This window comes from Agrococcus sp. GW821-FHT14H11, from assembly GCF_058803545.1.
On record NZ_JBXAPA010000002.1, the window covers coordinates 108,957 to 207,820 of the forward strand.

At 73.8% G+C, this 98,864-nt stretch carries 103 protein-coding genes (1 of these 103 only partly in view); 57 read left to right on the forward strand and 46 right to left on the reverse strand.

The window, feature by feature from the left end:
* The 5 genes from AC1RNL_RS02625 to AC1RNL_RS02645 all read left to right on the forward strand — a co-directional run.
* On the forward strand, positions 1 to 112 hold the final stretch of the coding sequence (locus AC1RNL_RS02625; protein ID WP_492934323.1) for a nucleotide exchange factor GrpE. 644 nt of this gene lie to the left of the window's left edge; the window shows 112 of its 756 coding nt (coding positions 645-756); the start codon falls outside the window, past its left edge; its stop codon occupies positions 110 to 112.
* A 42-nt stretch (positions 113 to 154) separates the two neighbouring features.
* Positions 155 to 1,117: a DnaJ C-terminal domain-containing protein gene (locus AC1RNL_RS02630; RefSeq protein ID WP_492934324.1), complete on the forward strand. Its 963-nt coding sequence runs from the start codon at positions 155 to 157 to the stop codon at positions 1,115 to 1,117.
* Positions 1,117 to 1,548: a heat shock protein transcriptional repressor HspR gene (locus AC1RNL_RS02635; protein ID WP_246992594.1), complete on the forward strand. Its 432-nt coding sequence runs from the start codon at positions 1,117 to 1,119 to the stop codon at positions 1,546 to 1,548. The genes AC1RNL_RS02630 and AC1RNL_RS02635 overlap by 1 nt, the downstream gene beginning before the upstream one ends.
* 172 nt (positions 1,549 to 1,720) lie before the next feature.
* The gene (locus tag AC1RNL_RS02640) at positions 1,721 to 2,986 is read left to right on the forward strand and encodes a hypothetical protein (RefSeq protein WP_492934325.1); all 1,266 of its coding nucleotides are present in this window, start codon (positions 1,721 to 1,723) and stop codon (positions 2,984 to 2,986) included.
* The gene (locus AC1RNL_RS02645) at positions 2,983 to 3,615 is read left to right on the forward strand and encodes a hypothetical protein (protein WP_492934326.1); all 633 of its coding nucleotides are present in this window, start codon (positions 2,983 to 2,985) and stop codon (positions 3,613 to 3,615) included. The genes AC1RNL_RS02640 and AC1RNL_RS02645 overlap by 4 nt, the downstream gene beginning before the upstream one ends.
* Before the next feature lie 108 nt (positions 3,616 to 3,723).
* Here AC1RNL_RS02645 and AC1RNL_RS02650 read toward each other — a convergent pair whose 3' ends face one another.
* Positions 3,724 to 4,224 (reverse strand): Hsp20/alpha crystallin family protein, encoded by a 501-nt coding sequence (locus tag AC1RNL_RS02650; protein WP_128188935.1) that lies wholly within the window; start codon positions 4,222 to 4,224, stop codon positions 3,724 to 3,726.
* A 230-nt stretch (positions 4,225 to 4,454) separates the two neighbouring features.
* Here AC1RNL_RS02650 and AC1RNL_RS02655 point away from each other — a divergent pair, with 230 nt between their 5' ends.
* Positions 4,455 to 5,102: a dihydrofolate reductase family protein gene (locus AC1RNL_RS02655; protein WP_492934327.1), complete on the forward strand. Its 648-nt coding sequence runs from the start codon at positions 4,455 to 4,457 to the stop codon at positions 5,100 to 5,102.
* 34 nt (positions 5,103 to 5,136) lie between these two features.
* Here AC1RNL_RS02655 and AC1RNL_RS02660 read toward each other — a convergent pair whose 3' ends face one another.
* Positions 5,137 to 5,853, reverse strand: coding sequence for a uridine kinase family protein (locus tag AC1RNL_RS02660; RefSeq protein WP_492934328.1), 717 nt, complete (start codon positions 5,851 to 5,853; stop codon positions 5,137 to 5,139).
* A gap of 177 nt (positions 5,854 to 6,030) precedes the next feature.
* Here AC1RNL_RS02660 and AC1RNL_RS02665 point away from each other — a divergent pair, with 177 nt between their 5' ends.
* Genes AC1RNL_RS02665 through AC1RNL_RS02675 form a run of 3 tightly spaced genes read left to right on the forward strand, consistent with a single transcriptional unit; the run spans position 6,031 to position 8,925 of the window.
* A complete protein-coding gene (locus AC1RNL_RS02665; protein ID WP_492934329.1) occupies positions 6,031 to 6,708 on the forward strand; it encodes a response regulator transcription factor in 678 nt (225 codons plus the stop codon).
* Positions 6,701 to 8,056, forward strand: coding sequence for a sensor histidine kinase (locus tag AC1RNL_RS02670; RefSeq protein WP_492934330.1), 1,356 nt, complete (start codon positions 6,701 to 6,703; stop codon positions 8,054 to 8,056). The genes AC1RNL_RS02665 and AC1RNL_RS02670 overlap by 8 nt, the downstream gene beginning before the upstream one ends.
* A gap of 56 nt (positions 8,057 to 8,112) precedes the next feature.
* The gene (locus AC1RNL_RS02675) at positions 8,113 to 8,925 is read left to right on the forward strand and encodes a hypothetical protein (protein ID WP_492934331.1); all 813 of its coding nucleotides are present in this window, start codon (positions 8,113 to 8,115) and stop codon (positions 8,923 to 8,925) included.
* A gap of 52 nt (positions 8,926 to 8,977) precedes the next feature.
* On the opposite strand, the gene AC1RNL_RS02680 is transcribed toward AC1RNL_RS02675, so the two are convergent.
* The 4 genes from AC1RNL_RS02680 to AC1RNL_RS02695 form a co-directional block, all read right to left on the reverse strand.
* Entirely contained in the window at positions 8,978 to 9,745 is a 768-nt protein-coding gene (locus AC1RNL_RS02680) for an alpha/beta fold hydrolase (RefSeq protein ID WP_128188930.1), read from the reverse strand.
* A 14-nt stretch (positions 9,746 to 9,759) separates the two neighbouring features.
* Entirely contained in the window at positions 9,760 to 10,485 is a 726-nt protein-coding gene (locus AC1RNL_RS02685; protein WP_240671278.1) for a Pr6Pr family membrane protein, read from the reverse strand.
* Between the two features lie 84 nt (positions 10,486 to 10,569).
* The gene (locus AC1RNL_RS02690) at positions 10,570 to 11,277 is read right to left on the reverse strand and encodes a Pr6Pr family membrane protein (protein WP_492934332.1); all 708 of its coding nucleotides are present in this window, start codon (positions 11,275 to 11,277) and stop codon (positions 10,570 to 10,572) included.
* 156 nt (positions 11,278 to 11,433) lie between these two features.
* Complete coding sequence (locus AC1RNL_RS02695) at positions 11,434 to 12,315, reverse strand: hypothetical protein (protein WP_492934333.1); 882 nt, start codon at positions 12,313 to 12,315, stop codon at positions 11,434 to 11,436.
* A 260-nt stretch (positions 12,316 to 12,575) separates the two neighbouring features.
* Between AC1RNL_RS02695 and AC1RNL_RS02700 the strand changes: the two genes are divergently transcribed.
* Positions 12,576 to 14,825 (forward strand): ATP-dependent Clp protease ATP-binding subunit, encoded by a 2,250-nt coding sequence (locus tag AC1RNL_RS02700; protein WP_281440018.1) that lies wholly within the window; start codon positions 12,576 to 12,578, stop codon positions 14,823 to 14,825.
* A gap of 205 nt (positions 14,826 to 15,030) precedes the next feature.
* Complete coding sequence (locus AC1RNL_RS02705) at positions 15,031 to 16,476, forward strand: sugar porter family MFS transporter (protein ID WP_492934334.1); 1,446 nt, start codon at positions 15,031 to 15,033, stop codon at positions 16,474 to 16,476.
* Positions 16,477 to 16,483: 7 nt separating this feature from the next.
* On the opposite strand, the gene AC1RNL_RS02710 is transcribed toward AC1RNL_RS02705, so the two are convergent.
* Positions 16,484 to 17,791, reverse strand: a complete 1,308-nt coding sequence (locus tag AC1RNL_RS02710) for a cytochrome P450 (protein WP_492934335.1) — start codon at positions 17,789 to 17,791, stop codon at positions 16,484 to 16,486.
* A 407-nt stretch (positions 17,792 to 18,198) separates the two neighbouring features.
* Between AC1RNL_RS02710 and AC1RNL_RS02715 the strand changes: the two genes are divergently transcribed.
* Positions 18,199 to 19,704 (forward strand): DEAD/DEAH box helicase, encoded by a 1,506-nt coding sequence (locus AC1RNL_RS02715; RefSeq protein WP_492934506.1) that lies wholly within the window; start codon positions 18,199 to 18,201, stop codon positions 19,702 to 19,704.
* 210 nt (positions 19,705 to 19,914) lie between these two features.
* Here AC1RNL_RS02715 and AC1RNL_RS02720 read toward each other — a convergent pair whose 3' ends face one another.
* Positions 19,915 to 20,883 (reverse strand): ROK family protein, encoded by a 969-nt coding sequence (locus AC1RNL_RS02720; RefSeq protein WP_492934336.1) that lies wholly within the window; start codon positions 20,881 to 20,883, stop codon positions 19,915 to 19,917.
* Positions 20,884 to 21,004: 121 nt separating this feature from the next.
* Here AC1RNL_RS02720 and AC1RNL_RS02725 point away from each other — a divergent pair, with 121 nt between their 5' ends.
* Entirely contained in the window at positions 21,005 to 21,769 is a 765-nt protein-coding gene (locus tag AC1RNL_RS02725; RefSeq protein ID WP_492934337.1) for an endonuclease/exonuclease/phosphatase family protein, read from the forward strand.
* A 69-nt stretch (positions 21,770 to 21,838) separates the two neighbouring features.
* Entirely contained in the window at positions 21,839 to 22,987 is a 1,149-nt protein-coding gene (locus AC1RNL_RS02730; RefSeq protein WP_492934338.1) for a pyroglutamyl-peptidase I family protein, read from the forward strand.
* A 21-nt stretch (positions 22,988 to 23,008) separates the two neighbouring features.
* Here the strand turns inward: AC1RNL_RS02730 and AC1RNL_RS02735 are convergent, their stop codons facing one another.
* On the reverse strand, positions 23,009 to 23,680 hold the full coding sequence (locus tag AC1RNL_RS02735) for a YdeI/OmpD-associated family protein (RefSeq protein WP_492934339.1): 672 nt from the start codon (positions 23,678 to 23,680) through the stop codon (positions 23,009 to 23,011).
* A 142-nt stretch (positions 23,681 to 23,822) separates the two neighbouring features.
* Here AC1RNL_RS02735 and AC1RNL_RS02740 point away from each other — a divergent pair, with 142 nt between their 5' ends.
* The 3 genes from AC1RNL_RS02740 to AC1RNL_RS02750 are packed head-to-tail and all read left to right on the forward strand — an operon-like array spanning position 23,823 to position 25,785.
* Positions 23,823 to 24,710: a hypothetical protein gene (locus AC1RNL_RS02740; RefSeq protein WP_492934340.1), complete on the forward strand. Its 888-nt coding sequence runs from the start codon at positions 23,823 to 23,825 to the stop codon at positions 24,708 to 24,710.
* Positions 24,711 to 24,727: 17 nt separating this feature from the next.
* The gene (locus AC1RNL_RS02745) at positions 24,728 to 25,183 is read left to right on the forward strand and encodes a phage holin family protein (RefSeq protein WP_246993425.1); all 456 of its coding nucleotides are present in this window, start codon (positions 24,728 to 24,730) and stop codon (positions 25,181 to 25,183) included.
* Complete coding sequence (locus AC1RNL_RS02750; protein WP_128190723.1) at positions 25,180 to 25,785, forward strand: DUF3618 domain-containing protein; 606 nt, start codon at positions 25,180 to 25,182, stop codon at positions 25,783 to 25,785. Before AC1RNL_RS02745 ends, AC1RNL_RS02750 begins: the two co-directional genes overlap by 4 nt.
* Positions 25,786 to 25,872: 87 nt before the next feature.
* Here the strand turns inward: AC1RNL_RS02750 and AC1RNL_RS02755 are convergent, their stop codons facing one another.
* Positions 25,873 to 26,922, reverse strand: a complete 1,050-nt coding sequence (locus AC1RNL_RS02755) for a threonine aldolase family protein (protein ID WP_492934341.1) — start codon at positions 26,920 to 26,922, stop codon at positions 25,873 to 25,875.
* A gap of 120 nt (positions 26,923 to 27,042) precedes the next feature.
* Between AC1RNL_RS02755 and AC1RNL_RS02760 the strand changes: the two genes are divergently transcribed.
* From AC1RNL_RS02760 to AC1RNL_RS02770, 3 genes are all read left to right on the forward strand, one after another.
* On the forward strand, positions 27,043 to 27,459 hold the full coding sequence (locus tag AC1RNL_RS02760) for a hypothetical protein (RefSeq protein WP_492934342.1): 417 nt from the start codon (positions 27,043 to 27,045) through the stop codon (positions 27,457 to 27,459).
* Between the two features lie 143 nt (positions 27,460 to 27,602).
* A complete protein-coding gene (locus AC1RNL_RS02765) occupies positions 27,603 to 27,875 on the forward strand; it encodes a hypothetical protein (RefSeq protein WP_492934343.1) in 273 nt (90 codons plus the stop codon).
* 104 nt (positions 27,876 to 27,979) lie between these two features.
* Positions 27,980 to 29,332 (forward strand): cryptochrome/photolyase family protein, encoded by a 1,353-nt coding sequence (locus AC1RNL_RS02770; protein WP_492934344.1) that lies wholly within the window; start codon positions 27,980 to 27,982, stop codon positions 29,330 to 29,332.
* Positions 29,333 to 29,344: 12 nt separating this feature from the next.
* On the opposite strand, the gene AC1RNL_RS02775 is transcribed toward AC1RNL_RS02770, so the two are convergent.
* The 7 genes from AC1RNL_RS02775 to AC1RNL_RS02805 all read right to left on the reverse strand — a co-directional run bounded on the left by AC1RNL_RS02775 (position 29,345) and on the right by AC1RNL_RS02805 (position 34,915).
* A complete protein-coding gene (locus tag AC1RNL_RS02775) occupies positions 29,345 to 30,064 on the reverse strand; it encodes a hypothetical protein (protein WP_146354882.1) in 720 nt (239 codons plus the stop codon).
* Positions 30,065 to 30,073: 9 nt separating this feature from the next.
* Entirely contained in the window at positions 30,074 to 30,988 is a 915-nt protein-coding gene (locus tag AC1RNL_RS02780; RefSeq protein WP_492934345.1) for an ABC transporter ATP-binding protein, read from the reverse strand.
* Positions 30,985 to 31,344 carry a GntR family transcriptional regulator gene (locus tag AC1RNL_RS02785; RefSeq protein ID WP_310123658.1) on the reverse strand — a complete coding sequence of 120 codons (360 nt, stop codon included), beginning with the start codon at positions 31,342 to 31,344 and terminating at the stop codon, positions 30,985 to 30,987. The genes AC1RNL_RS02780 and AC1RNL_RS02785 overlap by 4 nt, the downstream gene beginning before the upstream one ends.
* A gap of 288 nt (positions 31,345 to 31,632) precedes the next feature.
* Positions 31,633 to 32,745, reverse strand: coding sequence for an ABC transporter permease (locus AC1RNL_RS02790; RefSeq protein ID WP_492934346.1), 1,113 nt, complete (start codon positions 32,743 to 32,745; stop codon positions 31,633 to 31,635).
* On the reverse strand, positions 32,742 to 33,623 hold the full coding sequence (locus AC1RNL_RS02795; RefSeq protein ID WP_492934347.1) for an ABC transporter ATP-binding protein: 882 nt from the start codon (positions 33,621 to 33,623) through the stop codon (positions 32,742 to 32,744). The genes AC1RNL_RS02790 and AC1RNL_RS02795 overlap by 4 nt, the downstream gene beginning before the upstream one ends.
* A gap of 196 nt (positions 33,624 to 33,819) precedes the next feature.
* Positions 33,820 to 34,230: a DUF2834 domain-containing protein gene (locus AC1RNL_RS02800; RefSeq protein ID WP_364195839.1), complete on the reverse strand. Its 411-nt coding sequence runs from the start codon at positions 34,228 to 34,230 to the stop codon at positions 33,820 to 33,822.
* Positions 34,223 to 34,915, reverse strand: coding sequence for a response regulator (locus AC1RNL_RS02805; protein WP_492934348.1), 693 nt, complete (start codon positions 34,913 to 34,915; stop codon positions 34,223 to 34,225). Before AC1RNL_RS02805 ends, AC1RNL_RS02800 begins: the two co-directional genes overlap by 8 nt.
* Before the next feature lie 81 nt (positions 34,916 to 34,996).
* Between AC1RNL_RS02805 and AC1RNL_RS02810 the strand changes: the two genes are divergently transcribed.
* Positions 34,997 to 36,700, forward strand: coding sequence for a cell wall-binding repeat-containing protein (locus tag AC1RNL_RS02810; RefSeq protein ID WP_492934349.1), 1,704 nt, complete (start codon positions 34,997 to 34,999; stop codon positions 36,698 to 36,700).
* 28 nt (positions 36,701 to 36,728) lie between these two features.
* Here AC1RNL_RS02810 and AC1RNL_RS02815 read toward each other — a convergent pair whose 3' ends face one another.
* The 3 genes from AC1RNL_RS02815 to AC1RNL_RS02825 all read right to left on the reverse strand — a co-directional run bounded on the left by AC1RNL_RS02815 (position 36,729) and on the right by AC1RNL_RS02825 (position 39,020).
* Positions 36,729 to 37,931, reverse strand: a complete 1,203-nt coding sequence (locus tag AC1RNL_RS02815; protein WP_492934350.1) for a sensor histidine kinase — start codon at positions 37,929 to 37,931, stop codon at positions 36,729 to 36,731.
* A gap of 238 nt (positions 37,932 to 38,169) precedes the next feature.
* Positions 38,170 to 38,604 carry an SRPBCC family protein gene (locus tag AC1RNL_RS02820; protein WP_492934351.1) on the reverse strand — a complete coding sequence of 145 codons (435 nt, stop codon included), beginning with the start codon at positions 38,602 to 38,604 and terminating at the stop codon, positions 38,170 to 38,172.
* Positions 38,605 to 38,849: 245 nt separating this feature from the next.
* Positions 38,850 to 39,020, reverse strand: a complete 171-nt coding sequence (locus AC1RNL_RS02825) for a hypothetical protein (RefSeq protein ID WP_492934352.1) — start codon at positions 39,018 to 39,020, stop codon at positions 38,850 to 38,852.
* A gap of 263 nt (positions 39,021 to 39,283) precedes the next feature.
* Here AC1RNL_RS02825 and AC1RNL_RS02830 point away from each other — a divergent pair, with 263 nt between their 5' ends.
* From AC1RNL_RS02830 to AC1RNL_RS02870, 9 genes are all read left to right on the forward strand, one after another.
* Positions 39,284 to 39,871: an RNA polymerase sigma factor gene (locus tag AC1RNL_RS02830; protein WP_492934353.1), complete on the forward strand. Its 588-nt coding sequence runs from the start codon at positions 39,284 to 39,286 to the stop codon at positions 39,869 to 39,871.
* Complete coding sequence (locus AC1RNL_RS02835; RefSeq protein ID WP_492934354.1) at positions 39,868 to 40,722, forward strand: hypothetical protein; 855 nt, start codon at positions 39,868 to 39,870, stop codon at positions 40,720 to 40,722. Before AC1RNL_RS02830 ends, AC1RNL_RS02835 begins: the two co-directional genes overlap by 4 nt.
* Before the next feature lie 8 nt (positions 40,723 to 40,730).
* On the forward strand, positions 40,731 to 41,531 hold the full coding sequence (locus AC1RNL_RS02840) for a hypothetical protein (protein WP_492934355.1): 801 nt from the start codon (positions 40,731 to 40,733) through the stop codon (positions 41,529 to 41,531).
* An 89-nt stretch (positions 41,532 to 41,620) separates the two neighbouring features.
* Positions 41,621 to 42,424, forward strand: a complete 804-nt coding sequence (locus AC1RNL_RS02845; protein WP_492934356.1) for a hypothetical protein — start codon at positions 41,621 to 41,623, stop codon at positions 42,422 to 42,424.
* A gap of 355 nt (positions 42,425 to 42,779) precedes the next feature.
* Complete coding sequence (locus AC1RNL_RS02850; protein ID WP_492934357.1) at positions 42,780 to 43,346, forward strand: hypothetical protein; 567 nt, start codon at positions 42,780 to 42,782, stop codon at positions 43,344 to 43,346.
* A 74-nt stretch (positions 43,347 to 43,420) separates the two neighbouring features.
* Positions 43,421 to 44,722, forward strand: a complete 1,302-nt coding sequence (locus tag AC1RNL_RS02855) for a hypothetical protein (RefSeq protein WP_492934358.1) — start codon at positions 43,421 to 43,423, stop codon at positions 44,720 to 44,722.
* A 100-nt stretch (positions 44,723 to 44,822) separates the two neighbouring features.
* Entirely contained in the window at positions 44,823 to 45,542 is a 720-nt protein-coding gene (locus AC1RNL_RS02860) for a hypothetical protein (protein WP_492934359.1), read from the forward strand.
* 16 nt (positions 45,543 to 45,558) lie between these two features.
* Positions 45,559 to 46,275, forward strand: a complete 717-nt coding sequence (locus AC1RNL_RS02865; protein ID WP_492934360.1) for a hypothetical protein — start codon at positions 45,559 to 45,561, stop codon at positions 46,273 to 46,275.
* A gap of 85 nt (positions 46,276 to 46,360) precedes the next feature.
* A complete protein-coding gene (locus AC1RNL_RS02870; RefSeq protein WP_492934361.1) occupies positions 46,361 to 46,486 on the forward strand; it encodes a hypothetical protein in 126 nt (41 codons plus the stop codon).
* A 115-nt stretch (positions 46,487 to 46,601) separates the two neighbouring features.
* Here the strand turns inward: AC1RNL_RS02870 and AC1RNL_RS02875 are convergent, their stop codons facing one another.
* Genes AC1RNL_RS02875 through AC1RNL_RS02890 form a run of 4 tightly spaced genes read right to left on the reverse strand, consistent with a single transcriptional unit; the run spans position 46,602 to position 50,466 of the window.
* On the reverse strand, positions 46,602 to 47,777 hold the full coding sequence (locus AC1RNL_RS02875; protein ID WP_246992541.1) for an MFS transporter: 1,176 nt from the start codon (positions 47,775 to 47,777) through the stop codon (positions 46,602 to 46,604).
* 47 nt (positions 47,778 to 47,824) lie between these two features.
* Positions 47,825 to 48,658: a MetQ/NlpA family ABC transporter substrate-binding protein gene (locus AC1RNL_RS02880; protein WP_492934362.1), complete on the reverse strand. Its 834-nt coding sequence runs from the start codon at positions 48,656 to 48,658 to the stop codon at positions 47,825 to 47,827.
* A 9-nt stretch (positions 48,659 to 48,667) separates the two neighbouring features.
* Positions 48,668 to 49,483 (reverse strand): methionine ABC transporter permease, encoded by an 816-nt coding sequence (locus AC1RNL_RS02885; RefSeq protein ID WP_128190101.1) that lies wholly within the window; start codon positions 49,481 to 49,483, stop codon positions 48,668 to 48,670.
* Entirely contained in the window at positions 49,480 to 50,466 is a 987-nt protein-coding gene (locus AC1RNL_RS02890) for a methionine ABC transporter ATP-binding protein (protein ID WP_146354911.1), read from the reverse strand. The genes AC1RNL_RS02885 and AC1RNL_RS02890 overlap by 4 nt, the downstream gene beginning before the upstream one ends.
* Before the next feature lie 613 nt (positions 50,467 to 51,079).
* On the opposite strand from AC1RNL_RS02890, the gene AC1RNL_RS02895 reads away from it, so the two are divergent.
* The 4 genes from AC1RNL_RS02895 (at position 51,080) to AC1RNL_RS02910 (ending at position 53,486) form a co-directional block, all read left to right on the forward strand.
* Entirely contained in the window at positions 51,080 to 52,036 is a 957-nt protein-coding gene (locus AC1RNL_RS02895; RefSeq protein WP_364193922.1) for an IS481 family transposase, read from the forward strand.
* Positions 52,037 to 52,083: 47 nt separating this feature from the next.
* Positions 52,084 to 52,617 carry a hypothetical protein gene (locus tag AC1RNL_RS02900; RefSeq protein ID WP_492934363.1) on the forward strand — a complete coding sequence of 178 codons (534 nt, stop codon included), beginning with the start codon at positions 52,084 to 52,086 and terminating at the stop codon, positions 52,615 to 52,617.
* Positions 52,618 to 52,707: 90 nt separating this feature from the next.
* Positions 52,708 to 52,902: a hypothetical protein gene (locus AC1RNL_RS02905; RefSeq protein WP_492934364.1), complete on the forward strand. Its 195-nt coding sequence runs from the start codon at positions 52,708 to 52,710 to the stop codon at positions 52,900 to 52,902.
* Positions 52,903 to 52,982: 80 nt separating this feature from the next.
* Entirely contained in the window at positions 52,983 to 53,486 is a 504-nt protein-coding gene (locus AC1RNL_RS02910; protein WP_492934365.1) for an HNH endonuclease, read from the forward strand.
* Positions 53,487 to 53,551: 65 nt separating this feature from the next.
* Here AC1RNL_RS02910 and AC1RNL_RS02915 read toward each other — a convergent pair whose 3' ends face one another.
* Together AC1RNL_RS02915 and AC1RNL_RS02920 are read right to left on the reverse strand one after the other, a co-directional pair.
* Positions 53,552 to 54,307 (reverse strand): SDR family NAD(P)-dependent oxidoreductase, encoded by a 756-nt coding sequence (locus AC1RNL_RS02915; RefSeq protein ID WP_492934366.1) that lies wholly within the window; start codon positions 54,305 to 54,307, stop codon positions 53,552 to 53,554.
* Between the two features lie 28 nt (positions 54,308 to 54,335).
* A complete protein-coding gene (locus AC1RNL_RS02920; RefSeq protein WP_492934367.1) occupies positions 54,336 to 55,973 on the reverse strand; it encodes an amidohydrolase in 1,638 nt (545 codons plus the stop codon).
* A gap of 154 nt (positions 55,974 to 56,127) precedes the next feature.
* Here AC1RNL_RS02920 and AC1RNL_RS02925 point away from each other — a divergent pair, with 154 nt between their 5' ends.
* The 8 genes from AC1RNL_RS02925 to AC1RNL_RS02960 all read left to right on the forward strand — a co-directional run bounded on the left by AC1RNL_RS02925 (position 56,128) and on the right by AC1RNL_RS02960 (position 65,841).
* Complete coding sequence (locus AC1RNL_RS02925; RefSeq protein ID WP_492934368.1) at positions 56,128 to 57,474, forward strand: MFS transporter; 1,347 nt, start codon at positions 56,128 to 56,130, stop codon at positions 57,472 to 57,474.
* Between the two features lie 95 nt (positions 57,475 to 57,569).
* Positions 57,570 to 58,343, forward strand: coding sequence for a FadR/GntR family transcriptional regulator (locus AC1RNL_RS02930; protein WP_492934369.1), 774 nt, complete (start codon positions 57,570 to 57,572; stop codon positions 58,341 to 58,343).
* A 9-nt stretch (positions 58,344 to 58,352) separates the two neighbouring features.
* A complete protein-coding gene (locus AC1RNL_RS02935; RefSeq protein ID WP_492934370.1) occupies positions 58,353 to 59,246 on the forward strand; it encodes a LysR family transcriptional regulator in 894 nt (297 codons plus the stop codon).
* Positions 59,247 to 59,353: 107 nt separating this feature from the next.
* Positions 59,354 to 60,652 carry an aminotransferase family protein gene (locus AC1RNL_RS02940; protein WP_492934371.1) on the forward strand — a complete coding sequence of 433 codons (1,299 nt, stop codon included), beginning with the start codon at positions 59,354 to 59,356 and terminating at the stop codon, positions 60,650 to 60,652.
* Positions 60,649 to 62,133 carry an NAD-dependent succinate-semialdehyde dehydrogenase gene (locus AC1RNL_RS02945; RefSeq protein ID WP_492934372.1) on the forward strand — a complete coding sequence of 495 codons (1,485 nt, stop codon included), beginning with the start codon at positions 60,649 to 60,651 and terminating at the stop codon, positions 62,131 to 62,133. The genes AC1RNL_RS02940 and AC1RNL_RS02945 overlap by 4 nt, the downstream gene beginning before the upstream one ends.
* 21 nt (positions 62,134 to 62,154) lie before the next feature.
* Positions 62,155 to 63,267: an alanine dehydrogenase gene (ald, locus tag AC1RNL_RS02950; RefSeq protein WP_492934373.1), complete on the forward strand. Its 1,113-nt coding sequence runs from the start codon at positions 62,155 to 62,157 to the stop codon at positions 63,265 to 63,267.
* Between the two features lie 163 nt (positions 63,268 to 63,430).
* Positions 63,431 to 64,306 (forward strand): potassium channel family protein, encoded by an 876-nt coding sequence (locus tag AC1RNL_RS02955; protein WP_492934374.1) that lies wholly within the window; start codon positions 63,431 to 63,433, stop codon positions 64,304 to 64,306.
* 47 nt (positions 64,307 to 64,353) lie between these two features.
* Positions 64,354 to 65,841 carry an amino acid permease gene (locus tag AC1RNL_RS02960; RefSeq protein WP_492934375.1) on the forward strand — a complete coding sequence of 496 codons (1,488 nt, stop codon included), beginning with the start codon at positions 64,354 to 64,356 and terminating at the stop codon, positions 65,839 to 65,841.
* A 21-nt stretch (positions 65,842 to 65,862) separates the two neighbouring features.
* On the opposite strand, the gene AC1RNL_RS02965 is transcribed toward AC1RNL_RS02960, so the two are convergent.
* Positions 65,863 to 66,228 (reverse strand): helix-turn-helix domain-containing protein, encoded by a 366-nt coding sequence (locus tag AC1RNL_RS02965; RefSeq protein WP_492934376.1) that lies wholly within the window; start codon positions 66,226 to 66,228, stop codon positions 65,863 to 65,865.
* A gap of 178 nt (positions 66,229 to 66,406) precedes the next feature.
* On the opposite strand from AC1RNL_RS02965, the gene AC1RNL_RS02970 reads away from it, so the two are divergent.
* Positions 66,407 to 67,924 (forward strand): SulP family inorganic anion transporter, encoded by a 1,518-nt coding sequence (locus AC1RNL_RS02970; protein WP_492934377.1) that lies wholly within the window; start codon positions 66,407 to 66,409, stop codon positions 67,922 to 67,924.
* Between the two features lie 156 nt (positions 67,925 to 68,080).
* On the forward strand, positions 68,081 to 68,521 hold the full coding sequence (locus AC1RNL_RS02975; protein ID WP_492934378.1) for a CHRD domain-containing protein: 441 nt from the start codon (positions 68,081 to 68,083) through the stop codon (positions 68,519 to 68,521).
* Positions 68,522 to 68,537: 16 nt separating this feature from the next.
* On the opposite strand, the gene AC1RNL_RS02980 is transcribed toward AC1RNL_RS02975, so the two are convergent.
* Positions 68,538 to 68,729 (reverse strand): helix-turn-helix transcriptional regulator, encoded by a 192-nt coding sequence (locus tag AC1RNL_RS02980; protein WP_128190508.1) that lies wholly within the window; start codon positions 68,727 to 68,729, stop codon positions 68,538 to 68,540.
* The gene (locus tag AC1RNL_RS02985) at positions 68,729 to 69,208 is read right to left on the reverse strand and encodes a hypothetical protein (protein ID WP_492934379.1); all 480 of its coding nucleotides are present in this window, start codon (positions 69,206 to 69,208) and stop codon (positions 68,729 to 68,731) included. The genes AC1RNL_RS02980 and AC1RNL_RS02985 overlap by 1 nt, the downstream gene beginning before the upstream one ends.
* Before the next feature lie 126 nt (positions 69,209 to 69,334).
* On the opposite strand from AC1RNL_RS02985, the gene AC1RNL_RS02990 reads away from it, so the two are divergent.
* On the forward strand, positions 69,335 to 70,003 hold the full coding sequence (locus tag AC1RNL_RS02990) for a DNA alkylation repair protein (protein ID WP_492934380.1): 669 nt from the start codon (positions 69,335 to 69,337) through the stop codon (positions 70,001 to 70,003).
* 264 nt (positions 70,004 to 70,267) lie between these two features.
* On the opposite strand, the gene AC1RNL_RS02995 is transcribed toward AC1RNL_RS02990, so the two are convergent.
* The 6 genes from AC1RNL_RS02995 to AC1RNL_RS03020 form a co-directional block, all read right to left on the reverse strand.
* Positions 70,268 to 71,569 carry a M18 family aminopeptidase gene (locus AC1RNL_RS02995; RefSeq protein ID WP_492934381.1) on the reverse strand — a complete coding sequence of 434 codons (1,302 nt, stop codon included), beginning with the start codon at positions 71,567 to 71,569 and terminating at the stop codon, positions 70,268 to 70,270.
* 281 nt (positions 71,570 to 71,850) lie between these two features.
* On the reverse strand, positions 71,851 to 72,255 hold the full coding sequence (locus AC1RNL_RS03000; RefSeq protein ID WP_492934382.1) for a DUF3054 domain-containing protein: 405 nt from the start codon (positions 72,253 to 72,255) through the stop codon (positions 71,851 to 71,853).
* A gap of 120 nt (positions 72,256 to 72,375) precedes the next feature.
* Positions 72,376 to 72,855 (reverse strand): LapA family protein, encoded by a 480-nt coding sequence (locus AC1RNL_RS03005; RefSeq protein ID WP_492934383.1) that lies wholly within the window; start codon positions 72,853 to 72,855, stop codon positions 72,376 to 72,378.
* Between the two features lie 96 nt (positions 72,856 to 72,951).
* A complete protein-coding gene (locus tag AC1RNL_RS03010) occupies positions 72,952 to 73,182 on the reverse strand; it encodes a putative acetyltransferase (protein ID WP_492934384.1) in 231 nt (76 codons plus the stop codon).
* A 79-nt stretch (positions 73,183 to 73,261) separates the two neighbouring features.
* Complete coding sequence (locus AC1RNL_RS03015; protein ID WP_492934385.1) at positions 73,262 to 74,764, reverse strand: SDR family NAD(P)-dependent oxidoreductase; 1,503 nt, start codon at positions 74,762 to 74,764, stop codon at positions 73,262 to 73,264.
* Positions 74,765 to 74,827: 63 nt separating this feature from the next.
* The gene (locus tag AC1RNL_RS03020; protein ID WP_146354950.1) at positions 74,828 to 75,175 is read right to left on the reverse strand and encodes a hypothetical protein; all 348 of its coding nucleotides are present in this window, start codon (positions 75,173 to 75,175) and stop codon (positions 74,828 to 74,830) included.
* A 107-nt stretch (positions 75,176 to 75,282) separates the two neighbouring features.
* On the opposite strand from AC1RNL_RS03020, the gene AC1RNL_RS03025 reads away from it, so the two are divergent.
* The 4 genes from AC1RNL_RS03025 to AC1RNL_RS03040 all read left to right on the forward strand — a co-directional run bounded on the left by AC1RNL_RS03025 (position 75,283) and on the right by AC1RNL_RS03040 (position 79,612).
* Positions 75,283 to 75,810, forward strand: coding sequence for a helix-turn-helix domain-containing protein (locus AC1RNL_RS03025; RefSeq protein ID WP_205649637.1), 528 nt, complete (start codon positions 75,283 to 75,285; stop codon positions 75,808 to 75,810).
* On the forward strand, positions 75,807 to 76,358 hold the full coding sequence (locus AC1RNL_RS03030) for a PIN domain-containing protein (RefSeq protein ID WP_400532116.1): 552 nt from the start codon (positions 75,807 to 75,809) through the stop codon (positions 76,356 to 76,358). The genes AC1RNL_RS03025 and AC1RNL_RS03030 overlap by 4 nt, the downstream gene beginning before the upstream one ends.
* Positions 76,359 to 76,417: 59 nt before the next feature.
* Positions 76,418 to 78,928, forward strand: a complete 2,511-nt coding sequence (locus tag AC1RNL_RS03035; protein ID WP_492934386.1) for a DEAD/DEAH box helicase — start codon at positions 76,418 to 76,420, stop codon at positions 78,926 to 78,928.
* Between the two features lie 240 nt (positions 78,929 to 79,168).
* Entirely contained in the window at positions 79,169 to 79,612 is a 444-nt protein-coding gene (locus tag AC1RNL_RS03040; protein ID WP_492934387.1) for a nitroreductase family deazaflavin-dependent oxidoreductase, read from the forward strand.
* A gap of 119 nt (positions 79,613 to 79,731) precedes the next feature.
* Here AC1RNL_RS03040 and AC1RNL_RS03045 read toward each other — a convergent pair whose 3' ends face one another.
* The 7 genes from AC1RNL_RS03045 to AC1RNL_RS03075 form a co-directional block, all read right to left on the reverse strand.
* Positions 79,732 to 80,361 (reverse strand): SDR family NAD(P)-dependent oxidoreductase, encoded by a 630-nt coding sequence (locus tag AC1RNL_RS03045; protein ID WP_492934388.1) that lies wholly within the window; start codon positions 80,359 to 80,361, stop codon positions 79,732 to 79,734.
* A gap of 17 nt (positions 80,362 to 80,378) precedes the next feature.
* Complete coding sequence (locus AC1RNL_RS03050) at positions 80,379 to 80,762, reverse strand: hypothetical protein (RefSeq protein WP_492934389.1); 384 nt, start codon at positions 80,760 to 80,762, stop codon at positions 80,379 to 80,381.
* Between the two features lie 60 nt (positions 80,763 to 80,822).
* Positions 80,823 to 81,461: an NAD(P)-dependent oxidoreductase gene (locus tag AC1RNL_RS03055; RefSeq protein ID WP_492934390.1), complete on the reverse strand. Its 639-nt coding sequence runs from the start codon at positions 81,459 to 81,461 to the stop codon at positions 80,823 to 80,825.
* Positions 81,462 to 81,546: 85 nt separating this feature from the next.
* Entirely contained in the window at positions 81,547 to 82,785 is a 1,239-nt protein-coding gene (locus tag AC1RNL_RS03060) for a glycosyltransferase (RefSeq protein ID WP_492934391.1), read from the reverse strand.
* A 160-nt stretch (positions 82,786 to 82,945) separates the two neighbouring features.
* Positions 82,946 to 83,611, reverse strand: a complete 666-nt coding sequence (locus tag AC1RNL_RS03065) for a glycosyltransferase (RefSeq protein WP_492934392.1) — start codon at positions 83,609 to 83,611, stop codon at positions 82,946 to 82,948.
* Entirely contained in the window at positions 83,563 to 84,162 is a 600-nt protein-coding gene (locus tag AC1RNL_RS03070; RefSeq protein ID WP_492934393.1) for a glycosyltransferase family protein, read from the reverse strand. The genes AC1RNL_RS03065 and AC1RNL_RS03070 overlap by 49 nt, the downstream gene beginning before the upstream one ends.
* 136 nt (positions 84,163 to 84,298) lie before the next feature.
* A complete protein-coding gene (locus AC1RNL_RS03075; protein WP_492934394.1) occupies positions 84,299 to 85,672 on the reverse strand; it encodes a DUF6421 family protein in 1,374 nt (457 codons plus the stop codon).
* Between the two features lie 327 nt (positions 85,673 to 85,999).
* Here AC1RNL_RS03075 and AC1RNL_RS03080 point away from each other — a divergent pair, with 327 nt between their 5' ends.
* Positions 86,000 to 86,455, forward strand: coding sequence for a hypothetical protein (locus AC1RNL_RS03080; protein WP_492934395.1), 456 nt, complete (start codon positions 86,000 to 86,002; stop codon positions 86,453 to 86,455).
* Positions 86,456 to 86,682: 227 nt separating this feature from the next.
* Here AC1RNL_RS03080 and AC1RNL_RS03085 read toward each other — a convergent pair whose 3' ends face one another.
* The gene (locus AC1RNL_RS03085) at positions 86,683 to 87,024 is read right to left on the reverse strand and encodes a hypothetical protein (protein WP_492934396.1); all 342 of its coding nucleotides are present in this window, start codon (positions 87,022 to 87,024) and stop codon (positions 86,683 to 86,685) included.
* A 49-nt stretch (positions 87,025 to 87,073) separates the two neighbouring features.
* Positions 87,074 to 87,886 (reverse strand): exodeoxyribonuclease III, encoded by an 813-nt coding sequence (locus AC1RNL_RS03090; protein WP_246992497.1) that lies wholly within the window; start codon positions 87,884 to 87,886, stop codon positions 87,074 to 87,076.
* A gap of 120 nt (positions 87,887 to 88,006) precedes the next feature.
* On the opposite strand from AC1RNL_RS03090, the gene AC1RNL_RS03095 reads away from it, so the two are divergent.
* The 3 genes from AC1RNL_RS03095 to AC1RNL_RS03105 are packed head-to-tail and all read left to right on the forward strand — an operon-like array spanning position 88,007 to position 90,197.
* Complete coding sequence (locus AC1RNL_RS03095; RefSeq protein WP_128189497.1) at positions 88,007 to 88,624, forward strand: DinB family protein; 618 nt, start codon at positions 88,007 to 88,009, stop codon at positions 88,622 to 88,624.
* Between the two features lie 35 nt (positions 88,625 to 88,659).
* Positions 88,660 to 89,211 (forward strand): orotate phosphoribosyltransferase, encoded by a 552-nt coding sequence (gene pyrE / locus AC1RNL_RS03100; RefSeq protein ID WP_364195689.1) that lies wholly within the window; start codon positions 88,660 to 88,662, stop codon positions 89,209 to 89,211.
* A gap of 59 nt (positions 89,212 to 89,270) precedes the next feature.
* Positions 89,271 to 90,197 carry an AEC family transporter gene (locus AC1RNL_RS03105; protein ID WP_492934397.1) on the forward strand — a complete coding sequence of 309 codons (927 nt, stop codon included), beginning with the start codon at positions 89,271 to 89,273 and terminating at the stop codon, positions 90,195 to 90,197.
* On the opposite strand, the gene AC1RNL_RS03110 is transcribed toward AC1RNL_RS03105, so the two are convergent.
* Entirely contained in the window at positions 90,194 to 90,562 is a 369-nt protein-coding gene (locus AC1RNL_RS03110) for a hypothetical protein (protein ID WP_246992490.1), read from the reverse strand. The two genes, AC1RNL_RS03105 and AC1RNL_RS03110, sit on opposite strands and share 4 nt — an antisense overlap.
* A 139-nt stretch (positions 90,563 to 90,701) precedes the next feature.
* On the opposite strand from AC1RNL_RS03110, the gene AC1RNL_RS03115 reads away from it, so the two are divergent.
* A complete protein-coding gene (locus tag AC1RNL_RS03115) occupies positions 90,702 to 91,301 on the forward strand; it encodes a YneF family protein (RefSeq protein ID WP_492934398.1) in 600 nt (199 codons plus the stop codon).
* A gap of 169 nt (positions 91,302 to 91,470) precedes the next feature.
* Here AC1RNL_RS03115 and AC1RNL_RS03120 read toward each other — a convergent pair whose 3' ends face one another.
* Positions 91,471 to 92,289, reverse strand: coding sequence for an HAD-IIA family hydrolase (locus AC1RNL_RS03120; RefSeq protein ID WP_128189493.1), 819 nt, complete (start codon positions 92,287 to 92,289; stop codon positions 91,471 to 91,473).
* A gap of 260 nt (positions 92,290 to 92,549) precedes the next feature.
* Here AC1RNL_RS03120 and AC1RNL_RS03125 point away from each other — a divergent pair, with 260 nt between their 5' ends.
* The 3 genes from AC1RNL_RS03125 (at position 92,550) to AC1RNL_RS03135 (ending at position 98,588) form a co-directional block, all read left to right on the forward strand.
* Positions 92,550 to 96,857, forward strand: a complete 4,308-nt coding sequence (locus AC1RNL_RS03125) for a SpaH/EbpB family LPXTG-anchored major pilin (RefSeq protein ID WP_492934399.1) — start codon at positions 92,550 to 92,552, stop codon at positions 96,855 to 96,857.
* 101 nt (positions 96,858 to 96,958) lie between these two features.
* Entirely contained in the window at positions 96,959 to 97,915 is a 957-nt protein-coding gene (locus tag AC1RNL_RS03130) for a class C sortase (protein WP_492934400.1), read from the forward strand.
* Positions 97,916 to 97,931: 16 nt separating this feature from the next.
* Entirely contained in the window at positions 97,932 to 98,588 is a 657-nt protein-coding gene (locus AC1RNL_RS03135) for a TrmH family RNA methyltransferase (RefSeq protein WP_492934401.1), read from the forward strand.
* Positions 98,589 to 98,864 lie beyond the last annotated feature (276 nt).

Here is a 98,864-nt window from a genome sequence, read left to right on the forward strand (position 1 = left end):
GAACCCGGAGGTGACCGAGATGGTCGTCGCCGACGTCGTGCAGGCGGGCTACCGCATCGGCGACCGGATGCTGCGCGCCGCCAAGGTCGCGGTGTTCGTCCCGGCAGAGTGAGGCACGCACCCGAGCAGGGCCCGGAGCCGAGGGAGGTGAGGCATGGCTAGCAACGACTGGTTCGACAAGGACTTCTACGCGGTGCTCGGCGTCGCCAAGGACGTCAGCGCCGCCGACCTCAAGAAGCAGTACCGCAAGCTCGCCCGCCAGTTCCACCCCGACTCCAACCCGGGCGATGCAGCCGCGGAGGCGCGCTTCAAGGAGATCTCCGAGGCGCACGCCGTGCTCTCCGACCCGAAGCAGCGGCAGGAGTACGACGCGATCCGCGCGATGGCCGGCGGCCGCCCCCGGTTCGCGCCGGGCGGCGCGGGCGGCTTCGAGGACGTCTTCGGCGGCTTCGGCGGCGGCCCGCGCGTGCAGTACTCGCAGGGCGACTTCGAGGATCTGCTCGGCGGCATGTTCGGCGGGGCCGGCGGCTTCGGCGGCGCAGGCGGCTTCGGCGCGCGCCGGCCGGCCAAGGGCCGCGACGTCACCGCGCGGGCCGCGCTCGACTTCACGTCGGCGGTGCAGGGCGACACCCTCAAGCTCACGGTCGGCGGCCGCACCATGACGGTGAAGGTGCCGGCGGGCGTGCACGACGGGCAGAAGATCAAGCTGGCCGGCAAGGGCGACCCGTCACCCACCGGCGGCGAGCCCGGCGACCTCATCCTCACGGTGCAGGTGCGGCCGCATCCGGTCTTCACCATGGACGGCCTCAACCTGCGCCTCGACGTGCCCGTGACGTTCGCCGAGGCGGCGCTCGGGGCGACGATCGAGGTGCCCACGCTCGGCGGCAACCCGGTGCGGCTCAAGGTCGCGCCGGGCACCCCCTCGGGCCGCGTGCTGCGCGTCAAGGGTCGCGGCGTGGCCGGCAAGAAGGGCACGGGCGACCTGCTCGCCACCATCCAGGTGGCGGTGCCGGCGCACCTCACCAAGGAGCAGGTCGAGCACCTCGAGGCGTTCGTGGCCGCGGGGCCGAGCGAGTCGCCGCGCGCCGACCTGCTCGCGAAGGCGCGGACCGACTGATGCGCGGCGTGCCGGAGGGCCTCGACGAGACGTCGCCGATCTTCTCGATCGCGGCGGCCGCCGAGCTCGCCGGCCTGCACGCGCAGACGCTGCGGCAGTACGACCGGCTCGGGCTCGTCGAGCCCGCACGCACCGTCGGCAACACGCGCCGCTACTCGATGCGCGACGTCGGCCGGCTGCGACAGGTGCAGCTGCTGTCGGCCGAGGGCGTCTCGCTCGAGGGCATCCGGCGCATCCTCGCGATGAGCGACGAGAACCGCGAGCTGCGCGCGCGCGTGCGCGAGCTCGAGTCGGCGCTCGCGGATGCGGTGATGCAGCAGCAGGGACGCCGCGTCTTCGCCGCCGGCGCGACCGGCATCACCACGATCCGCGCGGGCGCGCGCCCGTCGAAGCCCGGCTCGATCGTGCTCTGGCGCGGCGGGCGCGGGTAGCCGGCCCTGCCGGGTCCCGGTCACTCGGCGGGCGCATCCGGACTTCCGGTACCGATCTGCGGGTCTCCCGGACGGGCACCCGCGGATCGGTACCGGAACCCCGCGCGTTCCCTGCCCGCGAGGCGAGCGGATCCTGGGCCGGAGATGCGGGCCGGATGCCATGATGCTGACCGTGACCGACCCCGCAGCCCCGCCGCCGCCGGGCACCGACACCCCGGTGCCGGCGGACGCCGCGGCGCGCGCGGCCGCCGCGGGTCGCGCTCGGCAGGTGTCGGCGGCGTCGGCGCCGGGCCGTGATCGGCTCGTGCCCGCGACCGCGATCGAGAGCCGCGCCGCGGAGCGCGCACGGCTTCGGCGCGAGCGCCTCAGCATGCCGGGGACGGTCGTGGCGGGCTCGGTCGTGCACGGCTCGGTCGTCTCCGGCGCCTTCGTGCCCGGCGCGGCGCCGCCCGTGCCCAACCCCGCGGCCGGCATGGCCGGGGGAGCGCGGGTGATGCCGCCCGGCCTCGTGCCGGCGGTCGCCGACTCGATGCCGCCGCGGCTCGTGCCGCAGCAGTGGGGGCCGCAGCCCGGGCCGTACGGGATGGTCTACGGCGGGGCGCCCTACGGCACGCCTCCCACCGGGCCGCAGCAGGGCACCTTCGCCGTGGCATCCGCCGCGTACGCGGGCCAGCAGGGTCAGCCCGGGCCCTACGGCGCGGCGCCCTACCCGACCGGCTCCTACTCGCCAGGGCCCTACGGCGCCGGGCACTACCCGCCCGCGCCGATCTTCATCGTGCCCCCGCGCATCCGCTGGACGACCCCGCAGCGCCGCGCGGCGATCCTCGGCTCGTGGGCGGGCCAGACGGTCATGGCGCTCGCGACGCACTTCCTCACCGCGTTCGTGCTCATCGTCGGGTTCGCGTTCCTGCTGCACATCTCGGGCGAGCCGGTCGACGAGTTCGAGGCCGACTCGTGGACGGCGATCGTCTCGCGCTGGTCGATGCCCGACCGGGTGTGGGCGACCGCGCTCATCGGCCTGCTGCTCGGCGGCGTCGGGCTCGCGCTCGGCTGGCTGCTGAGCGCCCTCTGGGCGCGCTCGGCGGGACTCGCGAAGCCGCACCGCTCCGCGTGGCTCGCGTGGCTGTGCACGACCGCGGCGACCGGCTTCGTCGGCATCATGCTGTGGCCGCTCGTGCTGTTCGGCGGCATGATCTCGGTGATCGCGAGCTCGTCGTCGTCGCTCACGATCGGGTCGATGTGGTCGATGCTGTTCTGGGCGATGGCGCTCGCGGTGGTGCTGACGGGGCTCGTCGGGCTGCTGTTCGGCTGGCTGTTCCTCTCGACCGCGAGGCCGCGGGTCGACCTCGTGGGCCTCATGGCCGAGGAGGAGGCGCGGCAGCGGGCCGCCGACGAGGCCGAGCTCACGGCCGTGCGGCTGCGCGGGGAGCCCGCGTGAGCCCACGCCCGCGCACGGCGGCGCGGCCGGATCCGCTGCGCCCCGAGCAGCGCGCCGCGGTGCGCGCGGCCGGCGCGACCGGCCTCGCGCTCGTCGCCACGGGAGCGGGCCTCGCGTGGGGGCTGCTCGTCGTCGCACTCGTGCTCGCGGTGCTGCGCGCGGCGGTCATCGACCTGTTCGACGACCGCGAGTGGGGCATGGCGGTCGTGCGCTGGATCGAGGGGCTCGACGCGTCGTGGCTCGTGCCGATCGTGCTCGCGCTCGTGCTGCTCGCGGTCGGCCTCGTCGCGCTCGGCGCCTGGTGGAGCACGCGGCGGATGCGCCGGGCCGGCGTCGTCGGCGCGGCCGCGGTCACGCTGCGGGGCGCGGCCCTCGGCACCGGCCTGCAGGCGGTGCTGTCGACGCTGTCGAGCTGGCTGCTCGGGCTGCTCGTGCTCCTCACCGGCGTGGTCGGCGCCTGGATCGTCGCGGCGCTCTGGGTGGTGGCCGGGGCGGCGCTGTCGGCGCTCATCGGCTGGCTCGCCGGGCCGCGCACGTGGCTCGCGATCGCGCGGCGCGAGGCGCGGCGGGCGACCGCGACCGCGGCGGTGCCGGGCGGATCCGAGCGGCGCGTGCTGCCGCCGGGGTGATCCGGACGGGACCCCCCCAGCGGCGGGGATGCTCCGGACATGACGCGGCGCCCCCGTCCGCAGACGAGGGCGCCGCATCCGTCGCGTCAGGAGCGCGTCACGGCCGAGTCAGGACTCGGTGCTGGAGCCCGCGGCCGCCGGCGCCTGGCTCGACGGTGCCTGGTTCTCGCCCGAGCCGCCCGCGCTGATCTGCGACTGGCGGTCGCGCTGCTCCACCGTGATCTTGCGCGGCTTGGCGCGCTCGGCGACCGGGATCGTGAGCATCAGCACGCCGTGCTCGTACGACGCCTCGATCCTCTCGAGGTCGACGTCGCTGCCGAGGCCCAGCTGTCGCATGTAGCGGCCGGCGGGCCGCTCCTGCGCGAGCCACTGCGCGCCGTCGGCGGAGCCGATCGTGCGCTCGGCCTGGATCGTCAGGGTGTTCGCATCGACGTCGAGGTCGATCGAGCCCGGGTCGACGCCCGGCAGGTCGACGTTGACGATGTAGTGGTCTCCCGCGCGGTAGAGATCCATCGGCATCCAGCTCGACGAGCGCTCGGTGCCTCCGCTCGTCAGCAGGCGGGCGGCCATGCGGTCCATCTCGCGGAAGGGATCGAAGGTCAGTGCCATGACAACCACCTCCTCAGCTTCGGGCCGTCGCCCCCATGCGACGGTCCCCGGTGTCTGTGGCAGCCCCTCGGAGCGTGCCCCGCGGAGCGCCTCGATTTTAGCACTCTCGGTGGGAGAGTGCCAGATCGCGCAGACCGCTCCCACCCTTGCGCGCGGGCGCCTCGCCGCCCATGCTCGATACCGTCGCCGCGCTCGGGCACGGGTGCGGCACCGAGGCGAGGGGGCCGAGCATGCGACTGGTCGCGCACGAGTTCATGACGCTCGACGGCGTCATGCAGGGCCCCGGCGGCGCCGAGGAGGACACCGCGGGCGGCTTCCGGTGGGGCGGATGGGTCGCACCGGCGTTCGACGAGACCGTCAGCTCGGTCGTCACCGGCTGGTTCGAGCGCACCGACGAGCTGCTGTTCGGCCGCACGACCTACGACATGATGGCCGCCTACTGGCCGCTCGTGACCGACCCCGCCGACCCGGTCGCGCAGCGGCTCAACACCGCGCCGAAGCACGTCGTCTCGACGACGCTGCGCCTCGAGGACGCCCCGTGGGAGCGCACGGCGTCGGTCATCGCCGCCGACGTGCCGCAGCGCATCCGCGATCTCAAGGCGCTCGGCGACGGCGAGCTGCAGGTGCACGGCTCGTGGCAGCTGCTGCAGACGCTGCTCGACGAGGGGCTGCTCGACGAGCTGCGCCTCATCGTCTTCCCGGTGGTCGTCGGGCGAGGCAAGCGGCTCTTCGACGACGTGCAGCGGCCGTCGGGCTTCGAGGTGGCGGATTCCCGGGTCGCGCCGAGCGGCGCGGTGGCGATGACGCTCACGCCGGCGCCGTTCCGCACCGCGACCTACGAGGTGGTCGACGGCAAGGAGGTCATGGTCGAGGAGTAGCCGTCGTCGGCCGTCGGGGTCGGTGCCGCCCGCGTCAGTCGCCGCGCGCGGCCCGCGCGAGCAGGCGCCCGGCCGAGCGCACGCGCACGGGCCGGCAGCCCGCATCCGTCAGCCCCTTGACGATCGCCGGCTCGCGGCTCGCGAGGATGAGTCCGCGCTTGACGAGGAACGCGGGGCTCTTGCGGCGCTCGCGGAGGTCGCGCGCGAAGCGCAGGCCCATCGTCACCCAGCGCGAGCGGCGCACGCAGATCGCGTCGGCGAGGATGCCGCGGCGCTCGGCCTCGGCGACGACCTCGGCGACGAAGATGCCCTCGGCCACGAAGAGCGAGGCGCCCTCGAGCGCCACCTCGTGCACGCCGGCGGATGCGCTGCGGGAGATGTCGTAGACGGGCGCGGCCGTGCGGCCGGTGCGGGCGAGCTCCTCGAGCGCGGCGAGCGCGCGGTCGCGGTGCCATGAGTCCGGGTGGTCCCAGTCGACCTCGCCGGTCTCGAGCCGCGGGAGCTCGGGGTCGTCGCCCTCGCGGTAGTAGTCGTCGAGCCGCAGCAGCGGCAGCCCCGAGCGCTCGGCGATGCGCGACTTGCCGGAGCCGGAGGCCCCGCCGATGAGCACGACGCGCGCGAGGGGCTCGGCGTCGGCGGGCATGGGCTCCATCTTCCCACGACGCGGCGCGCGCTGCCGCCGCTCGCGCCCGTGCACGTGCACGTGCACGTGCACGTGCACGCGCAACCGGGCCCGACCGCGGTCGCGCACAACGCAAGCCCGCCCGGCGGCTTCGGCGGCGATCAGGGCGACCGCCCCGCACGCGCCGCGGAGATCGCGTTGTGCGGAGCGAGGAGCGCAGAGCGCGGAGGGCGGGGGAAGCGCGGCGAGGCGGCGAGGGGCGCGGCGTTCAGCCGCGCGTCAGTCGCCGGCGGCCATGCTCGACGCATGCGGGTGCTCCTGGTCGACGATGAGGCGCGGCTCGCCGACGGCATCCGGCGCGGCCTCCTCGCCGAGGGCATGACCGTCGACGTCGCCCACGACGGGGTCGACGGGCTGTGGCGGGTGCGCGAGTTCGCCTACGACGTCGTGCTGCTCGACGTGATGATGCCCGGCATGAGCGGCTACCGCGTCTGCCAGACGATGCGCGCGGAGGGCATCTGGACGCCCGTGCTCTTCCTCACTGCGAAGGACGGCGAGTGGGACGAGGTCGAGGGGCTCGACACCGGCGGCGACGACTGGCTGACGAAGCCCTTCTCGTTCCCCGTGCTCGTCGCGCGCATCCGCGCACTCGAGCGCCGCGGCGGCCGCGAGCGGCCGGTGGTGCTCGAGGCGGGCGACCTGCGGCTCGACCCCGCGGCCCGCACGGTGGACCGGGGCGATGAGCGGCTCGACCTCAGCGCCCGCGAGCTGTCGGTGCTCGAGCTGCTCATGCGGCGGCGCGGCGAGGTGGTGACGAAGCGGCAGCTCCTCGACGACGTCTGGTCGGAGGACTTCGACGGCGACCCGAACATCGTCGAGGTCTACGTGGGCCGCCTGCGCCGCAAGGTCGACCGGCCGTTCGGGCGCGAGGCGATCGAGACGGTGCGCGGCGCGGGCTACCGGCTGGCGGCCGACGGTGGCTGAGCGGGCGGCGCCCGAGCCGCGCCCGCGCCGGCACGCGTCGATCCGGCTGCGGATCACCGCCGCGGCGGTGGCGGTGGTCGCGGTCGCGCTCGGCCTCGGCGCGACTGCGCTCGTCTGGACGCTCGAGCGCATGCTGCAGGCGTCGGTCGGCGAGCAGCTCGCCGACGAGCTCGATGCGCTCGCGCAGGGCGTCGACGAGGGCACCATCCAGACCGCCGCGCTCGTGCAGCGCGACGACGACGTGCTCGTCGCGCTGCGGTCGACCTCGGGGGTCGTCGTCAACGCCGACGCGGCCGCCGAGCTGCCGGTGCCTACGGGGCGCGAGCCGCTCACCGCGACGGTGGAGGGCGAGCGCTACGTCGTCGTGGCGGCGGATGCGGCCGGCGGCGCGATCGTCGTCGCGCGCTCCCTCGCGACCATCGACGACGCGGTGCGCTCCTCGACCGCCCTGCTCGCCGTCGCCGTGCCGCTCGCCGTCATCCTGGTCGCGACCGTGGTCTGGATCGTGGTCGACCGCGCGCTCTCGCACGTCGACCGCATGCGCGCGCAGGTCGACGAGATCGACGCAGCCGGGCTCGACCGGCGCGTGGAGACGACGAGCCGCGGCGACGAGCTCGACCGCCTGGCGACGACGATGAACCGCATGCTCGCGCGCGTCGAGGCCGACGCGCGCTCGCGCCAGCGGTTCGTCTCCGACGCCTCGCACGAGCTGCGCTCGCCGCTCGCGTCGATGCGGCAGTTCGCCGAGCTCTCCCGCACGCACCCGGACGCGGTGGCGCCCGGCGAGCTGTCGGAGGTCGTGCTGCACGAGGGCGAGCGGATGCACGGGATCGTCGAGGCGCTGCTGCTGCTCGCACGCCTCGACGAGCACGCCGCCGGCCAGCGGCAGGCGGTCGACCTCGACGACCTCGCGCACGAGGAGGTCGCGCGCGTGCGCGCGCTCGGCCGCGCCGTCGACGGCTCGGCGGTGCGCGCGGCGCCCGTCGTCGGCGACGCGCGGCTGCTGGGTCGCGCCTGCCGCAACCTGGTCGACAACGCCCTCCGCCACGCGCGCGGGCGGGTCGCGCTCGGCTCGGTCGTGCGCGACGGCCGCGCGATGCTGTGGGTCGACGACGACGGCGCCGGCGTGCCGGAGGGCGAGCGGGATCGCGTCTTCGAGCGCTTCGTGCGGCTCGACGAGGGCAGGGCCCGCGACGACGGCGGCTCGGGCCTCGGCCTCGCGATCGTGCGGCAGGTGGCGCGCGCGCACGGCGGCGACGCGTGGGTGACGAGCGCACCCGCAGGCGGCGCCAGGTTCGTCATCGAGCTGCCGGCCGCGCCCGCCGCACGAGACGAGCCGGGTTCCTGAAGCCCTGTTCAGCATCGTTCAGTCCCGCGTCAGCGCCCGACGGGGAAGGTGGAGCCATGAGCAACGAGCACACCCCTGACGACCGCAGCGACCTGACGCCCGGCGACCCGCACCGCGAGGCGCCCATCGGCGCCGACGACCCGACCCCGCGCCACCCGGAGGCGTCCGCGGCGTCCGCCGACGCATCCGCCACCGCGCAGCACGAGACCGCTGCGGCCCCGGCCGCTCCGCGGCGCGGGCGCGGCATCCTCAAGCCGATCCTCATCGGCACCGGCGCGGCCGCCGTCGTGCTCGCCGTCGCCGGTGTGGGCATGTCGATCGCCGACGCCGTCGACGACGGCGACGACCCGGCCCCCGGCGCATCGACCTCCGAGTCGGCGGGGCCCGGCGGACACGGCGGCGATGACGACCACGACGACGACCGCGGCGGCGACCGCGACGACGATGACGCATCCGCAGCCCTCGACGGCTCGGTGCCGACCGAGCCCGGCGACCTCGTGGCCGCCATCGAGGCGGCGCTCGAGGCCGCGGGCGGCGGGGACGCGACGAGCGTCGAGCTCGAGCGCGACGGCTGGAAGGTCGACGTGCTGCTCGCCGACGGCGGCGAGGTCGAGGTGCGGGTGCCCGTCTCCGGCGACCCGGTGGTGCGCGCCGACGACGACGGCGACCGGTCGAGCGACCTGCCGCTCGACCCCGCGCGCGTCGAGCAGATCAGCGACGCGGCGATCGCGGCCGCGGGCGGCGGCGTCGTGACCTCGATCGAGACCGAGGAGAGCGGCGACGTGCGCTTCGAGGTCGAGGTCGTGCGGGACGGCCAGGAGGTCGACGTCGAGCTCGCCGACGACCTCTCGGTGCTCGCCGCCGACTGAGCGACCATCGCGTTGCGACCGGGCCGGCCTCCGCCTTCGCGCGGCGGCCGGCTCAGTCCGCGTCGTCGATGAAGCGCTCGAGGAGGCCCGTCATCACGGCGGGCTGCTCGGAGTGCACCCAGTGCCCCGCGCCCTTGACCGTCACCCGGCGCACGCGCGGGAACCGCGCCTCCATCTCGTCGCGGAACTCGTCGCGCACGTAGCCGGAGTCGGCGCCCGCGATCCACAGCACCGGCCCCTCGTAGACCGCGTCGGTCTCGGGGAAGCCGCGCAGCGCGTCGAGGTCGCGCCGCAGCACCTCGAGGTTCGGCAGCCAGCGCCAGCCCTCGCCGTCGCGCTGCAGGTTCTGCAGCAGGAAGGCGCGGATGCCCGGGTCGGGCACGGCGGGCGCGAGGGCGGCGTCGGCGTCGGCGCGGGAGGCAATCGCGGCGAGGTCCATGCCGAGCATGGCGTCCATGAAGCCGCGGAACTCGTCGCTCGATCGGTAGGAGACCGGCGAGACGTCGACGACGCAGAGCCGCTCGACCCGCTCGGGGTGGCGGAGCGCCGCGAGCATGGCCGCCTTGCCGCCCATCGAGTGGCCGACGAGCGCGGCCGGCTCGTCGATGGTCGCGGCGACCGCGTCGGCCATCTCGGCGTAGTCGACCCGCTCCGTCCACGGTGAGCGGCCGTGGTTCGGCATGTCGACGAGCGTCACGCGGTGCCGGTCGGCGAGCGCCTTGCCGATCTGCATCCAGTTGCGGCCCTGGCCGAAGAGGCCGTGGCAGAAGACGACCGGCGAGCCGGTCTCGCCGAGGCTGGTGGTGTGGAGCTCGCTCACCCGCCTCACAGTACTCACGCGGCGGAGGAGCGCCGGGCCCTGGCGCGCGCGATCGCGACGAGCGCGGCGCCGCCGAGCAGCACGGTCGCCGCGATGACGGCGCTCATGATCGCGACCCCGCCGTAGCCGGTGTCGTAGCCGGCCGGGTCGAGGAACGGGTACGGGTACCAGTACGGGTTGCCGGTCGCCTGGTCGAGCGTGGCGGGCCCCCGCAGCAGGGTGTAGGCGAGCCACACGACGGGGAAGATCGCGACGATCGCCAGGTCGGCGAAGCGCACCTGGCGCGGGCGGCTCGCGAGCCAGTCGACGAGCATCCACACCGGCGCCACGAGGTGCAGCACCTCGTTCGACCAGCCGAGCGTCGCGCCCTGCGGCAGCTCGATGCCGCGCAGCAGCGTGTTGTAGACGATGCCGGTCACGACCATGTACGTCGTCGCGCACAGCACCAGCACGTCGAAGCGCCGACCGATGCGCGGGCGCCCGAGCTGCGCGGCGACGAGCACCGCGAGCACGACCATGGCCAGCACGTTCGACTCGATCGTGAAGAAGCTGAAGAAGTTGAGCAGGTCGAGCGGGACCGACGCGTCGCCGCGCGCGGTCCAGAAGGCGATGCTCGTGATGAGCTGTCCGACGATGGCCGCGAGGATCGCGAGCGCCATGACGGCGCGGCCGACGAGCAGGAGGCGGCGGATGCGCGAGGCCCGGATGGGCGTGGTCGCCTGCGTCTGCGAGGTCGTCATGCGCGCTCCTGGGCTCGGCACGGCGTCGAGGGCGGGCGCCCTGGCACGTCACCCGCGAGCCTAGCCCGCGTCGCCGTGGCCGGGTCAGCCGCGGTGGAGCGACCGCCGGCGCGCGATGCCGATGAGGCCGCCGGCGACGAGCAGCAGCGCGGCCGTGATCGCGAGGCACGTCGTGGCGACCCCGAAGGCGCCGTTGTCGTAGGTCGCGGGATCCAGGTGCGGGTACCAGTACGGGTTGCTCGCCGCCTCCTCGGGCGTGCTCGGGGCGCGCAGCAGCGTGTAGCCGAGCCACGCCGCCGGGAACACCACGACGGCCGCGAGATCGCGCCGGTGCACGGCGCGCGCACCCGCGGTCACGGCCCAGTCGACGAGCATCCACGCCGGCGCGATGACGTGCAGCACCTCGTTCGCCCACACGAGGGTCGCGCCGTCCGGCAGCTCGATCGGGCGCATGAGCGCGTTGTAGACGACGCCCGTGACGACCATGCAGGTGGTCGTCGCCAGCAGCACGACGTCGAAGCGGCGACTGAGACGGTCGCGCCGGGGCAGCCCCAGGGCGAGTGCGATGAGCAGGACCATCGACGCCGTGTTCGACAGCACGGTGAAGAGGGAGCCGTAGGCGACGAGGTTCACGGCGAGGTCGGTCGCCCCGCGCTCGCCCCAGAACTGCAGGCTCGTCAGCAGCTGCCCGAGGAGCGCGGCTGCGATCAGGGCCGCCATGCCGAGGCGCGCCGTGAGGAGCGTGCGGCTGCGGAGGTCGCTCGTGACGCGGACGTCTTCCTTGACAGTCATCCACCTCACCCTAGGCGGGGCGCTGCGCGGCTCTGAGCCGGTGTCCGCCGCATTGAGGTCGGCTTGAGGCGATCTTGAGCCCGCGCCGGAGGACCTGCACCGCATGCGGATGCCGGTCGGCGAAGCGCTCGCCGACCGGCATCCGGGTGCGTCGCGCTACCTGCGCGCGGTGGGAGCCACCTCGAGGCCCGCGCGGTCGACCCGGCGGTGGAAGCGCATGCCGGCGAGGCCGCCGAGCACGGCGCCGATGAGCGCCACGACGGCGACGACGAGCGCCGAGATGATCGCGGCGGTCGTCGCCTGGTCCTCGGGCAGCGGCAGCGTCGGCATCGAGCCCGGCGGAACCGCGAAGTTCTGGCCCGCGACGAGGCCGACGATGGCGGCGAGGATCGCGATGACCACGGCCCACACCCACACGGCGACGCCCTGCTTCGCGCCGTCGAACCGGGCCATCCGCCCGGCCACGTACCCGCCGCAGTAGTAGCCGACGAACCAGATCGCCAGCAGGACGACGATGCCCCAGATGCCGGTCGTGTCGAGGTTCTGCTGCGCGTCCTCGACGACGTCGTCGACGCCGCCCGACAGCGATGCGACGAGCGCCACGATCGCCGCGGCGAGCGCGGTGAGCAGCACGACCGCGCCGGTGGCGGTGAGCCAGCCGAAGAAGGCCGAGCCGACCTTGACGCCGCCGAACCGCTCGCGCTCGCGCGCCACGACGACCTCGCGGTCGTGCCGCGGGTCGACGCCCAGCGGCTCGTCGACGACCCGTCGCTCGCGCACGTCGGCGACGCCGTCGCCGTCGCGATCGGTGAGGTCGTGCCGTCGCTCGCGCACGTCGGCGACGCCGTCGCCGTCGAGGTCGCGGTCGTGCCGCGGCAGCTCGCGCGTGCGCTCGTCGTGCTCGGCCGCGATGCGGCGGTCGCGGTCGTCGGTCAGGTCGAGCGGCCGGTCGGCCGGGTCGCCGGCGGCGCGCCGGTCTGCATCGGAGGGGTAGGGCTCGCCCCGACGGGCGGGGTCCTCAGGGCCGGTGGTGCTCATGTCGCTCTCCTCGCCTCGTGCACGTCTGCGTGCTCGATCGGCCGTCGTGGACGGCGTGGTGTCCCCCAGTATCGGGCGCGGGGCGGCTCCCGCCCCGTTTTCCCAGACGGCGTCCAGGCTCGGGCGACGAGCCGCGCGCTCGCGCGCCAGACATCCCACTAGGCAACGCACCGCATCCGGAGTAAACTTGAGTCAACACCACTCAAGTTTGGATGCGAGGGTCGCCGGGGGAGGCGGGCAGCGCACGAAGGGGGAACCACATGGCACGGATGGGCGGCATGATGCCCGGCCAGGACGACCAGCAGTCGGCGCTGGAGCAGTTCGGCACCGACCTGACCGCGATCGCGCGCGCAGGCCGGCTCGACCCGGTGATCGGGCGCGACAGCGAGATCCGGCGCATCAGCCAGGTGCTGTCGCGGCGCACGAAGAACAACCCCGTGCTCATCGGCGAGCCCGGCGTCGGCAAGACCGCCGTCGTCGAGGGCCTCGCGCAGCGCATCGTCGCCGGCGACGTGCCCGAGAGCCTCAAGGGCAAGTCGCTCGTCTCGCTCGACGTCAACGCGATGATCGCGGGCAGCAAGTACCGCGGCGACTTCGAGGAGCGCATGAAGAACGTGCTCGCCGAGATCGCGAAGGCAGAGGGCCGCATCATCACGTTCATCGACGAGCTGCACATCATCATGGGCGCCGGCGCCGCCGAGGGCAGCCAGGGCGCGAGCAACATGCTGAAGCCGATGCTCGCGCGCGGCGAGCTGCGCATGATCGGCGCGACCACGCTCGACGAGTACCGCGAGTTCATCGAGAAGGACGCCGCGATGGAGCGGCGCTTCCAGCAGGTGTACGTGGGCGAGCCGAGCGTCGAGGACACCGTCGCGATCCTGCGCGGGCTCAAGGAGCGCTACGAGGCCCACCACAAGGTGACGATCGCCGACAGCGCCCTCGTCGCCGCCGCATCCCTCTCGAACCGCTACATCACCGCCCGGCAGCTGCCCGACAAGGCGATCGACCTCATCGACGAGGCGGCGAGCCGGCTGCGCATGGAGATCGACTCGGCGCCGACCGAGATCGACCAGCTGCGCCGCACCGTCGACCGCATGGAGATCGAGCGGCTCGCGCTCAAGCGCGAGAAGGACGACGCCTCGAAGGAGCGCCTGGCCCAGCTCGAGGAGACCCTCGCGGGCCTGCGCGCCGAGCTCGCCGAGCTCGACCAGCGCTGGCAGGCGGAGCGCTCGAGCCTCAACCGCATCGGCGGGCTGCGCGAGCAGCTCGACGAGCTGCGCAGCCGCGCCGAGCGGGCGCAGCGCGAGGGCGACCTCGAGCGCGCCTCCCGGCTGCTGTACGGCGAGATCCCGCAGGTCGAGGCGCAGCTGAAGGCCGCCGAGACGAGCGCGGCCGAGGCCGGTGCGCGCATGGTCGGCGACCAGGTGAGCGCCGACGACATCGCCTCCGTGGTCGCCGCGTGGACGGGCATCCCCGTCGGGCGCCTGCTGCAGGGCGAGACCGAGAAGCTGCTGCGGCTGGAGGACGAGCTCGCCGAGCGCGTCGTCGGCCAGCGCGAGGCGGTCTCGGCGGTCGCGGATGCGGTGCGCCGCACGCGCGCGGGCGTCTCCGACCCCGACAAGCCCACCGGCTCGTTCCTCTTCCTCGGCCCCACCGGTGTCGGCAAGACCGAGCTCGCGAAGGCGCTCGCCGAGCTGCTCTTCGACGACGAGAAGGCGCTCGTGCGCATCGACATGTCGGAGTACGGCGAGAAGCACTCGGTCGCGCGCCTCGTCGGCGCCCCTCCCGGCTACATCGGCTACGAGCAGGGCGGGCAGCTCACCGAGGCGGTGCGTCGCCGCCCCTACTCGGTGATCCTCATGGACGAGGTCGAGAAGGCCCACCCCGAGGTCTTCGACCTGCTGCTGCAGGTGCTCGACGACGGCCGGCTCACCGACGGCCAGGGCCGCACGGTCGACTTCCGCAACACCATCCTCATCCTCACCTCCAACCTCGGCTCGGCGTTCCTCACCGACCCGACGGTGCCGAAGGCGCAGGGCCGCGAGCAGGTGATGGGCGCGGTGCGCGCCGCGTTCAAGCCGGAGTTCGTCAACCGCCTCGACGACATCGTCATCTTCGACGCGCTCTCGCCCGACGAGCTCGGCGCGATCGTCGACATCCAGGTGCACGGCCTCGACCGGCGCCTGCGCGAGCGCAGGCTCACCGTGGAGGTGACGGATGCGGCGAGGCAGTGGCTGGGGGAGCGCGGCTACGACCCGATGTACGGCGCGCGGCCGCTGCGCAGGCTCATGCAGCGCGAGATCGACGACCGGCTGGCGCGCGCGCTGCTCGGCGGCGTCGTGCGCGACGGCGACACGGTCGTGGTCGACGTCGCGCCGGGCGGCTCGGGCCTGTGGGTGGGCCCGGCCGGCGCCGAGCGCCCCGCGCAGTGGTCGTTCGACGCCGACACGGTCGACGACGTCGACGACATCGACGTGGTGGAGGGCGAACCGCTCGACGACGACCGCTGACGCGCGGCGCCGCCGCGCCTCAGCACAACGCAAGCCCGCCCGTCGGATCCTGCGGCAGGATCCGGCGGGCGCGGCTGCGCGCCGCTGATCGGGCGCCGCGGGCTTGCGTTGTGCGCCGCGGGTGGGAGGCGCCGGGACGCGGCACCGCCCGCGACACGGCATGATCGTTCGGGTGCGCCAGCGCACGGGAACCGGAGGAACGATCGTGGCCGTCGCCTCGCACCTCGATGCCGAGGTCGCCCTGCCGCCGCTCACGCCCGGCCCGCACCGCGCGCGGCTCGGCGTCATCTCGATCGTCGCGTGCTTCGGCGGGCTGCTGTTCGGCTACGACACGGGCGTCATCAACGGGGCGCTGCGGCCGATGAGCGCGGCGCTCGGCCTCGACGCGCTCACCGAGGGCGTCGTCACGAGCTCGCTCGTCTTCGCCGCCGCCGTCGGCGCGCTCCTCGGCGGACGGCTGTCGGATGCGCTCGGCCGGCGCCGGATGCTCGTCGCCCTCGCGGTCGTGTTCTTCGTCGGCACGGTCGTGCTCGTGCTCGCGCCCGGCTTCGAGGCGGTCGTGGCCGGCCGGGTGCTGCTCGGCCTCGCGGTCGGCGGCGCGTCGACCGTCGTGCCGGTGTACCTCGCCGAGCTCGCGCCCTTCGAGATCCGCGGCTCGATCTCGGGCCGCAACGAGGTCGCGATCGTCGTCGGGCAGCTCGCGGCCTTCGTCGTCAATGCGATCCTCGGCAGCGCGCTCGGGCACCTCGACGGCGTCTGGCGCATCATGTTCGCCGTCTGCGCGCTGCCCGCGCTCGCGCTCTTCGTCGGCATGCTGCGCATGCCCGAGTCGCCCCGCTGGCTCGCGGCCCGCGGCCGGCACGACGAGGCGCTCGCGGTGCTGCGCACGGTGCGCGCCGACGACCGCGCGGTCGCCGAGCTCGCCCAGATCGAGCGTGCGGGCGCGCTGCCCGACGGGAGCCGCCGCGACCGGCTCCGCCTCGCCGAGGTGCTGCGCATCCCGTGGCTCCGCCGCATCCTGCTCATCGGCATCGGGGTGGGCGTCGCGCAGCAGCTCACCGGCATCAACTCGATCATGTACTACGGCCAGACGGTGCTCGTGGAGTCGGGCTTCTCGGCCCAGGCGGCGCTCATCGCCAACGTCGCCCCGGGCGTCATCGCGGTGGTCGGCGGCCTCGTGGCGCTCGCGATGATGGATCGCCTCGACCGCCGCACGACGCTGCTCATCGGCTTCTCGCTCACCACGCTGTGCCACGTGCTCATCGGGGTCGCGTCGGTCGCGCTCGAGCCGGGGCACCCCATCCGCCCCTTCGTGATCCTCGCGCTCGTGGTGGCCTTCGTCGGCGCGATGCAGACGTTCCTCAACGTCGCGACCTGGGTCTACCTCTCGGAGGTCTTCCCGCAGCGGATGCGCGGGCTCGGCATCGGCATCGCCGTCTTCGCGCACTGGCTCGCGAACGGCGCGATCGCGCTCGGCTTCCCGTCGCTCATCGGGGCGGTCGGCATCACCGGCACGTTCTTCCTCTTCGCGGCCGTCGGCGCGGTCGCGCTCGCGTTCATCGCCACGCAGGTGCCCGAGACGCGCGGACGCTCGCTCGAGCGGCTCGAGCACGAGCTCGCCGCCGGCCGGCCGCTCGCGCGCCGTCGCTGACCGCGCGTCAGTGGAACGGGCAGCGCGAGCCCGACCCGGCGGCGGATGCGGCGCGCACGACGCCGCCGGAGGCCGGCTTCGTGGGCAGGCGGCGCCGGCTCACGTGCAGCCGCTCGCCGAGGATCGACAGCCGCGGGTCGCTGAGCGCGGCGATCGCGGCGGCGAGCCCCGCGATGGCGATCTTCTCGCCCGGGCAGCGGTGGCCGGTCGACGGGTGCCCGCCGCCGTGCGGGATGAAGGCGGCGATCGCCTCGAAGTCGTCGACGCCGACGAAGCGCTCGGGGTCGAACTCGTCGGCCCGCTCCCAGGAGCGCTCGTCGGTGTCGGTGCCGAGGATGTCGATGAAGACGCGCCCGCCCGCCTCGAGGCGCTCGCCGTCGAGCTCGACGTCGACGATCGCCTCGGCCGGCAGCATCGGCACGAACGGGGCCGTGCGGCGCACCTCCTGCGCGAACGCGGTCGCGAGCGGGCCCTCGGTGAGGCGGCCGCGCTCGGCCGTCTCGGCGGCGATGCGCTCACGCCAGGCCGGCCGGTCGTGCAGCTCCTTCGCGGCGAACGCGACGAACCGCGCGACCGCGATCGTCGGCCGCAGCACGTTCTGCAGCTCGACGCCCGCGAGCCGCGCAGCGAGCAGCTCGCCGTCGGGCCCGCGGTGCCACGCCCACTCGTGCAGCGCGGTGCCCTCGGCGGCCTCGAGCGTGCCTTCGCGCACCGCCTCGATCAGCTCCTCCGCGTGCCGGTCGCACCACCGCCGGTTGAGCGCGGCGAGCAGGAACTCCGGCGAGTAGGGCACGCCGAAGCCGTCGACGATCTGCGCCTCGCGTGCTGCCCAGCGCGTCTTCGCCTCGGCGGTGCCCGGCAGGCCCGCCCAGCGCATGATCGCGCGGCCGAGCGCGCCGACCGCGGCGTCGTAGGCGGAGCGCTCGCCGCCCGCGACCCACGCGTCGACCTCCGCCCGCCACTCCCGCTCGAGGTGCGGCAGCAGGCGCTCGACCTGCGCGTCCTCGTAGGCGACGTCGAGGAACGTCGCCTTGCGGTGGCGGTGCGCCGCCCCGTCGAGGGAGTGCACCGAGCCGTGCCCGAAGAGCGTCTCCTGCACGAACGCCGGCATCGCGCCGTGCCGGCGCATCCGCTCCTCGTCGTAGAACAGGTCGACGCCCTCCGCGCCGCGCACGAGCAGCGAGGGCCGGCCGAGCAGCCGCAGGGGCACCGCCCGGGCGGCCGCCCCGCGGGCGCGGTGCCAGATGTGGGCGCCGAAGTCGTAGCCCTTCGCGACGAAGGCGAGGGTATCGTCGGAGGTGGGGGCGTTCGCCATGGGGTCCGTCCTTCCGTCCCGCCCGACGCTAGCCCTGCCGCCTGACCGCGCCCCGAGCGGCCTCCGGCGGCGGCCCTGGCCGATGTCAGACCCCACCTGCTAGGCTGGTCGCACTGCGTGAGCCGGGCGTCGAAGCCCCTCACCTGCGTCGTTGAACGCTCCTCTCTCCATCCGGCTCCCGGATGTCGATGAACCTTCCACGGCGAACGATCGCGGCCACCGCCGCGCTCGCCGAATCTGCGTCGACGCATCCACCCAAGAATCCGCCTGCACGAGTGTGCAGCGACCACGGATGCGCGCGCACGCTCACAGAAAGAGCAACCTTGACCGACATCACCACCACCGCGCCCACGCCGACCTTCGCCGAGCTGGGCGTGCCCGCCAAGCTCGTCACGGCCCTCAAGGCGATGGACCGCGAGCACCCGTTCCCGATCCAGGCCGACACCCTGCCCGACACGCTCGCAGGCCGCGACGTGCTCGGCCGCGGCAAGACCGGCTCCGGCAAGACCCTCGCCTTCGCGATCCCGCTGGTCGCCCGCCTCTCGGGCGAGCTCGCTGGCGGCGGCCGCCGCAAGGGCCTGCCGCTCGGCCTCGTGCTCGCGCCGACCCGCGAGCTCGCCACCCAGATCGCGGCGACGATCGCACCGCTCGCGAAGGCATCCGGCCTCACCGTCACCACCATCTTCGGCGGCGTCTCGCAGCGCCCGCAGGAGCAGGCGCTCCGCGCCGGCGTCGACATCATCGTCGCCTGCCCGGGTCGCCTCGAGGACCTCATCAACCAGGGCGTCGCATCGCTCTCGGCGATCGAGATGACCGTCATCGACGAGGCCGACCACATGGCCGACCTCGGCTTCCTGCCGGTCGTCACGAAGATCCTCGACAAGACCCCCTCCGGCGGCCAGCGCATGCTGTTCTCGGCGACCCTCGACAACGGGGTCGACAAGCTCGTCAAGCGCTTCCTGCAGAACCAGGTCATGCACTCGGTCGACGAGGCGCACTCGCCCGTCGCCGCGATGACGCACCACGTGTTCGAGGTCGCGCCCGACGACAAGAACCTGCTCGTGCGCCGCCTCGCCTCGGGCGAGGGCCGCCGCATCCTCTTCACCCGCACGAAGCACCAGGCGAAGAAGCTCGCGAAGCACCTCACCGCGTCGGGCATCCCCGCCGTCGACCTGCACGGCAACCTGTCGCAGAACGCCCGCGACCGCAACCTCGCGCAGTTCTCCGACGGCACCGTGCGCGTGCTCGTGGCGACGGATGTCGCCGCCCGCGGCGTGCACGTCGACAACGTCGAGCTCGTGGTGCACGTCGACCCGCCCATGGAGCACAAGGCCTACCTGCACCGCTCGGGCCGCACGGCGCGCGCGGGCTCGGAGGGCGACGTCGCGACCGTGATGCTGCCCGCGCAGCGCCGCGACACGATGACGCTGCTGCGGAAGGCCGAGATCTCGGTGCCCGCGCAGATCGTCACGGCGTCGTCGGATGCGGTCGACCAGCTCGTCGGCCCGTACGCCCCGCACGTGGCGCCGGTCCCCGGCGGCCCCGGCTCCGGCAACGAGATCCAGCAGCCGCAGGGCGCGGGCCGCTCGGGCGGCGGCCGCGGTCGTGGTCGCGGCAGCCGTGACGGCGTCGCGGGCTCCGGCGCGCACGGCGCCGGCGCCGGCACCGCCCGCTCCGAGCGTCCCCGCAAGGACCGCTCGGGTCGCCCCGAGACCAAGGGCGGCGCCGGCGCTGCCGGTGGCCGCGGCGGCCAGGGCGGCGGCGCCCGCTCGGGCGGCGCGCGCTCGGGTCAGCCGGCTCGCCAGGGCGGTCGCCCGGGCGGCCAGGGCGGCGCACCGCGCGGCGGCTCGTCCGTGGCGTGGTCGTCGACCGGCGGCGGCTCGCGCCGCGCCCCGCGCCGCGCGCAGGGCTGACGCCCCACCGCACCCCGCGCATCCGCGCGCGGAACGGCCCCCGGCTCAGCGCCGGGGGCCGTTCCGCGTCCGCGGGCGCAGATGTAGGGGCAGTGGCTGTCATCGCGGGGTGATGCGAGCACTTGGCCCTATATCTGTGGGGAGGCGAGGTGCGTTGCGGCGCGGCGGAGGGCGGCAGCCGCGCGAGGTGGGGGAGGCGCGGGGCGCGGCTCAGCGCGCCGCGAGCACCGCCGCGCCGATCGCCGCCGCGTGGTCGCCGAGGCGGGCGAGCTCGAGCCGGCGCGGCTGCGGCACGCCCTGCAGCGGCGCGTGCGCGGCGAGCTCGCGCTCGATCACCGGCAGCAGCAGGTCGGCGGCGGCGAGCATGACGCGGCCGCCGAGCACGACGACCTCCGGGTCGAAGGCGGGCAGCAGGCGGCGGAGCCCCGCCGCCACGGCCCATCCGGCCCGCTCCATGACGGCGAGGGCCGTCGCATCCCCGGCCCGCGCCGCGCGCTCGAGGTGCAGCGCCGTCGGGCGGCCGCCCGGCGCGAGCGCCACCGCCGCCGGCACCGCCGCCGCGTCGCGCGCGAGCGCGTTGCCGCCCGCGTAGGCCTCGATGCAGCCGCGCGCCGTGCACGAGCACACCGGCCCCGACTCGTCGACCGTCACGTGGCCGAGCTCGCCCGCGAGGCCGTGGGCGCCGAGCAGCGGCCGCCCGTCGGCGACGAACGCGCCGCCCACCCCGGTGCCGAGCGCGATCAGGATCGACGACGACGCGTCCGCCGCCGCGCCCATCGCCGCCTCGCCGACGAGGTAGCCGTTGGCGTCGTTGTCGATCGTGACCGGCACGCCGAGCCGCTCGGCGAGCGCCGAGCGCAGCGCGAAGTCGCGCACGCCGAGGTGCGCGGCCCAGATGATCGACTCGCGGTCGCGCGGCATCCACGCGGCGATCGCGAGGCCGACGGCGGCGACGGGCGGGCGGCCGAGGTCGGCCAGCTGCGCGTCGAGCTCGCGGACGGCGCCCTCGAGCGCGTCGAGCAGCGCCTCGGGGCCGTGGATGCGGTGGGGCCGGTGGGTGCGCACGAGCACGTCGTCGAGGCCCCATGCAGGGGTCGCCGAGGCGCCGCCGCCGGGGCGAGCGGCGAGCGCCACCCCCGCGATCTTCGTCCCGCCTACGTCGAGGCCTGCGATCGTCACGCTCCCATCCTGCCGTGCCGCAGCGCTCGCGCGGCCCGGGCGGCGCATCCGCCGACGACGCATCCGCGCGCCGCGCCCGAGCATCCCTCGCCTCCGGGCCCGCAGGCGGCAGGATGGCCCCATGCGGCTGGCGACCTGGAACATCCTGCACGGCAGGACCCACGCCGACCCCGCCGTCGACGAGGACCGGTTCCGCCGCGCGATCGCCGATCTCGACGCCGACGTGCTCGCACTGCAGGAGGTCGACCGCGGCCAGTCGCGCTCGGGCCACATCGACCTCACCGCGGTCGCGGCGGAGGCGATGGGCGCCACGGCGTCGCGCTTCGTGCCGACCGTCATCGGCGATCCCGCACGGCCCTGGCGGCCCGCGGGCGACGACGACCTCGACGCGACCGCCGACGCCTACGGCATCGCGCTGCTGTCGCGCTACCCGGTGCTGCGCTGGCACGTGCACCGGCTCCCGCCCGCGCCGATGTTCCGTGCCCCGGTCGTCGACCCCGAGACGCACCGCGTGGTGTGGCTGCGCGACGAGCCGCGCGCGATCGTCGCGGCGACGATCCGCACGCCGCACGGCGTGTGGACGATCGCGTCGGCGCACCTGACCTTCGTGCAGGGCACGAACGCGCAGCAGCTGCGCCACGGGATGCGGTGGCTGCGCACGCTGCCCGGTCCGCGCGTGCTCATGGGCGACCTGAACCTGCCGCCCGGGATGGCACGTCGCGTGGCGCGCGCGCGGCTGCTGGCCCGGGGCGCGACCTACCCCTCGCACCGCCCGCTCGTGCAGCTCGACCACGTGCTGAGCGCCGACCAGCTGCCGCCGTCCCGGCAGGCGCGCGCGCCTCGCCCGGCGTTCTCCGATCACCTGCCGGTCGTCGTCGAGTTCTAGCGACCGCGGGCCGACCGGCGCCCCGCCCGACGGGATGCGCGGCTCGCGCCGCCGGGGCACACTGGAGCCATGCGGATCCTGGTGACAGCGTTCGAGCCGTTCGGCGGCGACCCGGAGAACGCGAGCCTCGAGGCGGTGCGGCGGCTCGCCGACGCGTGGGCGGCCGACCCGCAGCCGGGCGCCGAGCTCGTCACCGGCACGCTCCCGGTCGCCTTCGGCGCCGCGGGCCCGGCGCTGCGGGCGCTCGTCGACGAGCATCGGCCGGATGCGGTGCTCGCGGTGGGCGAGGCGGGCGGCCGCAGCGCGATCACGCCCGAGCGGTGGGCCGTCAACGAGGACGACGCGCGCATCCCCGACAACGCGGGCGACCAGCCGCGCGGCACCCCGATCGACCCCGCGGGCCCGGCCGGGCGGCCCTCCGGCTTCGACGTCGACGCGCTCGTCAGCGCGATCCTCGCGGTGGGCCTCCCCGCCGACGCGAGCGACGATGCGGGCCGGTTCCTCTGCAACCACGTCGCCTACCTCGTCGCCGGGCTCGACGTGCCGGGCGGCTTCGTGCACGTGCCGGCGGTGCGCACGAGGGGCACCGCGGGCGTCGGCGACGAGACCGACCCCGGCGCCTCGGCCGACGCATCCGCCATCACCCACGAGGGCGGGCGGCTCACCTTCGACGACCTCGCGCTCGGGCTCGCGGCCGCCGTGCGCTCGATCGCGCACGGGGACAGCGCGGCGCACGAGCACGCGCGCGAGGCGCCGCGCGTCGACCGCGCCGGCACCGTCATCGCGGCGGCGCCCGACCGCGTCTACGCGGCGCTGCTCGACGCCGAGGCGCTCACCGCGTGGCTGCCGCCCGAGGGCGCGACCGCGTCGATCGAGGGGCTCGACGCGCGCGAGGGCGGCGGCTTCCGCGCCGTGCTGCGCTTCGACGACCCGGTCGACCCGAAGACCGACGAGGCGACGGATGCGTCGCGCGTCACGTTCGTCGAGCTCGTGCCGCACGAGCTCGTGGTGCAGCGGGTCGCCTTCGAGTCGGCCGAGGAGCGCTTCCGCGGCGACACGCTCATGACGTGGCGGATGCAGCCGGTCGCGGCGGGTACGCGGGTCACGGTCTCGGCGGCCGACGTGCCGCCGGGCATCTCGCCCGAGGATCACGAGCTGGGGCTCGGCCAGTCGCTCGCGAAGCTCGCGGCGTACCTCGAGGGGCAGCGGGGCGGCTGACGGGGCCCGCGGCAGCGCCGCTCAGGCGGCGCCGGCGGCGGCCGCGGCGCGCTCGACCCAGCGCGGCGTCTCGCCGTACCGCTGCGGCGGGATGAGCCGACCCGCGGCGGAGTCGTCGGCGAGCTGCCGCGCGCGCTGCTCGCGGGTCGCCTCGCGCTTGGCGCCGAGCACCCACGCGACGGCCGTGCGGCGGTAGCCCGCCGGCGCCTCGGCGAGGAACGCGCGCGCGGCCGCCGACGCGTCGAGGTGCTGCTGCAGCTCGGGCGGGAGCCGCTGCTCGGCGCGCTCGTACGCGTAGACGCCCGTCGCCTCCTCCCGCCTCGCCTCGAACGCCGCGATGCCGGCCGGTCGCATCCGCCCCTCGGCCAGCAGCCGCTCGACGTGCGCGACGTTCACCGCCGACCAGGTCGACGAGCGCTTCCTCGGCGTCCAGCGCTGCCGGCGCGCGTCGCCGTCGATGCGCTGCGAGAGCGAGTCGATCCAGCCGAAGCAGAGGGCCTCCGGCACCGCCTCGGCCCACGTGAGGCCGCGCGGCTCGACGTGCTTGGCGCTGAGCCCCATCCAGAGCTCGGCGGCGGTCTCGTGATGCGCCTCGAGCCACGCGCGGAACTCGTCGGCATCGCGGAAGAACACCGCCGGGCGCTCGGCCGAGCCGCCCGGTGTGCCGATGCGTGCGGATGCGTCGCTGGCCATGCGCTCAGCATCGCACCGACCTGCGACCTGGAGTTGAACCCTGGGAGACAGCCAGTTGACTTCCAGGAATGGGGGACGACTATGGGGGACAAGTCAGTGCCATCGGAGGCACCGCCTCCACGTCAGACGGAATGGATGGATCATGACCGACGCATACCAGCCCAACGACCAGCTCCACCGACCCGGCGGCATCCCGCCCGAGGCGGAGGCGGTCTTCGGAACCCCGACCGTGCCGCCGACGCGAGCGCCCGGTCAGTCGGAGCACAGCACGAAGGACACGGCGAAGGAGGAGGCCGCGCACGTGCGCGACACCGCCGCGGACGCGGGCCGCAACGTCGCCGGCACCGCCAAGGAGGAGGCTCGCAACGTCGCCGGCGAGGCGAAGCAGCAGGCGCGCCACCTGTGGGACCAGACGATGCACGAGGCGCAGGGCCAGGCGAAGGCGCAGACGCAGCGCGCGGCCGACGGCATGCACACCTTCGGAGGCGACCTCCGCAGGATGGCCTCGGAGTCCGGCCAGCACGGCCTCGCGGCGCAGCTCGCCGGCGAGGTCGGCGACCGCGTCGACGCGGCGGCACGCTGGCTCGACGGGCGCGAGCCCGCCGACCTGCTCGACGAGGTCAAGCGCTACGCGCGCCAGCACCCCGGCACCTTCATCGCCATCGCGGGCGTCGCCGGACTCGTCGTCGGCCGGCTCACGCGCGGCATGATCGGCGACGCGCAGGACCAGGCGAAGGGCACCTCGACCGCCCGCCACGCCGACTCCACCTCGGTCGCGGGCATCCGCTCGCCGGAGGCCCGGCCCGGCGGCTCGACGCAGGGCGTCGTCACCGACTGGGACGTCCCGGCGCAGACGGGCCACCAGCCGCACGGCACCGGCATCCCCGCGAGCACCGGCATGCCGGGCAGCACGGGCATCCCGCCGGCCACCGGCGTGCCGACGGCCACGCCCAGCGGCGTCCCGACGACGGGCACCGGTGTCCCCGGCAGCCAGGGCGACCCGACCACGCGGAGGGAGGGCGGACTGTGACCGACCCCACCACCGGCATGCGCGGAGCGCACGCCGCGCATGAGGATCCCGCCGTCGCGGCGGCCGAGACGCCCGCGGAGGAGCGGGCGGCCTCGCAGTCGCTCGGCGACATCGTCGGCGACCTGATGCGCGACACCTCGACCCTCATGCGCCAGGAGATCGCCCTGGCGAAGGCCGAGGCCAAGGAGCAGGCCACCCGTGCGGGCAAGGGCGCGGGGATGCTCGGCGGCGCCGGCTACGCAGGCGGCCTCGTCATCCTGTTCCTGTCGCTCGCGCTCATGTTCGCGCTCGGCGACTGGCTCGAGCACCTCGGCTGGGGCGCGCTCATCGTGGGCGTGCTCTGGGCGATCGTCGCCGCCGTGCTCTACACGCAGGGCCGCAAGGAGCTCGCGAAGGTCGAGCCCATGCCCGAGACGGTCGACTCCGTCAAGCACATCCCCGACATCACGCACACGAAGGAGGAGAACCGATGAACGAGACACCTGAGGAGATCCGCGCGCGGATCGAGCGCACCCGCGCCGAGGTCAGCGGCGACGTCGACGCACTGGGCGAGAAGGTGTCGCCGAGCGGCATGGTCGGTCGCCAGACCGAGCGCATCAAGGGCCGGTTCGGCGACGTCAAGGACCGCGTGTTCGGCGTCGACGACCACGACCCCGGGGCCGTCGGGCGGATGGGCGACGACGTGCAGGGCGCGATCGGCCACGCCGGCGAGAGCGTCCGTGACGGCGCCGACCGGGCCGTCCGCAAGGCGAAGGGCAACCCGCTCGCCGTCGGCCTCATCGCCTTCGGCGTCGGCGCGCTCGTCGCCTCCCTCATCCCCGCGAGCGACAAGGAGAAGGAGGTCGCGAGCAAGGTGAAGGAGGGCGCGCAGCCCCTCGTCGACGGCGCGAAGGACGTCGCCCAGGAGATGGGCGAGCACCTGAAGGAGCCCGCGCAGCAGGCGGCGCAGTCCGTGAAGGACACGGCGCAGCAGGCCGGCGAGCACATCAAGGGCGACGCGCAGTCGGCCGCCAAGGACGTGCAGGACGACGCGCAGCGCGCCCGTCAGCACGTGCAGGACGAGGCGCAGCGCTAGACGCTCCGCCGCACGACCCGAGGCCCCGGCGGAGTACCGCCGGGGCCTCGTCGTGCGCCGGCCGCGTCGCGCCGGACGGGCGCGCGCCTACGCGCCGACGGCCTCCCGCACGGCCTGCGCCAGCGCATCCACGTCGTCCTCGGTCGTGTCCCACGTGCACATCCAGCGCACCTCGCCGGCCGGGGCGTCCCAGTCGTAGAAGAAGAAGCGCTCGCGCACCCGGTCGGCGACGCCCTCGGGCAGCCGCGCGAAGACGCCGTTCGCCTGGGTCGGGTAGGCGAACCCGACGCCGGGCACCTGCTCGACCGCGGCCCGCAGGCGCGTCGCCATGGCGTTGGCGTGCGCGGCGCTCTCGCGCCACAGGTCGCCCTCGAAGAGCGCGACGAGCTGCGCCGAGATGAAGCGCATCTTCGACGCGAGCTGCATGTTGAGCTTGCGGAGGTACAGGAGGCCCTCGCCAGCGCCCTCCGAGAGCACGACGACCGCCTCGGCGCCCATCGCGCCGTTCTTCGTGCCGCCGAGGGAGAGGATGTCGACGCCCGCGTCGGTCGTGAACGCGCGCAGGTCGGTGCCGAGCGAGACCGCCGCGTTCGACAGCCGCGCGCCGTCGACGTGCAGCAGCATGCCGCGCTCGTGCGCGTGGTCGGCGATCGCGCGGATCTCGTCGGGGGTGTAGAGCGTGCCGAGCTCGGTCGACTGCGTGATCGAGACCGCGAGCGGCTGGGCCCGGTGCTCGTCGCCCCAGCCCCACGCCTCGAGGTCGATGAGCTCGGGGCTCAGCTTGCCGTCGGGCGTCGGCACGGTGAGCAGCTTCATGGCGCCGACGCGCTCGGGAGCGCCGCCCTCGTCGACGTTGATGTGCGCGCTCTTCGCCGCGATCACCGCGCCCCACCGGGGCAGGAGCGACTGCAGCGCGAGCACGTTCGCGCCGGTGCCGTTGAAGACCGGGAACGCCTCGGCGGCGTCGCCGAAGTGGCCGCGCACGACCTCCTGCAGCCGCGCCGTGTAGTCGTCGGCGCCGTAGGCGGTCTGGTGGCCCCCGTTGGCCGCGGCGACGGCCGCGAGCACGGCGGGGTGCACGCCGGAGTAGTTGTCGGAGGCGAACCCGCGGCGATCCGCGTCGTGGAGCTGCTGCACGGAACGATCCTCGCAGACGAGCTGATGGGTGCGCGTGCAGGAGCTTCGCGACAGAATGCGGAGCAGGGAGACCCGCGGGCCGGCGACGACGCCGGAGCCGCGCGACGATTGGAGGAGCGCATGAACCACGCATCGCAGCCAGGGGAGCACGGCCGGCACGACGAGCACGAGCACGAGCACGAGCACGTCGAGCACGGCCACGAGGGGCACGAGCACCACGGCGAGCACGGCCACCACGACGAGCACGGCCACCACGTGGCCGGCACGCACCTCGACGACGACGCCGACTCGCCGGTCGAGGGGCTCGGCTCGCAGTCCGACGGCTCCGGCTCGCCGGTGCGCGACGCCGCGTCGCCGGCCGAGGGCGCGCGCGGATCCGCCGGCGACGGCGCCACGCAGGATGCCGCCTCGCCCGCGCAGGGCCTCGGCCCGTCGCCCACGGGCGAGGGCTCGCCCGTGCAGGACGCCGACTCGCCCGAGCACGGCACCGGTCCCGCGGTCGTCGACGAGGCGGAGCGGCACGACCCGCGTCACTGACCGCAGGTGGGCGCCCGCCGCCGACGGCCCAGGTGCCGTCGGCGGCGCGCGCCCGCTCAGGCGCGGCACAGGTCGAGCGACCACACTGCCGGGCGCGGGAGCAGCGGCGCCCTCCGGCGCCGACCGCGAGGAAGGGAGACCGGATGCCCGAGCGCATGGACGCAGGACAGCACCCGACCGACCAGCACGTGCCCGACGAGCGCCCGACGGACCCGGGCGAGCTCGAGTTCGCCGAGCAGCGGCCCGACCAGCCCGTCGCCGACCACGGGGCGGACGACGTCGCGAGCGAGGCCGAGGGCCTCAGGCCCCACGACGGCGCCGACGTGCCCAGCGCGACGCGCCACCTCGACGCGGGCGTGCACCCGCACCCCGTGCCGGCGCCCGACGAGCAGGAGCAGGCCGACCCGCTCGGCTGACGCGACCACGCTTCGGCGGCCGGGCGCGCGCATCCGCGTCCGCCCGGCTGTCGGCCGTCAGGGCCCAGCGGCTGACGTCGAGCCGGGCCGCGTAGCCTGCCCGCATGGGTGCGCAGATCGTGTGGTTCCGCCGTGACCTGCGGGTGCACGACCACCCGGCGCTGGCCGCCGCCGCCGAGGCCGGCGAGGTGCTGCCCGTCTTCGTCGTCGATCCGGCGTTCGAGGATGCGGGCGTGCCGCGCACCGCGGCGCTCCGCACCGCGCTCGCCGGGCTGCACCGCGCCACCGACGGCGCGGTCATCGTGCGCAGCGGCCGGCCCGAGCAGGTCATCCCCGCGCTCGCTGCCGAGGTGGGGGCGGATGCGGTGCACGTCTCGGGCGAGACGACGCCCGGCGGCCGTCGGCGCGATACCCGTGTCGAGGCGGCGCTCGACGTGCCGCTCGTGGCGACCGGCACCCCGTACGCGGTCTCGCCGGGGCGCGTGCGCAAGCGCGACGGCGAGCCCTTCCGCGTCTTCTCGCCCTTCTCGAAGGCGTGGCTCGAGCACGGATGGCGGGCGCCCGCCGAGCTGCCGGCCGGCACCCGCTGGGTGCGCTGGGCCGAGGGTGAGCCGCTGCCCGAGCCGCCCGACACCTCGGCCGAGCTCGGCTGGGCGAGCGAGGAGGGCGCGCTCGAGCGGTGGCACGAGTTCCTCGACGACGCGATCGACGACTACGACACCGCCCGCGACCGCGCCGATCTCGACGGCACCTCCCGCCTGTCGATCGCGCTCAAGCTCGGCGCCGTGCATCCGCGCACGCTGCTCGCCGACCTCGACCGCGTCGCGCCGAGCCGTAGCACGGCGGCGCAGCGCTCGCTGAAGCGCTACCAGACCGAGCTCGCCTGGCGGGAGTTCTACGCCGACGTGCTGCTGCACCACCCGCGCTCGGCCTGGCACGACTACGGCGACCAGCTGCGCGGCATCGCCTACGACGAGCCGGGCGAGCTCTTCGAGGCGTGGTGCGAGGGGCGCACCGGCTTCCCCTTCGTCGACGCCGGCATGCGCCAGCTGCTCGCCGAGGGCTGGATGCACAACCGCGTGCGCATGGTGACGGCCAGCTTCCTCACGAAGGACCTCCACGTGTGGTGGCCGCACGGCGCCCGCCACTTCCTGCGGCACCTCGCCGACGGCGACCTCGCGTCCAACAACCACGGCTGGCAGTGGACGGCCGGTACCGGCACCGACGCGGCACCCTACTTCCGCGTCTTCAACCCGGTGCTGCAGGGCCAGCGCTTCGACCCCGACGGCGACTACGTGCGTCGCTGGGTGCCCGAGCTGCGGCACATCGCGGGCGCCGCGGTGCACGAGCCGTGGAGGGTGCCCGACGGCTCCGCGCACGGCTACCCGGAGCGCATCCTCGACCACAAGGCCGAGCGCGAGGAGGCGCTCGCGCGCCTCGCTGCCGTGAAGCGCTGACCCGGCGCCCGGCTACCGCGCCTGCGCCCGCCGCACGAGCGTCAGCCAGACCGCCGCGCCGAGCGCCGCGAAGCCGGCGATCACGACCATCCAGCCGCCCCAGGCCATCCCGAGGACGTCCATCGCCGCCGCCCGGAACGCATCCGACAGCAGCGCCCCCGCGACCACCGCGAGCACGACGGCGGCGAGCCCGATCCAGAACACCCACAGGAACGACTGCCCCCAGCGGTGGAACGCGGTGGTGATCGCCGCGCCCACGAGCATCACCGCGAGGATGAGCAGGAACGTCTGCACGAGCGTCTGCCACCACGCGCCGATGCCGGTGTAGAAGGTGTCGAAGAAGCGCACGCCCAGCCCGAAGCCGCCCGTCGCGACCTCGACGACCTTGCCGATCGTCACGACGGCGGCGTAGAAGGCGGCGTTGCCGACGAAGACGAGCGCGGTGCCGGCGGCGAACTCGCGGCGGGTGAGGCCGAGGCCGAGCGCGAGCGGGAAGTACTGCCCCATGGCGATGAAGCCGAAGCCGATGAGCGGCCCGAGCAGCGCGAAGATCGCGCCGTTCCACTGCATGCCGGTGTTCATCCCGGTGCGCGCGTCGGCGCCGCCGACGCCGACCACGAGCGCGCCGATGATGAGCGTGATGGTGAGCGAGAGCGACATGATGACGAGCGGCCAGCCGAAGGCCTGCAGGCGGTTGACGGTGTGCAGCTGCACGACGTTGCGGATGCGCATGGCGGCTCCTCAGACGGTCGCGACGTCGGTCGCGGGGTCGGCGCCGGCGGTGGCCGGCGCGGTGGCGGATGCGGTGGTCAGGTGCACGAAGAGCTCCTGGAGGGAGACGGGCGAGACGTCGAGCCCCGCCTCGCGGGCGGCGCGCTCGTCGCCGTCGCGCGTCGAGAGCGTGGCGGTCGCGAGCCCGCCGAGCCGCGTGCGGTCGAGCGCCTCGCGTCCCGTGAGGAAGGCGTCGACGTCGGGCGCGCGGCCCGAGACGGTGATGGCCGCGTCGTGCAGCTCGTCGGTGTCGGCGTCGAGCAGCACGCGCCCCTGGTCGAGGATGACGACGTGCTCGAGGAGGTTCGCCACCTCGTCGATGTGGTGCGTCGACAGCACGACGGTGCGGGGGTGCTCGCTGAAGTCGGCGAGCAGGCGGTCGTAGAACATCCGCCTGGCCACCGCGTCGAGGCCGAGGTACGGCTCGTCGAAGAACGTGATGGGCGCCCGGGAGGCGAGCCCGATGACGATGCCGATCGCCGAGAGCTGGCCGCGCGAGAGCTTCTTGATCATGCGCCGCTCGGGCAGCTGGAACTGCGCGACGAGGGTGTCGGCGTAGGCCTGGTCCCAGTGCGGGTAGGCGCCGGCGGCGATGCGCAGTACGTCGACGGCCCGGAACGTGTCGGGGTAGCGCTGGCTCTCCTGGATGAACGCGGTCTGCGAGAGCACCTCGGCGTTCTCGACCGGGCTCTGCCCGAGCACCCGCATCTCGCCGGCGGTGGCGAAGACCTGGCCGGTCAGCAGCTGCATGAGGGTGGTCTTGCCGGCCCCGTTGCGGCCGAGCAGGCCGTGGATGCGGTGCTCGGCGAGGGTGACGGACACCCCGTCGAGCGCGCGCACGTCGTCGTAGTGCTTGGCGAGGTCGGTGGTGACGATGGCGCTCATCGCGCGAACTCCTTCGTGATCATGCGCGCGAGGTCGTCGGGGCTGATGCCGAGCTGCTCTGCCTCGCGCAGCAGGGGAGCGATGTACTGGTCCTCGAACGCGAGCCTGCGTCGTTGGCGGAGCGCCTCTCGGGCGCCGGGGGCGACGAACATGCCGATCCCTCTCCTCTTGATGAGCACCTCCGCGTCGACGAGCAGGCCGAGGCCCTTGCCGGCGGTCGCGGGGTTGATGCGGAGGAAGGCGGCGAGCTCGTTGGTGGAGGGCACGGGGCCGTCCTCCGGGTAGGTGCCGTCGAGGATGCCGTCCTCGATCTGCTCCGCCACGGCTACGAACAGCGGCTTGCTGTCGTCGAGCATGGCTGCCTCCTTGGGTGGGGTGGGGCGGATGCGCGCACATCCTGGGTGAGCTGCGCGGCTCACCACGTTGGTTCATTACTCGACTAATGAACCACGGAACCTGTGCTTCGTCAAGCGTGTCGCTGGATCCGGCTCGCCGCGCGCGGCGTGGGCGCGCACAACGCAAGACCGCCGGCGCGATCCGGCGGCGCCTGCGCCGCGAGGGGCGAGGAGGCCGCGGAACGGAGCCGGCGGGCTTGCGTTGTGCTGAGCCGCGGAGCTGCGGAGCCGCGGAGCGGCGTAGCGCGGCTACGCCTTCAGCGCGTCCTTCCACTTCACCGCGGCGCCCGTCTTCAGCAGCGACCGCTCGTAGACGCGGGCCGCGAAGCCGATCACCAGCACCGTGAAGGCGACGAGCACCGTGAGCGACAGCAGCGGCTCCCACCACTGCTGCGTCTGCAGGTAGACGCGCATCGGCACCGCGACGGGGGCGGAGAACGGCACGTACGACATGATCTGCAGCGCCAGCGGGTTGTTGTTGAACATGATCACGAGGAAGTACGGGATCATCACCAGCATCATGATCGGGCTCGTCGCGGTGCCGAGGTCCTCGGCGCGGGAGACGAGCGCCGCCGCGGCGGCGTAGAGCGCGGCGAGCATCACGAAGCCGACAGTGAAGAGCAGCACGAACCACACGATCGGCATGCCCAGCCCGTCGAGCAGCAGCTGCGAGCCGGTGATCGCTCCGCCCAGCAGCACGACCGCGGCGATCAGGATGATCTGCGCGAAGGCGAGCACCGAGTTGCCGAGCACCTTGCCCGCGAGGATCGCCCGCGCCGACACCGTCGCGAGCATGATCTCGACGATGCGCGACTGCTTCTCCTCGACGACCGACTGCGCGATCGTCTGCCCGAAGGTGATGGCGGAGGAGAAGAACACGACGCCGAAGGCGAGCCCGATGAAGTAGGTGAGCATCGGGTCGGGCGCGTTGGGGTCGAGCAGCTCGAGCGCCGGGGCGACGCTCAGCAGCTGCAGCAGGTCGCTCGGCGCCTCGCGGTCGGCGAGCACCGTGAGGCCGGAGGGTCCGTCGCCGGAGACGACCCCGGCGTCGGCCGTGCCGTCCAGCACCGCCTGCCGCACCGCATCCGCCCCCTGCAGCGTCTCGACGGCGAGCCCGTCGAGTCCCTGCAGGGTCGAGGCGAGCTCGGCGGTGGTGGCGACGCGGGTGTCCTGGTCGAACAGCTCGGGGCCGACCGACGAGAAGATCACCGCGGCGAGGATGAGCGCGAGCAGGATCGCGGTCGAGATGAGGTAGCTCTTCGACCGCACCTTCGTGACGATCTCGCGCTCGGCGACGATGCCGACCGCCTGGGCGAAGGGCGTGCGCCCGCGGCGGGGGGCGGATGCGGTGGGCGCGGTCATCGGACGACCTCCTGGAAGATCTCGGTCAGCGGGCGGGCGACGGGGGAGAAGCTGCGCACGGCGCCGCGCTCGATCGCCTCGCGCAGCACGCGGTCGGCGTCGGCGTCGGTTGCGGCGGTGAAGCGCACGTGGCCGCCGTCGAACTCGAGCACCTCGACGCCCGGGATGCCGCGCACGAAGCCCGCGTCGCCGGTCTGCAGCACCCACTCGGGGCGGGCGTGCGCCGCGCGGATCTGCTCGCGCGTGCCGGCGGCGCGCACCTCGCCGTGGGCGAGGATGACGAGCGAGTCGCAGAGGCGCTCGACGACGTCGAGCTGGTGGCTCGAGAACAGCACGGGCGCCCCGGCGCGCGCGACGTCGCGCAGCACCTCGAGCGTCGTCTCGACGGCCATCGGGTCGAGGCCGGAGAACGGCTCGTCGAGCACGAGGGCGGTGGGCTGGTGCACGAGCGCGGCCGCGATCTGCGCCCGCTGCTGGTTGCCGAGGCTCAGCGACTCGAGCGTGTCGGCGCGGCGCTCGGCGAGCCCGAGCTGCTCGAGCAGCGCGTCGGCGCGGCGCGAGGCGTCGATGCGGCTCATGCCGTGCAGGCGGCCGAGGTAGACGAGCTGCTCGAGCACCTGCATCTTGGGGTAGAGCCCCCGCTCCTCGGGCATGTAGCCGAACTGCGCGCGGTCGTCGGCGCTCACCGGGCGGCCGTCGACCTCGACGGAGCCGCTGTCGGGCTCGAGCACGCCGAGGATGATGCGCATCGCGGTGGTCTTGCCGGCGCCGTTCGCGCCGACGAAGCCGGTCATGAGGCCGTCGTGCACGTCGAACGAGACGTCGCGCAGCGCCTGGTGCCCGTGGAACGAGCGGGAGATCGAGCGGATGGAGAGCATGCTCCGACGCTACGGTCGCGAGCGTCGTCGGGCCTCCCTCTCGAGGCTGGACTTCCGGCTCCGCCGGGCGGGGGAGCCGCAGTCGTCCGCCCGCCATCGTTCGTCGACCGGCCAGGTGCCGCTGCGACCGGATAGTCCGGTCGGAGCCGCGCGGAGCCGGTCGACGAACGGGCGGCGGGAGCGTCAGGTGGGCGCGTCAGGCGGGCGGGCCGGGGGAGGCTGCCGCGAGCTCGCGGCGCCGCAGCGCGAGCTCGCGCAGCCCGAGGAACAGCGGGAAGGTGCACGCGATCGCGGTCAGCCCGCTCAGCAGCACGAGCGCCCACACCCAGCGCGCCCAGCCGAGCCGCGCGCCCTCCACGAGCATGAAGATCGACGCCGCGACCGCGACGACGAGCAGGTCGACCGAGGCCGACGAGGCGGCCGCGTTCGCGAACCAGCCCTCGAGGTAGCCGAGCCCGCCCGCCTCGGCGATGAAGGCGATGTTGAACCACCAGGTGCCGACGAGCCCGGCCGCCGAGAGCACGAACCACGCGATCGCGACGCCTGGCCCGCGCGGCGCCGCCGGGCGTTCGGCGGCTGCACCGCCGGAGCGCGGCTCGTCAGCCACGCGGCGCCACCACCCCGTGCTCGTACGCCCAGATGACGGCGTGGATGCGGTCGCGGATGCCGAGCTTCAGCAGCACGTTCGACACGTGCGTCTTCACGGTCGCCTCGCCGACGAAGAGCTCCTTCGCGATCTCGGCGTTCGAGCGGCCGCGCGCCAGCAGCAGCAGCGTCTCGCGTTCGCGCTCGGTGAGCTGCGCGAGCGCGGGCGGTGCGGATGCGTCAGGGGCGCCGGCGTCGTCGGTCGCCTCGGGCGCGGGCGCGGCGGGCGTCGCCGCGAACCGCTCGATCACGCGGCGCGTCACCTCGGGGCTCAGCAGCGCGTCGCCTCGAGCGAGCGCGTGCACGGCGTCGATGAGGTGCTCGGGCTCGGCGGTCTTCAGCAGGAAGCCGCTCGCGCCGGCCGAGAGCGCCTCGAAGAGGAAGTCCTCGCGGTCGAAGGTCGTGAGCATCAGCACGGCCGGATGCGCCGAGGTCGCGGTGATCGCGCGCGTCGCCTCGAGGCCGTCCATGACGGGCATCTGCACGTCCATGCAGATGACATCGGGCCGCAGCTCGCCGGCGAGCCGCACGCCCTCCGCGCCGTCCCTCGCCTGGCCGACGACCTCGAAGCCGGGCTCGCTCGTCAAGATCGTCTCGAAGCCTGCGCGCACGAGCGCCTGGTCGTCCACCAGCAGGATGCGCGTCACGCGCCCACGGTATCGGCCGTTGCGCCGCGGAGCCGGGCCGGTACCCTGGTCAGAGCTTTGCCCCCACGGAATGGTTGCAGGATGCGCACGAAACCCCGTCTGATCGTCGCCGCGGTGGTCGCCGCCCTCATGGGCGCGCTCCTCACCGTCGCGCCCCCGACGAGCGGCGGCGACCGGGCGGTCGCGGCCGAGGCCGCCGACTTCGATCCCGGCTTCCTCGTCTCCGACCAGCAGCTCTACGACGGCGGCGCGATGAGCGCGGCCCAGGTGCAGGCGTTCATCGAGTCGAAGCACCGCGGGTGCGAGTCGGGCTACACCTGCCTGAACCGGTACCGGCAGAGCACGGTCGCGATCCCGGCCGATGCGTACTGCGGCGCGCTGGCCGCGACGAGCGACGAGTCGGCGGCGAGCATCGTCGCGCGCGTCGGCGCCGCGTGCGACATCTCGCAGCGCTTCCTGCTCGTGCTGCTCGAGAAGGAGCAGTCGCTCGTCTCGCACACGAAGCCGACCAGCATCCGCTACGAGCGTGCGACCGGGTTCGCGTGCCCCGACACGTCGCCCTGCAACTCGACCTATGGCGGCTTCTACTACCAGGTCTACTTCGCCGCGCGGCAGTTCAACCGCTACGCGGCGCTGCCCGACAACTACCGCCACCAGGCGGGCGAGACCAACCAGGTGCTCTTCCACCCGAACGCCGCCTGCGGCTCGAGCCCCGTCTTCATCGAGAACCTCGCGACTGCGGGCCTCTACAACTACACGCCCTATCAGCCGAACGCCGCGGCGCTCGCGAACCTCTACGGCTCGGGCGACACCTGCTCCGCCTACGGCAACCGCAACACCTGGCGCATCTGGACCGACTGGTTCGGCGACCCCACGGTCACGCTGCCGACCGCCACGCGCGTCTCGGGCGCCGACCGCTACGCCACCGCCGTGCAGGTCTCCCGCCGCACGTTCGCGACCACCGCTCCGGTCGTCTACCTCGCGAGCGGCCAGGACTTCCCCGACGGGCTCGCCGCCGGCCCGGCCGCCGCGCACGAGGGCGGCCCGGTGCTGCTGACGCCCCAGGGCTCCGTCCCGCAGGCGGTGCTCGACGAGATCCGGCGCCTGCGACCCGCGGAGGTCGTGATCGTCGGCGCCGAGCCGTCGGTGTCGGCCGCGGTGCAGGCCGCGGTGCAGGCGCTCGACCCGAACCGCGAGGTCGTGCGGCTCGGCGGCGTCAACCGCTACGAGACGAGCCGGCTCATCGCCGAGCACGCCTTCGACTCGGCCGCGTCGGCCTTCGTCGCCACGGGCATCCGCTTCCCCGACGCGCTCGCGGCCGGCCCGGCCGCGGCGCTCCGCGACGGCCCCGTGCTGCTGGTCGACGGGCGGGCGGCGCAGGTCGACGCGGCGACGCTCACCACGCTGCAGGATCTGGGGGTCGGATGGGCCGGGGTGGTCGGCGACGCCTCCTCGGTCTCGCAGGGCATCGCCTCGGGCCTCGCCGCGGGCGGCCGCACGGTGCAGCGCTACGCCGGCAGCGACCGCTATGCGACCGCCGTGCAGCTCTCGCGCCTCTTCAGCGACGTGAGCGCCGCCTACGTCGCGAGCGGCACGGGCTTCCCGGACGCGCTCGCCGGTGCCGCGGCCGCAGGCGCGACCGGCGCGCCGCTGCTGCTCACCGGTCCGAGCTGCATGCCGGCCACGACGCGCAGCGCGCTCATCGCGTTCATGCCCGACGATGTGCTCGTGCTCGGCGGCACGCCGACGATCAACGAGGCTTCCGCGCAGTACACGAGCTGCTGAGGCAGCCGGCGCCCGAGCGCCAGCCGCCTCAGCGCGACGGCACCCGCGCCCGCACGAGCCAGCCGCCGCGCGAGCGCGGCCCCACCTCGAGCGCGCCGCCGAGCGCCGCGATCCGCTCGCGCATGCCGACGAGCCCGGCGCCCGCGCCGTGCCAGCCCGGTCCGCCGCCGTGCCCGTCGTCGGCGACCTCGACCTCGAGCTCGTCGTCGAGGAAGCGCACGCGCACGTCGACCTGCGCCATCGGGCCGGCGTGCTTGCGGGCGTTCGTGAGCGCCTCCTGCACGACCCGGTAGGCGCCGAGCCCCACCATCGGCGTCACGGAGCGCGGCTCGCCGATCGTCTGCAGCCCCACCCGCTGGCCGCTCGCGACGGCCGAGGCGACGAGCTCGGGCAGCGCGTCGAGGTCGGGCGCGCCGGTCGGCTCGTCCTCCGAGCGCAGCGTCACGACGAGCGACCGCAGCTCGCCGATCGCGTCGCGAGCCGACTGCTCGACGTGCCGCAGCGCATCCGCCGCCCGCTCGGGATCGGCGGCGAGCACCCGCCGCGCGGCACCGGCCTGCACGCCCATCGCCGAGACGTGGTGCGCGACGACGTCGTGCAGCTCGCGGGCGATGCGCAGCCGCTCGAGCGAGACCGCCTGGTCGGCGAGCAGCGCCTGCTGCGCCTGGATCTCGGCGTGCGCGGCGGCGAGCTGCTCCTGCTCGAGGGCGGCGCGCCAGGCGCGATCGCCGAAGATCCAGCCGCCGCCGAAGTAGGCGGCGTTGATGACCACCTGGATCATGAGCAGCGCGAAGTAGGCGGCCACGCCGCGCTCGCCGGTCTCGGGCTCCGAGAAGCCGCGGATCGCCGAGACCGCCAGCCACACCGCCATCGCGACGACGATCACGACGCGCGACCAGTGCGCGAGGCGGCGGTTCGCCTCCCACGCGCCGATCGAGTAGATGCCCATGAAGAGCGCCACCTGCGACACGTACAGCTCGAGGGCGCCCGCCTCGCCGGCGACGATGTAGATGACGATCTGCGCCGCAGCGACCGGCACCGGGTGGCGGCGGCGCAGCACGAGGGGCGCGGCGAGCAGCACGGCTGCGAGCATCGGCGCCCACAGCGGCACCTCGGTGAGCTGCAGCCCGGTCGTGGCGCTGAGCGCGACCATGACGCAGCCGGCCGCCGCGAGCGCGATCGCGAGGATCGTGTCGGATCGCAGCGATCTGGCATCGGGGGCTCGGCGCACCTTCCGAGCCTAGGCGCGCGCCTCGCGGGCCCGCCTCCGTCGGCGGGCGGATGCGCCCGGTCGCCTCCGCCGGGCGGGGGAGGGGTGGGGTGGGGGCGCGCCCGGGGGCTCGGCCGCCGCGCTCCCTCTCGCACAACGCAAGCCCGCGAGCCGCGTTCCGCGGCGGATGGGGCGAGCGGCCGTGCTCCTCCGCGATCTGCGCACGCCGGGCTTGCGTTGTGCGCCGGCGCGGTGCGGGTCAGGCTTCGAGGATGCCCTTGAGGCGCCGGAGGTCCTGTTCGTTCGCCCGCCGCATCGCGGAGGAGAGCATCGGGGCCCCGAGCCGGGCGAACCCGGCCGGCTCCCCGCTGTTCCGCAGCGTCATCCGGGTGCCGCCCGGCGCATCCGTCCACTCGTAGACGGTCGTCATCGGGAACGGGCCCTGCGCCGTGCGCATCACGAGGCGCTCGCCGGGCACGTGCTCCTGCACCTCATACGTGTAGGCGAGCCGGCGGCCGAGGAAGCTCGCGACGAACGCGACCCGGCTGCCGGCGGCGAGCGGCGGCGGAGTCTCCCACTCGACCGAGCGGATGTTCTCGTACCAGCGGGTGGCGTGGTCGGGGTCTGCCGCGAAGGCGGCCACCTCGTCGCGCGGGCGGGCGATCTCGATGGCGGTGACGACGTCGACGGGCATGCCCCGAGGCTAGCCGGGGGCCCGCCCACGGTGCGGGCTCGCACAACGCAAGCCCGCGCCGCGCGTTCCGGCTCGCGCAGGGCTCGCCGCCAGGATCTGCCGCCGGATCGGGCGGGCGGGCTTGCGTTGTGCGCGGGCGGCGCCGGAGCCGGCGGCCGGCCGCCGGCTCCGGGTCGGACGGCACGGCAGAGGGCCCGCCGCCGAGCTGGGGGAAGCTCGGCCGCGGGCCCTCGGGCTCGGCTCCGTCAGCAGTTGCCGGGCTTGAACCCCGGGTGGGGGTTGCCGTGCTGGCCGGGAGCGCAGTGGTGGCTGCTGCTGCCGGGGCCCGGCGGCTCGGCCATCGCCGGCGTGGCGACGGCCAGGCTTCCGACGGCCAGCATCGTGCCTGCGACCAGGGCGGTGAGCTTCCTACGCATCGTGAACCTCGCTTGCTCGGGTGCCGTGACGCATCCGATCGTCGATCTCCTGCGTACCTTCCTGCACCGGACCTGCCCGCCCGCGACCGCCGAAGCCGCCCCGAGCGGGCCCCTGTCCGGCGGAGCCGGGAACCCGTCTCGTCCCCCAACGTACGCCCGCGCGCGACGCGGGCAGGTGAAAGGTTGCTGGGAATGCAGAAATCCGCGCCATCCTGCGGCGCGCCCACCTGTAACCAGGGGGCGCGCGCCGGACAATCCGGGATGTGGACCTCTCGCAGACCGACGCGCAGCTGTGGCGCGCCGTCGTGCGAGGGGACGGGGTCGCGTTCGCGGCGATCTTCGACAGGCACGGCGATCGCGTGTGGCGGCACGCCTGGAGACTGATGCAGCACCGGCAGGACACCGAGGACGTCACGGCCGCCGCGTTCGCGGAGGCGTGGCGGCGCCGGGCGCGCGTGCGGATCGTCGACGACTCGGTGCTCCCGTGGCTGCTCGTGACGACGACCAACTGCGCGCGCAACGCTCGCCGCAGCATCCGCCGCAACGAGCGGCTGATCGCGCACATCCCGCTCGGCCCCGACGCGCCCGACACCGCGGACGTCGCCGCCGACCGGCTCGAGCGGCTCGACGCCGGGTCGGCGGTCGCGCAGGCGCTGCGCGAGCTGCCGGATGCGGATGCGCGCCTGATCGCGCTCGTGATGCTCGAGGGGCTGCCGCTCGCCGACGCCGCCGCGGCGATCGGCGTCGGCTACGGGGCGGCGAAGACCCGCATCCACCGCGCGAAGCAGCGCCTGCGCGGCCGCCTCGAGGCGGCCGGCGTCAGCACGGCCGTCGAGGAGGTGACGGCATGAGCGACGAGCAGCAGATGAGCGATGCGTTCAAGGCGCGGATGCGTCAGGGCCTGTCGACGATGGCGGTGCGCGAGCGGATGCGCGAGCGGGCCCGCAACCGAGCCATCGCGGGCGGGGCGCTCGCGGCCGTCGTGATCGCGGCGGGCGCGGTGCTGGGCGTGCAGGTGCTGGCGGGAGGCGCCGCGCAGCAGGACATGGCCGGGCCGGGGACGTCGACCACCGCCGAGCCGACGGCCCCGCCCGCACCCGGACCGACCGAGGCGCCCGAGCCGACCGAGACCGAGCCGACCGAGAGCGCTCCGGCCGAGCCGACCCCTCCGCCGGGCTTCGACGGCGTCGCTGCCGGCGAGCCGCTCGTCACGAGCACCATCCCGCTCGAGAGCGGCGACGCGGGTGCCGGCGGCGGCTACGACCCCGGTCAGGTCGAGCGCCGCACCGACATCTACGTGCTGTGCGAGGGCACCGGCACCGTCTCGCTCGGCGACGAGCCGTGGATCGACTGCACGACCCTGCAGCCCGGCACGGTCGCCGTGGAGCTCGACCGCCCCTACTTCTCCGACTGGGACGACGACGAGCTGGTCGTGTCCGACGACTTCGACGGCGTCGTGCGCGAGGTGCCCGCGGGCGAGGCGCCCGCCGGCACCGGCACGGGCGGCACCGCCACCGTGCACGTCATCTGCTTCGGCGACGCCCCGACGGTGGTCGGCGGCGTCAGCTTCGAGTGCTCGTGGAGCGACGACGACGAGCAGGCACGATCGGTGGCGGCGTGGGGCGTGCCCTTCGGGCCCGACGAGCTCGTGCCGCGGATCACGGCACGGAACGGCTTCATCACGTTCGTGATCGAGCGATGATGAGCGGCATGCGATCCGCTCCCGGGCATGCGCGCCGGATGCTCATGGGCGCCATGCTCGGCGCGACGCTGCTGCTGACCGCGTGCGGCCAGCCGGGCGCATTGGCACCCGCCCCGACACCCTCGGCCGCCTCGCCGACATCGACCGCGACTCCGCCGTCCACGCCGAGCCCTGCGCCGAGCGGCACCCCCGCGCCCGAGCCCGAGGCGTCGGCCGGCACCGCGGCGCCGCCGACCGCGCCGAGCCCGCCCGAGATCCCCGGCATGCCGCTGTCGGCGCCGCCGAACCCGTATCACTCCGAACCGGAGTGGCGCGCATCCGAGCCGGTCGTCCGCGCCTCGCTGCAGACCGACACCGTCGACGTCTACGCGGCCTGCACCGTGGGCTGGGCGGTGCGCGTCGCCGGGCTCGAGGTGCTCTGCGCGCCGGGGCTCGCGACCATCGACGAGCAGCCGCCGATCCTCGTGCTCTACGGCGTGCCCGTCGAGCCCGGCGCGCTGCCGGTGGTCGAGCAGCAGTACTACACGCCGCGAGACCCCGAGGAGCACTGGGCGACGGTGGTGGTCGTCGACCCGGGCGCGGTGCCCACCGCGGCGGAGCTCGGGCGCGGCATCGAGGGCCCGGCCGTCGCGGAGATCCGCTGCGTGCCCCCGCCCTCGGACGCCGTCGGCCGCGATCTGGCGTGCGAGGCGGGCCCCGGCCCGGTAGTCGTGAACGGCCTGCTCGCCACCGAGGGGCTGGCGACGCCGCCACCGCTCGGGCCGTCGGTGCGCTTCCCGGGCTACGCGCTCTTCTTCGGAGAGCCGTGACATCGATGCGCTGTGACCGCGGCGCCGCTGCCGGACATGTCGGAGTGCGGCGGATGCCGCGACGCCGACCGACGCTCGAGGAGCCCGCCATGCGCACCACCGATTCGCCTGCCGCCACGATCGGCGCTGCCCTGGGCACGCTGCTCGTGGCTGCGGTGACGATGACCGGATGCGCCCTGACCGGCACCGCGGTCACCGGCAGCTCGGCGTCGCCGGTCGGGGAGGCGCCGCCGCCGCCCGCTGCGTCGGGCGACGCGACCGCGACGCCGACGCCGACGCCGACGCCGATCGTGGCGCACGACCCGGGCCCGACCGTGCCACCGGGGCCGGGCACGGCGACGCCGCCGCCCGCGGCACCGGCGCCCACGGCGGCGCACGAGCCGACCGAGCCAGAGCCGCAGGTGGTCGAGCTCGAGACGGGCGGGCCGGCACCGGAGGACGGGCAGCTGTACGACCTCGCCATCAGCTGCACGAACCCGATGGAGATCTGGATCGACGACGGCACGGCGACGGATGCGTCGGAGGCCAGCTGGCGGCAGATGATCTGCGGCGTCGACACCGGTGGATTCATCGACTACGCCGTTCCCGGCGCCGACGCCCGGGTGTACGCCCGGATCGGCCCGCGCGAGCGGATGCCGCTCGTGGAGCGCCGCCCGCACGGAGGCAGCTTCACCGAGGAGCAGATCGCCGCGCTGGGCGCCACCGACGTGCTCCTCGTCGATGTCGTCGCGTGGTGCGGCACGACGACAGGCCCGATCACCGTCGGCGAGGCGACGGCCGAGTGCATCCTCAACGAGGCGGCGGTCATCGACGACGTGCTCGCGGCCGATGCCCTCACCCAGCTGACCGGCCCGCCCGGAGCGAGGCTCTGGGTCATCCTGCAGCTGCAGTAGGCCCGGCCGGCGCGCTGTGCGGGGCGCCGCCGGGGCACGTGCTGTGACCGCAGCGCCCTGCCGGACATGTCACAGCACGACCGGAGCCACCCAGGCCGCCGGGCCGCAGAGAAGAGGCCCTGATGCGCACGAACGCACCCACCGCCGCGGCGATCGCCGGGGCGATCGGCACCCTCGTCGTCGTGGTGACGCTGGTGGCGAGCTGCACGCTCCCCGGCGTCGAGGCGACCAGCACGTCGGCGCCGCCCCGGCCGTCGGCGGTCGCGGCCGGGGCGACCCGACCGCGACCGCCGCGCCGCCCCGAGCGACGACCGAGCCGACAGCCGCGCCCTCGGCATCCCCGGCGGCCGACCTCGTGCCGAGGGACGACGAGCTCGCGCTCGCCGGTGCATCCTTCACCACGCAGAACGGCACGGCGACGTTCACGCTGCCCGTGAACTGGAGCGCCGTGGACACCAGCACCGTCGGCACCAACTATGCGAACGAGGAGCAGTGGGTCAACCAGGTGGTGCTCGTCGACGAGGCGGGCCGGGAGCGGCTCCATTACCGCGACGGCTACCTCTCCGACGTCGGCTGGGGCGAGATCCCCTGGGGGGTCGTCGAGGAGCGCGCGATCGCCCGGTCGCCGGGCACCGGCGAGCTCTCGGCCAGGTCGTGGTGGATGGAGCTGCCGGGCGGCGAGCTGCAGGTCATGGCGGCTGTCACCGGGGCGAGCGACGGCGGCCCGCCCAACACGTACATCCGGCAGGCCGAGGGGCGGTTCGGGGTGTTCTCGGCGAACCTGGGCACGATCGAGGGCGCTGACGCGGTGGCGGATGCGGCGTCGGCCGAGGCGTGCCTGTCGAGTCCCGCGGCCGTCGCGGCGGTCGCTGTGCTGGCGTCGCTCGAGCTGCACGACGTGCCCTGGGACGCGATGCCGTGACGGTGTGACGCGACGGACCGGCCGAGCGAAACTGGGGGAGTGCGCTCCGCCCGATCCGGGCGGACAATCCAGCCATGCGCACCCCGCCGCGTCACCGGGTGGCGACGATCACGCTCGCGGCGATCGCGTTCGGCCTGGCGACGGGGCTCGGGGCGTGCGCGCAGGTCGGCGGGGCACCGCCGACGCCCGGCGAGTCGCAGGCGGCGCCGAGCCCCGGGGTCGAGCCGGTGCCCTGGGGCAGCCCGTCGGCGGAGCCGTCGGCCGCACCCGGCAGCAGCCCGCTCGCGACGCCGACCCCGGCCGCCGACGGCACCGAGGTCGCCACGCGCAACGGCACCATGCGCATCCGCGTGCCCGACGGCTGGCAGGTGGACGACCGCAGCGGCCTCGAGGTCGGCGCCGAGGGGCGGCAGGTCTGGGCCAACCGGCTCACCCTCAGGGGCCCCCGCGGCGAGCGGCTCGTCTACGCCGATGGGCCCGGCGTCGAGGCTGCGGGGGAGACGACGGATGCGCGCACGGGCGTCGTCGCGCGCCGCGGGGTCGCAGGCGGGCTCGTCGCCGTCGCCTTCTGGGAGCAGCCGCCCGACGGGATGTTCGTGCCGTGCGTGGTGCTGCTGCGCGCCGACGCCGACCCGTCGAGCGCGGGGACGGTCGCGTTCCACGGCGTCGAGCGCGGGCACGCGCTCAGGTTCTGGATCGAGGAGGAGGCGCCGCGCTTCGCGACGCAGGCGCAGGTCGAGGCCTACCTCGCGGCGCCCGAGGTCGCGCGGGCGCTCGACATCATGGCGACCGTGCGGCTCGATCTCGTCGACCCCTTCGCGCTGCCGGCCGACGTGGGCGTCGTCGCGGGCGGAACGACGCTGCTGCCGTTCCAGACGGCGAACGGCACCTCGAGCATGCTCGTGCCGATGGACTGGCGCATCGACGAGGCGGGCGAGCGCGTCGCGGCCGCGGGCGGCGGGGAGCTGTGGCGCAACCGGGTCACGCTCGCGCTCCCCGACGGCACGGCCGTGCTCGTCTACGCCGACGAGGCGCTCCTGTCGCCGGGGGCGCCGCCGGGGCGCCAGTGGCGCATCGGCGAGGTGCGCCCGACCGCCGACAACTGGGAGGCGGCGTCGTGGGCGGTCGAGCGCGAGGGCGAGCGCCCGTTCGTCGGCGTGGGGCTCACGGATGCGGGCGGCGGCCAGTGGCCGCACGGCACGGTGTGCAGGCCCACGCTCTGCCGCGCGTTCGGCAGCGCCCCGCTCACCGGCGACGACGTCGGCGCCGAGCACGCGGTCGCGTGGTTCGACAGCGACCTCGAGGAGCTCATGCTATTGACGGTCGCGTCGCTCGACGCGCTGCACGACGACCCGGCGCGGATGCCGCCCGACTGAGGCCGCGCGACCGGGCGGAGCCGCCAGGATGTGACCTGCGGGGCTCTGCCGGACATGCCTGGGTACGCCGACCACTTGGCGGCCCCAGCGAGGAGGTCCTATGCGCCCCAGCCCCCAGCCGATCGCCGCCGCACTCGGCGCCCTGCTCCTCGCCGCGACGGCGCTCGCCGGGTGCAGCGCGCCTGCCGAGCCGGCGGCCTCGTCGGCGCCGCCCGCCCCGACGTCCGCGGCGCCCACGGCCGAGCCCACGGCATCCGCCACCCCGTCCGCCGAGGCCGGCGAGACCTTCACGACGCAGATCGGCAACGCGAGCTTCGCGCTGCCCGCCGGCTGGAGCGTGCGCGACGCGAGCGCGGTGCGCATGGACCACGACGGGCGCGACCAGTGGATGAACACCGTGCACGTGCTCGACGGTGAGGGGCGCGAGGTGCTGCTCTACACCGACGGTGCGGTCGACGCGATCGGCGCGGTCGCGGACGAGTGGGCGGTCGTCGAGGAGCGCGCGATCGCGTCGGCGCTGCCGCACGACGAGGGGCTGGCCACTGCCGCCGCGAGCTGGTGGCTCGTCGACGAGGCGGGCATGCAGGTGTTCGCGCAGGTCTCGGTGATGCCCGACGACGAGCCGCCGTGGGGCATCTTCCCGGCAGGCGACACGCGCCTGGCGCACTTCATGGCCGACCTCGCCGTGCTCGAGCCGTGCCAGGACGTCGCCGACGAGGCGGATGCGCTGGCCTGCCTCGAGAGCCCGGAGGTCGCCGAGCTGCTCGACGTGCTCGCATCGCTCGAGCAGGTCGACGTGCCACGCGACGCGATGCCGTGAGCGAGCGAGGAGCCTGATGCTGCACACCCGATCGCGACGGAGGCCGATGGCCGTCGTCGCCGCGCTGGCTGCGGCCGCCGTCGGACTCGCGGGCTGCGCGCAGACGGCACCCGGAGCGCCCGACCCCTCGACAGGCCCGAGCGTCGCCGCGACGCCCGAGCCGACCGCCGCGGCCACGCAGTCGGCGACCCCGACCCCTACCCCGACGCAGGAGCCGGAGGTCGTGACGTTCGAGACGCAGAACGGCACCATGCGCATCAGCATCCCGGCCGACTGGTCGGTCGAGGACACGAGCGAGCTGCGCGTCAACCACGACGGGCGGGAGCAGTGGGCGAACGTGGTGGCCTTCCTGCCGCCGAGCGGTGGGGTGCTGCACTACTACGACGGGCATGAGGGCGATGCCGGGGCGGTGTCGGAGGTCGGCACGGTCGCGACGAGGGAGACGGTCGACGGGTTCGTCGCGACCGCGTACTGGAGAGCCATGAGCGACGGCCGGTTCGAGGCGCACACCGCCCTCATGCCGGGCGGCCAGGAGCCATCGCCCGAGTCGTATGTGGGCTTCGACAGCGTTGGCCGCCTGCACTCGTTGGTCTTCCAGCAGGGGCAGGACCGCCCGATCTTCCGCTCGCAGGCCGAGGCCGAGGAGTACCTGGCGTCGGACGACGTCGCGCGCATCCTCGACGTGATGGCGACGATCGACCTCATGCCGGTCGACCAGTACGCGATGCCCTGAGCCGAGCCGCGCCCCCACCGGCCGTTCGTCAACCGGCTCCGCATGCGCCCGGCCGGATTATCCGGTCGGAGTCGCACCCAACCGGTTGACGGACGAGCCGCCTCTTGCGCTCGCGGTACGCGAGATCTGGGTCGCGCTCGCGTGGCTCGTCGGGCTGCTCGTGGGCGCCTACGCTCTCGCGCTCGTGGTCTACCGCCGCAGGACGCGCTGAGCCCAGCCCCCCGTTCGTCAACCGGCTCCGCGTGCGTCCGGCCGGATAATCCGGCTGGTGTCGCACGGAGCCGGTTGAGCAACGGGCAGCCGCGAGCGACGGGAAGCGCCAGGCGCTACCCGACGATCGGATGCGCCCCGGTCAGCCCGCGCCCGCGTCGCGGGAACGCCAGCATCACCGCGCCGCTCAGCACCCAGACGGCGCCCGAGCCGGCGAGCAGCAGCAGCGGCTCGACGCCGGCGAGCGCGCCCGCGATCGCGGTGCCGAGCGCGGCCGCGGCACCGCGCAGCGCCGCGCCCACGGTGAATACCTGGGCGACCACGGACTCCGGGGCCTCGGTGCGGCGCAGCAGCAGCATCGCGGCCGTCGGCGCCGCGGTGCAGAGGCCGGAGAGGCCGACGAGCGCGATCGTCCACCACAGGCCCAGGTCGAGCGCGGCGGCGATCGTGGCGAGGCCCGTGAGGGCGTAGCCGAGGCCCATCGTCGCGTGCGCCGAGAGCACCGGCGGCCGCAGCGGCTCGAGCGCGGCGCCGAGCAGCGCGCCGACGGCGAAGGCCGCGACGATCAGGGCGCTGAGCGACGCGTCGCCGGTGGCGGCGAGCGCGATGCCGAGCGCGGCGATCGGCATGATGCCGCGGCCGAGCTCGGCGAGGGTGCCGGATGCGGTGACGACCGCGAGCGTGCGTCGCGTCGAGAGCGCCACGATGCCGGCCGCCATGGAGCGCAGCAGTCCGGCGCGCTCCGCCGCGCGAGGCTGCACGGGCAGCAGCGCGAACGCGGCGGCCGAGGCGAGCGCGACGACCGCCATCGCGATGAGGGCCGCGCGCGGCCCGAGCGTGGGGGCGAGCACGGCGACGGCTGCCGGGCCGGCGACGCCGCTCACGTTGTAGCTCAGTGCGTCGAGCGCGTACGCGCGCCGCGCATCCGACCCCGGTGGGGCCACGAAGCTCGACAGCCCGCCGAAGCCGAAGGGCGTCAGCAGGCCGCTCACGACGAGCGCCGCCGCGACCGCCCAGACGGGCACGGGCCCGAGCCCGGCGGCGACGCCGAAGGCGAGCCCGGTGCCGGCTGCGGCCGCCATCATCAGCGCGCGCGGGTGCCGTGCGCCGTCGAGCAGGGCGCCGACGAGCGGTGCCGCGACGATGCCGGGCAGCATCGACAGCGCCACGAGCAGCGCGCCGAGCGCGATGTCGCCGGTGACGGCGACGGCGAGGATCGGGATGGCGATCTGCGCGCCGCTCGAGGCGGCGCGGATCGGCACGGACGCGGCGAGCTGACGGGGACCGCCCATCGCGGCCCCCGCCGGCTCGCCCGCCGCAGCGGGATGCGGCGCGGGCGTCACTCCGAGACGGGCACGATGAGCCCGCCCCACGTCTCGAGGATGTACGCCTGCGTCTCCTCCGAGGTCAGCAGCTCGTAGAGCGCCTCGACGCGGGGGTCGTCCTCGAGCTCGGGCGTGGTGGCGAGGATGTTGAAGTACTCGGAGTCGTCGCCCTCGGTGAGGATCGCCTGCTCCTGCGTGAGGCCGGCCGGCAGCGCGAACGAGGCGGTGACGAAGACCGCGTCGTTGTCGGGCAGCGCGAGCGGCAGCGTGGCGTTCTCGACCTCGGTGAACTGGAAGTTCGAGGGGTTCTCGGTGATGCCGTCGAGGTTGGTCGCGTCGTCGGCGATCTCGATGAGGCCCTCGGCCGCGAGGATCTCGAGCGCGCGCGCCTCGTTGGTCGGGTCGTTGGGGATGGCGATCGTGGCGCCCTCGCCCAGCTCGTCGATCGACGTGAGCGACTCCGAGTAGAAGGCGGCGGCGGGCAGGTAGACCTCGCCGACCGAGACGAGCGAGCCGCCGGCCTGCGAGTTGTACGTCTCCATGAACGTCGCGTTCTGGAAGAGGTTGGCCTCGGTCGAGCCGTCGGTGAGCGCCGGGTTGGGCGTGTTGTAGTCGGTGAACTCGACCCACTCGATGTCGAGCCCGGCCTCGGCGGCCAGGTTCTCGTCGACCCAGGTGAGCATGTCGCCGGCCGGCACGGGCAGCGCGCCGACGCGGATCGTGCCGAGCGAGCCGTCCTCGGGCGCGTCGGTCTCGGCGGGGGCGCCCGACGAGCAGGCGGCGAGGGCGAGCGCGGCGGCGCCGGCGACGACGGTGGTCGCCACGCGGCGACGGAAGGTGCTGGTCATGGTGGTTCCTTACGGGGTGCTGCCCGACGGATGCGTCGGGGTGCGGGAGGAGGGGAGGGCGAGGTCGGCGTCGAGGTGGGCCTGCGCATCGGCCGTCGCGTCCTTCTTGGGGCCGCGACGGGTGGGCTGGGCGCCGAGCCGCTTCGCGAGCGCGGTCAGCGCCCACTGGATCAGCTGCACGAGGGCGAACAGGATGATGACGACGAACACGATGTGGATCCAGCTGTAGCGCTGCATGCCGTAGGTGAGGGCGACGTTGCCGAGGCCGCCGCCGCCGACGACGCCGACCATCGCCGAGAAGTTGATGATCGACGTGATGGTGGTGGCGGTGCCGAGCAGGATCGCGGGGGTCGCCTGCGGCAGCAGCACGCGGCGCACGAGCAGCCAGCGGCTCGCGCCGAGCGACTCGGCCGCCTCGAACAGGCCCGGGTCAACCTCGCGCACGGCGATCTCGACGACGCGCACGAAGAACGGGATGGCGACGAGCGTCAGCGGCACGATGGCCGGGCCGGTGCCGATGAACGAGCCGAGCAGCCAGCGGGTGACGGGGATGAGCGCGATCATCAGCACGATGAACGGCACCGAGCGGCCGAGGTTGACGATGAAGCCGAGCAGCCCGTTGACCACCCGGCCGAGCGCGCGCGAGCCGAACGGCGCCTCGAGGAAGCGCCCCTGCTCGGTGCCGACGAGGATGATGCCGAGCGGCAGCCCGACGACGAACGTGATCGCCATCGCGATCGCCGTCATGTAGACGGTCTCCCACGTGCCCTCGAGCAGCACCTGCATGAGCTGCGGCCAGAAGGTGGGGGCGGCGGGGTCGATCATGCGAGCACCTCCCAGGCGGTGACGCCCTGCGCGGTGAGCGAGTCGATCACCTTGAGGGCGACGGATGCGTCCCCGGGCACGGCGAGGCGGGTGCGGCCGGCCTGGTGGCCGCCGATGGTCTCGAGCGCCGCACCGAGGATCGACACGTCGAGCCCGAAGTCGCGCGCGAGCTGCGCGATGACGGGGCGGTCGGCGCTCAGCCCGGTGTAGGTGACGTCGATGATGCGGTGGTGGGGGATGTAGTGCGCCTCGCCCACGGGGAACAGCTCGGCGGCGACGCGGCTGCCGGGCGTGCGGATGAGGTCGTCGAGCGAGCCCTGCTCGATGACGCGGCCGGTCTCCATGAGGGCGGCGGCGTCGCAGATGCGCTTCACGACGTCCATCTCGTGGGTGATGAGCAGCACGGTGAGGCCGAGCTCGCGACTGAGGCGCTGGATGAGCTCGAGGATCGAGCGGGTCGTCTCGGGGTCGAGCGCGCTGGTGGCTTCGTCGCTGAGCAGCACATCCGGGCCACTCGCGAGGGCGCGGGCGATGCCGACGCGCTGCCGCTGGCCGCCGGAGAGCTGGCCGGGGCGGTCGTCGGCGCGGTGCGCGAGGCCGACGAGGTCGAGCATCTCGAGCGCCTTCGGCCGGCGATCCTTCTTCGGGGCGCCGGTCGCCTCGAGCGCGAACTCGACGTTCTGCGCGACGGTGCGGTTGCCGACGAGGTTGAAGTGCTGGAAGACCATGCCGATCTGGTGGCGCGCCTGCAGCAGCGCCTTGCCCTCGAGCGCCGTCACCTCGACGCCGTCGACGACGACCCGCCCGGAGTCGGGCCGCTCGAGCGCGTTGACGGTGCGCAGCAGCGTGGACTTGCCGGCGCCCGACTGCCCGACGACGCCGAAGATCGAGCCGCGCGGCACCTCGATCGATACGTCGTCGAGCGCGACGACGGCGTCGGGGCCGTCGCCGAAGCGGCGGCTGACGTGCTCGATCGAGATCATGGAACTCCAAGCGGGGGCGCGGTCGGCGCCCTGCAGTGTGGTCTGTTCGCCCGTCCTCGGCGGCGGGCTATCTGACATTGTCCCGCAGATCGGTCCCCCAGTCGAGCATGTGACGCCGTGCTACGTAGACGGGTCCTACGTCTGGTGAGGTGCCGTCATGCGCGGCATCGCTGCTGTAGCGTCTCGACGCCTACGTGCCGATCGAAGGACCTCGAGCGCTGAGTGATCGACGGGATAGATCATGCCGCTTCCCAAGCGCGATAGCGATTGTCCGCGTTTCGGGGACGCCGCAAGCCTCAGTCAGGGTCGTAGTCGTCTGGAAACTCGACCAGCACATTCCCGACAAGTGCCGGCACGTTCATCGAGTCAGGCAGCGGACGCGCGCGTCCCTCCGCGAAAGCAAGCCGCGCCGCAGCGAGATCTGCAAGGCGTACTGCTTGAATGACGATGACCCGACGAAGGCCAGCGGAGACTTCGCCTCGTTCATGGGCGACGGCAGCGACTCGCGCTAGCTGTACTGCGCCGGGACGTTGGTGACAGTTCGGGTCTTGTGAGCGAGGAGAACCTCCGGGCTTAGTGGAGCTGTTCAGGTCTTCACTTCCCGGAGGTTCTCGTGCCCCAAGTTATCCCGCGTCTGTCTCCGTTTGGCAGAGCATTGATCGTCGAACGTGTCGGCAGCGGCAGGCCCGTCGCCCATGTCGCGGCTGAGCTCGGTGTCTCTCGTCAGACCGCGTATCGATGGGTGAACCGGTACCGCGAGGGCGGCGTCGAGGCGCTCTTCGACCGGTCCAGTCGACCGCATGCGTCACCGAACCGCACGACTCAGGATCGTGAGGCGGCGGTGCTCGCCGCCCGGGCGGAGCTCCGCCAGGGCCCGGCACGGCTCGCAGCCGCCACCGGCGTACCGGCCCGGACGATCTCCCGGATCCTGAACCGACACCAGGTTCCGCGCCTGGCTTGGTGTGATCCGATCACCGGGCAGCTGATCCGCGCATCCCGCACGACTGCACTCCGCTACGAGCGGGAACAGCCAGGGCAGCTGATCCACGTCGACGTGAAGAAGCTCGGCCGCATCCCGGACGGCGGCGGCTGGCGCGTTCACGGCCGCTCCGAAGAGGTTCGCGGCCGCGGCATCGGCTATGACTTCGTCCACGCCGCCGTCGACGACCACAGCCGGCTCGCCTACGCCGAGATCCACCCCGACGAGCGCTCCGAGACCTGCGCGAGCTTCCTTCGGCGAGCGGCGGACTACTTCTCCAACCACGGCATCGCTCGCATCGAGCAGGTCATCACCGACAACGCGCTCGCCTACCGGCGCGCCCATGCCTTCCCGGCAGCTGTCGCAGCGCTCGGCGCCCGGCAGCTGTTCATCAAGCCCCACTGCCCCTGGCAGAACGGCAAGGTCGAACGCTTCAACCGCACCCTCGCCACCGAATGGGCCTACCGACAGCCCTTCGACTCGAACAGCGCACGAACCGACGCGCTTGCACCCTTCATCGAGCACTACAACACTGAACGCATCCACTCAGCCCACGGGAGACCACCAGCGGCCCGAGTGTCACCCACGTGATGACTCAGTACAGCTAGCTCTCGGGGCAGCCTTGCGAAGCTGCGCACATGACTGGATACACGCGATTCGCGAAGACCACATTGGCGGCTTCTGAGCTGGAGGAGCTGTCAGAGGTCGATCGTCTTGCTGCGGGCCTATCGAGCTATCTAGCCGAGCGAGCGACTGCGCTCGCCGAAGGCCATGTCCACGGAGCTGGCAGCGCTGTGATTCAAGCGGTGGTCGCTCAGCATCTCATCACCGATCGCCGGTTCGCCTCCGAATCGATAGTGCTGGCGGGACCTTCGTTCCAAGCGAGGCCGCGCGCGGACTTCTATGGAGCTCTGGGGCCGGGGCGCGGAATCCTAGTGGAAGTCGAGAGGGGCGGGACAACGACCAATAATCACGACCTGAAAGACTTGTGGAAGACGCACCTTGCCGAGAACGCGCAACATCTGTTCCTGATCGTTCCGCGCACAAACTTCAGAGCGAACGGCTCGGGCAGGGAGAGGCCATACCAATCGGTCACGCGTCGTCTCGCCGCGTTTTTCGGCGACCCTCGCCGCGAAGTCGACGTGGTCAGCTTGCACATCTTCGGATACTGAACGCCGCGCGGGTGAGCTTCGCGGTGAGCCAGGCGGTGGATCCGCTCGGTGGCGAGGGCGGGCGGTCGAGCACGGGGCTAGCCTCGGAGCATGGACGAGTCGACGATCACCCCGGTAGAGCTCTCGCGCGAGCTGGGCATGGACCGCAAGGGCAGGCAGATCCGCGGCTTCCTGCGCAACCCGACCGATGGCGGCGGCCCGTTCGAGGGACACGAGATCGGCACCGACTGGCACCTGACGCCGGCGCAGGCCGAGCGGATCCGAAAGCACTTCCGCAAGGGCTGAGCCTGGTCGGCGCGCCGATGTCGGCGCGCGCCTGCATACTCGTGATCGACGTACCGATGTCGTGAACGAAAGGCGATGCCGTGGAGTCCCTTGCCTCTTTGCTTGCCGGAATCTGGCCGATGTTGGAACCGCACCTCTGGTGGCTCGTCCCTGCGCTGATCGCCGCGGCTGTGCTGAACTTCCCGACGCTGGGCCGAGGTCCGAACTCTTCGCGTCGTGACCCTTGGCGGGGCTTCAAGTTCGCTCCGCGGGCGACCGTGATGGCGAACGCCGGTGGACGCTGCGAAGCCGGCGAGTTCATCGTCTGGGGGCGCTGCGACGACCCGGCGGTCGAGGTCGACCACGTCATCCCGTGGTCCAGCGGCGGGCCCACCGTGGTGAGCAACGGGCAGGCGCTGTGCAAGGCCCACAACCGCAGCAAGAGCTCGTGGAAGCCGGCGTGGTGGTACGTCGCGGGGCTGGAGCGGCGACGGCGCGCGTACTTCCCCGCGGGCGCCGATGTGCGGGTGCTCGCCGTCATGAATGCGGAGGAGCGGGCTGCGCGAGAGCGGTCGGCAGCGGCGCGGAACGCGAAGCGGGGCTGATCTCATCCTTGCCCGATCGGCGCCTTGCGAGCGCTCGTTCGGCTCGACCAGCGGGGTGGGGCGAGCTACCGGGCGGTGTAGCCGCCGTCGACCGCGATCGAGGCGCCGGTGACGTAGGCGGCCTCGGGCGAGGCCAGGTAGGCGACGGCGGCGGCGACGTCCTCCGGGCTCGCGAGGCGGCCGAGCGGGATGTCGGCGACGGTGTCGGCGAGCGCCTGATCGGGGTCGGGCTGGTCGCCCAGCCAGTCCTCGATGAGCGGCGTGCGCGCCATGCCCGGCGCGACGGCGTTCACGCGGATGTTGTGCGGCGCCAGCTCGACGGCCGCACCGCGCGTGTACGCCGCCAGCGCGCCCTTCGACGCCGTGTAGGTCGTCAGCGTCGGCACGCCCGAGGAGGCCAGTCGCGACAGCATGTTGATGATCGCGCCGCCCTTCGGCCGCATCGCGCGCGCGGCCGCGGCGGTCATCGTCATCGCCGCGATCGTGTTCAGCGCGAACACCTCGGTCAGCTCCTCCGGCGGCGTGTCGACGATCAGGCCCGCGTGCCGGCGCCCCGCGTTGTTGACGAGCACGTCGAGGCGACCGAACGCATCCACCACGTCGCCCACGACGCGATCGGGCACCCCCGGCTGCGTGATGTCGCCGGCGATGAACAGCGCATCGCCGAGCTGCTCAGCGACCTCGGGCCCCGGCACCCGCCTGCCCGAGACGGCGACGCGCATGCCGTCGGCCTGCAGCCGGGCGGCGATCGCGGCGCCGAAGCCGGAGGTGCCGCCGGTGACGAGCGCGACGCGCTGGCCGCCATCGGTCGTGGGAGTCATCGTATGCCTCTCGAAGTCGCGGATGCCGTCAGCCGACGTCGGCGTCGCGGTGGGTGAAGGTGCCCCCGGCGATCGTCGCACGCACGGGGATGGAGCGGATGTCGCTGACCGCGACGTCGTTCGGATGCTCGGTGAGCAGCACCATGTCGGCCAGCTGACCGGGCAGCAGCCGACCCTTCACGGCCTGCTGTCCGGTGACCGTCGCCGAGCCGACCGTCGCGGCGTGCACGGCCTCGTCGACCGAGATGCGCTCGTGCTGGCCGTAGAGCAGGCCCTCCTCGCTCACCCGGGCGGCGAACGACTCGATGCCGAGCAGCGGCGCGCCGGGTGCCACCGGCCGGTCGGAGGAGAACGCCAGCGGCATGCCGGCGTCGAGCTGGCTGCGCGCTCGGATCGACCAGTCGCCGCGCTGCTTGCCTACCGGGCCGCGGATGCCCTCGCCGAAGCTGGTGATGAAGCTCGGCTGCACGACGCACGCGATCTGCAGGGCGGCGAGCCGCTCGAGCTGGTCGGGTCGCACGACCATGCCGTGCTCGACGCGGTTCGGCACCGAGGGGATGCCGTTGGCGCGCACCGCAGACTCGATCGCGTCGAGCGCGAAGTCGAGCGCCGCGTCGCCGACGGCGTGCAGTGCGAGCGACCAGCCGGCCGCGGCCGCCTCGGTGATGCGGGTGCGCATCACATCCGGGTCGTCCTGCAGATAGCCGTGGTAGCCGGGGCAGCCCTCGTACTCCTCGCGCATCTGCGCCGTGCGGCCGAGGATCGAGCCGTCGGTGAACACCTTCACCGGGCCCAGCTGCAGCCACTCGTCGCCCCAGCCAGTGCGGATGCCGGCACCGAAGCCGCGCCGAGCGGGCTCCGCATCGTGCCCCGGAATCGGCGCGAGCGCATCCATCACCGGCATCACCTGCATGCGGGTGCGCAGCAGGCCCTTGTCGCGTGCCGCCTGGTAAGCCGCGAGCTCGGCGGGAGCGTGACCGATCCAGCCGCCGGCGACCCCCGCATCCGTCACGCTCGTCAGCCCCTCGCGGGCGTAGTGCTCGGTGGCGAGCTGCAGCGCGCGCTCGATCGAGGCCAGCGGGTAGGGGAGCAGGATGTCCTGCACCAGCTTCATCGCGCGCTCCTCGAGCACGCCGGTGGGCCGGCCGGCGTCGTCGACGCGGATGACGCCGCCCTCCATCGCGGTGACGTCGCGGTCGTCGACCCCGGCGAGCCGCAGGCCCGCGGTGCTCGCCTGGCCGGAGTGCCCGGAGGCGTGCTTGATCCACACCGGGCGGCCGCCGCTGGCGGCGTCGAGGCGGTCGCGGTCGGGGTGGGTGCTGCCGAGCAGCACCGGGTTGTAGCCGGCCGCGACCACCCAGTCGCCCTCGGCGGTCGACTGCGCTTGCCGCTCGATAGCGGCGTAGATGTCGTCGAACGAGGCGACGGTCGAGAGGTCGGCCTCCATGAGCGTTGTGCCGAACCAGACGCTGTGCGCGTGCACGTCGTTGAACCCGGGCAGCAGCGATAGGCCGCCGGCGTCGAGGGTCTCGCGCGCCTCGAGGCCCTCGGTCTGCTCGTCGAGCGCGACGACGCGGCCGTGCAGCACCGCGATGGTGCTGGCAGTCGGGCGCTGCGGGTCGCGGGTGTCGATGCGCGCGTTGCGGACGATGAGGTCGACGATCATCGGCTGGCTCCTTCGAACGGATGCGCGGACTCGACCGCCGCAGGAACGTCCCCGGCACGAAACACGCGCGTCACAAACATCATATGTACTATCTAGACCACGGCAACGAAGCCGAACCCGTGGCACCCCGCCTCGTACTCCGGAGATGCAACCTATGGCAACCAGCACTGCACCCAGTCCCTCGACCGCAGCACAGGCCGACGTCAAGCGCCTGCGCCGAGTCGCCACCACATCCTTCATGGGCACGGCGATGGAGTGGTACGACTACTTCATCTACGGCCTGCTCGCAGCGCTCGTCTTCGACGAGCTGTTCTTCCCCGAGTTCGACCCAGCGGTGGGCACCGTGCTCGCGCTGCTGACCTTCGGCATCGGCTTCATCGCCAGGCCCGTGGGCGCCATCCTCTTCGGCCACCTGGGCGACCGCATCGGCCGCAAGAAGACCCTGATCGTGACGCTGCTGGTGATCGGGCTCTCGACCGGCCTGATCGGCCTGCTGCCGACCTTCGATGCGATCGGCTTCGCGGCGCCCATCCTGCTCACGACGCTGCGCTTCATCCAGGGCCTCTCGCTCGGCGGCGAGTGGAGCGGCGCGGTGCTGCTCGCGGTCGAGCACGCGCCGGCGAAGCAGCGCGCCTTCTACGGCGCCATGCCGCAGTACGGCTCGCCGGCCGGCACGCTCGTCTCGTCGGCCGTGGTCGCGCTCGTCACCCTGCTGCCGGAGGATCAGCTGCTGGCATGGGGCTGGCGCATCCCCTTCCTGCTCTCCTTCGTCTTCCTGGCGGTCGCGCTCTACATGCGCCTGCGCGTCGAGGAGTCGCCGGTGTTCGCGGACGTCGTGCAGGTGCAGGTGGCGCAGAAGGTGCAGCAGGAGCAGCGCAAGCCGCTGCCGCTCGTCGAGGTGTTCCGCCACGCAGGCGGTCGTGTGCTGATCGTGATCGCGACGGTGCTGTTCGCCTCGGGCGGCTTCTTCCTGATGACGACCTACGCGGTGAACTTCGGCACCGGCGAGCTCGGCATGGAGCCGTGGAAGCTGCTCGTCGCCACCATGGTCGGCGCCGTGCTCGAGGCGATCGGCATCTACATCGGCGCCAAGCTCGGCGACCGCTGGGGCGCCTGGAAGACCGTGGTCGGCGGCGGCATGCTGGCGCTCGTGCTCGTCGTGCCGATCGCGCTGATGATCGGTTCGGGCGTCGAGGTGCTGGTGATCGCGGCGGTGGCCATCGGCATCGGCATGCTCGGCATCCCCTACGGCCCGCTGGGCACCATGCTGTCGGAGCTCTTCAGCGCTCGCTACCGCTACTCGGGCGTCGCCGTCTCATACAACATCGGTGGCCTCATCGGCGGGTTCGTGCCGTCGATCGCGGGGGCGCTGGCGCTCTCGTTCGGCAGCTCGGTGGTGGTCATCCCGGTGCTGCTCGGGATCATCATGGCGCTGTGCGTGGTGGGCGGACTCTTCGCGGGCCGCGTGCTCTCGCGACAGGACGAGACGATCGCGGCCTGATACCGAAGTCGCTGCGCCGCCCGAGCCGGGGCGGCGCAGCGGCTTCGGCAGCCGTGCGGCGTCGATACGATCGGCGCACTCGAGAAGGAGAGCCCATGACCGTGAGCCCAGCGGTGCGCAGCGCGTGGTCGGGCAGCCAGACCACGGTCGGCGACCTCAAGAGCGACCGCGTGCGGGCGGTGCTCGAGCAGCAGATCCTCAGCGGCGAGCTGCCGCCCGGCACCCTGCTGCCGACCGAGGGAGAGCTCTGCGAGATCCTCGGGGTCAGCCGCACCGTGGTGCGAGACGCCGTGCGCGCCCTCGTCGCCCGCGGCCTGCTGCGGGTGCGGCAGGGCCGAGGCACGATCGTGGCCGAGCCCAGCGACGAGGCGTTCGGCGACGCGATGGTGGCGTTGCTGGCGCGCTCGGCCGTCACCGTGCGCGACGTGATGGATGCGCGGGTCTCGATCGAGACGATGCTCGTGCGGCTGGCGGCCGAGGCCGGCACCGAGGAGGACTGGGCCGAGCTCGACCGCAGCGAGCACGCCCTCATGGATGCGATCGCCGCAGGCGACGTCGCCGCCGCCCACGCCGCCCACGCGGCCTTCCACTCCGGCATCCTGCACGCCACGCATCAGCCCGCACTGGCGCTGATGCTCAAGCCGATCACCGAGGTCGCGCGCGTCACCGGCACTGCCTCGGTGCGATCCGGCACGACGGCGGACTGGGATCTGGTGGCGCACCGCGCCATTCTCGACGCGCTCCGACTGGGCGATGCCGGCGCCGCGGCGCGAGCCATGCGCGAGCACTTCGCCGCGCTCGAGGAGCGCCCCGTGTACCTCGAGCGTCTCGACCTGACGTTCGCGCAGGCGCACTTCGGCGCGCCGTAGGCTTCGGCTGTGCTCGACCTCAACCGCCTGGTGATGCTGCGTGCGGTGGCGATGCACGGCAGCATCACCGCGGCTGCGCGCGAGCTCGCCTACAGCCATTCCGCCATCTCGCAGCAGCTCTCGCTGCTCGAGCGCGAGACCGGTGCGGTGCTGCTCGAGAAGGTCGGCCGCACGGCCCGGCTGACCCCGGTCGGGCTCGCGCTGGTGCACAGCACCGAGGCCGTGCTCGCGGCCATGGAGCGCGCCGAGACCGAGCTCGCCGCCGCGCAGGATCAGCCGCGCGGCGTCGTCTCGATCGCCGTCTTCACTTCGGTCGCCCGCATCATCATGCCCACAGCGCTGCAGCGGCTGGCGCGGACGCATCCGGGCCTCGACGTGCGGCTTCAGCGCGCCGACCCCCAGCACGCCGCGTCGCTGCTGGTCGCCCGCCAGGTCGACGCCGTCGTCACCGACACCTTCCCGGGAACGCGACTGGCGCCGGTCGGCGGCATCCACGCATCCGTCATCGGCAGCGACCCGGTGCGCGGCTACCTGCCGGAGGGCATGGCCGATCTGCCGTTCGACCAGGTGCCGTGGGTGCTCGAGCCGGCCGAGGCCGCCTCGACGCAGTGGGCGCTGCGGGTGTGCCGCGAGCGAGGCTTCGAGCCGCGGGTGGCGCACGAGTCCTCCGACATGCTCTTCCACCTGCGGATGGTCGAGGCAGGGTTGGCAGCGGCGTTCCTGCCCGATCTCGTGGTGCGCGAGGCGGGCAGCGCGCTCGCCCCGAGCCCGCTGCTGCCGACCAACGAGCTGCGCGACATCCTGGTGCTCACGCGGCTCGGGGCGGAGGGGCACCCGGCCATCGGCGCGGTCCGCGATGCGGTCGCCGGGACGCTGGCTGGACATGTAAGCACTGCTGACTGATATCGGTCATCAACGGTCGCTTTACCTGACCGGATGTCTCCCCGTAGCGTGGCCGCAGGCTCGCCGCCGTTGCGCGCCCAACCGCACTCTCGCGACGAGGAGGAGTCATGACGCTCACCGATCCGACCGGCCGCACCGCCGCAGGCACCGTGCTCGACGGGCCCGCGCTGTGGTCGGCCCAGGCGCACATGCCGTCGGTGCTCGGCCGCCAGCTCGTGGTCGAGCGCGGCGAGGGCTCCTACGTCTTCACCGCCGACGGACAGCGGCTCTTCGACGGCACCGCCGGCCTCTGGCACGCCAACATCGGCCACGCGCACCCTGAGCTCGCCAAGGCCGCCCACGACCAGATGCTGCGGCTCGAGACGTATCACGTGTTCGGCCGCTACGTGAACGACCAGGCGCTCGAGCTGGGCGAGCGGCTCGCCGCCCTAGCGCCGATCGAGCGCGCGAAGGTGATCCTCAACTCGGGCGGCTCCGACGCCATCGACGTCGCCTGCAAGCTCGCCCGCCGCCACTGGCAGCGCGAGGGCCGCGGCACGAAGCAGATCATCCTCAGCCGCGAGCACGCGTATCACGGCCTGCACGCCTACGGCACGAGCATCGCGGGACTCGAGTTCAACCGCGAGGGATACGGCACCGACTCCTTGGTGCCCGAGACCGCCCGTGTCTCGGTCGACGACCTCGCCCAGGTCGAGGCCACCATCGCCGCGATCGGCGCCGACCGCGTCGCCGCCATCGTCAGCGAGCCCGTGCAGGGCACCGGCGGCGTCAACCCGCCCGCCCCCGGCTACCTCGAGGGCCTACAGCGCCTCTGCCGCGAGCACGACATCCTGCTCATCGCCGACGAGGTCATCACCGGCTTCGGCCGCACCGGCGCGATGTTCGCCGCCCAGCGCTACGGGATCGAGCCCGATCTCGTCACCTTCGCGAAGGGCGTCACCTCGGGCTACGCGCCGCTCGGCGGCGTGCTCGTGAGCCCGCGCCTGTGGGAGCCGTTCTACGTCGAGGGGCCGGACACCCCGATCTTCCGCCACGGCGCCACCTACGCCGGCCACGCGACCGCCGCTGCCGTGGCGCTCGCGAATCTCGACGTGCTCGAGCGCGAGAGCCTCGTGCCGCGCGTGCGCGAGCTCGAGCAGGTGCTGCGCACCGAGCTCGACGGCCTGCAGCAGCGGCAGGAGGCCGTGGTCGACGTGCGCGTCGCCGGCTTCCTCGGCGGCATCAGCCTCGACGAGCGGCTCGTCAACGAGCGGGTCGCCGACCGCGCGGTCGAGCTCGGCTTCATCACCCGACCGCTGCGGGGCAACACGCTGCAGCTCAGCCCGCCCTTCATCGTCAGCGACCGCGAGGTCGTCGAGTACGTCGCCGCCATCGAGCAGGCCATCGCAGAGGAGTCCCACCGATGAGCACCACCACCGCCGCTTCGGCCCTCATCGCCGCCGATCCCGCCGCGGTGGCGCACGCCGACCGCGTCATCGCGGGCCTCGGCCTGCCCGTCGACGGCATCGCGGTCGCCGACCCGGCCACGGGCGAGCAGATCGCCAGCATCGCCGACATCGACGTCGAGGGCGCGCTGCGCGCGGTGCAGACGGCGGATGCGGCCGGTCGCGATTGGGCGCGCACCACACCGCGCCAGCGAGCCGACGTGCTGCACGCCTGGCACGCGCTGCTGGTCGAGCACACCGAGGACCTCGCGCACCTCATCTCCCGCGAGATGGGCAAGCCGCTCGCCGAGGCGCGCGCCGAGGTGAAGTACGGCAGCGACTTCGTGCGCTGGTACGCCGAGGAGGCCGTGCGGCCCGCCGGCGACTACCGCGAGTCGCCCGACGGCGGCGCGAGCATCCTGGTGCGGCGCGCCCCCGTGGGCCTCGCCGTGCTCATCACGCCCTGGAACTTCCCGCTCGCGATGGCCACCCGCAAGATCGCGCCGGCGCTGGCGGCCGGCTGCGCGGCGATCGTGAAGCCGGCGACCCTGACGCCGCTGACGACGATCTTCGCGGTCGACCTCGCCCGCCGCGCCGGCGTGCCGGAGAATCTGGTGCAGGTCGTCACCACTTCGAGCTCGTCGAGGTTCAGCGAGGCGGTGCTGCGAGACGAGCGGGTGCGCAAGGTCTCGTTCACCGGCTCCACCGAGGTCGGCCGCACGCTCATGCGGCTCGCCGCCGACAACGTGCTGCGCTCGTCGATGGAGCTGGGCGGCAACGCCCCGTTCCTGGTCTTCGACGACGCCGACCTCGAGCGCGCCATCGACGGAGCCTTCGCCGCGAAGCTGCGCAACGGCGGCCAGTCGTGCATCGGCGCCAACCGCTTCTACGTGCAGGAGGGCATCGCCGACGCGTTCGCCGAGGGCCTCGCCGAGCGCTTCCGCCAGGTCGCGGTCGGCGCCGGCCTCGGCACGGGCACCGGGCTCGGCGCGCTGATCGACGACCGCGCCGTGCGGCAGATGCGAGCCTTCACCGATGATGCCGTCTCGCGGGGCGCGCAGCTGCTGACGGGTGGCACCGAGCTCGGCGACGCCGGCTACTTCTTCGCACCCACCGTGCTCGATCACGTGCCCACCGCATCCGACCTCGCCACCACCGAGATCTTCGGCCCGATCGCCGCGATCCAGCGCTTCACCTCCGAGGACGAGGCGGTCGAGCGCGCGAACGCGACCGAGTTCGGGCTCGCCGGCTACGTCTTCAGCGAGTCGCTCGACCGCGCGCTCAACGTCGCCGACCGGCTCGAGACGGGCATCCTCGGCATCAACCAGGGCGTGCCGTCGAACGCGGCGGCGCCCTTCGGCGGCATCAAGCAGTCGGGCCTCGGCCGCGAGGGCAGCGCCGAGGGGCTCGACGAGTACCAGTCGGTGCGCTTCTACAACATCGCACGTCGCCAGACGCGCTGAGCAGCAGAGAGGTCCAGATCGATGAACATCGGCGTCGTCAGGGAGATCAAGCCGCAGGAGGAGCGGGTGGGCCTCACGCCCGCCGGCGCCGCCGACCTGGCGCGCAGCGGCAGCACCGTGCTCGTCGAGTCGGGAGCGGGTGAGCGCGCCGGCTTCGCCGACGAGCTCTACCTCGCGGCCGGCGCCGACATCGTCTCGCGCGAGGATGCGTGGGCGAGCGAGCTGGTCGTGAAGGTGAAGGAGCCGATCGCGGCCGAGTACGGCTACCTGCGTGAGGACCTCACCCTCTTCACCTACCTGCACCTGGCGGCCGACCGGCCCCTCACCGAGGCGCTGCTGCGAGCCGGCACGCTCGGCATCGCGTACGAGACCGTCGCCGACGCGACCGGGCTGCCGCTGCTGGCACCCATGAGCGAGATCGCCGGTCGGCTGGCCGCCCACGCCGCCGCCACGCACCTCACCCGCCACGGCGGCGGCCCCGGCATCCTGCTCGGCGGCTCGCCGGGTGTCGCGCCGGCCCGCGTGCTGGTGATCGGCGGCGGCGCCGTCGGCACCCAGGCCGCCCTGCTCGCGCTCGGCATGCAGGCGGAGGTAACCATCCTCGACATGTCGCCCGCCCGCATCCGACAGCTCGATGTGCTCTTCACGGGTCGCGCGAGGGTGCTCATGTCTGACGTCGCGACCGTCGAGGCCGAGCTGGCTTACGCGGATGTCGTCATCGGCGCCGTGCTCGTGCCCGGCCGGGCGGCGCCAAAGGTCCTGCGCCGCGAGCAGCTGTCGCTGCTGCGGCCCGACGCGCTGCTCATCGACGTGGCGATCGACCAGGGCGGCGCCTTCGAGACGTCGCGGCCGACCACCTACGACGCCCCGATCTTCGAGGTCGACGGCATCCGCCACTACTGCGTCGCCAACATGCCCGGCGCCGTGCCGCAGACGTCGACGCGGGCGCTGACGAACGCGACGCTGCCCTACGTGCGGCGCATCGCGCAACAGGGCGTCGAGGCGGCCCTCGCGGCCGACCCGGCGCTCGCGAAGGGCGTCAACACGCGGGCCGGAGCGCTCGTGCACCAGGGCGTCGCCGACGCGTTCCCCGACCTCGCGCCGGCGGCGGCCGCGCAGGCAGTGAGCGCGTAGGCGGGCTCCGCGGGCGCAGCGGGTCTCCCTCGCTGCGGGTAGCCGCGGCGGGTAGCCTCACAGCATGGACGAGTCGACGGTCACCGCGGTCGAGCTCTCGCGCGAGCTGGGCATGGACCGCATCCGGAAGCACTGCACGCGCTGAGGCTGCGCGAAGCCCCTGATGGATGTGGCGCTGACGGTCGCGGGGGCGCTGATCATCGCGCTCGGGCTGCGCGACATGTTCCACACGCTCCTGCACCCGGTCGGCCGAGGCAGGCTGAGCCGCCAGGTGCTCGCGCTCGTCTGGCGGGTGTCGCGCGCGACCGGCCACCGCGCGGGCTCGGCCGCCGGCCCCACGGGCATGATCGTCGTGATCACGCTCTGGATCGCGCTCCAGGTGGTGGGCTGGGCGCTCATCTACCTGCCGCGCATCCCCGACGGCTTCAGCTACTCGCAGGGCATCGACGCGAACGACTACTCGCCGATCGGCGAGGCGCTCTACTTCTCGTTCGTGATGCTCACCACGCTCGGCCTCGGCGACATGACGCCCGTCGACCCGTTCGTGCGTGCCGTCTCGCCGATCGAGGCGCTCACCGGCTTCGGGCTGCTCACGACGGCGCTCGCCTGGTTCTCGCAGGTGTACCCGCCGATGTCGCGGCGCCGGGCGCTGGCGCTGCAGATCGACGGGCTCGCGGAGGCCGGCTACGCCGCCGCCGTGCCGGAGGTCGATGCCGGATCGCTCTCGCGCACGCTCGACTCGCTCTCGCTCGAGATCGCCCGGGTGCGGGTCGACTTCGCGCAGCACGCGGAGGGCTTCTACTTCCAGGAGCAGAACCAGGAGCTCTCGCTCGCGCGCCAGCTGCCGTACGTGCTCGTGCTCCGCGACGCGGCGCTGCGGCGACCCGAGCTCGCCGTGCGGCTGAGCACGCACCAGCTCGGCACGGCGATCGACCAGCTCGGCGCCGCGCTGCGCGGGGAGTTCCTGCGGGCCGGCGAGGACGTCGCCGAGGTCTTCGCCGCCTACGCGGCCGACCATCGCCACGACCCGCGCGTCTGACCCGGCTCGATCGGCCCCCTACGGGCGCTCATCCAGGAAGGTGCCCTGTGGCCCCCAGCTCCCACTCCGACCAGCCGCCGATCGCGCAACGCGACGTGCCCGCCTCGCCGGCGGACGCATCCGCCATCGCCGTCGCCGACGGCCCCAAGAGCAAGAAGCTCAAGTCGCGGCACGTGACGATGATCGCCCTCGGCGGCATCATCGGCGCGAGCCTTTTCGTCGGCTCGGCCAACGTGATCCTCTCGGCCGGGCCCGCCGCGATCCTGTCGTACCTCGGAGGCGGCCTCATCGTCTTCCTCGCCATGCGCATGCTCGGCGAGATGGCCGCGGTGCGCCCGGCCGTCGGCTCCTTCATGGAGTACGCCCGCGTCGGCCTCGGAGACTGGGCCGCCTACATCGTGGGCTGGCTGTACTGGTACTTCTGGGTGGGCGTCATCGCCTACGAGGCGGTCGTCGGCGGCGGCATGCTGAACGCCTGGTTCCCGGGGCTGCCCGCCTGGGCCGGCTCGCTGATCCTCCTCGCGATCTTCGTCACCACCAACCTCATCTCGCTGCGCGCGTTCGGAGAGACGGAGTTCTGGCTCGCCAGCATCAAGGTCGTCGCGATCGTCGCCTTCCTCGGCGCCGGTCTGCTGTTCGCGTTCGGCCTCTGGCCCGACTCGACCCTGTCGGTCGCCAACCTCTGGCAGCACGGCGGCTTCATGCCCAACGGCTTCGGCGTGGTCGTCTCATCGATCGCGCTCGTGCTCTTCGCCTACTTCGGCGCCGAGATCGCCGTCATGGCGGCGGCCGAGTCGGAGGATCCCGCCAAGGGCATCCGCCAGGCCGCCAACACCGTCATCTGGCGCGTGATGCTCTTCTACGTCGGCGCGGTGCTCGTGATCGTGATGGTGGTGCCCTGGAACGAGCTGCCCTCGCCCGACGAGATCCCGCCCTTCGCCTACGTCTTCAGCCTGCTCGGCATCCCCTTCGCCGAGGAGATCATGACGCTCGTCATCTTCACAGCGGTCATCTCGGTGCTGAACTCCGGCACGTACTCGGCCTCGCGGATGTTCGCGGCCCTGTCGGAGCAGAAGCTGGCGCCGGCGATCATGTCGAAACGCTCGAGGCGCGGCGTGCCGGTCGCGGCCGTGATCGCGTCGACCGCCGGCGGCCTCGTCGCGACGCTCGTCAACTTCATCGCGCCGAGCTCGGGCATCTACGAGTTCATCATGAACTCCACCGGCCTCGTGGCGCTCTTCGTCTTCGTCTTCATCGCCGTCACGCAGTGGCGCCTGCGCGCGCGCATGACGCCGGAGGAGCAGGCCCAGCTGAAGCTCAAGGTCTGGCTGTTCCCGGTGCTCAACATCGTGCTCATCGCGGCGGCCATCGGCATCGTCGTGATCATGCTCGGCTCCGAGGGCGGGCGCGCGCAGGTGCTCACGAGCCTCATCGCGGCCGGCGCGCTCGCGCTCTTCTGGCCGGTCGTGCGGAAGAAGCTGCTGCGGGCGCGGGCGGCCGGCGAGCTCGAGGAGGCGTCGGTGGCGGTGGGCTGAGGGGTCGCCCCGGTCGGGCGGCTAGGGCTCGACGCGGCGCAGCAGGTCGTCGGCGTCGGCCAGCTGCCGGGCGAGCTTGTCGCGCCGCGCGCGCATCTCGGTGCGGAAGAAGTCGGCGCGCTCGGCGGGCAGCGCCGACAGCGGATCGGTAGGGGAGGCGTCGATGGCGTCGGCGAGCTCGCCGATCTCGTCGAGCGTGAAGCCGAAGGGCTTCATGCGCATGATGAGCCGCACGCGCTGCTCGTCGGCGGCCGTATAGAGGCGGAAGCCCCCCTCGCTGCGGCCCGAGGCGCGCACGAGTCCGACCTCGTCCCAGTGGCGGAGCGAGCGCAGCGAGAGGCCGGTGCGCTCCGCGAGCTCACCGATGTGCATCGTCTCGTCGGTCATCGCACCATTCCCTCGGCAACTCTCCCCTCACGTTAGGGTAGAGTCATTCCGGTCGAGCTCTTCGACCACGCCATCCATTCTCGCCTGTCGGCTGGATCGGCCCCGCGCGACGACGCGCTCACGCACTCTGACCTCGCTGCGGCATGCCCGCGCATCCACTCGCTCTCGAAGGAGCCCCATGACCACCACCGCGACGCGCGACCGCGCCCGCTACCGCGACAACCCATCCGTCACGACCGTGCTGCGCAACCCGCGCATGCTCACCCGCGAGGCCCTCGCCGGCCTCGTCGTGGCGCTCGCGCTCATCCCCGAGGCCATCTCGTTCTCGATCATCGCCGGCGTCGACCCCGCCGTCGGCCTCTTCTCGTCGGCCGTGATGGCGATCTCGATCGCCTTCCTCGGCGGCCGACCCGCCATGATCACCGCCGCGACCGGCGCCATCGCGCTCGTCATCGCGCCGATCATGCGCGACCACGGCTTCGACTACTTCATCGCCACCGTGCTGCTCGCCGGCATCCTGCAGGTCGTGATGGGCCTCGTCGGCGTCGCCAAGCTCATGCGCTTCATCCCGCGCAGCGTCATGGTCGGCTTCGTCAACGCGCTCGCGATCCTCATCTTCATGGCGCAGATCCCGCAGCTCGTGGGCGTGCCGTGGCTCGTCTACCCGCTCGTCGCGGTCGGGCTGCTGATCCTCGTCGTGATGCCGCGGCTGACGAAGGTCGTGCCGGCGCCGCTGTTCGCGATCATCCTGCTCACCGGCGCCGTGCTGCTCTTCGGCTGGCAGGTGCCCGACGTCGGCAGCCAGGGCGAGCTGCCGCGCAGCCTGCCGTCGCTCTTCTTCCCCGACGTGCCGCTCACGCTCGAGACGCTCGGCATCATCGGCCCGACCGCCATCGCGATGGCGCTCGTCGGCCTCATGGAGTCGCTCATGACGGCGAAGCTCGTCGACGACGTCACCGACACGCACTCCGACAAGACGCGCGAGTCGTGGGGCCAGGGCGTCGCGAACGTGCTCTCGGGCCTCTTCGGCGGCATGGGCGGCTGCGCCATGATCGGCCAGACGATGATCAACGTGAAGGCCTCCGGCGCCCGCTCGCGCGTGTCGACCTTCCTCGCCGGCGTCTTCCTGCTCGTGCTGATCGTCGCGCTCGGCGACATCGTCGGGCTCGTGCCGATGGCGGCGCTCGTGGCCGTGATGATCATGGTCTCGGTCGGCACCTTCGACTGGCACTCCATCCAGCCGGCGACCCTGCGGCGCCTGCCGCTGTCGGAGACGCTCGTGATGGTGATCACCGTCGTGGTCGTCGTGCTGACCCACAACCTCGCGATCGGCGTCATCGTCGGCGTCATCGCCGCGATGGTGCTCTTCGCCCGCCGGGTCGCGCACTTCCAGTCGGTGACGCGCGACGTGCGCGAGTCCGACGGCGGTGCGGCCGCGCACTACACGGTCGAGGGCGAGCTGTTCTTCGCCTCCTCCAACGACCTCACGACGCAGTTCGAGTACACCGACGACCCCGACCACGTCGTCATCGACCTCTCGCGCTCGCACATCTGGGACGCATCCACCGTCGCCGCCCTCGACGCGATCGAGACGAAGTACGAGCGTCTCGGCAAGCGCGTCGAGCTGCACGGGCTCAACGCCTCGTCGGTGCAGATGCACGGGCGGATGACGCGGCAGCTGGGCGGGGAGGGCTGAGGCCCGACGCGGGGCGGGTCTCCCAGCGGATGCTCGGCGAGCGCGGGCTGCGCGGCTCCGGTTTTCGGGGCCTTGTGGGGGTCGGTGGCCGAGCGTAGCGTCCCGAGCACATCCACCCCGGCTCCACACCCCGGCTCCACAGAAGCGAGCACGATCATGCGCACGACTCGACCCACCCGCACCGCCGCCGTCGCCATCGCGGCAGTCGCCGCCTTCGCCTTCGTCGGCACCGCCGCCGCGAACGCCGCCCCCGCGATCCCGCTGAACGGCGGGCAGGAGGTTCCCGCGCCGAACGCCTTCGGCGCCCACGGCTGGTTCAGCTACGAGATCGACGGCGACCAGCTCTGCTACACGCTCGAGGTCGACGGGCTGTCGGCTCCTGCGGCCGCGGCGCACATCCACGTCGCACCGCGGAACGCCGCCGGGCCAGTGGTCGTGCCGCTCTCCGTCGAGCCCGCGACGAGCTTCGCGGTGGAGGCGTGCACGACTGCCGACCCGATGCTGCTCGCGGCCATCGACGCGAACCCGCGCGGCTACTACGTCAACGTGCACACCCCGACGAACCCTCCGGGCGAGATCCGCGGGCAGCTGAAGTAGCGCCGCCGCCCGGGCGTCACTCGGGCGAGAAGAGCTCCTCGATGCGGCACTCGAAGACGGCCGCGAGCCGGAACGCGACGGGCAGCGACGGGTCGAAGCGGCCCTTCTCGATCGAGATGACCGTCTGGCGCGAGACGCCCAGCTCGTCGGCGAGCCGCTGCTGCGACCAGCCGCGCTCCTGCCGCCGCTCGGGCAGCGAGTTGCGCATCAGGCGTCCGCCCGCTTCGCGAGCAGGTAGCGCACGGCCACGTCGACGCCGATGAGGGTGGCGAGGCCGAGCAGCAGGAGCCCGGTGTCGACCTGCAGTCCGGTGATCGAGAACGCGGCGGCCGCGAGCCCGACCGTCATGAAGGTGTCGCCGAAGGCGCCGCGGGCGGCCCGGTCGAACCACGCCGACTCGACCGAGTCCTCGGGGTGCTCCGTCGCATCCGTCAGGCTCGAGCGATCGACCGACGCCGCCCAGACGAGCGCGGCCGCGACCGGGAGCGTGACGACGGCCATCACGGTGAATCGCAGCCATGCATCGCCCTGGTCGCCCTGGCCGCCGAGCGCGGCGTAGAGCCCGCCGAGGGCGCTCGAGATCGCGGCGCCGCCGAGCAGGCTCGCGGAGAGGAGCGCCGGCGTGCCTCCGCCGAAGCGGGCGCGGCCGAAGCGGCTGGTGGTGCGGGTGGCGGGGGCGTCGGTCATGGCGTCTCTCTCGTCGGGGTGTCAAGGAGACCGTACAGTCAAGTCTCTTTGACTGTCAAGCGGGCTTGACGTGTTGCTGCCTGCCGGCCTGGCTACGCTGAGCCCCACACGGGAACGGGGGATGCGGTGGCTGAGGAGTCGGTCGAAGACCTGCGGGCAGAGCTCGCGGCGCTCGAGGATCCGCGCATGCGCGAGGTCAACGAGCGGCACGGCGACGACCACGGTGTCAACCTGTCGAAGCTGCGCGCGATCGCCAAGCGGCTGGGGGCGCAGCACGAGCTCGCGGTCGAGCTCTGGGCGACGGGCGACACCCCTGCGCGGCTGCTCGCGCTGCTCGTCTGCCGGCCGAAGGCGTTCACCGCCGACGAGCTCGACGCGATGCTGCGCGAGGCGCGCGCGCCCAAGGTGCACGACTGGCTCGTCAACTACGTCGTGAAGAAGTCGCCGCACGCCGAGGCGCTGCGGCAGCGGTGGTTCGACGACGCGGATGCGGTGGTCGCGAGCGCCGGATGGGCCCTGACCTCCGAGCGGGTGCGCAAGGCCCCCGACGGGCTCGACCTGCCCGGGCTGCTCGACACGATCGAGGCCGAGATGCGGGATGCGCCGGCGCGGCTGCAGTGGGCGATGAACGAGTGCCTCGCGCACATCGGCATCGCGCACCCGGCGCTACGCGCCCGCGCGATCGCGATCGGCGAGCGGCTCGAGGTGCTGAAGGACTACCCGACGCCGCCGAACTGCACGTCGCCCTTCGCCCCCATCTGGATCGCCGAGATCGTGAGGCGGCAGGAGGGGTAGGCCTCTCTCGCTGGTCGAGCCGGACGACCACCCCTCCGCTGGTCGAGCCGGACGACCGCCGGAGGCGGCCGTCCGAGTCGAGACCACTCCGCTGCACCGTGGCAGTGGTCTCGACTCGCGCGCTCCGCGCGCGGCTCGACCAGCGGTGCGGCGGGGCAGTGGTCTCGACTCGCGCGCTGCGCGCGCGGCTCGACCAGCGGGTGCGGCAGCGGCCTCGACTCGCGCGCTCCGCGCGCGGCTCGACCAGCGGAGGGGCCGCAGCGGTCAGCCCCCGAAGAACGCCCCCGCCGCCCGCGTCAGGTCATGCAGGTCGCTCACGCCCGCGAGCTCGCGGGCCGAGTGCATCGACAGGATCGGGATGCCCACGTCGACCGTGCGGATCCCGAGCCGCGTCGCCGTGATCGGGCCGATCGTCGAGCCGCACGGCACCTGGTTGTTCGAGACGAACTCCTGGCTCGTCACGCCCGCCGCGTCGCACCAGCCGTGCCAGGCGGCGGCGCCCGCGCCGTCGGTCGCGTAGCGCTGGTTGGCGTTGATCTTCAGGATCGGTCCCGAGCCGAGCACCGGGCGCACCGCCGGGTCGTGCTTCTCGGCGTAGTTCGGATGCACCGAGTGCCCGACGTCGCTCGAGACGCACCACGACGACGCGACCGCGCGCATCCGCTCTGCCCGGTCGGCGCCGAGCGCGAGGCCGATGCGCTCGAGCACGTCCTCGAGGAACGGGCCGGCCGCGCCCGAGCGGGTCGCCGAGCCGATCTCCTCGTGGTCGAAGACCGCGAGCATCGGGATGTGGTCGCCGTCGAAGCCGTCGGCCGCGGCTGCGAGCGCCACGACGCCCGCGTGCACGCTCGCGAGGTCGTCGAGCCGGCCGGCCGCGAGGAACGCGTCGTCGTGCCCGAAGACCGCTCCGCGCGCCGCGTCGGCGACGACGACGTCGAAGCCGCGGATGCGCGCCGCATCGACCTTCGCACCGTCGACGGATGCGGCGAGCTCGGCCAGCAGGTCGGCCGAGTCGGGCGCGCCGAGGCCCCAGACGGGCTGCGTGTGCGCCTGCTTGTCGAGCGCGAAGCCCTCGTTGGCGGTGCGGTCGAGGTGGATCGCCAGCTGCGGCAGGCGCAGCAGCGGCCCGGTCGCCGCGAGCACCTCGGAGCCGTCGTCGAGCACGAGCCTGCCGGCGAGGCGCAGCTCGCGGTCGAGCCACGAGTTGAGCAGCGGGCCGCCGTAGATCTCGACGCCCGCCTGCAGCCAGCCGAGCCGGCCGGTCGTGGGCTTGGGCTTGAGCTTGAAGCCGGGGGAGTCGCTGTGGGCGCCGAAGACGCGCACGGGGGTGGTGGCGGTCGCGCCCTGCGGCACGACCCACGCGATCACGGCGCCGTCGCGCACCACCAGGTACTTGCCCGGCTGCTCGGGCCACGCATCCGTCTCCTGCAGCGCGGCGAAGCCGGCGCCCTCGAGACGGCGGGCGACCTCGGCCGCGGCGTGGAAGCTCGAGGGGGATGCGGCGACGAAGTCGGCGAGGTCCTCGGCGTGGGTGCGGGCGGTCTCGGGCGTGGGCGCTGCGGGCACGGCGGTGTCCTCCAGGGTGACGGGGCTTCCGAGCCTAGCCGCCCGTTCGCCGACCGGCTCAGTGCGCCGCCGACCGGATAATCCGGCTGGGCTCGCATCTGGCCGGTTGGCGAACGGTGCTCGCGTTGGCGCGTGACGGGCGGGCGGCTCGGTGCCGCTGCCGCCCGCCGTTGTTCAGCCGGCTCCCTTGGTGTCCGACCGGATTATCCGGCCGGGCGCGCACCTGGCCGGTTGACGAACGCAGGGAGGGCCGGGCGGATGCGGTGCCCGGCTCGGGCGGGTCAGCGCGCGCGTGCGCGTGCGCGCCGCACGGCCGCCGCGATGAGCCGCCAGCCGACGAGCAGCACCAGCAGCGTGAGCGTCGCCACGATCACGAACGGCAGCGCGGTGCCCTGGCCGAGCAGCACGCGCAGCAGCATGCCGCCGCCGACGGTGACGAGCCAGACGGGCACCCCGGTGCGCAGCGCGGCGAGTGACGCCCGCCACGCGACGCTCACGACCCAGCCGACGGCGAGCGCGACGAGGAACGGCCACGCCGTCATCGCGATGCCCCAGGCGCTGACCGCGTCGGGGCTGTGCGTCGCGAACCCGACCCATGCGAAGAGCGTGACGAGCGCGGCGTCGGTGAGCAGCGCGATCACCGCCGGGCGCACGGTCACCCCGGTCTCGGTCTTGTCGATCGCCACGACCCCACGCTATCCGCGTGCTCCCCTGCCCCACGGCAGACAGATGTGCGGGCAAGGGCTCGCAACCTGGGCGGATGACAGCCGATGCTCACACATCTGCCGACGAGCCGGCGCTGAGCCTCAGCGCAGCGCGCGCTTGATCGACTCGCGCTCCGCCTCGAGCTTGCGCACGCGGCGGCCCAGCTTGAGCAGCCGGATCGAGCCCAGCAGCGCCGCCACGAGCACGCCCGCGATCGCCGCGAAGAGCATCGCCACGCCCAGCGGCAGGCTGAACTCGAAGCCGAGGTAGGCGAAGTCGGCCGGCACGTTGTTCTGCAGGATGAAGATGAGCAGCATCACGAGGATGAGCGCGCCGAGGATGAGCGCGATCCACGTGCCGCCGCTGACGCCCTGCTTCTGGTGCCCGTCGAGCGAGGAGTCGAGCACGACGCGCGGGCGGTCGTCGTGCACCGGGGTCGTGCTCGCCGTGGTGTCGGCGGTCGTGCCCGTCGTGGCACCGGAGGCGGGCATCGCGGCCGTCGTGCGGGTCGGCTCGGCGGGCGAGCGGGTGCCGTCGGTGCGGCGGATGTCTCGGTCGTCGGCGTCGGAAGTGGCGTCCATGCGGCTGCTCTCCTCAAGTCGCGGCGGTGCTGCGGGTCTCTCTGCTCGGAGCGTACGCCTGCACGCTGGACGCCAGCGGGCAGCGCACAGCGACGGCTATCGCGGGCGCGGTGCGGGCGGCGGCGGCACCGGCTTCGCCAGCAGCACGTCGGCCAGGGCGATCTCGACGTCGCCGCGACGTGTGGCGACCGTGCACCTCACCGCGTCGAGCGCGACCAGGTCGCCGAGCGCATCCGTCGCCCGGTGCGTGTCGCCGTGGAGGCGGTAGCGCACGACGACGCGGGTGCCGAGGGGGAGGGCGGCGAGGGAGTCGGCGGCGCTGGTCACGGGGTGGTCTCGAGACGCGGCCTGCGGCCGCTCCTCGACCAGCGGGCGGGGAGTCGCCAGCGGGAGGGAAGGGGAGCGGTCACCACGACCCCGGCGCGTAGTCCTTCAGGAAGACGCCGAAGAGGTCTTCGCCCGCCTCGCCGCGCACGATCGGGTCGTAGACGCGGGCGGCGCCGTCGACGAGGTCGAGGGGCGCGTGGAAGCCCTCCTCCGCGAGCCGCACCTTCGTGAAGTGCGGCCGCTCGTCGGTGATCCAGCCGGTGTCGACGGCGGTCATGAGGATGCCGTCGCGCTCGAACATCTCGCGGGCGCTCGTGCGCGTGAGCATGTTGAGCGCGGCCTTCGCCATGTTCGTGTGCGGGTGGCCCGGGCCCTTGTAGCCGCGGCCGAAGACGCCCTCCATCGCCGAGACGTTCACGATGTACGTGCGGCGGGCGGTCGAGGCGGCGAGCGCCGGCCGCAGCTTCGACACCAGCAGGAACGGCGCCGTCATGTTGGCCAGCTGCACCTCGAGCATCTCGAGCGGCTCGACCTGGTCGACGTGCTGCGTCCAGCTGTTGCTGTGCTCCTCGTCGGGCACGAGCCCGCCCGCGTCGATCGCGGTGCCGGCGGCCAGCCGCTCGAGCGACGACGAGCCCGCGGCCATCGCCTGCTGCGTGAGCTCGTCGGCCGTGCGGGCGGCGCTCGCGAGGATCGGGTGCGCCGCGACCGAGGCGGCGAGGGCGAGCGGATGCGCGTCGTTCGTGTGCCCGAAGGTCACGAGCTCGGGCAGCGGGCCGTCGGGCAGCGGCGCGAGCTCGGCCTCGACGAGCGGCGCGTAGGCGCCGGGCGAGCGCCGCACCGTCTGCGCCGCGTTGTTGATGAGGATGTCGAGCGGCCCGGCCGCGGCGACCTCCTCGGCGAGCCCGACCACCTGCGCCGGGTCGCGCAGGTCGATGCCGACCACCTTGAGCCGGTCGAGCCACTCGCCCGAGTCGGGCAGCGACGAGAACCGCCGCACCGCATCCCTCGGGAACCGCGTGGTGATGGTCGTGTGGGCGCCGTCGCGCAGCAGCCGCAGCGCGATGTGCATGCCGATCTTCGCCCGGCCGCCCGTGAGCAGCGCGCGCTTGCCGGTGAGGTCGGTGCGCGCGTCGCGCTTGGCGTGGCTCATCGCCGCGCACGTCGGGCAGAGCTGGTGGTAGAACGCGTCGACGAGCGTGTACTGCTGCTTGCAGATGTAGCAGCCGCGCGAGCGGATGAGCGTGCCGGCGGTGGGCGCGGCGGCCCGGGTGGCGAGGGGGATGCCCCGGGTCTCGTCGTCGATGCGATCCGGCGCGCCCGTGGCGGTCGCCGCGACGACGGCGCGGTCGGCGGCCTGGATGCGCGCGTGCTTCGCCTTGCGGCTCGCGAGCTTGACCTCCTTGAACATGTTGGCCGTCGCCTGCCGCACGGCGACGTAGGCGGGGTCGTCGCGGTCCATGCGGTGGAGCGTCTCGAGCACGCGGAGCGTCGTGGCGACGTCGTCGGGCGAGAGCGTCGCGGGCGCGTCTGCGGCGGCGTCTTCGGGCGCGCCGGAGGGGGCCGACTGGTGGGGGAGCACAGGCGATTCTACCGCCGACGGATTCTGCGGCGCAGGCCGTCGGCCGGGGTGCTCGGGCGCGGCTCAGCCCGCGCCACCCCCCGACCCCGCGAACGGATGCAACCAGGCGGTGACCGCGAGCAGCGCGACCGCGAAGCCGATGAGCTGCACGGTCGTCCGGGTGGTGCGTCGCGACATGGCGGTGCGCTCGCGCACGAGCAGCACCACCGCACTGACCGCTGCGATCGCGGCCCAGGCCGCGCACGCCCAGCCGGCGACCCACAGCAGCTCGGCGGCGCCCTCCGGTGCTCGCATCGCGAGCGACGCGAGCGGCAGCAGCAGCGCGGCCAGCGCCGCGCCGACGGACGCCATCCCGGCGGGCACGCGGGCCGGTGCGGCCGGTGCCGCGTGCTGAGGCGCTGCGAGGTGCATGCTCGCACGGTAGTCCCGTCGCCGACACCGTGGGCTCAGGGCTCCGCCAGCATCCGCTCCGACGACTGTGCGTTCGATTTTTCCGTTTCTCGAGTATGGTGAGCGGTATGAGCACCGCAACGGCCGCAGGTAACGGCTCCAAGAACGCCCGCACATACCTGCCCGACCAAGGCAATCGCGAACAACTGCTCAACTTCGCAGAGTTCATGCGTGAGTTGGAAGCGCATCTCGCGCAGAACTCCAGCCAGGCGGCCCTCGTGGATCCCACGGGCGAAGCTCGTCCGATCCCAGAGGAGATCTTTCGAATCCTGGATCAGGTGACGAACGCGTTGGCCGCGGGCAAGGGCATCACTGTCGTGCCACAAGGCATGACGATGACGACGCAGCAGGCAGCGGACTTCCTTGGCGTCAGCCGACCGACGCTGGTTCGTCTTCTCGAGTCCGGGGCGATCCCGTTCGAGCAGCCCGGGCGGCACCGGCGCGTGCGACTGCATGACCTCCTCGACTACCAGCAGTCGTTCAGTGCCCAGCGACGCGAGGCGCTCAGGGATCTCGCACGAGCCAATCTGGACGCCACGGAGAAGACAGGATCGCCGAGTCAGATTCAGCGGCTTTCGGAGATGCCGGGCGAGTGAGGTTTCCCGCACTCTTCGACACCAACGTGCTCTACGGGGCGCTGCTGAACGATTGCATCCTGACGCTCGCCGAGCACGGCCTCTTCCGGCCACTCTGGTCGCAGGACATCCTGACCGAGCTTCGGCGCAACCTGGTCGCGAACGGCGAACGCGCAGCGCTCGTGGAGAAGCGCATCTGCACGATGGTCGCCTTCTTCCCCGACGCCATGGTCAGCGGGCATGAGTCACTGATCGACCAGATGACGAACGATCCGAAAGACCGGCACGTCCTCGCCGCAGCCGTCCGAGGCGGTGCCGAGGTGCTCGTCACCTTCAATGGCAAGGACTTCCCCGCCGACTCGACCGAAGCGTACGACGTAGAGGTGGTGCATCCGGACGACTTCCTGCTCGACCAGCTCGATCTCTACCCCGGGGCGACCATCCGCGCCCTCGAGGAGGTCGTTGCGAACTACGACTCGCCCGCGATGACGATGGACGACTATCTCCTGGCCTTGGCGCGCGCTGGAACTCCCCGATTCGCTGACGCAGTGCGCGACCGCTTGGACTGACCGCCGCTTCGAAGTGCACCGGCGCATCTCGACCGTCACCGAGCATGAAGGACCTGCCAATGATGCCCCTCCTCGACCACGCCCCAGCGACCTGGGATCCCGACGCCGCGTTCGAGGCGTTCGCCGCCTGGTCGGCCGAGCGCGGCCTGCCGCTCTACCCGGCGCAGGAGGAGGCGCTGATGGAGGTCGTCAGCGGCGCGAACGTCATCCTCTCGACGCCCACCGGCACCGGCAAGTCGCTCGTCGCGACCGGCGCGCACTTCGCGGCGCTCGCGCAGGGGAAGCGCACCTTCTACACCGCGCCCATCAAGGCGCTCGTGAGCGAGAAGTTCTTCGCCCTCGTCGAGGTCTTCGGCGCCGAGAACGTCGGGATGGTGACGGGCGATTCATCCGTCAACGCCGACGCCCCGATCATCTGCTGCACCGCCGAGATCCTCGCCAACCTGGCGCTCCGCAACGGCGAGCGCACCGAGGTCGACCAGGTCGTGATGGACGAGTTCCACTTCTACGGCGACTCGCAGCGCGGCTGGGCGTGGCAGGTGCCGCTGCTCACGCTGCCGCACGTGCAGTTCATCCTCATGTCGGCCACGCTCGGCGACGTCACGCGCATCGCCCGCGACCTCACCGAGCGCACCGGCCGCGAGACCGCACTCGTCACCGGCGTCGAGCGCCCCGTGCCGCTCAGCTTCGAGTACGCGATGACGCCCGTGCACGAGACGATCGAGGAGCTGCTCGCCACCCAGCGCGCGCCCGTCTACATCGTGCACTTCGCGCAGGCCGCCGCCCTCGAGCGGGCGCAGGCGCTGACCTCGGTGAAGATCATCGACCGCGAGCAGCGCGACCGCATCGCCGAGGCGATCGGCGAGTTCCGCTTCACCACGCGCTTCGGGCAGACGCTCTCGCGGCTCGTGCGCAGCGGCATCGGCGTGCACCACGCGGGCATGCTGCCGAAGTACCGCCGCCTCGTCGAGCAGCTCGCGCAGCAGGGCCTGCTGCGGGTCATCTGCGGCACCGACACCCTGGGCGTCGGCATCAACGTGCCCATCCGCACCGTGCTCCTGACGGGGCTCACGAAGTTCGACGGGCAGCGGATGCGGCAGCTCACGGCGCGCGAGTTCCACCAGATCGCGGGCCGTGCCGGCCGGGCCGGCTACGACACCGCCGGCACGGTCGTGGCGCAGGCGCCCGAGCACGAGGCCGAGAACGCGAAGCAGCTCGCCAAGCTGGGCGACGACCCGAAGAAGCGGCGCAAGCTCGTGCGCAAGAAGGCGCCCGAGGGCTTCGTCTCCTGGGGGCAGCCGTCGTTCGAGAAGCTCATCGACGCCGACCCCGAGCCGCTCGTGTCGCACATGCAGATCAGCCACTCGATGCTGCTCAACATCATCGGCCGCGGCGGCGACGCCTTCACCGAGGTGCGCGAGCTCATCGAGGCCACCCACGAGCCGCGCGCCTCACAGCTCGCGCTGCAGCGCCGCGCGCTCGCGATCTACCGCACCCTCCGCACCGCCGGCGTCGTGGAGCAGCATCCCGATCCCGACGACCCCGACGCGCCCCCGCGCATCCGCCTCACCGTCGACCTGCAGCCCAACTTCGCGCTCAACCAGCCGCTCTCGCCGTTCGCGCTCGCGGTCATCGACATGCTCGACCCCGCCGACCCGACGCATCCGCTCGACGTCATCTCGGTCATCGAGTCGACGCTCGACGACCCGCGGCCGATCCTGTCGCAGCAGCAGTTCCTCGCCCGCGGCGAGGCCGTCGCGGCGATGAAGGCCGAGGGGATCGAGTACGAGCAGCGCATGGAGCTGCTCGAGGCGGTCACGCACCCGAAGCCGCTCGAGGAGCTGCTCACCGAGGCGCTCGCGGTCTTCGCGTCGTCGCAGCCGTGGGTGTCGGACTTCGCGCTCTCGCCGAAGTCGGTGGTGCGCGACATGTGGGAGCGGGCGATGACCTTCGCCGACTACGTGCAGCACTACGGGCTCGCGCGCAGCGAGGGGCTCGTGCTGCGCTACCTGTCGGACGCCTACCGGGCGATCCGCCAGACGGTGCCCGACGAGGCGAAGACCGACGAGCTGCTCGACCTCATCGAGTGGCTCGGCGAGGTCGTGCGGCAGGTCGACTCGAGCCTGCTCGACGAGTGGGAGCAGCTCATGCACCCGACCGAGCCGGGCGAGGCGCCCATCGCGCCGCCTCCGCCGCCGTCGGTCGTGGCGAACCCGCGCGCGTTCCGGGTGCTCGTGCGCAACGAGCTGTTCCGGCGCGTGCAGCTCGCGGCGCTCGACAAGGTCGACGAGCTCGGCGAGCTCGACGCGGCCTCCGGCTTCGACGCCGACGCGTGGGCCGATGCGCTCGACGCCTACTTCGACGAGCACGGCGCGATCGGCACCGGCGCCGACGCGCGCAGCTCGCGTATGCTCGTCATCGACGAGGCGCCGCACGAGTGGCAGGCGCAGCAGATCCTCGCCGACCCGGCGGGCGACCACGACTGGCGCATCTGGGCGACCATCGACCTGCAGGCGTCGGCGGATGCGGGGGCCGCGGTCGTGCGCGTGACGCGCGTCGGGCGGCTGTAGGCGCCGCGCGCCTCCCTGCCTCCTTGCGCGCCGACCCGCATCCGCGCCCGCCAGCCCGCCTCGCTCGGCTCGCTCGGCTGCGGGCACCGCTCGTCAACCGGCTGCGTGCGCGGCCGGCCGGATAGTCCGGTCGGCGAGGCACAGGGCCGGTTGACGAACGTCGGGCACGCTGCGCCGGTCGCCGGGAATGGCGGCCGGCGCAGTCGCGTTCTCCCGACGGACATCGAGCGAAGGAGCACCATGCCGCTGCAGGGCGAGTGCGCACCGAGCACCTCCGAGTGGGCGCGCACGCAGGCCGAGACCTACGAGGCCTCGGGAGGCACCGAGGGCAACCTCCTGCGCGACCGGCCGATCATCGTGCTGACGAGCGTCGGCGCGAAGACCGGCAAGCTGCGCAAGACCGCGCTCATGCGCGTCGAGCACGACGGCGACTACGCGGTCGTGGCGTCGCAGGGCGGTGCCCCGACGCATCCCGTCTGGTACTGGAGCCTCACGAAGCACCCGCACGTCGAGCTGCAGGACGGCGCCGAGAAGCACGACTACCTCGCGCGCGAGCTCGAGCCGGGCGCCGAGCGCGACGCCTGGTGGGCGCGCGCGTGCGAGGCGTGGCCGCCGTACGCCGACTACCAGCAGAAGACCGAGCGCCTCATCCCGGTCTTCGTGCTCACGCGCACCGACGCCTGAGCCGCGGCGCCGCCGTTCGTCGACCGGCTCCGTGCGCTGCCGGCCGGACTATCCGGTCGGGCGCGCACCTGGCCGGTCGACGAACGGGGAGAGCGGATGCGCGGCGCGCGCGGCGCGCGTCAGTCGAACGAGGGCTGCGGCCCGAACTCCGCGACCAGCTCGGCCGCGAGGTCGGCGACGTCGGTCGAGCCCGCGAAGTCGCGCTCGGGCTGGGCCGCCCGGTCGGCATCCGACACGAGCGCCCTCACGCGCTTCACGACGACGCGCGCCGGCGTCGCCCGCAGCGCGTGCCCCACCGCCGTGACCCACGCCTCGGCCGCGGCCTTGAGCGCCGCGTAGTTCGCGTTCCCGGCCGTGGGGTGCTCGACGCCCGTCGACGACACGATCGCGACGACCCCCGCATCCGACCGCCCGATCGCGTCGGCGAACGCCCGCGTCGTGTTGCGCAGCGTGCCCACGACCCGCGCCTCGAGCCACGCCCAGTCCTCGTCGGACTGGCCGGCGAGCCCGCCGCCGCCGCGCCAGCCGCCCACGAGGTGCACGAGCCCGTCGAGCTCGCCCACCTCCTCGGCGAGCGACCGCACCGCCTCGAGGTCGGTCAGGTCGCACGCGAAGCGCTCGCTCGCGTCGACCATGCCGAGCCGCCCCGCGTCGGAGCCGACCGCGATCACGTGGTGCCCCGCCTCGATGAGGGCGGATGCGGTGGCGTGCCCGAGCGCGCTCGTGGCGCCGGCGATGAGGATGCGCATGCAGACAGTCTGCCCCGTCACGCCGAGCCGGCGTTGACCGTCGCGAGGTCGATGCGCACGAGCACCGCGGCGGCGGTGAGCGCGGCCCCGATGAGGCCCAGCATCCACGCGCGCCGCCCCTGCACGACGAGCACGAGCACCGTCACCGCCGTCGCGAGCGCGAGCACGGGCGCGGCGATCGCGAGCGCGTCGATCACGGCCGAGACCCGCGCGGCGTAGACCGGCGTGCAGCCGCCCGGCCCGGGCACGGCCGGGCACGCGCTCTGCGTCGTGATCGGGCCGACGCCCGCAAGCATCCAGCGCGGCAGGTCGAGCAGCAGCGGCAGCAGGGCGAGCGTGGCGAGGCCGAGCGCCGCCTCGCGCACCCGGGTGCGCTTCGGCACCCGCGCCATGAGGCTCATGCCCCGACGATACGCGCCGCCGCCGCGCTCGCCCAGGTGCGCGATGCGCGGCCGCGAGGCTCAGTAGGCGAAGGAGATGTGCTCGCGCCGGTGCGCGCCCGACTCGATCTCGTCGACGACCGCGAGCGCGAAGTCGGGGCCCGAGATCGCCGAGGCGCCGTCGGCGTCGACGAGCGCCGTGTCGCCGCCGGTGCGGTACTCGCCGCGCCGCGACTGGTCGGGCGCGAACGCGCCGAAGGTGCCGGCAGGGGAGATGTACGTCCAGTCGACGTCGGTCGCGGCGACCCGCTCGTACGCGTCGAGGAGCTCCTCCGACTCCGGGCGGTACTCGGGCGCGAACGCGTCGGTCTCGACGATGCGGCGGCCCGAGGCGTCGCGCAGCGAGCCGTAGCCGCCGACGATGAGGAACCGCGCACCGGTGCCCGCGAGCCGCGCGGCCACGTCGGCGTACGCATCCGCCACCCTGCCCTCCATGTCGCCGCGGGGCGAGAGGGCTCCGACGACCACCTCGGCGCCGTCGAGCGCCTGCGCGAGCACGTCGCCGTCGAGCACCGAGCCGCGCACGACGCGGGCGCCCTCGGGGGCGTCCTGCGGGGTCGAGCGCGAGACGAGGGTCAGCTCGTGGCCGCGCGCGGCGGCCTCGCGGGCGATGTGGCCGCCGGCGAAGCCGGTCGCGCCGAGGACGGTGATCTGCGCCATGGGGTTCCTCCCGGGGTCGAGCAGCGGATGCTCGGGGCAACCCGGCAGGCGGCCGGGGCATTCCGGGGGCCCGGGCAGTGCGGCGTCAGCGCCGCGCCTGCAGCACCAGCTGCTCCTCGACGAGGTCGGCGGCGCGGGCGGGGCCGCCGGCCGCCGCGAAGCCGCGCGCGACCGCCTCGGCGCCCGCACCCATCCGCCGGGCGCGGCGCACCGCATCCCGCACCCGCTCCGGAGTCAGCTGCCCGCGGTTGACGCGCACGCCGCAGCCGGCGTGCTCGACGCGGGCGGCGACCTCGTGCTGGTCGCGCCCCCACGGCACGACGACGACCGGCACGCCGAGGCCGAGCGCCTTCTGCGTCACGCCCATCCCGCCGTGCGTGACCGCGCAGACCGCCCGCTCGAGCACCGCCGAATGCGGCAGGAACCGCGTGATGCGCGCGTTCGCGGGCGGCTCGAAGCCGAGCGGGGCGTCGCCGGGGATGGTCGCGACGACGGAGACCGGCTCGTCGGCGAGCGCCATGAGCGCGACGCGCGCGATGTCGGTGTCGCCCTGGTAGTCGCCCGAGGTCGTGACGAGCACGATCGGCCCCTCGAGCTCGTCGAGCCACGGCGGCGTCGGCGCCTGCGGCTCCCAGCTCGTGGGCCCGACCATGCGGATGCGCGGCTCCCAGTCGACGTGCGCGTACTCGAGCGGCTCGGCGGTCGTCACGAGCATCTGCGGCGCCCGGCGCAGCACCTCGTCGAAGTCGGCGCGCGGCGGCAGGCCGGCCACCTCCGCGCGCAGCGCGTTGATCGCCGGCATCGCCCGGGCGGTCGCGACGTCGAGCACCGCGCGCCCGATGGCGGCGTTGCGCATGCGCTCGAACAGGCCGCGCGCGGGCCGCAGGCCCGGGCCGAACGCCGGCAGGCCGCGGGAGCGCAGCACCGGCGTATAGGGCGAGATCGCGATCCACGGCAGCCCCGACCGCTCGGCGACCGCGGCGGCGCCCCACGTGTTCACGTCGGTGAGCACGATGTCAGGGCACGAGTCGTCGATGAGGCGCTGCAGGTCGGGGCCGTCGAGCGCGCCGCGGGCGCAGTAGAGCTCGCTCAGGCGGAGCAGGGCGTCGAGGGGGCTGCGCGCCCGCCAGTCGTCGAACTCGATGCGGTCGATCGCGGGGTCGATCTCGTCGGCGTCGAAGCCGAGCATGCGCATGCGGTCGACCTCGGAGGCGAGCGTGCGCATCCGGATCCGGTGCCCGCGCGCCTGCAGCTCGAGCAGGATGCCGGCGAACGGGAACGCGTGCGCGATGGCGGGGCTCGTGTAGGCGGCGATCAGCGCCACGCAGCACCTCCTGGCGCACCGGGGGCCTCGCCGCGCCAGCGCGGGAGCCCGACATCGGGGATCGCGGCGGCGCCGGTGGCCTCCGCGTGCGCTCCACGCTAGCCGCAGGCGCTGACAGCCGGGGCATGGGGCGCCGGCGGCATCCGCGAGCGCGCCTGCCTCATCGCCGCTGCAGCGCCAGCTGCTCCTCGACCAGCTCGGCGGCGCGGGCGGCGCCGCCGGCCGCCTCGAAGCCCGCGGCGACCGCCTCGGCGCCCGCGCGCATCCGCCTGGCGCGGCGCACCGCATCCCGCACCCGCTCGGGGCTCAGCTGCCCCCGGTTGACGCGCACGCCGCAGCCGGCGTGCTCGACGCGGGCGGCGACCTCGTGCTGGTCGCGCCCCCACGGCACGACCACGACCGGCACGCCGAGCCCGAGCGCCTTCTGCGTCACGCCCATCCCGCCGTGCGTGACGGCGCAGACGGCCCGCTCGAGCACCGCCGAGTGCGGCACGAAGTCGACGATGCGCGCGTTGCTGGGCAGGTCGATGCCGAGGCGCACGCGCGCGGGCATCGTCACGACGACCGTCACGGGCTCGTCGCGCAGCCCGTGCACGGCCGCCCTCACGATCTCGGTGTCGCCCTGGTACTCGCTCGAGGTGGTCACGAGCACGAGCGGACCCTCGACGCCCGCGAGCCACCCGGGCGGCGCGGTGGGCGGCTCCCAGGAGGTCGGGCCGACCATGCGCAGCCGCGGCTCCCAGTCGTCGTGCGGGTACTCGAGCGGCTCGGCCGTCGTCACGAGGGTGAGCGGCGGCAGCCGCTGCATCTCGTCGACCGAGCGCACGTGCGGCAGCCCCGCGACCTTCGCGGCATGACGAGCCGCACGGCGACACCCGTGACGGTGCGCTCGAGCAGCGCGTCGCGCAGGCGCCCGGCCGCGTCGACCGCGGGGCGCAGGCCCGCGCCGTACGGCGGGCAGCCACGTGAGACGATCGCCGGCGTGTAGGGCGAGAACGCCACCCAGGGCAGGCGTGCGCGCTCGGCGACGGCGGCGGCGCCCCACGTGTTGATGTCGGTGATGACGAGGTCGGGCTGCGCCTCGTCGAGCAGCTGCTGCAGGTCGGGCCCGTCGAGCTCGCCGCGGCTGCAGAAGATCTCGGCGGTGCGCTTCAGGCCCTCGAGCAGGGTGCGCGCGTGCCAGTCGTCGAACTCGATCTGCTCGATGGCCGGATCGATCGCGTCGGCGTCGAAGCCGAGCTGCCGCATGGCGCGCACCTGGCTCGAGAGCGTGCGGAGGCGGATGCGGTGCCCGCGTCGCTGCAGCTCCAGCAGCATGCCTGCGATCGGGAACAGGTGCCCGATCGCAGGGCTCGTGTAGGCGGCGATCGTCGCCATCCCGTGACTCCTCGCGTCGCCCTGTGCGATCGTGCTGAGCGTACGACGCGGCGCCCACGCGCGAAAGGGGCAGCCGGGGTACAGCGGATGCGGCCCGCCCCCGCGCTCGGGGACGGGCCGCATCGGCGGGCTCGGCTCAGACCGTCTCGGCCGTGATGCCCTTCGTCGAGGCGATGACGTCGCGCATCTTCTTCTCGAACGCTTCGTAGAACATCGACAGCGGGAACTCGTCGTCCATCACGAGGTCGGTCAGCTGCCGGGGCGTGCCGTCGAGCGGCAGCTCGCCGGCCTTCCAGGCGGATGCGGGGTGCGGCTCGACCACGGAGGAGACGAGCTCGTACGCGGCGAGCCAGTGCGCGACCTTCGGCCGGTCGATCGAGCGCCAGTAGAGGTGCTCGATCGCCTCGCCCAGCCTGTTGACGACGTCGGGCACCTCGTCCCAGTCGAAGGCGAGCTGCGTGTCGGTCCAGTGCAGCACGCGGTGCTGGTGCAGCCACGCGAAGAGCAGCTGGCCGCCGAGGCCGTCGTAGTTGCGGGTGCGGGTGCCGGTGATCGCGAAGCGGAAGATGCGGTCGAAGATGACCGCGTACTGCACGAGCTTCGCGTGCTTCGCGAGGTCGCGGTCGGCGTCGGTGGCGTGCTCATCGGCGGCGATGCGCCGCTCGATCGCGACCGACTCGCGGAACGCGGTCAGGTCGCAGCGCAGCTCCTCGAGCGAGTAGAGGAAGAAGGGCATGCGCTGCTTGATCATGAACGGGTCGAAGGGGAGGTCGCCGCGCATGTGGGTGCGGTCGTGGATGAGGTCCCACATGACGAAGGTCTCCTCGGCCAGGCGCTGGTCGGCGAGCATCTCGGCGGCGTCGGCCGGCAGCTCGAGCTTCGTGACCTCGCACGCGGCCTCGACGACGCGGCGGAAGCGGGCGGCCTCGCGGTCCTGGAAGATCGCGCCCCACGTGAAGGCGGGGATCTCGCGCATCGCGACCGTCTCGGGGAAGAGCACCGCCGAGTTGGTGTCGTAGCCGGCGGTGAAGTCGATGAAGCGCAGCGGCACGAAGAGCGCGTTGCCGTAGTCGCCGGCCTCGAGCTCGGCGATGAACTCGGGCCAGATCACCTCGACCAGCACGGCCTCGACGAGCCGGTCGCTCGAGCCGTTCTGCGTGACCATCGGGAAGACGACGAGGTGCTGCAGCCCGTCGACCCGGTGCTGCTGCGGCTGGAAGCGCACGAGGGCGTCGAAGAAGTCGGGCTCGCCGAAGCCCTCCGCCGCCCAGCGCTCGAAGTCGAGCGCGGCCTGCGCGAGGTAGTCGGCGTCGTGCGGGAACTCGGGGGCGATGTCGCGGATGCCCCGGGCCAGCTCGGCGACGTGGCCGCGGGCGGCGTCGTGGTGGGCGGCGTCCTCGATGGAGCCGTTCTTCGACTGCAGCGGCTGCAGCGCCGTCGCGGCTGCCTTGATGCGGAGCCAGGCGGGGTGCTGGCGGAGGTCGGCGGCGGTGGCCTGGGTCATCGTCATGGGAGCCTCCTGGGCGGTGTCGGCGCCGGTGATCCGGCGGTGCGATCGGAGCGCTGGCGGCGCGGGATCGGTGCGTGAATCCAGCGTATGGGCGCCTTCGCGCACGTATCTTGTGGCCCGCCCCGGCTTTCCTGCCCGTTTCGAGCGCGGCGCCGATGCCAGCCGTCGGCCGCAATTCCTTTGCGTGAGCATCCCTCATGCGCCAGATTCGTTCGGATTCGGAAGATTGCGGCATCGGAAGGTGGCGCGGCGTGGGCGGCCCCGCCTACTGTCGCTCCCAGGAGGGGGAGGTCCATGCGATCGACGCGCGCCGCGAGGCCCGTGGCCGTGACCAGCGCGCTGGTCGGCGTCACGCTGCTGCTGCACGCCATCGTGACGGCCGCCGTCGTCTTCGGCGCCGTGCTCCCCTCCGATCGCATCGGTTCGCCGGCCGCCCTCTGGGGCGCCGTCACCTGGCTCCCTTCGCTGCTGTGGGCCGCGCTCGTGCTCGCCCGCTCTGCGCACTGGCGCGTCGTCTCGGCGTTCTGGCTTCCCGGCGCCGCGACGATCGTCGGCATGGTGATGTTCCTCATGACCTTCGTCGCGCGCATCGCGGGCATCGACCTGTCGGGCGTCGGCACCGGCGCGATGGTCTCGTCGTGGATCCTCGTCGTGTGCGCCTTCTCGGTGGCCGTCACGAGCCGGCTCCTGCGCGTCTCGGGCGACAGCCTGGCAGAGCTCGAGGCGTCGCTCGCCGACGACGGTCGCGCGAGCAAGCGTCCGCAGCCCCCGAGCGTCGCGTAGCGCAGCAGCGCCCCGACACGAAGACGCCCCGACCGGCGTGCTGCATCTCGGTCGGGGCGTTCGCCCAGCTCTTGTCCTGTGAGCGGAACTCGAACTGCGTCCACCATCCCATCCCTCTCTCGGCCCCTCGGCCCGGCAGCGTCCGCTTGAGCCAACCATCGGCAGACCTTGTGCCGACGCAGAGGTCGCTCGCCGCGTCGCGCCGGCCAGCGGCGAGAGGGACGCCGTCAGACCAGGGCGGATGCGGCGGCGAAGCCCGCCCAGCACCCGGCTGCCGCGAGCAGCGGCGGCACGATCGCCCAGCGCTGCCGGGTCGCGGCGGCAGCCGCGCCGATCGCGTTGCCGACGAGCGTCACGCCGAGCACCGACACCCAGAACGTCAGCCGCCCGGGGCCGTCATCCGTGCCGGCCGCCTCCGCAGCCTGCACGATCGCGCTGTCGCCGACCGGCGACAGCAGCAGCACGCCCAGCAGGTTCGCGAAGATCAGCACCCACGCCGCGAGCCGCAGCCGGTCGGCGGGCGTCCACTCGCGCTCGGGCTCGAGCTCGTCCCACTCCTCGGCGCTCACCGTGCACCCGCCCCCGCCGACGACGCGGCGACCCCCGACGCATCCGCCATCAGAAGATCATCGGCCGGTCGTCGTCGAGCTCGGTCTCGAGGTCGAGGTCGACGACCACCGGCACGTGGTCGCTCGGGGCGTCGCCGGCGCGCTCGTCGCGGTCGATGCGGGCGCGCGAGACGAGCTCGGCGAGCTCGGGGCTGCCGAGCACGAAGTCGATGCGCATGCCCTCGTCCTTGTTCCAGCGGCCCGCCTTGTAGTCCCAGTAGGTGTAGCCAGGGGCGCGGTCGCGCACCACGTCGACGAGGCCCGCCTCGAGCAGCGCCCCGAACGCCGCGCGCTCGGGCTCCGACACGTGCGTCGCGCCGTCGAAGACGCCGATGTCCCACACGTCGGTGTCGAGCGGGGCGATGTTGAAGTCGCCCATGAGCGCGAGCGGCTGGCCGCGCCACTCGTCGAGCAGGCCCGTGAGCACGCGCAGCCACTCGAGCTTGTAGCCGTAGTGCGCGTGGGTGAGCTCACGGCCGTTCGGCACGTAGAGGCTCCACAGCCGCACGCCCTCGACCGTCGCGGCCATGGCGCGCGCCTCGACCACCGGGTCGCCCGTGTTCGCGTAGCCGGGCTGGCCGGGGAAGTCGCGCTCGACGTCGCTCATCGGCAGCCGCGAGGCGATCGCGACGCCGTTCCACTGGCTGAAGCCGTGCGCCTGCACCTCGTAGCCGGCCGCCTCGAACGCCTCGTAGGGGAACTGCTCCGTCTTGCACTTGATCTCCTGCATGGCGAGCACGTCGACGTCGCTGCGCTCGAGCCAGTCGACGATGCGGGCCGTGCGGGCGCGCACGGAGTTCACGTTCCAGGTGGCGATGCGCATGGGATCGAGCCTACGGGCGCGGCGGATGCGTCGTCACGCGCGGGCGCTCCGGTCGCCCGGGATCGCGCGGGCCGGGGCGCGGATCGGGGCGCAGCGCGGGGGACAGGGCATCATGGAGGGATGGGCATCGCGCGCGACCGCTACCTGCAGGCTCTCGATCTGTTCTCGGCAGAGGCCAGAGCCGGCGCCGACCGCTTGGGCCTCCCGTCGGCCTGCAGCGCCTGGTCGATCGCCGACGTCATCCGCCACGTGACCGGCGTGCAGGCCGAGCACGCGGGCTCCGCGCTGCTCGGCGCGGCCCGCGGCGAGCACGGCCCGGAGACGCCGCACGACGCGGTGATGGCGGGCGGCAGCGACTTCGAGGCGGTCGAGCAGTGGGAGGAGCTCGCGATGCGGCTCCGCTCCGCCGCGCACGACGCCGACGAGGAGCGCTTCGCGGCGCTGCCGATGCCGACGCTCGACATGGCCCTCCACGCGTGGGACATCCGCTGGGGCGCGGCGCGGGTCGGCCTCGCGCACAACCTCGAGTTCCCGGCCGAGCTCCTCGAGTGGATGGAGGCGTACCGCGACGGCGCCGACGAGGACGCCATCCGCGGCCCGGGCATCTTCCAGCCGGCCATCGAGCCGCCCGCCGACGCCACGCGCTCCGAGCGCTTCGCCGCCTGGACGGGCCGCGAGCCCCGCACGGGCTGCGAGCCGCGCCGCGACCTCATGCCGGCGCCCACCCGCGCCTCCTGACCGACGCCGCACGCGGGCGGCCGTAGCCTAGGGGCGTGACCGCGCGCGACCAGCTCATCCAGCTCATCCGTGACGAAGCCGTCTTCCACGGCGACTTCACCCTCACGAGCGGCAAGCGGGCGAGCTACTACATCGACCTGCGCAAGCTCTCGCTCGACCACCGCGCCGCGCCCCTCATCGGCGACGTGCTGCTCGACCTCATCGCCGACATCCCCGACGTCGCCGCGGTCGGCGGCCTCACGATGGGCGCCGACCCGCTCGCGAACGCCGTGCTGCACCGCGGCCTCGCCCGCGGGCTCGAGGTCGACGCGTTCGTCGTGCGCAAGGAGCCGAAGGACCACGGCCGCGGCCGCCAGATCGAGGGGCCCGACCTCGCCGGCAAGCGCGTCGTCGTGCTCGAGGACACCTCCACCACGGGCGGCAGCCCGCTGAAGGCGATCGAGGCGCTGCGGAAGGTCGGCGCCGAGGTCGTCGCCGTCGCGGTGATCGTCGACCGCGCCACCGGCGCGCAGGCGGCGATCGAGGCGGCGGGCGTCGAGTACCGCGCGGCCATCGCGCTCGACGACCTCGGGCTCTCCCCGCAGTGATCGACGGGCGCATCCGCCGTGCCACACTTGATGTCTGACAGGCGGATGCGGGAGGTCACGTGGGCGGAGTGCTCATCGGCTTCGCCATCATCGGCTTCGTCATCTTCGTCGGCTGGCTGCTCGCGCGCCTGAAGGTCGTCGACCAGGAGGGCCGGCTGGTGCTCAACCGCACCTCCTTCTTCGCCGCGAGCCCCGCGCTGCTGTTCATGGTGCTGAGCGAGGCCGACGTGGGCCTGCTCTTCTCGAGCGTGCTCGCCGTGGCGCTGCTCGCCTTCGTCGCCGTCGCCCTCGTCTATACCCTCGTCGCGCGCCTCTGGCTGACGAAGGACCCGAGCCGCATCGCCCTCGCCGCCACCGCATCCGGGTACTCCAACGTCAACAACATCGGCCTGCCCGTGGCGATCTACGTCATCGGCGACGCCGGGTTCGTCGGGCCGATGCTGCTGCTGCAGCTGCTCGTGCTCGCGCCGCTGCTGCTCGCGACGCTCGACATCCTCACCGCCGGGCGCGCGTCGTTCATGTCGATCGTCACGCAGCCGCTGCGCAACCCGATGCTCATCGCCGCCGCCCTCGGCGCCGCCGTCTCGGCGCTCGGCATCGAGCTGCCGCAGCCCGTGCTCGCCCCCCTCGAGATCCTCGGCGGCGCCGCGGTGCCGCTCATGCTGCTCGCCTTCGGCATCTCGCTCGGCGGCGACCGGCCGCTGCAGCCGGGCACCGGCCGCCGCGAGGTGTGGCTCGCCGTCGCGCTGAAGTCGGCCGCGATGCCGGTGATCGCCTACCTGCTCGCGCGCTTCGCGTTCGGCCTCGACGAGCAGCTCGTCTACGCGTGCACCGTGATGGCGGCGCTGCCGACCGCGCAGAACATGTACCAGTACGCGCTGCGCTACGACCGCGGCACCGTCATCACCCGCGACATCGTGCTCATGACGACGCTGCTGTCGCTGCCGGTGATGCTGCTCATCGCCTGGCTGCTGAAGCCCGCCTAGGCTCCCGGCCACTCGGCGAGCGGCGGCGCGGTGCGCAGCGCGTCGGTCGGCACCGGCAGCTCCCAGCGCTGCGGCTCGCCCGGCCCGACTGCGCCGAAGTCGTCGAGCTTCACGCGCACGAGCTCGGGGGTGAGCTCGGTGACCCGCACCCGCACGTCGGCTCCGTCGACCGACAGCAGGAAGGCATCCGTCAGCCACGCGAGGCTGTGCGCGTCGAGCAGCTCCTCAGCGGCGAGCCAGTCGCCCGGCTCGGCGAGCGGCCTGCCGAGCAGGTCGATCGGCTGGAAGCCGTCGCCGGCCTCGCGCACGTAGCCGACCACCTCGCCGTCGGCGCGGCGGTGCGGCATCCAGTCGCTGGGGATCACGCCCCCGACCCTAGGCGCTGGCCGACCGTCTCCGGTACCGATCTGCAGATGCGCGAGCCCGGCACCCGCGGATCGGTACCGGAACGCGGGGGCCGCCTCGGGCGAGGCCGCGCCGCGGCAGGCGGCGTAGCGTGGAGGCGTGAGCTTCGCCGAGCGCCTCCTCAAGCCGCCCCCGCGGATCGTCGCGGGCGAGCCCGGCACCGGATGGCTCGGGCTCGTGACGTCGTGGGCGGCGGTCGGCTTCGGCGCGGCCTCGGCCGCGAAGGCCGGCGGGCTGCTCATCTCGTTCGACGACGGCGCGTGCGGCGTGCACTCCGAGACCGTCTGCCAGGTGGCCGGCTGGGGCGGGCTGCTCATGGGCGTCGTCGTGCTCGCCGTCGGCGCGCTGCTCGGCATCGTCGTCGCGCGCGGCTTCGGGCCGCCCACCACGTGGTGGGTGCTGCCGGTGATGCTCGGCGCGCTCGCGCTCGCGCCGTTCCAGGCGGCGCCGGGTGCGACGATCGCGTGGGCGTGGCTGCTCGTCGCGGGCGTCGCCGCGCTGCTCGCGCTCGCGCTCGGCGGCATGGTCGTGCGCCGCGGCCGCGCGGCGCTGTTCGGCTGGATCCGCCTCGACGGCCTCGACGCGCGGGAGGTGCCGCACCGCCCCGTCGACCAGCTGGTCGCGCCCGCGGCGCTCGCGGTCGCCGTGGCGTTCGGCGCCTTCGGGGCGCTCGTCATCCGCCTGCTCTCGGAGGCCTGAGCGCCCGCGCGCCCGCGCGCATCCGCGCTCTCGTCGTCCGTCAACCGGCTCCGTGCAGCGCCGACCGGACTATCCGGCCGGCCGCGCACAGAGCCGGTCGGCGAACCGGGCCGGTCGGCGAACCGGGCCGGTCGGCGAACAGGGCCGGTCGGCGAACGGGGATCGCGCCTCAGACGTCGGCGCGCGGCTCGTCGAGCTCCGACTCGGGCACGTCGGGCTCGACGAGCTCGAAGACGCCCTCGAGCATCTCGTCGGGGCGGAACGGGTAGGTCTCGACGAGCGACGGGTCCGAGATGCCGGTCATCACGAGCACCGTGTGCAGGCCCGCCTCCATGCCCGCGATGATGTCGGTGTCCATGCGGTCGCCGATCATGCCGGTGACCTCCGAGTGGGCGCCGATCTTGTTGAGCGCCGAGCGGAACATCATCGGGTTGGGCTTGCCGACGATGTAGGGCACGCGGCCGGTCGCCTTGGTGATGAGCGCGTTGATCGCGCCGGTCGCGGGCAGGATGCCGTTGGCGCTCGGGCCGGTCGCATCGGGGTTGGTCGAGATGAACCGCGCGCCGCCCGCGATGAGCCGGATCGCCTTCGTGATCGCCTCGAACGAGTAGGAGCGCGTCTCGCCGATCACCACGAAGTCGGGGTCGGTCTCGCGCATCGTGAAGCCGATCTCGTGCAGCGCGGTGATGAGGCCCGCCTCGCCGATCACGAAGGCCGAGCCGCCCGGCATCTGGTCGTGCAGGAAGTCGGCCGTGGCGAGCGCGCTCGTCCACAGCCGCTCCTCGGGCACGTGGAGGCCGGATGCCTTGAGGCGCGCCGCGAGGTCGCGGGGCGTGAAGATCGAGTTGTTGGTGAGCACCAGGAACTCGACGCCGCGGTCCTGCCACTGCTGCAGGAGCTCCTTGGCGCCGGGGAGGGGCCGCTCCTCGTGGACGAGCACGCCGTCCATGTCGGTGAGCCAGCATTCGATGTCGGCACGGGTGCGCATGGCATCAGGCTACGCGGCGCCGTGTGTCGACGGCGTGAACATCCGAATTCGTTCGGTTTTGAATCATCTTGGGCGAAGCCTGAGGTTGCATCGGCTGATCTTGAGGAATCCTCCAGCCAACTCCCGTTCGTGCTGAGGGTTGCTCAATACGTTGAGGGCACCCCAGCGCCGGGGTCCGCGAGGCAGCGCGCTCGCATGCGCACGCCGCGGTCCCGATGCACCAAACCTGTCACGAAGGTCTCCTCGCCATGCCCGCACGCATGTCCGCCGTCCGCCGCGCGCTCGCGGCGCTCGCGGCGTCCTGCGCCACCGTGCTGCTGGCGGTCGTGCTCGCGCCGACGGCCGCGAGCGCCGTGCCCGGGCCGGAGTCGGCCCTCGGCGGCACGCTCTACTGGGAGGTCGTCGACGCCGCTGGCGCGCGCGTGCCCGGCGCCGCCTTCACCGTCGGCTCCGAGAACGGCGGCAACCCGAGCTCCTGGACCGACGGGCTGACGACGATCGCCGACTGCGCCGCCGCATGCAGCTCGGGCGACCGCGATCCCGACGGCGGCGAGCTGCAGGTCGTCGCCTTCGGCACCGGCAACCGCTCGTTCCGGGTGACCCCCGTCTCGGCGCCCGCCGGGTACGAGTTCGTCTCGGCCACGCCGCTCGTGACGCAGCCGAGCAACAGCTGGGACGGCACCCGCGACCTCGGCGACGTCGTCGTGCGCCGCACCGGCCCCGTCTCGTGGCCCGCGGCCACCTGCGCGGCCGGCACCGCCTACGCCGTCTCGAGCACCGGGGCCGTGCGCTCCGTCTCGAGCGCGGGCACGAGCGCGGGCTTCGGCGGCTGGAGCGGGCTGGCGGGCGACGTGAACGCGCTCGGCATCAGCGCCGACGGCGAGACGATGTACGCCCTCCAGCGCAGCGGCGACCAGGTCGTGCAGATCCTGCGCTACCGCACGACCGACGGCTTCCAGCGGCTGCCGGGCACCGCGTGGGACCCGCCGGGCACGGGCACGATCGTCGCCGGCGCCGTCGGCCACGACGGCCGCTACTACTTCGGCGTCACGGGCGCGGCCACCGGCACGGTCGCCTTCGCGATCCACCGCTTCGACCCCGCGACCTCCGCGTTCTCGACGGTCGGCACGATCGACACCGGCGTCGTGAGCTCCTCCGGCAGCAACGGCGACCTGGCGTTCGACGCCGCGGGCAACCTCGTGCTCGTCTCCGCCTCGGGCGCGAGCGTGACCACCTATGCGGTGCCCGCCGCATCCGTCTCGGCCTCGACCGGCGGCGCGCTGCCCGCGACCGCGAGCGGTCCGCACGCGCTCAGCGCGCTCACGGGCGTCAACGGCGTCGCCTTCACGCCCGACGGCTCCGTCGTGCTCGGCGACGACGCATCCGCGGCCCGCTTCGACCCGCTCACGTTCGCGCAGCTCGACGCGGCACCGCTCAGCGTCGGCGGCTCAGGCACCGACCTCGCCAGCTGCGGCACGCCGCCGAGCCTCACGATCCGCAAGGACGTCGTGGCCCGGGCGCAGGCCGGCGATCAGTTCCGCCTCGAGCTGCGCACCGCCGACGGCGCCGTGCGCCGCACCGCCACGACCGCGGGCGACGCCCTCGGCGTGCAGGCCGCGACGATCGCGACCGCGCCCGTGCGCGCCGGCCAGACCTACACCGTGCGCGAGCTCATGGGCTCGGGCGCCTCCATCGACGCCGCCGCCTACGGCGCCTCGCTCGCGTGCACCGGAGCCGCCCCCTCGGGCTCCGGCGCATCGCAGGCCGTCACGATCCCGGCGACCACCGGCGCGACGGGCGCGCAGGTCGTCTGCACCTTCACGAACACCCCGCTCGTCACGACCGTGATCGTGCGGAAGGACGTGGTGGATGCGTCGGGCGGGGCGCCGCAGGCGCGTGCCGGCTGGGCGGTGACCGCCTCCGCCTCCGCCACCGCGGGCGCGGTGACGCAGGCCCCCGCCGCCTCCCCGAGCGGCCAGCAGACCGGCACCGACGGCGCCGCCCGCTGGACGGTGCGCCATAGCACCGCCGCCTCGGTCGCCTCGATCGCGGTCGGCGAGGTGCAGCAGCCCGGCTTCGCGCTCGTGAGCGCGTCGTGCACCGTGACCGCGCCGGGCGGCGCGACCTCGACCGTGGCGTTCGCGAGCGCGGCCGGCGGCAGCGTCCCGGACGTCGCGGCCGGCGCGACCGTCGACTGCCGGTTCGTCAACCGGGCGATGCCGACGACGCTGACGCTCGCGACCGAGGCGATCGGCGGCGCCGACGCCTCGAGCTGGACCCTCGGCGCCGCCGGCCCCGCGGGATCGCTCGCGGGCCCGTCGGGCACCACGGGCGCGTCGGCCGCCGTCACGCCGGGCGCCGCCTACGCGCTGAGCGCGACGGGCGGCCCCGCGACCTACGCCCCGGAGCTCGTCGCCGGCGAGGCATGGCGCTGCGCCGACGCCGCCGGCGGTGCCGTCGCCGCGACTGGCTCGAGCGTCGCCGTGCCCGAGGGCGCGAGCGTCACCTGCACGATCGTGCACTCCACGGCGCAGCTCGTGCTCCTGCAGCGCGTCGAGGGCGGCGGCTCGCTGCAGCCGGCCGACTTCCAGCTGACGGCGACCCCCGCCGCGGGCACGCCGTCGCTGCCGGCCGCGACCCGCGCCGGCACCGACGCGCTCGCCGAGGCGAGCGCCATCGAGGTGCGGCCCGGCCGGGCCTACGAGCTCACCGCGGCCTCCGACGCGCTCCACGTGCCCCTGCGCCTCGAGCGCTACACGGGCGCCGTCGGCGCCGCCGGCGAGCTCGACGCGCGCGCGTGGGAGGCGGTCGCCTCGCCGACGGCGGTCGTCGAGGCGCGCGGCACCGCGATCTACCGCTTCGTCGCCGCCGCGCCCCTGCCGCTCGTGCTGCCGCTCACCGGCGGTCTGGGCGCCGACGCCTACCGGATCGGCGGCCTCGCGCTGCTGCTGCTCGCCACCGGCGTCCTCGCCGTCCGCGCGCGACGCGGCCGACGCATCCGCGACCCCCAGGCCCGGCCCGAGCCCCAGACCTCCGCATCACCCCAGACCTCTGCATCACCCCAGGAAGGAACCGCCACCATGGCAACCATCTCCACCCGCCGAGCGGCGCGCCTCACCGCCGGCGTCGGCGCCGTCGCGATCGCGACCGTCGCCGTCCTCGGCGCCGCGGCGCCCGCGTCGGCCGCCTCGACCATCGACGCCGACCCGGCCGCGACCGGCTCGATCGTCGTCCACGCCTTCGAGCAGCCCGCAGCCGACGGCTCGATCGGCACCGGCGAGCCGCTCGACGCCGCCGCCGTCGACGGCCTCGAGGCGATCGCCGGCGTCGAGTACACCGTGAGCCGCGTCGCGGGCCTCGACCCGCGCGACGACGGCTTCTGGGAGCTCGTGCCGACGCTGACCGCGAGCGGGCTCACCGACCCGGCGTCGCCCTACGCGCTCGACGCGCTGCCGCCCCAGACCACCGGCGCGACCGGCGAGACCGCCTTCACCGACCTGCCCCTCGGGCTGTACGTCGTGCAGCAGTCGGGTGCCCCGGCCGCGACGCCCGGCGCCCCCGCCGTCGTCATCCCCGCCGAGCCGTTCCTCGTCGTGCTGCCGCAGGCGGTCGAGGCGACGAGCGACTGGCTCTACGACGTGCACGTCTACCCCAAGAGCACCACGGCGCTCGCGACCATCGCTGCGAGTGACGCCGACCACCAGGTCGTCGGCACCCGCATCGGCTGGACCATCGGCACGCGCGCGCCGAAGGCGACGCAGGGCACGGGCCTCGACGCCTACGCCGTGACGACCGAGCTCGACCCGCGCGTCGCGCTCGTCGACGGCTCGCTCGTCGTCGCGCTCGGCAGCACGACCCTCGTCGAGGGCGTCGACTACACGATCGCCGCCCCCGCGGCCGGCGAGGCCGGCGGCACGCTGACCGTCACCTTCCTCGCCCCCGGCCTCCAGGCCCTCGTCGCCAGCCCGGGCGCTGCCATCGCGGTCGGCTACGAGACGACCGTGCAGGTGCTCGGCGACGGCCGCCTCGTCGGCGACGCCGCCGTCTCCGTGAACGGCGCGACGGTCCCCGCCGCCGCCGGCACCGACGCCTGGGGCGCGGTCGAGCTCTTCAAGCACGACGGCACCACCCCCGCCGGCGCGCTCCCGGGCCGCGGCCTCGCCGGTGCGGTCTTCGAGCTGCGCGACGCCGACGGCGTGCCGCTGCTCGAGGAGGGCACGACCGAGCCGATCCGGTACACGACCGACGCCGACGGCTTCATCCGCATCCCCGGCCTCCGCACCGACGGCACGACCGCCCTCGAGTACCAGCTCGTCGAGATCGAGGCGCCCGCCGGCTACCTGCTGCCGGCCGCCGAGGCCGACCGCGTGCACGCGTTCCAGGTCGCGACGGGCAGCTCCGACGCCATCGAGGTCACGGTCGAGAACGAGCAGGCGCCCGCCTACGCGCTCCCCGTCACCGGTGGCGACGGCCAGACGATGTTCCTGATCGGCGGCGCGGGCCTGCTCCTGCTCGCCCTCGGCGTCGCGCTCGTGCGCCGCCGCCGCACGGCCGACCAGCAGGCCTGATCCCCTCGCGGCCCCGCGGCAGAGGCACCCCTCCGCCGCGGGGCCGCACCGCATCCGCCCCCGGATCCGCGCCCCGATCACGCCCCGACCCAAGGAGCACCGTGACGACCCTCGCCTCCCCGCTCGCGGCGCATCCCGTGCCCGTGCCAGGGGCCCGAGGGCGTCGCCGGGCGCCGCGGTCGACGCTCGCCGTCGCTGTCATGGCGATGGTGGGCGTCGCGGTGCTGCTCTACCCCACGGCGGCCAGCTGGTTCTCGCAGCTCGAGCAGCGCAGCCGCGTCGACGCCTACGCCGACGTCATGGAGCAGCTCGGGCCCGAGGGGCGCCTCGAGGAGCTCGCCGCCGCGCGCGACTACAACGCGTCGCTGCGGGGCGGCGCGCTCATCGACCCCTACGGCCGCACGCCGCTCGCCGAGCAGCGCGCGATCGTCGCCGCCTACGAGGAGCAGCTCGACCTCGGCCCGGGCGAGGTGATGGCGCGCATCCGCGTGCCCTCGATCGGCGTCGACCTGCCCATCCACCACGGCACCGACGAGGCGACCCTGCGCCGCGGCATCGGCCATCTGCTGGGCTCGGCGCTGCCGGTCGGCGGTGCCGGCACCCACAGCGTGCTCACCGGGCACCGCGGGCTGCCCGAGTCGGTGCTGTTCACCGACCTCGACGAGGTCGTCGTCGGCGACGTCTTCGAGGTCGACGTCTACGGCGAGGTGCTCTCCTACGCGGTGCGCGAGGTGCAGGTCATCGAGCCCGGCGACACCGACCTGCTGCTGCCCGAGAGCGGCCGCGACCTCGTGAGCCTCGTCACCTGCACGCCGCTGGGCGTCAACAGCCACCGCATCATCGTCACCGGCGAGCGCATCCCCACCCCGGCCGACGCGGCGACCGCGGCGGTCGCCCCGCTCGCGCCGCCGTGGTGGGCGGTCGCGCTCTCGTGCGGCTGGGGCGCCGCCGCCGCCTACCGGTCGCACGCCGCGCGGGCCGTGCCGGGCTCGGTCGCGCGGCGGCTCCTGCCGGGCCCGCCGCGCCGCTCCCACCGCGACGACCACATCATCGTCTGACGCCTAGCCTGGGAGCGTGGACCCCCTCGACGAGCCCCAGCTCGACGTCGGCGTCGGGCCCTGGGCCGGCCCCTGGCCGGCCGACGACCGCTACGACCCCGAGCTGCTCGAGCAGGGCGACCGCCGCAACGTCGTCGACGCCTACCGGTACTGGCGGCTCGAGGCGATCGTCGCCGACCTCGACACCCGGCGGCACCCCTTCCACGTGGCGATCGAGAACTGGCAGCACGACCTCAACATCGGGTCGATCGTGCGCACCGCCAACGCCTTCACCGCATCCGCCGTGCACATCATCGGCAAGCGCCGCTGGAACCGGCGCGGCGCGATGGTCACCGACCGCTACCAGCGCGTCGAGCACCACGAGAGCGCGGATGCGTTCGCGGCGTGGGCGCACGGGGAGGGCCTGGTCGTCGTGGCCGTCGACAACACGCCCGGCAGCGTGCCCGTGGATGCGGCGCCGCTGCCGGAGCGCTGCGCGCTGCTCTTCGGGCAGGAGGGGCCGGGACTGACCGAGGCGGCGATCGCGGCGGCGGATGCGCACGTCGCGATCCGGCAGTTCGGCTCGACCCGCTCGATCAACGCGGCCGCGGCGGCGGCGATCGTGATGCACGAGTGGGTGCGGGTGCACGCGCCGGTTGCCGGTAGGGGCGCTCCCAGCCCGCTGGTCGAGTAGCTCGGCGCCCACCTCGCTGGTCGAGCCGCTCCGCGCCCAGCCCGCTGGTCGAGCCGCTCGGCGCCCGCAGGGCGCTGAGCGAGTCGAGACCACCGCGTCCGGCGACGGTGTGGTCTCGACTCGTGCGGTCGCCTGCGGCGACAGCACGGCTCGACCGGCGGAGGGTGCGGCGACAGCACGGCTCGACCGGCGGAGGGGGCCGGCGACGGTGTGGTCTCGACTCGTGCGGTCGCCTGCGGCGACAGCACGGCTCGACCGGCGGAGGGTGCGGCGACA

Coding starts and splice junctions, on each gene's coding strand:
- AC1RNL_RS02905 (WP_492934364.1), top strand. CDS start 52,708: ATGGACGAGTCGACGATCACCCCGGTAGAGCTCTCGCGCGAGCTGGGC.
- AC1RNL_RS02770 (WP_492934344.1), top strand. CDS start 27,980: ATGGGTGCGCAGATCGTGTGGTTCCGCCGTGACCTGCGGGTGCACGAC.
- AC1RNL_RS03125 (WP_492934399.1), top strand. CDS start 92,550: ATGTCCGCCGTCCGCCGCGCGCTCGCGGCGCTCGCGGCGTCCTGCGCC.
- AC1RNL_RS02975 (WP_492934378.1), top strand. CDS start 68,081: ATGCGCACGACTCGACCCACCCGCACCGCCGCCGTCGCCATCGCGGCA.
- AC1RNL_RS02940 (WP_492934371.1), top strand. CDS start 59,354: ATGACGCTCACCGATCCGACCGGCCGCACCGCCGCAGGCACCGTGCTC.
- AC1RNL_RS02985 (WP_492934379.1), bottom strand. CDS start 69,208: ATGACCGACGCCCCCGCCACCCGCACCACCAGCCGCTTCGGCCGCGCC.
- AC1RNL_RS03050 (WP_492934389.1), bottom strand. CDS start 80,762: ATGAGCCTCATGGCGCGGGTGCCGAAGCGCACCCGGGTGCGCGAGGCG.
- AC1RNL_RS03120 (WP_128189493.1), bottom strand. CDS start 92,289: ATGCGCACCCGTGCCGACATCGAATGCTGGCTCACCGACATGGACGGC.
- AC1RNL_RS02955 (WP_492934374.1), top strand. CDS start 63,431: ATGGATGTGGCGCTGACGGTCGCGGGGGCGCTGATCATCGCGCTCGGG.
- AC1RNL_RS02810 (WP_492934349.1), top strand. CDS start 34,997: ATGCGCACGAAACCCCGTCTGATCGTCGCCGCGGTGGTCGCCGCCCTC.
- AC1RNL_RS02685 (WP_240671278.1), bottom strand. CDS start 10,485: ATGACGACCTCGCAGACGCAGGCGACCACGCCCATCCGGGCCTCGCGC.
- AC1RNL_RS03005 (WP_492934383.1), bottom strand. CDS start 72,855: ATGGACGCCACTTCCGACGCCGACGACCGAGACATCCGCCGCACCGAC.
- AC1RNL_RS02965 (WP_492934376.1), bottom strand. CDS start 66,228: ATGACCGACGAGACGATGCACATCGGTGAGCTCGCGGAGCGCACCGGC.
- AC1RNL_RS02820 (WP_492934351.1), bottom strand. CDS start 38,604: ATGCCCGTCGACGTCGTCACCGCCATCGAGATCGCCCGCCCGCGCGAC.
- AC1RNL_RS03045 (WP_492934388.1), bottom strand. CDS start 80,361: ATGCGCATCCTCATCGCCGGCGCCACGAGCGCGCTCGGGCACGCCACC.
- AC1RNL_RS03095 (WP_128189497.1), top strand. CDS start 88,007: ATGGGCATCGCGCGCGACCGCTACCTGCAGGCTCTCGATCTGTTCTCG.
- AC1RNL_RS02740 (WP_492934340.1), top strand. CDS start 23,823: ATGACCGACGCATACCAGCCCAACGACCAGCTCCACCGACCCGGCGGC.
- AC1RNL_RS02865 (WP_492934360.1), top strand. CDS start 45,559: ATGCTGCACACCCGATCGCGACGGAGGCCGATGGCCGTCGTCGCCGCG.
- AC1RNL_RS02890 (WP_146354911.1), bottom strand. CDS start 50,466: ATGATCTCGATCGAGCACGTCAGCCGCCGCTTCGGCGACGGCCCCGAC.
- AC1RNL_RS02835 (WP_492934354.1), top strand. CDS start 39,868: ATGAGCGACGAGCAGCAGATGAGCGATGCGTTCAAGGCGCGGATGCGT.
- AC1RNL_RS02665 (WP_492934329.1), top strand. CDS start 6,031: ATGCGGGTGCTCCTGGTCGACGATGAGGCGCGGCTCGCCGACGGCATC.
- AC1RNL_RS02825 (WP_492934352.1), bottom strand. CDS start 39,020: ATGCGTAGGAAGCTCACCGCCCTGGTCGCAGGCACGATGCTGGCCGTC.
- AC1RNL_RS02880 (WP_492934362.1), bottom strand. CDS start 48,658: ATGACCAGCACCTTCCGTCGCCGCGTGGCGACCACCGTCGTCGCCGGC.
- AC1RNL_RS02730 (WP_492934338.1), top strand. CDS start 21,839: ATGCGGATCCTGGTGACAGCGTTCGAGCCGTTCGGCGGCGACCCGGAG.
- AC1RNL_RS02930 (WP_492934369.1), top strand. CDS start 57,570: ATGACCGTGAGCCCAGCGGTGCGCAGCGCGTGGTCGGGCAGCCAGACC.
- AC1RNL_RS02845 (WP_492934356.1), top strand. CDS start 41,621: ATGCGCACCACCGATTCGCCTGCCGCCACGATCGGCGCTGCCCTGGGC.
- AC1RNL_RS02695 (WP_492934333.1), bottom strand. CDS start 12,315: ATGAGCACCACCGGCCCTGAGGACCCCGCCCGTCGGGGCGAGCCCTAC.
- AC1RNL_RS02915 (WP_492934366.1), bottom strand. CDS start 54,307: ATGACTCCCACGACCGATGGCGGCCAGCGCGTCGCGCTCGTCACCGGC.
- AC1RNL_RS02700 (WP_281440018.1), top strand. CDS start 12,576: ATGGCACGGATGGGCGGCATGATGCCCGGCCAGGACGACCAGCAGTCG.
- AC1RNL_RS02885 (WP_128190101.1), bottom strand. CDS start 49,483: ATGATCGACCCCGCCGCCCCCACCTTCTGGCCGCAGCTCATGCAGGTG.
- AC1RNL_RS02860 (WP_492934359.1), top strand. CDS start 44,823: ATGCGCCCCAGCCCCCAGCCGATCGCCGCCGCACTCGGCGCCCTGCTC.
- AC1RNL_RS02725 (WP_492934337.1), top strand. CDS start 21,005: ATGCGGCTGGCGACCTGGAACATCCTGCACGGCAGGACCCACGCCGAC.
- AC1RNL_RS03025 (WP_205649637.1), top strand. CDS start 75,283: ATGAGCACCGCAACGGCCGCAGGTAACGGCTCCAAGAACGCCCGCACA.
- AC1RNL_RS03090 (WP_246992497.1), bottom strand. CDS start 87,886: ATGCGCATCGCCACCTGGAACGTGAACTCCGTGCGCGCCCGCACGGCC.
- AC1RNL_RS02745 (WP_246993425.1), top strand. CDS start 24,728: ATGCGCGGAGCGCACGCCGCGCATGAGGATCCCGCCGTCGCGGCGGCC.
- AC1RNL_RS02980 (WP_128190508.1), bottom strand. CDS start 68,729: ATGCGCAACTCGCTGCCCGAGCGGCGGCAGGAGCGCGGCTGGTCGCAG.
- AC1RNL_RS02650 (WP_128188935.1), bottom strand. CDS start 4,224: ATGGCACTGACCTTCGATCCCTTCCGCGAGATGGACCGCATGGCCGCC.
- AC1RNL_RS02760 (WP_492934342.1), top strand. CDS start 27,043: ATGAACCACGCATCGCAGCCAGGGGAGCACGGCCGGCACGACGAGCAC.
- AC1RNL_RS02875 (WP_246992541.1), bottom strand. CDS start 47,777: ATGGGCGGTCCCCGTCAGCTCGCCGCGTCCGTGCCGATCCGCGCCGCC.
- ald (WP_492934373.1), top strand. CDS start 62,155: ATGAACATCGGCGTCGTCAGGGAGATCAAGCCGCAGGAGGAGCGGGTG.
- AC1RNL_RS03055 (WP_492934390.1), bottom strand. CDS start 81,461: ATGGCGCAGATCACCGTCCTCGGCGCGACCGGCTTCGCCGGCGGCCAC.
- AC1RNL_RS02795 (WP_492934347.1), bottom strand. CDS start 33,623: ATGCTCTCCATCCGCTCGATCTCCCGCTCGTTCCACGGGCACCAGGCG.
- AC1RNL_RS02925 (WP_492934368.1), top strand. CDS start 56,128: ATGGCAACCAGCACTGCACCCAGTCCCTCGACCGCAGCACAGGCCGAC.
- AC1RNL_RS02765 (WP_492934343.1), top strand. CDS start 27,603: ATGCCCGAGCGCATGGACGCAGGACAGCACCCGACCGACCAGCACGTG.
- AC1RNL_RS02855 (WP_492934358.1), top strand. CDS start 43,421: ATGCGCACCCCGCCGCGTCACCGGGTGGCGACGATCACGCTCGCGGCG.
- AC1RNL_RS02675 (WP_492934331.1), top strand. CDS start 8,113: ATGAGCAACGAGCACACCCCTGACGACCGCAGCGACCTGACGCCCGGC.
- AC1RNL_RS03070 (WP_492934393.1), bottom strand. CDS start 84,162: ATGGCGACGATCGCCGCCTACACGAGCCCTGCGATCGGGCACCTGTTC.
- AC1RNL_RS02970 (WP_492934377.1), top strand. CDS start 66,407: ATGACCACCACCGCGACGCGCGACCGCGCCCGCTACCGCGACAACCCA.
- AC1RNL_RS02710 (WP_492934335.1), bottom strand. CDS start 17,791: ATGGCGAACGCCCCCACCTCCGACGATACCCTCGCCTTCGTCGCGAAG.
- AC1RNL_RS02635 (WP_246992594.1), top strand. CDS start 1,117: ATGCGCGGCGTGCCGGAGGGCCTCGACGAGACGTCGCCGATCTTCTCG.
- AC1RNL_RS02785 (WP_310123658.1), bottom strand. CDS start 31,344: ATGCTCGACGACAGCAAGCCGCTGTTCGTAGCCGTGGCGGAGCAGATC.
- AC1RNL_RS02920 (WP_492934367.1), bottom strand. CDS start 55,973: ATGATCGTCGACCTCATCGTCCGCAACGCGCGCATCGACACCCGCGAC.
- AC1RNL_RS02945 (WP_492934372.1), top strand. CDS start 60,649: ATGAGCACCACCACCGCCGCTTCGGCCCTCATCGCCGCCGATCCCGCC.
- AC1RNL_RS02630 (WP_492934324.1), top strand. CDS start 155: ATGGCTAGCAACGACTGGTTCGACAAGGACTTCTACGCGGTGCTCGGC.
- AC1RNL_RS02735 (WP_492934339.1), bottom strand. CDS start 23,680: ATGGCCAGCGACGCATCCGCACGCATCGGCACACCGGGCGGCTCGGCC.
- AC1RNL_RS03075 (WP_492934394.1), bottom strand. CDS start 85,672: ATGACGATGACCCAGGCCACCGCCGCCGACCTCCGCCAGCACCCCGCC.
- AC1RNL_RS02690 (WP_492934332.1), bottom strand. CDS start 11,277: ATGACTGTCAAGGAAGACGTCCGCGTCACGAGCGACCTCCGCAGCCGC.
- AC1RNL_RS02840 (WP_492934355.1), top strand. CDS start 40,731: ATGCGATCCGCTCCCGGGCATGCGCGCCGGATGCTCATGGGCGCCATG.
- AC1RNL_RS02790 (WP_492934346.1), bottom strand. CDS start 32,745: ATGACCGCGCCCACCGCATCCGCCCCCCGCCGCGGGCGCACGCCCTTC.
- AC1RNL_RS02750 (WP_128190723.1), top strand. CDS start 25,180: ATGAACGAGACACCTGAGGAGATCCGCGCGCGGATCGAGCGCACCCGC.
- AC1RNL_RS03040 (WP_492934387.1), top strand. CDS start 79,169: ATGCCGCTGCAGGGCGAGTGCGCACCGAGCACCTCCGAGTGGGCGCGC.
- AC1RNL_RS02900 (WP_492934363.1), top strand. CDS start 52,084: ATGACTGGATACACGCGATTCGCGAAGACCACATTGGCGGCTTCTGAG.
- AC1RNL_RS02655 (WP_492934327.1), top strand. CDS start 4,455: ATGCGACTGGTCGCGCACGAGTTCATGACGCTCGACGGCGTCATGCAG.
- AC1RNL_RS02715 (WP_492934506.1), top strand. CDS start 18,199: ATGGACCGCGAGCACCCGTTCCCGATCCAGGCCGACACCCTGCCCGAC.
- AC1RNL_RS03035 (WP_492934386.1), top strand. CDS start 76,418: ATGATGCCCCTCCTCGACCACGCCCCAGCGACCTGGGATCCCGACGCC.
- AC1RNL_RS02775 (WP_146354882.1), bottom strand. CDS start 30,064: ATGCGCATCCGCAACGTCGTGCAGCTGCACACCGTCAACCGCCTGCAG.
- AC1RNL_RS03020 (WP_146354950.1), bottom strand. CDS start 75,175: ATGCACCTCGCAGCGCCTCAGCACGCGGCACCGGCCGCACCGGCCCGC.
- AC1RNL_RS02780 (WP_492934345.1), bottom strand. CDS start 30,988: ATGAGCGCCATCGTCACCACCGACCTCGCCAAGCACTACGACGACGTG.